Below are 96,121 nucleotides of genomic sequence, written 5' to 3'. Positions count from 1 at the left end.
GCCTGAAGAACTACATCGCCCGCAACCTCTACCGAGCCCTCAAACGAGCCGACCTCTCACAGACCCCTTGACAACCCATAGAAGCCTCTCGCGGTCCGTCCGCCTACCTGGCGGAGAAGTTGCCTACCTCGCGGTCCGTCCGCCTACCTGGCGGAGAAGTTGCCTACCTCGCGACCGGGTTGCCTACCTCGCGGAGAAGTTGCCTACCTCGCGAGCCCGGCGTCGTGGATCGCGATCGCCGCCTGGACCCGGTTGGCGGCGTCCAGCTTGTCGAGGATGCGCGACACGTGCGTCTTCACGGTCGGCACGCTCATGTACAGCTCGCCGGCGATCTCCGCGTTGGACAGTCCGCGCGCCAGCACCACCGCCACCTCGCGCTCCCGCTCGGTCAGCGACCCGACGCGCCGCTCGGCGGCTCTCCGGTCCGCGCCTCCCGCCGCACCCGGCGCACCCCGACCTCCGGTCCCCGAGACCTGCGCCACGAGCTGGGCCATCACCGACGGCGAGAACGTCGGCTCCCCGGCGGCAGCGGCCCGCACGGCAGCGACCAGCCGGTCCGGGGGCGTGTCCTTGAGCAGGAACCCGGCCGCCCCGGCACGCAGCGCCTGCAGCACCATGTCGTCGGTGTCGAACGTGGTGAGCACGAGCACGCGCGGCCCGCCGTGGTCGAGGGCGACGATCTGGCGGGTGGCCTCGATGCCGTCCACGCGGGGCATGCGGATGTCCATGAGCACGACGTCGGGACGCTCGGCGCGCACGAGGGCGACGGCGTCGTCCCCGTCCGCGGCGTCGCCGACCACGCGGACCTCCGGCGCTCCGCCCAGGATCAGTCCCAACCCGGCCCGGACCAGCGGGTCGTCGTCCACGACGACGACGGAGATCGACTCGGTCATGACGCCCACGGTAGCCAGGCTCGCAGCACGAAGCGTCCGTCGGTCCCACGCGCCGTGAGGGTCCCGCCCGCCAGCTCGGCACGCTCGACCAGGCCGAGCAGCCCGAGGCCCGACGGCGGCACGGGAGGCACGGCGGCTCCGGGATCGCCCGTCGCGGGTCGTTCGCCCGCGTCCGGCGTCGGGTTCGTCACCGTGATCCACAGGCCCTGTCCCGGCGCACCCCGCAGCACCACCGACGCCGGCAGGTCCGGGGCGTGCTTGCGCACGTTCGTCAACGCCTCCTGCACGATCCGGTACGCGGTCCGCGAGGTCGCGGTCGGCAGCCGCTCCGGCTCGGTGGTCCGGTCCATCAGCCGCGCGGCCTGTCCCGACCAGTTCGTCGAGCGCACCAGCTCGTCGAGGTCGGCGAGGGTCGGCTGCGGCTTCTCCGGCCGGCCGTCCGACCCGCCCGTCCCTGCCGACGGGTCGGCCACGGTGCCGCCGTCGTCCCCCGCGGCCTCCGGCCCGTCGAGACCCCTCAGCACGCCGAGCACCTCGCGCAGCTCACCGAGGGCCTCGTGGGCGCTGTCGCGCACCAGGGCGGCGGACTCGGCGACCTTCTCGGGCGGCAGGTCCGTGCGGTAGGCCAGCGCGCCGGCGTGCATCGCCACGAGCGACATGCGATGCGCGAGCACGTCGTGCATCTCGCGGGCGATCCGCGCCCGCTCGTTGGCACGCGCCTGCGCGACCCGGCTCGCCTGCTCCCGCTCCGCCGTCGCCAACCGCTCGTGCAGGGAGGCCAGGTGCTCGCGCCGCAGCCCGATGTAGGCGCCGATCCACACGAGCAACGAGTAGAGGACCAGGCCGCCGACCACGTCGAACAGCCACGTCATCCCGTCGTCGACCGGATACAGCACGCCGTACGCCCACCCCGACACGACGAACACGACCCCCACCGCGACGATGCGCCACCAGCGCCGGTGCGTCGCGAAGGACACCACGGCCAGCGCCAACGGTCCGGCCGCGAAGACCGACACCGTCGCCGCGGCGCTGAGCAGCAGCGCCACCGTCGTCGGCCACCGCCGACGCAGCAGCACCACACCGAAGCACCCCAGCCCCACCAGGATGTCCACGGCGATCTGCCCGTCCTCGATGGCGCGCTGCCCGGACTCCGCCTCCACCACCACGAACCCGGTCACGACCATGCTGGCCGTGAACGCCACGCCGAGACGCCACACCTCGGACCAGAGGCGGGCGAGCCGGGAGGTGCCGGCGGACGGAGTGACCACCTGGTGAGCGTAGGCACGGGGACGACGCCGGGCATCCGCCGTCGGACGCTTCCCGCACCCCCGGCATCCGCCGAAAGGATGACGACCGACCGCCGACCGGCCCAGCAGAACCCTCCGCACGGGCGATGCGCCGCCCCGTCGGCGCCCGCGAGGGTGGAGCCATGATCACCGTGGAGCACCTGACCAAGAGGTACGGGCCGGTCCAGGCCGTGAGCGACGTGACGTTCACGGCCGAACCGGGTCTCGTGACCGGATTCCTCGGCCCGAACGGCGCCGGGAAGTCGACCGCCATGCGCATGATGACGGGCCTGACCCCGCCCACGAGCGGGACAGTTCGCGTCCTCGGCAAGCCGTACGCGGCCCTCGCCAACCCCGGACGGCGCGTCGGCGTCCTGCTCGACGCCTCCGCCCAGCACGCGGGGCGCACCGGCCGCGAGACGCTCGCCCTCGGCGCCCTGCTCATGGGTGTCGAACGGCGCCGCGTCGACGAGGTCCTGGACCTCGTCGGGCTCACACCGTCGGAGGCGGGGCGCCGCGTGCGCACCTACTCCCTGGGGATGCGGCAGCGGCTCGGGCTCGCGAGCGCCCTGCTCGGCGACCCGGACGTGCTGATCCTCGACGAGCCCGCCAACGGCCTCGACCCCGCCGGCATCCGCTGGATGCGGGACCTGCTGCGCGACTTCGCGCAGCGGGGCGGCACCGTGCTGCTGTCCAGCCACCTGCTGTCCGAGATCGAGCAGGTCGCCGACCGCCTCGTGGTGATCGGTCGCGGACGGGTCGTGGCGGAGGGCACCAAGGACGAGCTGCTGCGCGCGGCCGGCATGGTGGTCCGCTCGCTGGACGACCACGCGCTGGCTGCCGAGCTGCGCCGTGCCGGCGTCGACGTCGAGGCGGGTGCGCACGGCGGGCTGTCCGTCGCGGCGGACGCCGAGACCGTCGCCCGGACCGCCGTCGGCGCCGGTGTGCTCGTGACCGAGCTGCGCCCCGCCGACTCCCGAGGGCTGGAGGAGCTGTTCCTCGAGCTCACCGCCGCCGACGCCCGCGAGGAGGTGTCCGCATGACCGCCGTCGACCAGACCCGGACCCGCAGCCGCACGAGCGCACCTCCCGCGGCCGACGTCCGCCCCGTCCCGTTCTCCCGCCTGACCCTGTTCGAGTGGCGCAAGCAGCTCGACACCCGGGCCGTGCGCTGGCTGTTCGTCGTCATCGCCCTGCTGACCGCCGGCGTCGTGACCGTCACCGCGCTCGTCGGCGACGGCGAGGTGTCGTTCGAGATGTTCGTCTCCAACACGTCCACGCCGCTGGCCATGCTGCTGCCGGTCGTCGCCATCCTGGCCACGACCGCCGAGTGGTCCCAGCGCACGGCGCTGACCACGTTCACCCTGGAACCCCGCCGGCAGCGCGTCGTCGGCGCCAAGGTGCTGACCGCCGTCGGCTCCGGCCTGGCGTTCTTCGCCGTCGCGGTGGGGATCGCCGCGGTCGCCCACCTCGCCGTGATCACCTTCCGCGACGCGTCGCCAGACTGGGCGCTCGGCGCGATGACGGCCGGCATGGCCCTGATGATCGTGCTGTGGATGGTCCAGGGCGTCGCGTTCGGTCTGGCCCTGCAGAGCACCCCGGCCGCGATCGTGGTCTACCTGGCCGTCCCGACGATCGTCGGGGCGATCACGATGCTGGTGACCGCCTGGGCCGACGTGTGGCCGTGGGTGGACCTGAACACGTCCTCCACGCCCCTGATCATGGGTGAGTCGATGGACGGGACCGCCTGGGCGCAGCTCGCGACGTCGGCCGCGATCTGGGTCGGGCTGCCGCTCGCGGTCGGCATCTGGCGCGTCCAGCGCGGGGAGATCAAGACCTCCTGACGAGGCCGTCGATCGAGCGTCTCTGTCTGCACCCCGTCGATCACCGATGAGATGCAGACAGAGACGCTCGACGCCGTTCAGTCGGCGCGCGACCGCATCTCGACGGCGATCTGGTCGGCGTCGAGCAGCTCCAGGGCCTGGTTCAGCAGGTCGGCGTCGTGGGTGCCCAGCCGGCGGGCGTCGAGCAGGGCGCTGCGCTGGGCCTCGATCGTCGCGAGGCGGAGCTCAAAGAACTGCTCGTGCTGCTCGGCCGGGGTGGCCTCCTCCTCGTCCTGGTCGTGCTGCTCGCGCACGACGACGTCGCGCACCCGGTCGACGATCCGCGGCGCGTAGGTGCCGCCGTCGGGCCGGCGCAGGCCGGGATCGGTGAGCAGGGTCCGGGCGGCGCCGTCCACGACGTCGCGCAGACCGGCCTGGTCGGCCGCACGCCGCGGCGACGTCGCCCCCGCGAGCCCGAGCCGCCGCACCACCCACGGCAGGGTGCCGCCCTGGACCAGGAGCGTGCCGGCGGCGACACCGAAGGCGACGAGCACCACGAGGGAGCGCTGCGGGAAGTCGGCGGGCAGCGTCTGGGCGGCGGCGAGCGTGACCGCGCCGCGCATCCCGGCCCACACCAGCACGACCCCCTCCTTCGGTCCGAGCGGTGCCGCCGACAGGTAGTCGATGTCGGCGACCTTGCGGGTCAGCCGGCGGCTGAACCGATTGATCCGCTCGACCACGCCGGCCCGGGCGGCCTCGTGCTCCTCGCTCGTGCCGGGGCGGGTGCGTCGGCGCATCTCGGCGTACCGGCGGGCGTGGCGTTCCAGCCGCCGGCGCTCGTGGGCACGGCGACGCTCCGGGAGCTGCTCGGGCCACGACCGTTCCAGCGCCTCGCGGGCCGCCTGCGTCGACAGCGTCTCGACGTCACCGTCCCGGTGCGCGGCGATCTTGGCGTCCAGGCGCTCCTGCAGGGTCGCGAGCATCCCGCGCATCTGCTCGCCCCGCCGACGACGTCGTGCCAGGTACTGCAGCAGCGGGAGCACGAACGCCGCCCGGACCGCGACGATGCCGACCGCACCGAGGGTGGCGACGCCCCACGCGATCCACAGCGAGCCGTGCTCGGCGCGGACGTCCTCGACCAGGCCGTACACCTGCAGGCCCATGACCAGGAAGAGCGCACCCTCCAGCAGCGTCTCGACGGTCTGCCAGTTCATCCGCTCGGCGACCCGGTCCGTGGGGCGCAGGTACTTCGGCGCGAGCGTGCTGGTGACGAGTCCCGCCGCGACCGCCGCCACGATGCCGGAGGCGTCGAGCACCTCGGTCGGCAGGTAGGCGGCGAAGGGCACGACGAACGACACGGCCGTCGACAGCGCCGCGTGCTTCAGCCGGGTCCGGACCCACAGGCCGAGGCGTCCGACGACGACGCCGAGGACGACGGCGATCGCGACCGCGAGGAGGAAGTCCCCGATCACCGACCACAGGGACACGCTGACGGCCGTGGCGGCGACCGCGGAGCGCAGCAGCACCAGCGACGTGGCGTCGTTGAGCAGGCCCTCGCCGTCGAGCACGACGACGACCCGGCGCGGCGCCCCGAGCTTCTTGATGATGGACGTGGCGACGGCGTCGGTGGGGCTGACGATCGCTCCGAGCGCGATGCCCGCGGCGACGTCGAGTCCCGGGACCACCCAGGAGAAGACGAACCCGAGCAGCACGGCCGAGAACACCACCAGGAGCACCGACATCCCGCTGATCGCGGTGAGGTCGCGCCGGAAGTCCATCGTCGGGAAGGAGGCGGCCGCGGCGTAGAGCAGCGCCGGCAGCACGCCGGCCAGGATCAGCTCGGGGTCGACGTCGATCGCCGGGACCGCGGGGACGAAGCTGACCGCGACACCGACGAGCACGAGCAGCAGCGGCGCGGCGACACCGGCCCGCGGGGCGAGCGCGGTCACCGTGACGACGACGACGGCGGAGGCGACAGCGACGAGCATGACGTCCATGCGCCTCAACCTATGCCGGGACGACGGCGGCGCACGCGCGGTCGCCTACCTCGCGAGGAGCTGGCCTACCTCGCGAGGAGCTGGCCTACCTCGCGAGGAGCTGGCCTACCTCGGCGGGGGTGGTGAGCTCGGTCCAGCCCGACGGCGGCGGCCCGCCGGCGCGCATCGGCTCGGCGGGCTCGGCGGCCGGTCCGGTGCCGACGGCGGTCCGCCGCTCGGGTGCCAGCACGTCGGCCGCGACGAGGGGCCCGAGGTCGAGCCCGGTCAGCACCTCGAGGTCGGCGACGGGGACGCCGAAGGTCCGGTAGGGCCCCAGCGGGGGGATGTTCCCGGCCGCGAGCGCCCGACCGGTGGCGGTGGACAGCTCGGCGTCGGTGAGCTGCGGCGTCTGGTCGAGCACGAACGCCGCCGCACGCAGCACGTCCGGCCGTGTGCCGCCGTCGTCGGCCCCCTGGCCGGTGCCCGCCGTGGCCCAGGCGGCGACCTTCCAGAACCGCCGCGGCAGGGCGATGCCGCGGTAGACGGGGTCGGCGGGGTCGAACACGCACCCGGTGTGCACGACGATCCGGTGGCGGTGGGCGTCGGCGAACGTCAGGACGTGGTCCTCGAGGCCGTTCCACAGCTCCTTGGACTGGTTGAAGGCGTCGATCTGGGGGGCGGCGTTGGTGTAGACGAAGGTGGCCTCGCCGGCCTGGCGGGCCTCGTCGACGCCGCCCCACATGGGGTCGAGGCGGCGCACGAGGTGTCCGCGGTCGAGCGGGTTGTGGCGGTAGAGCTCGTTGCCGGCCTGCTCGTCGGGCAGCGCCTGGTCGTCGAGCCGCCAGCTGCCGGTGCGGGGCAGCCGCTGGAGGTTCTCGCCGTCGACGGTGCAGGCGGTGGCGGCGGCGAGGCGGCGGTCGGGGTCGAGCAGGATGCTGAAGCGGGGGTGGTCGAGCCGGCGCAGCGCGCGGGGCGGGCCGTCGTCGTCGACGGGGACGGGCAGGGGGACCTCGAGCGCGTCGTCGGGTCCGAGGAAGCGCGGGTCGTAACCGGTCATCCGGGCAGCCAACCACGAGGTGGCCGTGGGCGCTCGGCACCGCATCCCGACGGGGTGTTGCTAACGATATATCGTTGATGTATCTTCGACATGTCGGGTCGAGCGACCGCTCCCCGGCACCACGAACCCTGAAGGAGACAGACCATGCGTACCCCCCACGAACACCCCTTCCCCGACCTCGACGACGCACCCCGCGGCCGACGCGGCGGCCACCCGCGCGGCGGCCGGGGCCGCCACGGCGGCTTCGACACCGGCTGGGAGACCGGTCCCCGCGGAGGCCGGGGCCGACCCGACGGCCGCGGCGGTCCGCGCGGACCCCGGGGCAGCCGACGCGGCCGCGGTCAGATGCGCGCCGCGATCCTGCTCCTGCTCGCCGAGGAGCCGCGGCACGGCTACCAGATCATCACCGAGCTCACCGACCGTTCCGAGGGCGCCTGGCACCCCAGCCCGGGCGCCGTCTACCCCGCGATCGGGCAGCTCGAGGCCGAGGGCCTCGTGCAGGTGACCGACGACGGCGGCCGCCGCCTCGCCGCGCTCACCGACGCCGGGCGCACCCACGTCGCCGAGCACCGCGACGAGCTCGGCACTCCCTGGGCGCAGTCCGGCCCCCGAGGTCACGACCGGGAGCTGCGCGAAGCCGTGCACGCCGTCGGCGGAGCGGCCCGCGAGGTCGCCCGCACCGGCACCCCCGAGCAGGCCGCCCGGGCCCGCGAGATCCTCGAGCGCACGCGCCGGGAGATCTACCTCGTGCTCGCCGAGGCGCCGGAGACCCCGCAGGACGTCGCGCAAGGCGACCAGCAGGACGCCCCGCAAGCCGGCCCCTACACGGACGACCGCGACGCCTGAGCCGGATCAGGACGTGGTGGTGAACCCCGCGAGCCCGCGGGGCCACCACCGCACGATCTGGCCCTCCACGGCCAGGTCGACGCCCCAGCCCTCGTGCGGCACCGCGGCGGACCACAGGTCCTCCCCGGTGGTCGCGTCGACCGCGAGCCAGCGCGAGACCACCCCCGTGTCGCCGTAGTCCGGCACCACCAGCGCCACGACGGACCCGTCGGTGAACACCGACTCGACCTCGCCGCCGCGTCCGGTGGCACCCTCCACGGACGACAGATCCGTCAGGTCCTCGCGCACCCACAGCACGTCGCCGGTGGCTCGGTCGAGGCCGAGGACGCGGTCGCGCTGGTCGAGCACGACCGTCACCCCGCCGGCGCGCGCCAGCTGCTCGTCGGCCTCGACGTCGGCCGTCCACCGCTCGGCGCCCTCCGCGTCCACCGCCGTCAGCCCCGCCTCGGTGGCGAGCAGCAGCTCGCCGTCGGCGGGGCCGTCGGTCGCCCACGGGTCCAGCAGCCGCCCCTCGACCCGCAGCCGCTCCTGACCGGCGGCGTCCAGCACGCCGTACGTCCACGCCTGCTGGCCCCACACCGCCGCGAACACGGCGTACCCGCCGTCGGCCAGGGGCTGCACGCGGCGCGCGACGTCGTCGCCGGCGGCCTGCGCGGAGCTCAGGTCGAGCTGCTCGCCCGACGGCGTGAAGTAGGCGAGCACCCCGCACGCGGAGACAGCGAGCAGCCGGCCGCTCGTCAGGTGGTCGACGTCGCCGTCGCGGGCCAGCTCCATGTCCCGCCCCCCGGTGGTCCACCGGACGCACTGGCGCTCGTCGCGCACCTCGTCGAACGCCACCCGGCGCTCCCAGCGCTCCTCCCCGGTCACGGCGTCGCTGAGCCGCACCAGCAGGTCGTAGCCGTCGTCGATCTCACCGATCACCGTCAGGTCCGTCATCGGGTCGCCGTGCAGCTCCACGTCCACGTCGTCGGGCTCACCCACCCAGGACGCGGTGAGCAGCGTGCCGTCCGGTCCGGGCGCGACCAGGTCCTGCTCACCCTCGAGCTGACGGCGGGCCAGCACCGTCCCGTCGGCCGTGACCACCGTCGCCGTCGCGGCACCGGCCTGCCCGTCCGCGACGCACACCACCCGCGAGGCCGGCGTGATCTCGGCGACGTCCGACCACAGGGTGACCCCCGGCCCGCAGCGCGCCCGCGAGTCGAGCAGGTCGATCACCCACCGTTCCTGGCCGGTGACCAGGTCGACGCCGCGCAGCTCGTCCTCGCGCTGCACCATGGCCACCCCGTCGGTCACGGCCGCGAGCGAGACCTCCTGCGGCGGCGCGTCCCCGGCGTCCCCCACGCGCCAGGCCTCGGCCGGCGGTGCGGACAGGTCGACGACGCCGCCCGCCGCGGTCCGCAGCTCCTCGTGCCGGCCCTGGTCGAGCATCCCGTCGACGACGAGGACCACGCCGGCCACCGCGGCCACGGTCACCAGGGCGGCCAGGCGGGTGCGACGCGAGAACCGCTGCCACGTCCGGCGCACCGGTCCCGGCTCGCGGTCGCGGTCCGACGGCGGGACATCCGCGGGAAGGTCGGCGGCGGGCCCCGCATCGACGGGCGACGCCGCAGGTCGGTCACCGGCCTGGGTCCCGTCGTCGGGAACCAGGTCGAACGTGAACGCCCCCTCGGGGCGGCGTCGGCGCCCCACCCTCCGACGCTAGCGCGGTTCGAGCACCCTCACCGTCTCGACGGCGATCCCGTCGCCCACAGGATCGCCGTACGGGTCCAGCTCGTGCAGCAGCAGGTGACCGTCCACCGCGGAGAGGAGCGGGAACACCTCGGTGCCGAGGTCTTGACGGCGCTCGTCGCCCGTGGCCAGGTCGACGGTGAGCAGATAGGCCTCCCAGGTGGTGCCCGTCGCGGCGGTCACCGCGGCGGTGATCCGTCCGCCGTCGGTGACGGCCGAGGTGACCTGGACCCAGTACGGCGCGCCGTCATCGCCGTCCGGCTCGCCCAGCTCGACCCGCCACCGCTCGGTGCCGTCGGCGTCGTCGAGACCGACGAGCGCCCCGAGCCCCGACCCGTCGTTCCCGTAGTCCGTCACGGACAGGACGCTCGTGCCGTCGGTCCGGGCCAGGACCTGGACGTCGCCCGGCAGCTCCCGCTCCCACCGGACCTCGATGCCGTCGACACCGACGAGCCCGTAGCGGCCGTCGGGCACCGCCAGCGCCTCGGGCTCGGGCTCGGGGTCGCCGACCTGCGCGCTCGGCACCAGCACCCGCCGCGTCAGGTCGGCGAGCCGTTCGGACCCGTCCTCGGCCACCACGGCCGACCCGGCACCGCCACGGGGCACCACGATCCCTCCGCCGGGGAACGGGGAGACGTCGCCGCCGGTCCCGAGGCTGTCGAACCCGACGTAGATGGCGTCTTTGAGGTCGAGCGCCGTCCCGGCGGCCGTCACGGCACCGGCCGTTCCGCAGAGCCGGTAACCCACGACGGCCGGCGTGGCCGTGGGCCGGGTCGATCCGTCGAACAGGATCCAGGCGCGCTCGGGCTCACCGGGTTCGCCGGACATCGCGACCCCGGCGCAGTCGGACCAGGTCAGGCCGCCGTCGTCCAGGTCGAGCTCGGACCGCACGTCGCCGGTGAGGGCGTCCTCGACGTGCACCGCCGCCTCGACCATGCTGTCGCGCGACCGGGCGAGCGCCTCGTCCGCGGCCTGCTGGGAGTCGAACTCCCGGCCCACCCACGCGGGCGTCTCGAGCGCGGCCACGGCCAGCGCGCCGTCGGCGGCGGGCACCACCTCGACGTCCGCGCCGTAGCGCTCGGGGTCCAGGTCCCGCTGACCGACGACGGCCCCGTCGGCGTGGAGGACGGTCGCCGTGCGCTCGCCGTCCGGACCGTGCAGGCACGTGACGACGTCGGCGGTCAGGGTCCACTCGACGCTGCTGCCGAGCCGTGGCGACGGGCCGCACTCCGGCGCCTCGCCGAGCTCGACCCGCCACAGCTCGGCCCCGTCGGCCACGGCGCGCGCGACCGCCTCGGTGCCGTCGATCCCGACGAGCCCGCCCCCGGCCAGCACCGCGGCCACGCCTCCGCCGGTGCTCCAGACCTCGGTCAGGTCACCGTCGAGCGAGACGACCCCGCCCGGGGACTCCCGCAGCCGCTCGGCGTCGACGTGCGCCTGCACCGCCCCGGCGACACTCACCCCGCCGACCGCCACGACGAGTGCGGCACCGGCCGAGCCGACGATCCTCCGTCGCCGCCGCGGGGAGGCCGCACGCCACCGGTCCCGCCAGGACGGACCCCGCTCGGGCCCGCCGGGGACGTCCCCGGCGCCGCCGGACGCGTCGAACCCGTCCTCGAGCCCGGCGCCGTAGGAGACGTCGAAGGAGACGAGGTCGGTGTCGCGTCGTCGTGCCACGCACGCATCCTGCCCCGGTTCGGTCGCACCCGGCGAATCACCCCGCCGGGGCGAGCACCCGCAGCCCCGCGATCCGTGGGGCGACGTCCCCGGTCAGCACCTCGTCCTCGGCGGGCTCCAGCACGAGCAGGTGCCCGTCCACGGCGACGACGTGGCGCGCGTCGACCTCGATCCGCGGCGCGACCTCCTGCCCGGTGGCCAGGTCGAGGACGAACAGGGACAGCTCGGCCCGCCCCACGGTCGAGGTCTCCAGGAGCACGCCGGCCATCCGGGGACCGTCGGTGACGGCGGAGAGCACGTACCGGTTCGGCCCGGCGTCCGGCTCGAGCGTCCACCGCTCGGTGCCGTCGGCCGGATCGTACCCCGTCAAGCGGTTCCACCCGCCGGCCACCACGACGTCGGCGGTCCGCACCAGCACCCGGGCGTCAGCCTGCGGCGCCTCCCACCGCTCGGCGCCGTCCTCGGTCAGCGCGAGCACCCGGTCGGACGCGACGGCCACGTGCCCGTCACCGGCCGTCCCGTCGGTCGCCGGCACCTGGAGGCGCCACCCGCGGGCCTCGAGCACCGGGGTGCCGTCGGCGGCGAGCAGCGCCGACCCGCCGCCCTCGGGGACCACGAACCGGTCGCCGGGGTACGGCTGTCGGCGCTCTGGCGGCGGCCACGGCCCGACCCCCGTCGGCTGGGTCCCGAGCGCGACCCCGCTGTACGTCGCGGCGCCGTCGGTCGCGCAGCCGTCGAACAGCACCATCGTCGGGGTGCCCTGGGGCGTGCCGAGGTCCAGGACGGCCCGGCCCGAGGTGCCCAGCCCCGAGGCGTCCACGACGGTCTCGGTCATGTCGTAGCAGTCCAGGCCGTCGGCCTCGGGGACGGTCGTGACCTCGAGGGTCGCCCGGCGCTCGCCGGTGAGCGCGTCCTCCAGCCGCACGTCGGCGGGACCGGCCTGCACCTCCAGACGGCTCAGCCGCGAGAACATCTGGTCCGGCGTCGCGAAGGTGAGCTGTGCCGGCAGGTCGGACACGTGCTCGGCGACCAGCAGACCGCCGTCGGCCGCCGGGGCCACGGCCCGGGTCGCCCCGCCGTACAGGTCCGGGTCCAGCTCCCGCTGCCCGACGACGGCGCCACCGGCGTCCAGCACCGTGACGACGCGGGCGTCGGCCGAGCCGTGCACACAGGTGACCGTGGCCACGGGGACCGCCCACTCCAGCGGGCTGCCCGGTCGCGGCGCGGGACCGCACACCGGGTCGTCCGTCAGCTCCACGCTCCACCGTTCGGTCCCGTCGGCGACCTCGCGGACCACCAGACGGCTGCCGTCCGTCGTGGCGAGCCCGCCGTCGGGCAGCACCGCGACGAGTGCGTCGACGTCCGCGCGCCACACGTCGGTCAGCGGGCCGTCCAGGGAGCGGACCGCTCCGGGGGCGGTGCGCAGCCGGTCGGCCTCGACGCGGTCGGCCTGCAACCCGGCGACCGCGGCACCACCCGCCAGGACGAGCACGGACGCGGCCGCGATCCCGGCGACCACGCGCCGTTGACCCCGGCTCGCCGCACGCCAGCGGGCACGCCACCCGCTCGGACTCCCGGCAGCGGGGGCGACGTCGTCGTCCCGGCCGGCGTCGTGCGAGACGTCGAACTCGACCGCGCCGCGACCCTGGCCCATCACACCGCCTCCCCTGCGCCTACCCGGTCAGGCCGACGAGCGCGCTGTCCGAGGTCTGCACCATTCTGTCGTCGTCCTGCTCGGCGTACGACTCGCGGAACCGATCCGCCAGGAACGGGGCGCCGTCGACGGCGAGCAGCGACGCCGAACCGGGCAGCTCCGGGGTCAGGCCCCGCCAGCGGGCCGCCAGCGGGCCTGCGACCCGCCGCGCGAACCAGCCGGGCGTCACCGGCTCGCCGTCCGATCCGGCGGCACCGGAGACATCGCCGCCCGCGCCCGTGCCGCCGTCGGACGTCTCGGCGCTGTCCGCGCTGAGGTCGATCTGCACGGGGCCGCGGGCCGAGGAACGTCGTCGCACCATCTTCGGCAATCTACCGGTCATGCGTGCGCCAAGAAAATCCCTGGTGCCGGGTCAGCTCGGCGACCGCAGCGCCTGCCGCCAGGAGATCCGCCCGCCGGTCTGCAGCAGCGAACCGCGGAACGCCCGCTCCGAGACCAGCAGCGCCACCGCCGCGAACCCGGCGAGGATCAGCAGCGAGACCACCGGCTCCCACCATGTCGCGTCCCCGGACAGCACCCGGGCCGGCATCGCCACCACGTTCGCGATCGGCACGTAGGACAGCACCGTCAGGAACGTCCCGGAGGCCGTGAAGGTCAGGAAGTACACGCCCATCACCAGGAACGTCATCGGAGTCGAGGTGTACTGCAGGTCCTCCGCCCGGCTGGCCAGCGCACCGGCCACCGCGTACAGCGCCGCGAGCGCCAGGAACCCGATCGCGAAGAACACCACGAACCAGATCAGCGACGTCGACAGGGCCGGCAGCGCGATCGAGATCGGGCTCGCCGCCACCGCGATCAGCCCGACCCCGGCGAACAGCAGGTTCTGGCCGATGGCGATCACCGAGCTGCCGAGGATCTTGCCCGCCAGGAGCTGACGCAGCGGCACGGCCGTCGCGATGATCTCCACCAGCCGGGACTGCTTCTCCTCCACCACGGAGCTCGCGATCATGTTGCCGGACGTCAGCGCCCCCGCGAAGAACAGGAACGACAGCGCGAACGTCGCGAAGAACATCGCCTGCTCCCCCATCGCGTCCGCGTCGAGCGCCTGGGTGGACAGCTCGGCACCGGCCGACAGCTCCGCCACCGACGTGCCCGCGGCCTCCGCGTTCGCGGCCACGGTCTGCTGCTCGACGGCGGTCCCCACGAACCGCGTCAACGTCCCGTCGGGCTCGCCCTGTGCGGAGAGCATCCACCCGCCGTCGGTACCCGTCTGCAACCAGGCATCGGCGTCGCCGTCCTCGACGGCTGCCTGCGCGGAAGCGTCGTCGGCGACCTCGAGGACCTCGATCTCGTCGTTGCCGCCCTCGGCCCGCGCGAGGTCCGCCGCGGACGTCACCGCCGCCACCGCCGCGGTGTCCCCGCCGCTCACGGCCACCGTCGAGGTGTCCACGCGGTTGCCCTGCCAGGTGAAGAACGCCGCCAGCGCCGCGATCACGCCCAGCGACACCAGCAGCCCAACGACGAACGCCTTGTTCATCGCCTTGGTGACGATCTCGCGCTGCATCACCAGGCGCCAGGCGCCCCGGGCCCCGTCGTCGGGGGGCTGGGGTGCGGACGTCGTGCGGGTCGGGTCCTGCGTCGGGGCGGTCATGACGTCACCTCACGGTAGATCTGGGCCAGGGAGGGCCGGACCGGGGACAGCTCGTGCACGGTGCCGCGCTCGAGCGCGGACGCGAGCAGCCGCTGGGCCGCGGCGTCGTCGACGAGCTCGACGAGCGCCGTCGTGCCGTCGACGTCCACCGCGTGCACGCCGGGCACGCCACGCACCCAGCCGGCGTCGCCGCCGAGCACCAGGCGGTGCCGGACGGTGCCGGTGGACTGCAGGTCGGCCGGGGTGCCGTCAGCGACCACCCGGCCGCCGCGCAGGATGACGAGGCGCTCGCAGAGCCGCTCGACCAGGTCGAGCTGGTGCGAGCTGAACAGCACGGGGACGCCGCGGGCGGTGTGCTCGCGCAGCAGGTCGACCATGTCGTCGACGGCCGACGGGTCCAGGCCCGAGAACGGCTCGTCGAGGATGAGCGCGCGCGGGCGGCCCATGAGCGCGGCCGTGATCTGGACGCGCTGCTGGTTGCCGAGGCTGAGCTTCTCGACGTGGTCCTTGGCGCGCTCGCCCAGCCCGAGACGCTCGAGGTGGTCCATCGCCTCGGTGCGGGCCTGCGCGGCGGGGATGCCCCGCAGTCGGGCGAGGTAGACGAGCTGGTCGAGCGCGGGCTGCTTGGGGTAGAGGCCGCGCTCCTCGGGCATGTAACCGAAGGTGCGCCGGTCCGCGCGGGTCACGGGGGCGCCGTCGAGCAGCACCTCGCCGGAGGTGATCGCGAGGACACCCATCATCATGCGCATCGTGGACGTCTTGCCGGCGCCGTTGGAGCCGACGAAGCCGGTCAGCATGCCGTCGCGGGCGGCGAAGGAGACGCCGTCGACGGCGCGCAGGTCGCCGAATGTTCTGGTCAGGTCCCTGACCTCGAGTGTGGACATGGCACCCAACCTAGGCAGCACGGGCCACGGGCGGATCCCCCGGAGGGCGGAACCGGCGGGGTCCGCCTCCCGGCGGAGGCGGCCGCCGGAGACGAGGTCCGAGCCCGCCACGGTGTGGCTCAGGCGTCGAGCGCGTCTCCCGCGGCGCCGCACAGGCTCGACCACAGGCCGGCGGCCACGTCGGCGGCGCCCTCGGCGTCGCGGGCCGCGCACCGGCGGATCAGCTCGTCGTGCCGGTCGAGCGAACCCTGCGCGTCGGGCGCCGCGAACCGCAGCCGCTCGGCACGGCGCAGGACGGGCGTGAACTGCTCGATCACCGCGGCGGCGGCACGGTTCCCGGCGACGGCGACCGCGACGTCGTGCAGGTCGTCGTCGGCGGCGACGGCGGCCTCGACGTCACCCGCCTCGACGGCGGCGGCGAAGCGGCGGGCCGCGTCCCGCATCGTGTCGAGGTGCTCCTCGGTCAGGTGCGGCACGGCGTCGTGCACGGCGAGCCGGTGCATCGCGGCGACCACGTCGCGGGCCTCGAGCAGGGAGCGGGCGTCGAGCGGGCTGACGACGGTGGACCGGCCGGGCCGGGCGACCACCAGGCCGCCGCGGGCCAGCCGCAGCAGCGCCTCGCGGACGGGGGTGCGGCTGACGCCCAGCCAGGCGGCGAGCTCGCCGTCGCGCAGCTGCTCGCCGGGTTCGAACGTGCCGTCGATGATGGCGTCGCGCAACCGGCCGTAGACGTCGTCGCGCAGAAGGGTCCGGCCGGCGACGGGGCCGTGGTCAGGTACGGGCACGTGCCCATTCTGCCTGATCAGATTCTGCATGAAATATATTGCATGTCGGTGGCGTTCCGTGCTCACCGGGACACGCCCGGCCCTCACGGAAGGAAGACCCGCCATGAGCACCACCGGCACCACCCAGCAGACCATCGTCCTCGTGCACGGCGCGTTCGCCGACTCCTCGAGCTGGAACGGCTCGATCCCCGCCCTGCAGGCCGCCGGCCACCGCGTCGTCGCCGTCGCCAACCCGCTGCGGGGCCTGGCGTACGACGCCGCGTACCTGCGCAGCGTCCTCGACGGCATCGACGGACCCGTCGTCGTCGCCGGCCACTCCTACGGCGGCACCGTCATGTCGGTCGCCGCCGACGGCGACCCCGACGTCACCGCCCTCGTGTACGTCGCGAGCTTCCTGCCCGAGATCGGCGAGAGCACCGGCGAGCTCGCCGCCAAGTTCCCCGGCGCCCGGCTCGGCGACGCCCTCGAGGCGGTCCCCGCACCCCTGCCCGAGGGCGGGACGGGCGACGACCTCTCCATCCGCCAGGAGGAGTTCCGCACCGTGTTCGCCGCCGACGTCCCCGAGCAGACCGCCGCGCTCATGGCGGCCACCCAGCGCCCGATCATCGCCCAGGCGCTGGCCGACCCGCTCACCGCCGCGGCCTGGCGGTCGATCCCGTCGTGGAGCCTCGTCGCCCGGCAGGACCTCGCGATCCCGCTGGAGTCCGAGCGGTTCATGGCCGAGCGCGCCGGCGCCCGCACCGTCGAGGTCGACGCCTCCCACGCAGTCACCGTCTCCCGGCCCGACGCGGTGACCGACATCATCCTCGACGCCGCCCGCACGACGGCCCCCGTGGCCCTCCCGGACCCGGTCCGCCGCTACTTCGAGCTGGCCCCCACGGACGACCACGCGGCCTTCCTCGCCCTGTTCGCCGACTCCGCCGTCGTGGAGGACGAGTCCAGGACGCACACCGGGATCGACGCCGTCCGCGCGTGGCGCACCGGCAGCGTCCCCGTCCGGTACGAGATCACCGACGTCGCCCGGGACGACGGCAGCCTCGTCGTGACCGCGACCATCACCGGCGACTTCCCCGGCAGCCCGTTCGCCGGGCTCCGGTACGAGTTCGACGACCTCACCGACGACCGCATCCACCGGCTGCGCATCCGGGCGTAGCCCACGTCGCCGTCGGGGCCCGGGAGACGCTCACCCGGGCCCCGGCACGCCGTGCCGGTGCACGTAGACCACGGCCTGCACCCGGTCGCGCAGGTGCAGCTTGGCCAGCACGTTCGACACGTGCGTCTTGACGGTCGCCTCGCCGAGGTACAGCTCGGCGGCGATCTCCGCGTTGGACAGCCCACGACCCACCAGCACCAGCACCTCGTGCTCGCGGGCGGTGAGCAGGTCCAGCCCGGGGGCCGACGACGGCGGCCCCGGTGCGGCCGACCCCTCGCCCGCCGCCACCATGCGCTCCACGACACGGCGCGTGACCTGCGGGGACAGCAGCGCCTGGCCGGCGGCCACCGTCCGCACCGCCTCGACCAGGTGGTCGGCGTCGGCGTTCTTGAGCAGGAACCCCGAGGCGCCGGCAGCCAGGGCGTCGAACACGTAGGCGTCGTCGTCGAACGTGGTCAGCACCAGCACCCGGGACAGGTCCTCGGCGACGATCCGGCGGGTGGCCTCGATCCCGTCCATGCCGGGCATCTGCACGTCCATGAGGACCACGTCCGGCCGCAGCCCGCGCGCGGCGCTCACCGCCTCGACGCCGTCGGCGGCCTCACCGACCACCTCGAGGTCGTCCTCCACCGTGAGGATGAGGCGGAACCCGGACCGGACGAGCTGCTGGTCGTCCACGAGCAGCACCGACGTCATCGCGACTCCTCGGGCAGCGGCAGGCGGACCCGCACACGGTACCCACCGGTCACCCGCGGGCCGATCTCCGCCACCCCGTGGTGCGCGGCGACCCGTTCGCGCAGCCCGACCAGCCCGAGACCCGAACCCTGCGAGCCCGGGACCGTCCGACCGTCGTCGAGCACCTCGACCTCCGCGAACCCTGCGGCGAACCGGCGGTCGTCGCCGGGACGCCGGTCCACCCGCACCGTGACGGACGCGGTCCGGGCGGTGGAGTGCTTGCGCACGTTGGCCAGCGCCTCCTGGACCGTGCGGTACAGGCTCAGCCCGACGGAGGCCGGGACCGCGGACTCCGCGCCGGGCGGCTCGACGACCAGCGCGGACGTGACGTCCAGCCCGCCGACGACGTCGGTCAGCGCGGCGATGTCGGCGAGGCCGGGCTCGGGCGAGCGACCCGTCCCGACGCCCGGACCGCCGTCGTCCCCGGTGTCCCGCAGGGTGCCGACCAGACCGCGCATCTGGGCCACGGCTTCCCGGGAGGCGGACTCGATCGTGGCCAGCGGCACCCGGGGGTCCTGCGCCGCGGCGTCCCCCTTGGCGAGCAGCCGCCGGGCCGCCGCGGCCTGGATCCCGATGACCGAGACGTGGTGCGCGACGACGTCGTGCAGCTCGCGGGCGATGCGCAGCCGGTCGGCGGTGACGGCACGGCGCTGCAGCTCGGCGGACTGCCGCTCGATCGTCTCGGCCTGCTCGGTGAGCTGCCGCCGGCGACGCGCGCTGTTCCAGCCGACCTGCCCGACGGCGATCGCGCCGAAGAAGTAGGCGAAGTTGGTGAGCCAGTTCTGCACCACGATCGCCGTCAACGGCGGGATCAGGCCGGGCGGGGCGTCCAGCAGCCCTTCGTCCTCGACGTACTCCGCCAGCGCCGAGCTGATCGCGAGCTGCCAGAACAGCCAGCCGAACATCGCCACGAGGCAGGCGATCACCACGATGATCATGGCGCGGCGGTCGCGGGCCCAGGCCACCGCCGTGTACAGCGTCATGAAGTACACGACCTGCAGCACCGGTGACATCGGCACCGACGGCACGGTCAGCCCCACCAGCAGGAAGTGCGTGTAGACGACGGCGAGCACCGTCAGGGGGTACCGGCGCCGGACCACCAGGGGAAGGGCTCCCGCGCCGGCGAGCAGGTAGAGCAGCCAGGTCGGCTGCGACTCGTCAGGGAAGAACCCGCTGGACCGGCTCACCTCCACGCCCACCACCGCGAGGGCGGTCAGGGCGAGCCCCAGCCAGACGTCGCGACGGTAGGAGGTCGCAGGGTCGACCGGGGTGCGTTCGAACGCGGAGTCGACGCCGAACCGGTCGGCGATCACGTCGGGGCGCAGGCGCGGCATCCGCTCAGCCTAGGAACTGGCGGACGCCGGCGCCTCCCCCGTGCGACGGATCTCAGTGGTCGTGGTCCTCGTGGTCCTCGTCCGAGTGCTCGTCCTCGGCGTGCTCCTCGTCCGAGTGCTCGTGCTCCTCGGCCTCCTCGGAGGACACCGACGGCTCGCCGTGGACACCGGAGATCTCGTTCGCCTCGACGCCGAGGTCGGCCGAGGCCCAGACCTCCTGCTCGACGAGGTCGACGGCGTGGATCTGCTGGTTCGCCGGGTCGGTGACGTAGACCGAGCCGTCGAGGGTCAGCACCGCCGGGCGCGGCTGCTGCCACTCCGTCGGCTCCTCCCACTCGTCCACGACCGGGATGGAGGCGGTGATCTCGCCGGACTCGGGGTCGATCACCTGCAGGTCGCCGTCGGTGGTGAGCACGAGGGCCTCACCGTCGTCGCCGCGGGCGATGGAGCGGAAGCTGTACGACGCCGGCAGGTCGACGAGCTGGTGGCTCGCGTCCCGGGTGTCGATCAGGCTGACGCGCGTCGGGCGCTCGAGCTCGGCGTCGGGGTCGGTCTTGTAGTCGCCGAGCACGATCGGCGATCCCTCGGTGCCGGCCTGGTTGCCGATGCGCGAGTAGTCGTCCGGGGTCTCGACGGCGGTGAACTCGCCGCCGGAGTACACCACCGCGCCGTTCTCGCAGCCGACGACGACGGCCTCGCCCTGGGCGACGGCCTCGCCGTGCACGCCCGGGCAGTCGTCGTAGGCGGCGACCTGCTCGCCGTCGGCGTCCAGGACGGCGACGCCGGTGCGCTCGTCCTCGGTGCCGACGGTGACCAGCAGGGTCCCGTCGCTGAGCGGGACGGCCACGCCGTGGTGGGCGTCCGGGAGCTCGACGGTCTCGATCTCGGCGTCGGCCGCGGCCACGTCGAGGGAGTCGACGAGCTGCACGTGCCCGGTGCCGTCGTCGAAGAACGCCGTCTCGCCGTCGTGCAGGACGACGTGGCCGGGCTTCTCGGCGTCGTAGGCGACGTCGGTGAGCGCCGGGTCGGCGGTGTAGTAGTGGAAGTGGTCCCCGTGGCCCTCGCCCCAGGTGCCCAGGTCGAGGAGCTGGAAGCCGCCGGTGGTGGAGACCGACAGGTGCTGACCGTCACCGGCGGGGTTGAGGCGGTTGAAGCCCTCGAGCTCGACGTCGCCGACCTCCTCGAGCGTCTGGGCGTCGAGCACCTTGATGCCGCCGTCGTAGGTCACGGCGACGCGGGCGGTGCGGGAGTGGACCTCGGTCGGTGCGGCCTCCTCGGTGGCGGCCTCGGTCGCCTCGGGGGTGGTCTCGGTGGCGGGCTCGGACTCCGTGCCGCAGGCGGCCAGGAGGCCGAGCGGGAGGGCGAGCGCGAGCGCGCTGGCAGCGCGGGAGCGGGTGTTCATGGGTGGCTTTCCATCTCGGGTGCACGACGGCGACAGGTCGCGAATGAGAACCATTCGCGACTCGAGAGGAGTCAAGCATGAACGAGAATCATTTTCAACACGCTCGACGACGGGTGCGCGCCCCCCGCCCGTGCGAACCTGGGCCGGTGACCAGCACGGAGCCGTTCTGGATCTGCCGCACCTGCGCCGTCGAGCACGCCGAGCGCCCCGCCGTCTGCGCGATCTGCGCCGATGAACGCCAGTGGGTGCCGCCGTCGGGCCAGGCCTGGGCCACCCTGGCCGAGCTCGCCCCCGGCCGGCACGTCGAGATCGCCGCGCTGGAACCTGACCTGTACGCCCTGACCGCCGTGCCCGGCGTCGGCATCGGGCAGCAGGCCAAGCTGCTGCGCACCGCCGCCGGCTCCCTGCTGTGGGACCCGCTCGGCTACCTCGACGACGACGCCGTCACCGCCGTGCGCGACCTCGCCGGCCCGCCCGGCGTCGTCGCCGTCGTCGCCAGCCACCCGCACATGTACGGCGTCCAGGTCGAGTGGAGCCGGCGGATCTCCGACCCCGAGCGCACCGTCCCCGTGCTGGTCAGCGCCGCCGACGCCGGCTGGGTCGCCCGCCCCGACCCCGCCGTCGAACCCTGGGACGGCGAGCGCGAGATCCTCCCCGGCGTCGTGCTGAGCCAGCCCGGGGGCCACTTCCCGGGGTCCGCCGTCGCGCACTGGGACGCCGGCGCCGACGGCCGCGGCGTGCTGCTCGCCGGGGACACCGTCATGGCCAACCCCGACCGCACGTCGGTCAGCTTCATGCGCAGCTACCCCAACCGGCTGCCGCTGTCCGGAGCCGTGGCCGAACGCGTCGCCGCGCACGTCGCACGCCGGCCCTTCGACCGGCTCTACAACAACTTCGACGGCGTGGTCCCCCGCGACGCCCGCGACGTCGTCCTGCGCTCGGCCGCGCGGCACGCCGCCTGGGTGCGCGGCGACCACGACGACCTCACGTGAGCTACGCCTCCCGCTCGCGCTGGTACCGGCCGGCCGCGAGCGACACGATCAGGGCGACGAACACCACCAGGTAGACCTGGCCGATGATCGCCTCGCTCGTCGCCAGCAGCCGGCCCAGCGGCGACACCGCCGACAGGTCCCCGTAGCCCAGCGTCGTGATCGTGGTCAGGGAGAAGTACATGAACGCCGTCGTCGGCTCCTCGCTGCCGAAGAACGGCTCGCCAGAGTAGTTCTCCACCGTGAGGAACGCGTAGTAGTACGCCAGGCCGATCAGCAGGTAGGCGGCGACCGCCCCGAGCAGCGTCGCCAGCGTCACCACCCGGTGGTGCACCAGCCGGCGCGCGACGACGACGGGAGCGAGCGCGGCGAGCACCAGCAGCAGGGGCGGCGCGGCGGTCACCGAGTCCGACGTGTCGACGATCAGCACCACGACCAGGGAGGCCGCCACCAGCACGCCCACCAGCACGTACGCCCACCGCCGCCACCGGGCCCGCAGCCCCGAGGCCCGCAGCGCCAGGGCGAGGGTCGCACCCACGGCCAACGTCGTCGACAACCCCGCGAGCTCGGCGCTCGGACCCACCGCCGACGACCGCAGATCCACCAGGGACAGCAGCGCCACCGTCACGGCGGTCAGGGCGAGCAGCACCCCGAACCGGTCGATCCAGCGCGACCCCGGGTCGATGCGCGGGTCGTCGTCCGCCATCGGCTGGCGCCGGCGGGAGAAGAACCCGTGCGGACCCGAGCCGTAGGGCGCCTCGTCGTCGGGTCGTCCGGGCGTCGCCGTCACGGCCGCTCCTGCACGGTGTCCTCCTCGGATGGTCCCGACCCCATGCTGGTCGACTCCCGCCGTGCGCGCTCGGCGGCCGGTGCCCTCGGCACGGTCATCGCCGCGATCGCCGTCGTGATCGGGATCGCCAGCACCAGACCGATCGACCCGACGAGCGTGCGCACGATCTCCTCGGCGATCTCGCCCGAGGTGAGCGTCATCAGCGGCGTCTGGTCCAGCAGCCACACCGTCAGCAGCAGCGGCAGCGCCGCACCCACGTAGGCGAACGCGATCGTGTACACCGTCGAGGCGATGTGGTCCCGGCCGATGCGCATGGCCCGGGCGAACAGCACCCGGCGCGGGGCCAGCGGGGCCAGGGCCCGCAGCTCCCAGACCGCCGACGCCTGCGTGATCGTCACGTCGTTGAGCACACCCATCCCCGCCAGGACCAGCCCGCACAGCGCGATGCCCTGCAGGTCCACCGCCGGGGCGATGGTGGGCAGGTTGGTTGCGATCTCCTCCGAGGTGCCGGTGATGTGCGCCGCGCCCGTCGCCCACGCGCCGATCCCCGCGGTCAGCGCCAGCCCGGCGAGCGTGCCCAGCAGCGCCACCGTGGTCCGTGCCGTCAGCCCGTGCGCCAGGTACAGCACGGCGAGCATCACCGCCGACGACGTCACCAGCGCCACCGCCATCGCGTCCTGCCCGGACAGCAGGGCCGGGAACGTGAACCCGATGAACACGGCGAACGCGACCGCCAGCCCCACCAGCGCCGCGAGGCCCCGCCATCGCGCCACCAGCAGCACCACCAGCACGTAGGCCGCGGCCAGCAGCGCGAAGGGCACGTCGCGCTGGTACTCCATGAACACGTACGGCGTCTCGGTCTCGGCGAAGTCGCCGATGTACAGGGCCACCACCTCGTCGCCCGGGCCGAGCTCGAACCGCGGCTCGGCCTGCATGCCCGCGGTGGTGCCGTCGTCGAGCCGGATCTCCACGTTGCCGACCGTGGCGTCCTCGATGGTCGGCCAGGAGGCGTCCCCGGCCTCCTCGCCCTCGAGCACCCGCACCACGGTCGCCTCGACGAGCTCGCTGCCCTCCACCACCACGGGGATCCGCTCGGGCACCTCGCCGCCGGAGGGCCACAGCTGCCACAGGCCGAGCCCGGTGGCGACGATCGCCGGGAGGACGAGGACGGCCAGGACCAGCCGGGTGCGCCACGGTGCCGGCGGGACCGGACCGCCGTGGGCGTGCGCGTGCCCGGCCGCCTCGGGGATCTCGGACGTGGCGGCGCGCGCGTGGCGGGCGGCCCGTCGCGGGTCGACGTCGGTCGTCACGCCACGCATCGTGCCACCGGGACGCGGCGGGCCCGGCGTCCCGCGCCGTGGCCCCGGCGAGTCCGCACCTGGTACGTCGTCCCGGAGCTCCGACGGCGGGAGGAACCGTAGACTCCGGCGGGTGACTCCCCCTCCCGCGGCGACCGGCCCCGACGCGCCCGGCGGCAGCACGGGCACGGTGCTCGGCGTCGCCGCCGCCGTCGTCGGCGGGCTCGCCGCCGCAGGGCAGTCCCGCGTCAACGGCACGCTCGCCGACCAGGTGGGGTCCGGGTTCGCTGCGGCCGTCGTCTCGTTCGGGTCGGGCCTGCTGTGGCTCGGCGTCGCGCTGCTGTGCTGGCCGGCGGCACGGGCCGCCGTCGGGCACGTCCGTACCGGGCTGCGCACCGGCGGGCTGCGCCCCTGGGAGGCGCTCGGCGGGCTGGGCGGCGGCTTCTACGTCGCGGCTCAGGGGCTGACGGTGCCCTCGCTCGGCGTCGCCCTGTTCATGGTGGCGATCGTCGCGGGGCAGTCCGTGAGCTCCCTGATGGTGGACCGGCTCGGCCTCGCACCCGGGGGCGTCCGGCTGGTCACCGTGGGCCGCGCGATCGGTCCGGCGCTGACCGTGGCGGCCGTGGCGATCGCGGTCTCCGGGTCGGTCGGCCGCGTCGACGGCGTGTGGCTCGCCGTGATCCCGCTGCTGGCGGGCGGGTTCCAGGCCTGGCAGCAGGCGATGAACGGGCGCGTCCGCGCCGTGGCCGTACCGCCGCCGCCCGCCGGGGCTCCGCCGTCGTCCACGTTCCCGGGCGTCGCCGCGGCCACGTTCGTGAACTTCCTGGTGGGGACGGTGGCGCTGGTGCTGGCCTTCGCCGTCTCGGTCGCGGTGTCCGGGTGGCCCGGCGGGACGCTCCCGGCGGACTGGCCCGTGGACCTGGTGCTGTACTCCGGCGGGCTGCTGGGCATCGTGTTCATCGGCATCCAGGCCGCCGTCGTGCACCGGATCGGCGTGCTGCTGCTCGGGCTGGGACTGATCGCCGGGCAGATCCTCGGCGCGCTCGTGCTCGACGTCGTCGCCCCGGGCGCCGCCGCGCCGGGGGCCGCGATGTACGTCGGAGCGGGCCTGACCCTCGTGGCTGTCGCGGTGCCGCTGCTCGAGGCCCGGCTGCGCCGTCGGCCCTGAGACGCGACGAGCGTCTCTGCCTGCATGCCATGGGCGGTCCATGAGGTGCAGACAGAGACGCTCGATCACGTCGGGTGAGGGTCAGCCGTGGAAGCGGACCTGCCCCTGCGGGTTCAGCTCACGGTAGGTGTTCGGCTTCTGCTTGCCGACCCCGGCCGAGTCGTCGATCGACAGCACGTCGAAGCCCTGCTGGATGTCGTTCGAGAAGACGTACCCGTTGTAGTAGTACGCCGACCACGAACCACCGAGGACGAGACGCTCCGAGGACAGCGGACCGCGGTCGAACCAGGCGAGCTCGGTCGGGTTCGACGAGTCCGTGAAGTCGAACACCGAGATCCCGCCCTGGTACCAGGCCTGGACCATGATGTCCTTGTTCTTCACCGGGATCAGCGAGCCGTTGTGGGCCACGCAGTTCTCGGTGTTGGTGTTGGTCCGCGGGATCTTGTAGTAGCTGCGGAACTCCAGCTCGCTGTCGACGATGTCGTAGATGCCGTTGGCGCCCCGCGTCTCCCCGACGTCGGGGTTGCAGGTCGCGGCGCCGCCACCGCCGAGCTCGTCGGTGAACACCACCTTGGTGCCGTCGTTGTTGAACGTCGCCGAGTGCCAGAACGCGAAGTTCTCGGTGTCGCGGACGTTCGAGATCACCTCGGGGTTCTCCCGGTCGGAGATGTCCATGAGGATGCCGTCACCCATGCAGGCACCGGCCGCGAGGTCGAGCTTCACGTACGTCGTGATGTCGTGGCAGCCGGAGGTGTTGGTGTACCCGCCCTCGGGGAAGAGCACCGGCTCCGAGACGACGGCGGCCTGCGCCGGTGCCTTGGTCGGGATCTTCACCACGGAGATCTTGTCGTGCGGCGGCTGGCACCCGGACAGCAGCGCGTGCGGCGAGTACGAGGAGACGTACACGTACAGCGTCTTGCCGTTCTTGGTCGGCGCGAGCGAGTGGGTGTGCGACCCGCAGGCGGTCTCGACGGCGGCGACGTACTCCGGCTCGGTGGGCTCGGAGATGTCGAAGATCTTCAGGCCCTCCCAGTAGTCGACCCCCACCGGGTAGATCGAGCTGCTGGAGCAGGAGTCGTCGGTGCGCCACGAGTCCGTGGACAGCACGAGCAGGTCGCCGTAGACGGAGACGTCGTTCTGCGAGCCGGGGCAGACGACCTGGGCGGCCTGGGTCGGGGCCTCCGGGTCGGAGATGTCGTAGACGGTGAAGCCGTCGTAGTTGCCCGCGAACGCGTAGTCACCCTGGAACGCCAAGTCCGAGCTGTAGGAGTTCTCCGCCGCGAACGCCCCGTTCTTGGGGATGTTGGCGAGCAGGTCCATCTTGAACGAGTCCGACGTCCCGGGCTCGGTCAGCGACGCCGGCGTCGCGGAGTCGTCCAGGGCCACGATGCCCTGGGCGGGCAGCTCGCTGCCGTCGTCGGGCGCGTCACCGCCGGGTTCGGCGAAGCCGGGAGCGGCGACGGCGAATGTGCCGAACGCCAGGACCGCGGTCAGCGCTCCGGCACCCAGCGCGCGTCGTCGCCCGGTCGTTGTCGAAGGACGCACAGGCGTCACACCTCCTTGGTAGGGTGCCTTCACTTTGACCGAATGTGACGTGGACCACCAGGTGAAGCGTCGAGAATTTACCGGAGCGTGACAGTGGACGTCCGGCGAACATCCAGCAACAACGGCCGCGACCCGGTCCGACGACGGCGCAGGTCGCGGGCGTGCACCGGTGCGGCCGTCGTCGTGCTCGCCACGACCCTGGGCGCCTGCACGCCGGACGAGCCGGAGCCCGCGGCCGTGCCGCCGTCGAGCGTCGTGGTGCAGCCCGGCCGTCCGGGTGAGGCGGCCACGACGATCGCGCCGGAGGACTACGAGGCGCCGGCGCCGGCGTCGGACTGGAACCAGGCGGACGTCGACTTCTTCGCCGACATGATCCACCACCACCTGCAGGCCCTGGAGATGTCCGAGCTGGCACCCGACCGGGCCGCGAGCGCCGACGTGGTCGCGCTCGCCGACCGCATCCACGACGTGCAGGCCTCCGAGATCCACGGGCTGGCCGCCTGGCTGCAGGAGCGCGACCTGCCGGTGCCCGTGGTCGTGGACCCGGGCGACGGGTCCGGGCCGCGCGTGGCGGGCGGCCACGACCACGACGTCGAGGACATGACGGGCATGCTCTCCGACGCGCAGATGGCCGAGCTCGCCGCGGCGTCGGGGGCGGAGTTCGACCGGCTGTACCTGACGGGCATGATCCAGCACCACGAGGGTGCGGTGCAGATGGCGGTGGACGTGCAGGTCGAGGGTGTGGACGAGCGCGCGAACGAGCTGGCGGACGACATCGGGGCGGGACAGCAGGCGGAGATCGGGCGGATGCAGGACCTGCTCGCCGACCTCTGACCGGTGCCGGTGCCGGTGCCGGTGCCGGTGCCGGTGCCGACTCACACAGGGTCCGGACCGCGACCGGGCGGCTCAGGGGGCTGTGACGAAGACGTCGAGCAGCTCGGGCCGGTGCCCGTGCACCAGCACCCCGAAGACGACGGCGTCGAACAGCAGGTGCACCGTCACCACGTACGGCAGGGACTTGTAGCGGGCGAAGATCCAGCCCTGCACGAGCGCGAACGGGATGGTCAGCGCCGGTCCCCACTCGCGGTAGCCGAGCTCCCACAGGAACGACACGAACACCACGGCCTGCAGCACGTTCGCGACCTGCAGGCCGAAGTGCCGGCGCAGCAGCGCGAACACCGTGCAGATGAAGAACAGCTCGTCCCAGATGCCCACCGCGTTGACGCCGACGAACAGCCGCGCGATCTCGCCGTCGGTCTCCAGCGTCGGCCAGTTCAGGTACGCCCCCGAACCCAGGAAGTAGGCGGGCAGCACCAGGTAACCGACCACGACCACGACGCCCAGGTAGATCCACTGCCCGCGCGTCCAGCGCCGCCCCGTGAACGCCGGGAACGTCACCGCTCCCGCGCCGTCGTCGTCGCGGAACCAGTACCTCGACAGCGCCCACGGCACCAGTACCGCCAGCGACAGCGCGACCGTGAAGCGCGCCATGCCGGCGTTCGACAGGTCCGCCTCCAGCGAGATCGTCGAGACGATCGTCATGCCCAGCGCGATGAGGCCCAGGTCCTTGCCGAGCCCCCGGTCGACCAGCATCCCGAGGACGACGCCGGCCACCAGCGGCACGTAGCCGAGCGGACGCTCGTGCACGGCGAACAGCAGGACGGCCGCACCGCAGACGAGCACGGCGGCGGCGTACCGGGCGACCACGAGAGGCATGCCCGGACCCTATCCGGGCGAGGCCCGGGCGGGCGTCCCGTTCGTCAGTCGGCCGGCCGCACGGGGCGGCGCACCACCCACACCACGACGCCGGCGACCACCAGGACGACGACGGCGAGCGCGGCCCACGGCACGACCCATCCGGCGGTCTCGGCGGAGTCGGCGACGGCACCCCCGCCGCCGATGCCCACGACCACGCCATCGACCCGGACGTCTGCGGTGGCACGGAAGAACGGGCGCACGCCGGTGACCTCGACGGTGCGTTCCACCTCGGCGCCGGGCAGCAGCTCGCCCAGGTCGGCCGACACGGTCTGCACGGCGCTGCCGCCGGGACCGGCGACGGTGACGGACTCGTCCGGCACCACCCGGGCGTCGCCGGTGTTGACGAGCGTGTACGTGACGGTCGCGTCGGCGGTGGCCAGCGGGTTGACACCCGTCGCGGCGTCGAGCCGCAGGTCACGGACCTCGATCCCCGGGCTCAGGTCGCCGGAGACGCGTGCGTGCACCCGCAGCGCGAGGCGGCGGTCCACGGACACCGCGCCGTCGCCGACGGTCTGCTGCATCGAGGTGACGAGCCCGCCCGCGTGGTCGCCGGGCGTCGCGTCGTCCGGCACCGTGAGCGTGAAGGGAACCTCCGCGGAGGCGCCGGCGTCCAGCGAGAGCGTGTCACCGGGCAGGTCGAGCGTGATCCAGGTGCCCAGGTCGGACGGCGAGCCGTCCGCGGGCAGCAGGTCCAGGTGACCGTCGCGGGTGGTGAAGGCGTCGGTGGCGTACACCGAGAGCTCCAGCGGCGTCGTGGACCGGTTCGCCACGACCAGGGTGTCGGAGACCTCGTCCCCCGGGTCGACGGCGTAGGCGTAGTTGGCGCGGTCCTCCCCGGTGGCACCGACGACGGTGCGCTCGGGATCGGGTCCCGCGCCGGGGGCGAGGGACCAGGTGAGGTCGTCGGTCGACGGGGCGGTGTCGGCCGCGGCAGGCAGGGCGGCGCCCGCCCCGACGGCCAGGAGGGCCGTCAGGGCGAGCGTCGCGATCGAACGGATGCGCACGGGTCCGTCAGCCCACCGCGGTGAGCGTCAGCACGCCGGAGTAGTCGCCCGCCGGGGTGTCCAGCGGGATGGACAGCTCCAGGTCGGCGTCCACGGCGACGGTCTCGGCGTCGGTCTCGCCGGTGCCCGAGGCCAGCGTCGCGGTCTCGGACAGGCCGGCACCGGAACCGGCGGCGACCGGAGCACCGGCCTGCGCGTCACCCGAGGTGACGGCCGGGGTCCAGCCCAGCGCCGACCCGGCGAAGGAGCTGGCACCACCGACGAAGTCCGTGGTGCTGCCGGTGATGGCCCAGGAGCCCCCGGGGCGCGTGTCCTCGACGGTCACCTGGTGCAGCGCGCCGGCCGCCGTGAAGGCGGCCTCGGTCTCGACGGCCGTGCCGAGGCTGACCGCACCGGTGCCGTTGATCGTCCAGGAGAAGGCACCCGGGTCGACGGGGTCCTCCGTCTCGGGGACCTCGACGCCGACCCCGACGTCACCCTCGCCGTCGGCGCCGGGCGCCGCGAAGGTCACCGGCACGCCCAGCTCCTGGGCGGCGTTGGCGGCGGCACCGCCCGCGGCGTAGGTGTAAATGCCGTAGCTGCCGCTGCCGTCCTCGGAGAGGCCGGCCTCGAGCTCGGCGGTGAAGGTGCCGTCGGCATCCATCAGGACGAGCTGGTCGGCGACGTTCGGGTAGTCGTTCTTGACCTGGGTGTACGACGGCTCCGGCAGCGCCCACTTCTGCGACAGGACGGTACGCGTCTCACGCTCCGCGCCGGCCGACGGCTGCCAACCCTCGGCGAACTTGCCGAAGACGACGTAGACGCCGGACGGCTGGTTCGCGGCGACCGGCGGACGGCCGGCGGAGTTGACGTTGGCGGCCGGGTCGAACCCGGAGCCGTCCACGGTGATCGTGGTGGTCGCGTCGGGGTCGAGGCTCTCGGCCTGCGAGACCTGCAGCGCCGGGGACCACTCGACCGGCGCGGTGTCGAGCTCCGCGGTCAGCGACAGGGCGTCCAGCGGGTCCCCGGCGCCGTACAGCGGCAGCGCCTCGGCGCCCGCCTCGGTCGTGGTCAGGCCGCTCAGCGAGACGGACAGGGTGTCCCCGTCCACCGTGGCGTCGACCCCGGTGGCGGTGGCGAACTCGATGTCCGTCCCGCCGTAGGTCCCCGCCTCCCACTCGCCGAACGACCCGGTCACCTCGGCGGACACGTCCGCGACCAGCGTCGCCGCACCCTCGGAGACCTCGACGTCGACGTTCGCGATCGTCACGTCGAAGTAGTGGGTCGGGAAGTGGAAGGCCGCGCCACCCTCGGACTCGACGGTGAACTCGTCGGCCGACGTGAACGATCCGCCCGTCACCGGCAGCAGCCAGGGCAGGGTCTCGTTCGGGGTGGAGGTGTTCGTCGACGAGGCCGGCGTGGCGGACTCGTCGAACTGGCCGGGAGCCACGAGCGTGATGCGCTCGCCCATCGGCTCCGGGGTACCGAGAGCCGCCGTCTGGTTGCCGACGTAGCGGCGGAAGCTCTCCTTGTAGCCCCAGGAGACGTCACCGGAGTCGGCGACGACGTCGCGGGCCTCGGCCGCCTGGGCCGGGGCGACCGTGACCAGGGCAGTGCCCAGCCCGAGGGCGAGGACGCCGAGCCCGGCGGCCGACCGGCGCAGCGCCGGTCGAGGTGTGGTGGTCATGTTCATGCCTTCCATGTCGTGGTGGTCAGGCGGGGTGGGGGTCTGTGGTGGCCGCTCAGGTGAACGGCAGGACGAGCCAGCGGCGGCGGAACCCGACGATCGCGCCGGCGGCGGCGAGCATCAGTCCGGCGCCGGCGAACGCCAGGCGTTCTCCCGGGTCGTCGACGGCATCGGTCAGGGCGGGGACGAGTCCCGTCCCGTCGTCGGCGCCGAGGGTCGAGGCGGCGACGGCGGGCAGGAACGCCGGGCTGTCGCCGGCGGCCGGGACAGGTACCCGTGCGGCGGTACCGAGGGAGCCGGCCGTACCGGCGGACGACGACGGCACGACGGCGGGTGCGAACGTCCCGGTGACGCTCCCGGACCCGCCGGTGGCCGAGCCCGACCCTCCGCCGGACCCGCCGGACCCGCTGCTGCCGGTGTCGGTCGGGCCGAGGCTGGCGTCCGCGTCGAAGCTGACGGTGACGTCGTAGGGGCGCTTGAAGCGGTCGCGGGACGACCCCGACGTGTACCAGTAGGCGCCCTGGCCGGTGTCGACCTGGAAGTCGACGAACGCGCCCGGGAAGGCGCCCCAGCACACGCCGTCGACGTCCTCGCGCAGCTGCGCCTGAGCGGTCCCCTCGACGCGCACGCCGCACCAGTCGGGCGTGAGCACGCCGCCGGCGTCGACGAGGCGGCCGCCGCTGAACGTCGCCAGCGGCACCTCTCGCTCACGCAGCGGGGACCATTTCGTGGTGTCCTCGCGGTCGGTGGCGTACCCGCCCACCGTCGCGGTCAGGGTGCCGTCGCCGTCCTCGTCGAGCTCCAGCACCGGGTCGGACGCCCACCAGTAGGTCAGGCCGCCGTAGAAGACCACGGTGAAGCTGCCGGTCCAGGAGATCTGCACGCTGCCGTCGTCTCCACGTTCGCCGACGCCGCCGTCGACGACGATCTCGGAGCCGCTGGTGTTCCCGGCGCTCATCGTCAGCTCGTCGCCGGAGGGGTCCGAGCACCGCGAGGCGTACGACTGCAGATCCCCCGATGCCCGCTCGACCCGGACGTCGCCGTCCCGGGCCGCGTACAGGTCCCGGTCAGCCGCGGACCACACCCGGCTGCCGCCGGCGTCACCGTCCGGCCCGGGGACGCCCGCCATGAGGAAGTTGCACCCGCCGAAGAAGTTCGCGCCGACGGACTCGTGGTTGACGGCCCAGCGCAGCTCGGCGTTCGTCAGGTCGGCGGGCCCACCGGACCCGTCGTCGTCCGCGCCGGGCACGGTGACGGTCACCTCGACGTCCCCGCCGGTGCGGTACGGCGGACCGAGCTCGTCGTCGTCGGCGGCGGCGGGCGCGGCGAGGCCGAGCGCCAGCACGGCGGCCAGGCCCGCGGCGACCGACCAGGGGCGGTTCGTCCTCACGCCCCCACCCCCGGGTCCCCCGTCGGCGGGGCGGACGGGACGGCCGACGCGACGGACCGCTCGGCACGACGCCGCCGGACAGCGGTGATCGCGGACACCAGGATCACGAGCAGCAGCACCAGGCCGGCGCCGAACACGGCGAGCTCGGCCCACGAGTAGCCGCTGCCCAGGGCTCCGGCGCTCGCCGTCGCCCCCGCCGCCCCGGAGGCCGACGCGACGAGCCTCTCCTCGGCGGCGGCGTCGGCCGGGTCGCGGGTGACGATGATCTCCACCTCGGGCGTCTTGCCCGACGACGCCGCGGTCACGGTGAGCACGTGCGTGCCGAGACGGATGTCGTCGGGCAGCTCCAGCAGTCCCGCGACCTCCCCGTGCGTGCCGGCGGTCAGGGGCCCGACGGCGAGCTCGCCGTCGTCCAGGGACGCGACGACCTGCTCGCCGGGTTCGAAGCCCTGACCGGTGAAGCTCAGGACGCGCCCGGCGACGGCGGTGTCCCGGTCGAACCCGACGGAGGCGGGGCCGGCCTTCGCGGACGCGGACGGGCTGGGCGACGGCGACGCGTCCGCGGACTCCTGCCCGGCCGCCCCGGCGTCGCCGGCACCGCTGCCCTCCGCCGCGGTCCCGCCGTCGGAACTGCCGCCGTCGGACGTACCGCCGGACGCCCCGACGAACTCCACGGGCGTGAACGTCTCGTTGGTGGCGTTGGCGACACCGTGCGCGCCGATGGTGATGACGCCGCACGTGACCTCGAGGCAGTTCACCTCGACGGCGTCGCCGGAACGGTCCTGCGTGGTGAACACGGGGCCGGGCACGACGAGCGACGCCGACCAGGTGCCGTCCTCGGCGAGGGTGCCGCCGTTGGCCTCGGCGGCCGTGCTGGACCCGGGGAAGGCCACGAACCGCTGGTAGCCGGCGTTGTCCGCGGACTCGGAGTCCGGGACGTAGCGCAGCGTGGTGCCCGTCTGCCCGCCCTGGCTGGGCGCCCACCCGCCGCCGGAGACCCACCCGAACAGCACGTAGACGCCGCCGAACGCGTTCGGCACCGACTGGAACCCGGAGCCGGACAGCCGCAGCGTCGTCGCGCCCTCCGCCGAGGCGCGGGCGGCGCCGTCGAGCCCCGACACGGACACGCGTGCGGCGGCCTGCGCCGGAGCGACGCCACCCGGGACGACGGCGGGTGCCGCCACGGCGAGGGTCAGGGCCAGGGACAGCAGGACGGTCAGGCGCCTCATGGCGTGGTCACCTCCGAGGGGGCACCGTGCCGCGGCAGCACGAGCAGCCCGCCGGTGATCGGGTGGCTCAGGACGTCGACCGGGTGGTCGTAGGCGGCGGACAGCAGCTCTGTGGTCAGCACCTCGGCCGGCGGGCCGTCGGCGACGAGCCGGCCGCCGTCGAGCACGGCGACCCGGTCGGCCCACGCCGCCGCGAGCGGCAGGTCGTGCAGGACGACGACGACGGCGCCACCGGCGTCGGCGTGTCGGCGCGCCTGGGCGAGCACCCGGGTCTGGTGGCGCACGTCCAGGGCGGCGGTCGGCTCATCGAGCAGCAGCAGTCGCGGCTCCTGGGCCAGCACGCGGGCCAGGGAGGCGCGGGCCTTCTCCCCGCCGGACAGGGTCGGGTAGCGGCGGGCCGCCAGGTGGGTGACGTCGGCGGCGGTCAGCGCGGAGGCGACGACCTCCTCGTCGCGGTCCTCGGCGTCGGTGCCCGTCCACGGGGCCCGGCCCATGCGCACCACGTCGACGACGCGGAACGGGAAGCTGACGCGGTTCTCCTGCAGCAGCACCCCGCGCAGCCGGGCGAGCTCCGCCGTCCGGACCGCGCCTAGCGGCGTGCCCTCCCAGGCCGCACCGCCGTCGTCGGGCGCCCGGTCACCCGCCAGCACCGACAGCAGGGTCGACTTGCCGGCGCCGTTCGGGCCGACGACGACGAGGATCTCGCCGGTGCGCACGTCCAGGTCGACGCCGGACAGCAGCGTGGCGTCGTCGATGCGGACGCCGGCGCCGCGCACGGACAGGAGGGTGTCGCGGGGGCTCCTCGGGTTCACGCCGTGCTGGTCCTGGCGCGCACCCTGCGGTGCCTCGCTCCGGTACGCCTCGTCCCTCGCCGTCCCTCCGCGGGGGCTCCTCGGGTTCACGCCCAGCCTCCCGCCTGGCGGCGCGTGCGCCGAACGAGCCACAGGAAGAACGGCCCGCCGACCAGCGCCGTCAGCATGCCGATCGGCAGGTCGGCGTACGGCACGGCGGTGCGGGCGGCGAGGTCGGCGGCGAGCAGCAGCACCGCCCCGCCGAGTGCCGAGGCGGGCACGAGCACCCGGTGCCCGGGCCCGACGGCCATGCGGATCAGGTGCGGCACGACGAGGCCGACGAACGAGATGATCCCGCAGAACGCGACGGCGGCGGCGGTCAGCAGGGCGACGACGACGACGGCGACGATGCGCAGCCGTTCGACGTCGACGCCGAGGTGGCGGGCGGACCGCTCCCCGAGGGAGAGCAGGTCGAGGCGGCGGGCGAGCGCGATCGCGCCGACCAGCCCGGCCAGCATCAGGGGCGCGACGATCGCGACGTAGACCCAGCGGGTGCCGTTGAGCGAGCCGAGCTGCCAGAAGACGATCTCCTCGCGAGCCTGGGTGTCGCCGAGGAACGTGAACAGCGCCAGCCCGGCCCCACAGACGGCGTTGATCGCGACGCCGGTGAGGACCAGGGTGACGACCTCGGTGCGTCCACCGGAGCGGGCGAGCGCGTACACGGCGAAGGTGGCGACCAGGCCGCCGACGAACGCCGCGGTCGCCGTCGTCCAGGGGCCGACGGCGGTCCACCCGAGCGCGATGGTGGCGGCGGCGGCGACGGCGGCACCGGACGAGACGCCGACGACGCCGGGGTCGGCCAGCGGGTTGCCGAACACGCCCTGCATGACGGCGCCGGCGGCCGCGAGGGCCGCTCCGACGCAGATCGCCATGACGACGCGGGGGAACCGGATGGTCCACAGGGCGGCGTAGCCGTTGGGGTGGGTGGGTTCCGGACCGAGGTCGAGGCCGACGCCGCGGGCGAGCGCCCCGAGCACCTCCGACGGCGGCACGTGGAGCTGGCCGGACCCGGCGGAGACGACCGCGAGTACGGCGAGGGCGGTACCGAGCAGCACGAACAGCACGGTGACGCGGCCGGTGCGGGCGGGTGGCAGAGTGCGCACGCCGCCGTCGGCAAGGGCGCTCATCCGAGGCTCGCGGGGGCGTAGAGGGCGCGGGCGAGGGCGTCGACGACACCGGTGGTGGACGGGCCGAAGGCGAGGACCTGGCTGTCGGGCATGGCGACGACGCGCCGGTTCTGCCCGGCGGGCGTCTCGGCGAGGGCGGGCAGACGTTCGAGGAGCCCGTCGACGCCGCCGACGGACTCGAGACCGCCCGACATCATGAGCAGCACGTCGGGCTGGGCGGAGATGATGCCCTCGTCGTTGACGGGGCGCATGCCGGTCCAGCCGATCTCGCCGGCGACGTCGACGGCGCCGAGGGACTCGATGAGGGAGTCGGCGCCGGACCCGTCGCCGAAGAGGTAGTAGACGCCGGACTGCCCGCGCACGTAGAGGAAGGCGACGCGCAGCCTGTCGGCGTCGTCGGCGGGCGCGAGCTCGGCGACCTGGGCGACGGTGGCGTCGATCTCGTCCTGGGTTCGCTCGGCGAGCCGCTCGCCGGCGTCGGGCACGCCGAGGGCGGCGGCGACGGACCGCGTGAGGTCGCCGACGTTGTCGGTGCTGCGGTGGGAGTCGACGACGACGACAGGGATGCCGGCCTCGCGCATCTGCAGCACGACGTCCCAGGGGCCGAGGGAGGTGTCGGTGAGGATGACGCTCGGCGCGAGCTCGAGGATCGCCTCGGCGGTCAGGTCGTGGCCGTTCGAGGTGACCTCGGGCAGGTCGAGGATCTCCGGGAACGTCGAGGAGGTGTCGCGGCCGACCACGCTCTCGCCGAGGCCGAGCTCGAACACGGTGCGCGCGAGGGTGCCGTAGAGGTCGAGCGCGAGGATGCGGCTGGTGTCGGTGACGGTGACCTCGGTGCCCTGGGCGTCGGTGACGGTGGCGGGCAGCTGCGGGGCGGGGTCGGTGGCGACGGGTGAGACGGGCGTCGCCGCGGCCTCGACGACGACCTCGCCGGTCCAGTCGTGCGGGTCGGCGAGGTGGTCCTCGCCCGCTGCCAGCTCGGCCAGCGGCGGGCCGGCGACGGCGGTGGTGGTGCCGTCGTCGTGGGCTGCGGTGCCGCTGCAGGCGGCGAGCAGGGCGACCGCGGCGGCGGTGAGGGCGGCGAACGCTCCGTGGCGACGTGCCGAGGACATGCTGGGTGACTCCTGACTTCGCTCGCCAGGTTAGGCGAGGCGTGCCTAAGTTAGATGAGGCTAGCCTGACTTATCAAGATCTCGGCGTGCGGCAGTCCTGTGGACCACCTCACAGGGGACGCCGGGCGCGATCCCGGCGGCGCGTCAGCGCGAGACGCCCGGGTGCCGCTCCCCCAGCTCGACGAAGACGGCACGGTTGAGCCGGAAGGCCTCCTGCGCCTCGGCCACCGCGACGTCGGTCTCCTCGGCCGAGAGCGCGAGGCCGTCGAGGCGCTCGCGGTACAGGTCCTTGAACGGCTTGACCTTGACGATCTCGGGGAAGTCGTAGAACTCCAGCCCGGCGACTCCCATGCCGTAGTGGCGCTGCATCATGCGCTGGACGATCTGCCCACCGGACAGGTCGCCGAGGTAGCGGGTGTAGGCGTGCGCGGCGTAGCGGGGCAGGTCGCCCCCGACATCGCGCAGCCGCGCGACATACGTCTCGGTGGCCGGCAGGACGCGGATCTCCTCGCGCCATCCGTCGCCGTGCAGGTACGCCAGGTCACGCTCGATGGCGGGCACCCGCGTCAGCTCGTCGAACACCAGGCCGGTGCCGCGCTGGTCGGCACGGACGACGGCGCTCGCCTCCTCCAGCGCCGTGTACACGGCGTGCTGCTGGGCGGCGAGGTCGGCGTAGGCGGCGACGTCGAGCCCGCCGGACATCAGCCGGGAGACGAAGCCCTCATTCTCGGCCTGCTCGTGCTCGGCACGGGTGCCCTCGCGCAGCAGGGCGGACAGAGGTGCGTCGAGGGCGACGGCGGCGGGCATGGTGACCTCCCGGTCGAGCATGTTCATGACGAACTGTCGTGACGGTGTGTCATGACGAGGCATACGCTAGCACCGCGAATTAGGTATGCCTACCCTCTGTCTCACCGCCCGGTTCAGGACGGCCGTCACGCCGGACCCCGGCCCGCAGCCGGGCCGCCTGCTTCACCAGGTGGTCCCGCTCCGGGACGGTCGTGGCGGCCTCCGCGGCCTGTGCGTACCGCCGCGCCGCCTCCTCGCGGTCGCCGGCCAGCTCGTGCAGGTAGGCGGCGACCGCGTCGGCCCCCGGCACGCCGTCGTCGACGTCGGCCAGCGCGCGCTGCCCCGCGAGCGCCCCGTCGGCGTGCCCGACGGCGACCGCCCGGTTCAGGCGCACCACCGGCGAGTCCGCGAGCGCCACCAGCTCGTCGTACCAGCCCAGGATCTGCACCCAGTCGGTCTCGTCGGCCGTCGCGGCGTCGTCGTGCAGGGCCTGGATCGCGGCCTGGGCCTGGTACTCGCCGAGCCGGTCGCGCGCCAGCGCCCCCTGCAGGATCCGGACCCCCTCGGCGACCTGCGCGGTGTCCCACCGGCCGCGGTCCTGATCGGCGAGCGCCACGAGCTCGCCGCCCGCCGTCCAGCGGGCGGCACGCCGGGCGTCGGTGAGCAGCATCAGCGCCAGGAGCCCGGCCACCTCGGGGTCGTCGGTGGCCGCCTCGAGCTGGCGGGTGAGCCGGATCGCCTCGCGGGCCAGGTCCACCTCGCCGGCGTGCCCCGCGGAGAACATCACGTAGAGCACCCGCAGCACGGCGCGGACGTCGCCGGGTCGGTCGAGGCGGCGGCCGGCGAGCGTGCGCTTGGCGCGGCTGATGCGTTGCGCCATCGTCGCCTCCGGGACCATGTACGCGGCGGCGACCTGCGCCGTCGTCAGCCCGCCGACCGCCCGCAGCGCGAGGGCCACGGCCGACGCCGGGCTGAGGGCCTCGTGGCAGCACCGGCTGAGCAGCAGCAGGGTGTCGTCGGCCTGCTCGACGGGACCGGGGTCCGGTTCGAGGGCCGCCCGGTCCTCCCGTCCCCGGCGTGCGGACTCGGCGCGCCGCACGTCGAGGAAACGTCGCCAGGCGACGGTGACGAGCCAGCCGCGCGGCTCGGCGGGCACGTCGGTGGGCCACCGCCGGGACGCCTCGAGCAGCGCCTCCTGCACGCAGTCCTCGGCCGCGGCGAAGTCGGCGCCGCGGCGCACGAGGATGCCGAGGACCGGCGGGCCGAGCTCGCGCAGGAGCTCGCCCAGCCGGTCCCCGGCCACGCCCTCGGCGCCCACCGCTACGCCTCAGCGGGGACGTCGGACAGGAACGGGCGCACCTCGATCCACTCCTCGAGGGGCTTGCCGCCCTGGCCGGGTGCGGACGACAGGAACGCCGCCGCCTCGTGCGCCCGCTCGACCGAGTCGACGTCGATGATCATCCAGCCGGCGATGACGTCCTTGGTCTCGGCGAACGGACCGTCGGTGACCGGCGGGCGTCCCTCGCCGTCGTACCGGACGAACGTGCCGTCCGGGGAGAGCGCCTGGGCGTCGACGAACTCGCCGCGCTCGGTGAGCGTGTCGGCGACGTGCTGCATGAACGCGATGTGGTCCGAGACCTCCTGAGGCGTCCAGCGGTCCATCGGTTCGCGGGCGTTCGGGCGCTGCTCCGGGCCGCCGCGGTAGTGCTTGAGCAGCAGGTACCTGGCCATGATGGTGCTCCTTCGTGGTCGTCGTGGTCTCGAGTGGTCCTTGCGTCGATCGTGCCGACACCCCGGGGACGGAGCCACCGGACGGATCTCGACATCCGCCACCCACCTCAGGCTGCCGGGCCGCCGTCTGAGGTACCCGACGGCGTCAGGACCGGTCGATCGGACGATGTCCGGGTGCCCGCCTCAGCGGCATCGTCGGTCCCGACGGACCCGCCGGAGGGAGCACGACGATGAACCAGCAGCTGTTCGGACCCGCGATGGAGGCCGAGCTCGCCTACCGTCGCGAGCGCGCCGCCCTGGCCTACGGTCGCCCGCTCCTCGGCGGGCGTGCCTGGCGGGCGGTGCTGCGCCGCGTGCGGCAGAGCCTGCGCGTGCGCGAGACGATATCCGCCGTCGTCGCCGAGCCGTCGGCCCCGCCGGTACGCCGTCCCCACCACCGCGCCCCGCACCGCCCCGTGTCGGGGGCCGGTGGGACCATGGCGGGGTGAGACGCTCGTCACAGATCCCCCTCGTCGCGCGCGAGCCGCAGGTCGAGGGCTTCGGCCGTGCGCTCGAACGCGCCGCGCACGGCGACCCGGGCGTGCTGGTGATCGGTGGCGACGCCGGCGTGGGCAAGACCCGCCTGGTCAAGCACCTGGCGGCGCGCGCCGAGGACGTCGGCGGACGGGCCGTCGTCGCGCACTGCGTCGACCTCGGCGACGTCGGCATCCCCTACCTGCCGTTCAGCGAGGCGCTGCGCCTCCTCGCCGACGGGCACGACGCCGTCGCCGACGTCCTGGCCACCCGTCCCGCGCTCGCCCGCCTGCTCGGACCGACCGGTGCCCCGACGACGGACGACCCCGCGGGCGCGTCCGTGGACCGGCTGCCGCTCCTGGACGGCATCGCGACCACGCTCGCCGCCGCCGGCGCGCCCGGGGCGCCGCTCGTCCTCGTCGTGGAGGACCTACACTGGGCCGACCCCTCCACCCGCGACGTGCTGCGGTTCCTGGTCACGCGGCTGCGGGCCGAGCACCTGCTGCTCGTGCTCACCTACCGCGCCGACGACGTCGACCGCCGTCACCCGCTGCGTCCCCTGCTCGCCGAGCTGCACCGCCTCGACCGCGTCGAGCACGTCGAGCTCGCCCCCTTCACGCCCGACGAGCTGCGCCGGTTCACCACCGCGCTGCAGGGCGGACCGCTGCCCGAGCACCACCTCGCGGACATCCAGCGCCGCAGCGACGGCAACGCCTTCTTCGCCGAGGAGCTGCTGGCCGCCGGCAGCATCGGCGGACCGCTGCCCTGGTCCCTCGCCGACGTCCTGCACGCCCGCCTGCAGGACCTGCCCGCACCGGTGCACCACCTCGTCCGGCTCGCGTCCGTGGGCGGACGCCGGGTCGCCGAGGACCTGCTGCTCGCCGTCGCCGCCCGCACCCCCGGGCTCGACGGCGACGGCGCCGCCGTCACCGCGGTGCACGGCGCCGTCGCGCACCAGGTGCTGACCCTGGAGGAGGACCACCTCGCGTTCCGGCACGCGCTCGTCGCCGAGGCCCTCTACACCGACCTGCTGCCCGGGGAGCGCGCGGCCGCCCACCGCACGTTCCTCGCGGCGCTCCTCGACGACCCGGACCTCGGCTCGGCCGCCGAACGCGCCCACCACGCGCTGCAGGGCCACGACCTGACCACCGCGCTGACGTCCTCGTGGGCGGCGGCGCAGCGGGCCCGCGAGCTGCTCGCGCCCGCCGAGCAGCGCCGGCACCTGGAGGAGGTGCTGTCGCTGTGGGAGTCCGTGCCCGACGCCGCCGACCTGATCGGGCACGACCGCGTGCACGTCGCGCTCGCCGCCGCGGGTGCCGCCGCCCGCCACGGCCAGACCGTCCGCGCGGTCCAGCTCGCGCGCCGGGCGATCGAGGCCCTCGACGACGACCCGGTCCGGCAGGCCGGCGCCCGCCACAAGCTGGCGCAGTTCCTCCTGGACGTCGACGACCTGACCGGCGCCGTCGAGCAGACCGACCTGGCGCTGGAGGCCCTGGGCGACGCGCCCACGCGCGAGCTGGCGGCCACGCTCGCCGTGCGCGGCCGGATCGAGCTCAACCGCGACGAGGACGCCGCGGCCCGCGACCACCTGCGCCGCGCCATGCAGGTCGCCGAGCAGGTCGACGCACCCGTCGTGGAGATCGAGGCCCTCGCCTCCGCCGCGGCGCTGGAGAGCGCCGACCCGGCGGAGGCCGTGCGGCTCGGCGAGGTGGCCGTGCGCCGCGCCCGCGAGGTCGGTGCGGTGATGACCGAGGCACGGTGCTGGCAGAACCTCGCCGTCGCGCACTACGAGGCCGGCCACCTCGACGAGGCCGAGCACGTCCTGGCCCGCGGCATCGCCCGCACGCGGGAGACCGCCACGTCCCGCAGCCCGTTCGGCGTGTGGATGCGGCTGCTCACCGAGGTGCTGCGCTACGTGCGCGGCGACCTGTCCGACGGCGGGGCGCCGTCGGACGTGCCGGCACCCGAGGCGGCGATGTTCGCCGGCGTGCGCGCGCAGGCCGCCGTGGCGCGCGGCGACACGGACGCGCTCGAGCAGGTCGACGCGCTGCGCGGCCTGTGGGACGTCGACGGGTTCGTCGCGCTGTGCGGCGGGAGCGCCGGCGTCGACGCGCTGACCTGGGCCGGCCGGTACGACGACGCGGCGCGGCTGGCCACCGACGTCACCGACCACCTCGCCCGGGTGTGGAGCCCGCACTTCCTCGGCGGGATCCGGCTCGCGGCGCTCGCGCTCGGCGCCCTGGCCGCCGGTGCCGAGGACCCGGGCGCCCGGCACGACGACGGCACCCGCGACACGCTGCGAGCGCGCGCCGACGCCCTGGTCGCCACGGCCCACGACACCGCCCGCACGGGCCGGACCCGCAGCGGCGAGCTCGGCCCCGAGGGCAGGGCCTGGCTGGCGCGCGCCGACGCCGAGCACGCCCGCGCCGTCACCGCGCTGACCGACGGCCCCGCCGACCCCGGCCGGTGGGAGGTCACCGTGGCCGCGTTCGACTACGGCCACCGCTACGAGCGGGCGCGCAGCCGGCTGCGCTGGGCCCAGGCGCTGCGCGCCGCCGGCGAACCCGACCGCGCGGCCCGCGAGGCCGCCGAGACGCTGGCCGAGGCGGAGGCGATGGGCGCCCGACCGCTGGCCGAGGCGACCCGCACCTGGGCGCGCCGGGCCCGCATCGCGCTGCCCGGGTCACGGCGCACCTCCTCCCCGCTCACCGACCGCGAGGACGAGGTGCTCGCCCTCGTGGCACGGGGACTGTCCAACCGGCAGATCGGCGAGGAGCTCTTCATCACCGCCAAGACCGTCAGCGTGCACGTGTCCAACCTGCTGGCCAAGCTGGACGTCTCCGGCCGCGCCGAGGCGGTGGCCGTCGCGGCCCGCCGCGGGCTGCTCCCCCTCGACGTCCCGGCCGTCCCGGCGGGCCCGAGGAAGGAGCGACGATGACGGACCCGACCCACGAACCACCCGCGGACCCCACCGACCCCGCTAAGGCCACGCTGCTGCGGTACCTGCGCGGCACTCGCGAGGCGCTGCTGTGGAAGACGGAGGGCCTGTCGGAGCGGGCGCTGCGCACCCCGCGGACCGGCACCGGCACCAACCTGCTCGGCCTGGTCAAGCACGCCGCCAGCGTCGAGGTCGGCTACTTCGGCGAGACGTTCGGCCGGGACTGGCCCACCCCGCAGGAGCTGTCCTGGACCGAGCGCTGGGACGAGGAGCCGAACGCCGACTTCTACGCCGAGCCTCACGAGTCCGCCGACGACCTGCGCGACCTGTACCGGCGGGTCGGCGCGTTCGCGGACGAGACCATCGAGACGCTGCCCCTCGACGCACCCGGCCGGGTGCCCTGGTGGGGCGAGCGCGGCGAGGTCACCCTCCACCAGGTGTGCGTGCACGTGCTCGCCGACCTGCAGCGGCACGCCGGCCACGCCGACATCCTGCGCGAGCAGATCGACGGCGCGGTGGGGCTGCAGGAGGGCAACACCAACATCTGGCCGGTCGACTGGCCGGCCTACCTAGCCCGGCTGCACGCCATCGCCGACCGGTTCCCCGGACCGGACGAGGAGGACCGGACATGACCACACCGACCGCCGACACCTTCCCGCGCATCCGACAGATCGTGCTCGACACCACCGACGCACGCTCCCTGGCCGAGTTCTACCGCCGCCTCTTCGGACTGCACTACCGGCCCGGCGACGAGCCCCCGGTCGACGGCGAACCCGACCCCCGCGGCGCCGACTGGCTGGTCCTGGCCGGTACCGGCGGGTTCAGCCTCGCGTTCCAGCAGGTCGACAGCATCGCATCACCCACCTGGCCGGACCCGGCCGTGCCCCAGCAGCTCCACCTCGACACCACGGTCCCCGACGCGACAGAGCTCGACCGGCAGCACGAACGGGCCCTCGCCCTCGGTGCCCGGCTGCTGTTCGACCGGTCCGACGACCCGCAGGAACCGCTGCGCGTCTACGCCGACCCGCAGGGGCACCCGTTCTGCCTGTTCGTCGCCTGACGCCGACCGCTTCGACGACTGAGGCCCGCGCCCGGGACAATGGGGGCGTGCAGTGCCCCCACTACGACGCCGGCCGGTGCCGCTCGTGCACCCTCCTCGACATCGCGCGCCCCCAACAGGTCCGCGACAAGCAGGCGCACGTGGCCGAGCTGCTCGCGGCGCACGACGACGTCACCTGGCTGCCGCCCGTCGTCGGACCGGAGAGCGGGTTCCGCAACAAGGCCAAGATGGTCGTCACCGGCACCGTCGAGGACCCGGTCCTCGGCATCGTCGGACCGCCCGGCCCGTACGCCGGGCAGAGCGTCGACCTCACCGACTGCGGCCTCTACCCCCCGGCGCTGCAGGAGGCGTTCGCACCGCTCGCCGAACTGGTCACCCGCGCCACGATCCGGCCCTACGACCTGACCCCCGAACGAGACGGACGCCGCGTCACCCCGCGCGACGCCGCCCGCCGCGGCGAGCTCAAGCACGTCCTGGTCACGCTCTCCGCCGACGGCGAGCTCATGGTGCGGCTCGTCCTGCGCTCCACCGAGGCCGTCGCCCGCATCCGCAAGCACCTGCCCTGGCTGCACGCCCGCCTCCCGGCGCTCGCGGTGCTCAGCGTCAACGTCCAGCCCGCCCATGCCGCCGTCCTGGAGGGCGACGAGGAGATCGTGCTCACCGAGCGCGCCACCCTGCCGATGCGCGTCGACGGCATCACGCTGCACCTGCGCCCGCAGAGCTTCTTCCAGACCAACACCGGCGTCGCCGCGGCGCTGTACCGGCAGGCGCGCGACTGGGTGGAGGAGATCGACCCGGCGTCGCTGTGGGACCTGTACTGCGGCGTCGGCGGGTTCGCGCTGCACTGCGCCGCGCCCGGCCGGTCCGTGACGGGCATCGAGATCTCCGCCGAGGCCGTGGCGTCGGCGACCACGACGGCGGCCGAGCTCGCCGCCCTGCCGGCCGCCGCCGTCGTCGGCGACCAAGACGCCGCGTGGTGGCGGGATGCCGTGGCGGGCGTCCGGTTCGACGCCGGCGACGCGGCCGGGTTCGCGCTCGGCACCGACGACGACCCCGAGCTCGTGATCGTCAACCCGCCGCGGCGCGGGATCGGCCCGGACCTGGCCGGGCGCCTGGAGGCCTCCCGGGTCCGCCACGTCCTCTACTCCAGCTGCCGGGCCCAGACGCTCGCCAGCGATCTCAAGCACATGCCGTCGCTGCGTCCGCGGCGGGCGGTGCTGCTCGACATGTTCCCGCAGACCGGGCACTACGAGGTGCTGACCCTGCTGGAGCGCGTCCCCGCCTGATCAGTCCAGGCCGAGGAACGACAGCCGCGCCCCGTGCCGGGCCCCCTCGGTGACCTCCAGCTCCACCGAGACCGTGCCGCGCGACGCACCCCGCGTCCACACCCACCAGCCGCCGTGCCGCTGCTCGACACGGACGTTGCCGCGCCGGGCGGAGACGGCCGCGACCTGCGCGTCCCCCGTGGGGTCGACCAGGTAGTACCCGTGCCGTGGCACGTCGAGACCGACCGTGACGGACACGAGCTCCGGCTCCGGGGGCGGCGGGGGCGGTTCGGTGCGTGTCGGTCCGGGCGTGGGCTCGCTCGACCGGTTGGGCGTCGGCGTGGGGTCGGGCGTGGGCGTCGGGTCCGGGTCCGACGACGGCGCGGGGTCGGGACCGCCGGATCCCGCCCCATCGCCCGGGGCACCGGGTTCCGCCGGTTCCGCGGGGTCGTCGTCGCCACCGGTCGCGTCGGGCGTCGGCGTCGGGTCGGGCTCCGGCGGCACGGCCGGGACGAGCGCGCCCGTGCCCTCGGCGGTCCCCGGCGACGGGGTGGCCTCCGGCGTGGGCGACGCCGACGGCGTGGCCTCCGGCGTCGCGCTCGGGCTGGGCTCCGGCGTCGCGCTCGCCGCGGGAGACGGGCTCGACGACGCCACCGCGGCCGGACCGTCGTCGGGCACGGCCGCACCGACCGCCGCCGCCGGCGGCTCGTCCGCCGCGGGCCCGCCGAGACCGCCGAGCATCGCGGCAGCCGCCACCGCCACCACCGTGGCGCCCACGGCACCCACCACTGCCACCGGCCGCCCGAAGACCTGCCGCAGGTCGCGCGCCAGCCACTCCCACGCGCCCGCGAGCGCACCACCCGCCGCAGCGGGCCACGCCAGCAGGCCCGCCGTCGTCGACGGCGCACCCAGCGCCCCGACCACCACCGGCACCGCGACGCCGCTGCCCGCCGTACCGGCCAGCAGCACGGGAGCGACGTCGCGCAGCGCCCAACCGGCCTGCCGCACGTCCACGAACGCGCGCATGCAGCCCGAGCAGCCGAACAGGTGCTCCTCGAACGACCGGCGACGCGCCGCGGGCAGGTCGTGGCGGACGTACTCGGGCAGCGAGGTGCGCGTCTCCAGGCACGGCTGCGGCACGGCGCCCCGGGCGTGCGCCGCCGAGAGGGCACCGGTGAGGCGCTGCTCCGCGACACGCAGACGCCGCAGCACCGCACGCACGTGCATCCCCATCTCCCGGGCCACCACCTCGACCCGGCGCTCGACCACGTGCAGGTCCCACAGCAGCTGCTGCTCGTCGTGGGGCAGGCTCGCCAGCGCGGTGCGCACCACGTCCGGGTCCGCCGTGCCCGGCGCGCCCGGACCGTCGTCGTGCCCTGCCGCGGCGGCGGTCTCCCGGAGCGTGCGGGCGACGTCGTCCGCAGCCACCGACCCGGCCCTGCCGGGATCCGTCGCCGTCATGCGCCACCTCTGTTCCCCACCGACCGGACCGACTCGCAGGGCATTGTTCCAACACCTGCCCGTGCGGGGAAAGTCACGCCCGTCTGCGCGAGCGCGGCCGCGGGCGTTCCGGTTCACTGATGCTCATGGTCGAACGGGTCTGGTCACGAACACGCGACTGGTTCGCCTCCCCCGCGAACCAGACCGACGCGCTGCAGATGTTCAAGGCCGCCCTCGCGGCGACCGCCGCCTGGGCGCTGGCCGAGATGGTGCTCGGGCTCGAGCAGGCGTTCCTCGCCCCCTGGGTCGCGCTGCTCACGGTCCATGCCACCGTCCACCGCACGCTCTGGCGCGGAGTGCAGACCGTGCTCGCGGTCGGCGCCGGCATCCTGCTCTCCCTCGTGGTCGTCACCGCCTTCGAGGCCACCGTGTGGTCGTTCGGGCTGGCGCTGCTGGTCGGGCTGATCCTGGGGCGCCTGCCCTGGCTGCGTGAAGAGGGCGTCACCGTCGCCACCACCGCCCTGTTCGTCATCACCACCGGCTACAACCTGTCCGAGCAGCGCGCCATCGACCTGCTGCCCGACCGCCTCCTCGACACGGCCGTCGGCGTCGGTGTGGCCGTGCTGGTCAACCTGCTCGTCTTCCCGCCGCTCAACGACCGCAGCGCCCAGCAGCAGATCGACGACGTCGACGCCAAGCTCGGCTCACTGCTCAGCGACATGGCCACCCAGATGGAGCGGCCCTGGGACTCCCAGGAGGAGGACGACTGGATCGAACGCACCCGGGAGATCTCCCGCGACGTCGACCACGCCTGGTCGCTGGTCAACACCGCCCGCGAGGCCGGACGCTGGAACCCCCGCCGTCGGCGCCACCCCGGCGAGGAGATCCAGGGTTATCCCCAGATCCTGCTGCGCCTCGAGGAGGGCGTCGTGCAGACGCAGAGCATCGCCCGGCAGGTGCGCGAGTCCAGCCGGGAGGCCGACTCGTGGGACGAGCGCTTCCGCGGCCGGTACATCGCGCTGCTCGCCGAGACCGGCCGGCGCGTCGCCGACCCCGACCAGGACGTCGCACCGCTGCGCGCCGACCTGCGCGAGCTCGCCGACGACCTGTCCGACGAGGACCTCGGTGCCCGCTACTGGCCGCTGTACGGGGCCCTCATCGCGAACCTGCAGGCCATCGTCGACGTGGTCGACGACGTCGCCACCGCCCGGCCCGTACGGACCTGAGCGGCGGCGACGTCGGGGGGCTCGGCGCGGCGACGGCGGACCGTCACCGCCGGCCGGTCACCGCTGGGCGGCCAAGGCCTCCGCCGCGACGAGCGACCACAGGTCCTTCGGGTCGGCCGGTTCGGCGATCAGGTCCACCTGCTGCAGCAGGGCGGGTGCGTCGCGGCGCACGGCCTCGTGCACGTAGCGCAGGGCCGTCCAGTCCTCGACGGCGAACCCGACCGAGTCGAAGACGGTCACCTGGTCGGGGGCGGTCCGCCCGACGGCGTCGCCGACGAGGATCTCCCACAGCTCGGTCACCGGGAAGTCGGGGTCGAGCTGCTGGATCTCGCCCTCGATGCGCGTCTGCGGCGTGTACTCGACCACCACGGCCGGGGCGGGTGCGCCCGGACGGCCCGGCGCCGTCAGGATGCTCGCCTCCAGCTCGGTCTTTCCCGGGCAGTCACCGCCGATCGCGTTGACGTGAACCCCGGGGGCGGCGTCGGCCAGCATGTCCGCCGTCAGCACGGTGGCGTCGCGCTTGTCCGCGGTGCAGGTGGTCACGACGTCGGCACCGCGGACGGCGTCGGCGGCGCTGGTGGCCTCGTGGACGTCGAACCCGAGCGCGCGGGCGTTGCGCACCAGCTTCTCGCGGGCCGCCGGGTCGACGTCCCAGGCCCGCAGGTGCGTGATCCCGAGAGCGGCGCGCATCCCGAGCGCCTGGAACTCCGCCTGGGTTCCGGTGCCGATCAGCGCGAGCGTGCGGCTGTCCGGGCGGGCCAGCAGGCGCGCGGCGAGCGCCGACGTCGCCGCCGTGCGCAGGGCCGTCAGCAGGGTCATCTCCGCGAGGAACGTCGGGTAGCCGTTGTGGACGTCGGCGAGCACGCCGAACGCGGTGACGGTCTGGAAGCCTCGCGCCGGGTTCACCGGGTGGCCGTTGACGTACTTGAACCCGTAGGTGACGCCGTCGGACGTGGGCATGAGCTCGATGACGCCCTCCGCGGAGTGCGAGGCGACGCGGGGCCGCTTGTCGAGCTCGGGCCAGCGCCGGAAGTCGGCGGCGAGGGCGTCGATCAGCTCGGTGATGATGCGCTCGGCGCCGCGGCCGGCGACCCAGCGGGCGGTGGCGGCGACGTCCAGCAGGTCGACGGTGGTCATGCGCGGGCCTCCTTCGGCTCGGTGGACGACGGCTGCGCGGCACGCAGCTCGAGGGTGCAGCACTTGACGGATCCGCCCCCCTTGAGCAGCTCGGACAGGTCGACCCCGACGGGGTCGAACCCGCGCTCGCGCAGCGCGGCGTGCATCCCGGTGGCACGGTCGGACAGGAACACGTGGCGGCCGTCGCTGACGGCGTTGAGGCCGAGGACCGCGGCGTCGTCCTCGGTGGCCTCGATCGCGTCGGGGTACCGCTCGCGCAGCACGGCGCGGGACGCCGGGGTGAACGCCTCCGGGAAGTACGCGATCTCGGGCCGCGTGCCGCCGTCGTGCGTGCCGCCGTCGCCCCGGGTGCCGGTGCTCAGCACGGCCAGCGCCGTGTCGAGGTGGTAGAAGCGCGGGTCGACGAGCTCGAGGGTGACGACGTCGACGTCGAGCCGGACGGAGGCCTCGGCGTGCGCGGCGCGGCTGGTGCGGAAGCCGGTGCCGGCGAGCAGGACTTCGCCGTCCCACAGCAGGTCGCCCTCGCCCTCGTTGAGCTCGGCGGCCTGGCCGAGGCTCTGCAGGCCGTGGTCGGCGCCGGTGGTGCGCAGCCACGCCTCGTAGGCGGCGCCCTCGGGCTGACGCTCGGGGTGGGTGAAGCGCGCGGCGAGGGCACGGCCGCCGACGACGACGCCGCCGTTGGCCGCGTAGACCATGTCCGGCAGTCCCGGCTCGGGGCGGATCACGTCGACCCGGTGGCCGCGGGACTCGTAGGCCGCCTTGAGGGCCTGCCACTGCACGACGGCGTGCCCGGCGTCGACCGGGACGCTGACGTCCATCCAGGGGTTGATCGCGTAGACGACGTCGAAGTGGACCGGCGGGCACATGAGGTAGTGGCGCGGGGTGGCGGCCCGGTCGGACGGCGTCGCCGACGTCGCCGGTAGCGTCCCGGGCCCGGGCAGGGGTGGTGTGAGCAGCGTCATACCGGGACGGTACGGGGAGCGACGTTGTGGCCGACGGCAACGATCTTGCCCATTGGGGCGCGGTTCTGCACGATTCGTTAGCCTGGACGCAACAGATCGACGCGCGAGGAGGGGAAACGGTGGACGAGATCAACCGGAAGATCGTGGGGCACCTGCTGCGCGACGGGCGGGCGTCGTTCGCCGAGATCGGCGAGTCCGTGGGCCTGTCCGCGCCCGCGGTGAAGCGGCGCGTCGACCGCATGCAGGCGCGCGGGGAGATCTCGGGGTTCACCGTGCAGGTCTCCCCCGAGCAGCTCGGGTGGCGGATCGTCGCCTACGTCGAGATCTTCTGCCGCGGCAACATCTCGCCGGCGACGCTGGAGCGCGACTTCGGCCCGATCCCCGAGGTGGTGCGCGTCGACACCGTCACCGGCGAGGCGGACGCGCTCGTGCAGATCATGGCCGACTCGATGTCCGACGTGGAACGGATCGTCGAGTCCTTCCGCGTGGGTGCGCGCGTCGACAAGACGCGCACGTCGATCGTGATGTCCCGGGTGATCGACCGGCCGACGCGCCTCGACTGACTGCCCGAGACGCTGTGGGCATGAAATCTGCAGCTCTGGAGCGTTCCAGGGGTGCAGATTTCATGCCCACAGCGGCGGGTGCGCGGGGCCGGGGCCGTCAGGCGGTCGGCACCGACCGTTCGGCCGCGGTCGGCACGTCCGGTGCGGTCCGCGCGTCCGGTGCCGTCAGGTGGCCGGTGCGGCGCAGCCACCACTCGGCGAGCAGCGTCGTCAGCGGCGGGACGGCCGCCGCGAGCGCCACGAGCGTGCGCCAGATCCCCCACCGGTACTTCACGGCGACGACCAGGGCGACGATCCCGTAGGCGACGAATGCCCCGCCGTGCAGCCGCCCGAACAGCCAGACCCCGGCCTCGGTGGTCTCGGTGACGTACTTGAGGAACATGCCGACCAGGAGGCCGGCCCAGGTGAACGCCTCGATCCAGGCGACGACGGCGAAGAGGCGGCCGAGGCCGGTCAGCGGCGGCTTCGTCGAGGTGGCGGGCATGCGGGGTTCCTCCGTGGGATCTGCGGGTGTCGTCGTGGCAACGTCCGACGTCGCGGGCCGGTTCCGTGGCGTGCGTCTCCCTGCCGGGCGGCCTGCCAGGATGAGGACATGGGTGCACAGCGGGTGGGACGACGGCGGTGGCTGCGGTGGACGGCAGCGGCTCTCGCTGCGTCGGTGCTGGTGGTGGGGGTGCTCGCGCTGCTGGTGTGGAACGGGGTGCTCTGGCCGAACCGGTTCCTGGCGAGCGGCTACGACGTACGCGGTGTCGACGTCTCGAGCTACCAGGGCGACATCGACTGGCCCGTGCTGGCCGACGAGGACATCGACTTCGCGTTCATCAAGGCGACCGAGGGGTCGAGCCACGTCGACGAGCGCTTCGCCGCCAACTGGGACGGTGCCCTGGCGACGGACCTGGTGGTGGGCGCCTACCACTTCCTGTCCTTCGAGAGCCCCGGCGAGACGCAGGCGGCGAACATGATCGAGCAGGTCCCCGCCACCCCGGGCACCCTGCCGCCGGTGGTCGACGCCGAGTACTACGCCGGGTTCGCGGCCGACCCGCCGAGCGTCGCAGAGCTGCGAGCCATCCTCGACCCGCTGCTCGCCGACCTGGAGGAGCACTACGGCGCGCCGCCGATCCTCTACACCACCCAGGAGTTCCGCGAACGGTTCCTGGGTGACGACTACGACGACCACCCGCTGTGGATCCGCGCGGTGGCACTCACCCCGGACGTGCCGCGGCACGAGTGGGAGTTCTGGCAGTACTCCGACCGCGACGTGCTGGACGGCTACTCCGGCGAGGAGACCCACATCGACATGAACGTGTTCGACGGGTCGCTCGAGGAGCTGCAGGCGCTGACGCTCGACTGACCCCCGCCGGCCGCGGTTCGCGAGGTCGTACCTTCCGTCTCCGGGTCGTACCCGCGGAGTACGACCGGGAGACGGAAGGTACGACCTCGCGAATCGCCTGCCTACCTGGCGGGGAGGTCCCCTACCTCGCCAAGGGTTCGCCTACCTCGCGAGGGGTTGGCCTACCTCGCGGGGAGGAGGAGGTCCGCCAGCTCCTCGGCGGTGGTCACCGGCCGGTCGCACACGAACCCGCGGCACACGTAGGCTGCCGGCCCGTCATCCACGAGCGGCCGCCCGGCCAGCAGCGGCACCCCCGGAGCGTCCGGAGCACCGGGCACGACGACGGCCCCCGCGGTGTGCGCGCGGCGTGCGGTCCGCAGCATCGCGCCCGCCAGCCGGGCTCCGCCGTCGTCGAGGTGATGCGCGGCCCCGCCGGTGCGGGCGGTCTCCAGCAGCACGCCGCCGTCCCCGCCGGCCGACGCCCCGACGACGGCGACCTGCCGCGGACCGTCGGCGAGCGCCTCGGCGGCCGTGAGCACGCCGCCCGCGAACCGGGGCGCCCGCCGCGCGAGCGTCCCCGAGGCACTCACGGCGGCCTCGGCGAGCTCGCGGTACCGGGCCGACCCGGTGAGCGCCGCGGCGGTCATGAGGGCCTCGGCCAGCGCCGACTGGCCGGACGGCTCGGGCCCGTCGCTGGGGTCGCGGGGCCGGACCACGAGGCGTTCGGCGTCGGAGCCGACGTCGTAGAACCCGCCGTCCTCCTCCGCGCCGAACAGGTCGACGGCGGCGTCGAGGATCTGCACGGCGGAGTCGAGCCACTGCGCCTCGCCGGTGGCCTGGTGCAGGCAGAGGAGCCCGCGGACGAGACCGCCGTGGTCGGCGGCGACGCCGAGCGCGTCCCCGACGATCCCGCCGCGGGAGGCGCGCCGCAGCCGGCCCTCGACGACGTGCTCGCTGAGCAGGAACGACGCGGCCTTGCGGGCGGCGGCCACCCAGAGGGGTTCGTCGAGCATGGCCCCGGCGTCGGCGAGCGTGGCGATCGCGATGCCGTTCCAGGCGGTGACGACCTTGTCGTCCCGGGCGGGCTGGGGGCGCTCGAGCCGTGCCACGAGGAGTCGGCTCCGCACGTCGGCCCACCACTCGGGGTCGGGGTCCTCGACGAGCTGCAGGGTCGAGGTCCCGTTCTCGAAGGTGCCCGCCTCGGTGACGCCGAGGACGCGGGCGGCGCGGGCGCCGTCGTCGTCCCCGAGCACCTCCCGCAGCTGGGCGGGGGTCCAGGCGTACGTGTAACCCTCGACGCTGCGGCCGTCGACGTCGGTGTCCGCGTCGAGCGCGGAGGCGAACCCGCCGGAGGACGTGCTCAGGTCCCGCAGCATGAACCCGGCGGTCTCGCGGACGACGCGCTCGGCCAGCGGGGACCCGGTGGCCCGCCACCAGCGCGCGTAGACGCCGAGGAGCTGGGCGTTGTCGTACAGCATCTTCTCGAAGTGCGGCACCACCCAGGCCTCGTCGACGGAGTACCGCGCGAACCCGCCGCCGAGCTGGTCGTAGATGCCCCCGCGCGCCATCGCGGTGCACGTGCGCTCCACGTGCTCCAGGGCGGCGGGGTTGCCGGTGCGGGCGTGGTGGCGCAGCAGGTGGTCGAGGGTCATCGACGGCGGGAACTTGGGCGCGCCGCCGAACCCGCCGTGCGTGGTGTCGGCGTCGGCGAGCAGGGCGTCGACGGCGGCGTCGAGCTCGGCGGCCTCGATCGGCGCGGGCGGCATCCCGGTGGCGGTCTGCGCGATCGCCGCGGTGACGGCGTCGGCCCGCTCGCCGACGGCGTCGCGGGCGTCGGTCCAGGCGTCCCGGACGGCGCCGAGCACCTCGAGGAACGGCTCGCGCGGGAAGTAGGTGCCGGTGTGGAAGGCGTCGCCGTCCGGGGTGAGGAACGCCGTCATCGGCCAGCCGCCCTGGCCGGTCATCGCCGTGGTGGCGGCCATGTAGACGGCGTCGACGTCGGGGCGCTCCTCGCGGTCGACCTTGATCGGCACGAAGCCCGCGTTGATCACCTCGGCGACCTCGGTGTCCTCGAAGGACTCGTGGGCCATGACGTGGCACCAGTGGCAGGCGGCGTACCCGACGGACAGCAGGACGGGCACGTCGCGTCGGCGGGCCTCGGCGAAGGCGGCCTCGCTCCACGGCCACCAGTCGACCGGGTTGTCGGCGTGCTGCCGCAGGTAGGGGGACGTGGCGGAGCGGAGTCGGTCGGCCATGCCCCCACGCTACGCGTCGCGGGCGATCATCTCTCCCCGCGGCCCCGCCACGGGACCGTCGGCTGCAGCACCGCCTCGGACAGGGCACGGCCCCGCAGGGTGGAGACCTCCTGGTAGCCGGGGTCGGAGACCATGCGCACGAACGCGTCCCGGGACACGTACCGGATCACCAGGACGGCGTCCCACTCCTGACCCTCCTCCGCGACGAGCGCGTCGCCGGCCTCGCCCGCGTAGACGAGCTCGCCGCCGTACTGCTGCAGGAACGGCGCGGCGCCGCGCATGTAGTCGGCGTACGTGTCCCGTCCGCCGGGGGCGAAGCGGAGCAGGTTGAGCATGACGACGGGCTCGTCGGGCGCGTGGTCGCGCAGCGCGGCGAGGGCGGACGGGGAGGCATCGACGGCCATGGCGATCTCCTGGGGTCTCGGTGCGTGACCGGCCTCCGGGCGACGGCGGCCGTGCTGTGACGCTAACGGCGGCGGCGCCCGCAAGGCAGCGAGACGGTGTCTCGGCGTGATCCGTCGGTTCGGCAGTTCAGCCCCGGATCGGCAGGTCGACCTGCCGATCCGGGGCTGAACTGCCGAACCGAGGCCCCCGGGTCAGCGCGAGAGCGTCCGCAGGTCCGCGAGCGGCGCCTGCAGCATCGCCGAGCCGCCCGCCGGCCGGAACCCCATCGCGACGTTGATCGCGAGCATGTGCGGGTTGTCCTCGTTGTTCCACGTCCAGATCCGCTCGGTCGCGGGCCGCACCCGGGTGTGCTCGCGCAGGTTGACGCACTTGACCAGCATCCCGAGGCGGCGTCCCCGGTGCTCGGGCACGACGACGGTGGTCTCCTGCTCGCTGTAGGCCTGCCGGTCGGGGAAGTACAGCAGCATGGTCGCCGCGACCAGCTCGCCGGTAGGGATGTGCTCCGCGGCGGTCAGCAGCCAGCCGCGGCCGGCCTCGCGCAGCTCGCGCATCTCGTGCCGCATCCGCTCGGCGTCCCAGTGCTCGGGTTCGACGTCGAGGCCGGGGTTCGGCTCGTCGATCGTCAGGCGCTCCTCCAGCGCGGCGTACCCGGCGAGCCACCGTTCGGGGATGTCGTCGCGCCAGACGTGCAGCCGGTAGTCCGGACCCGCGGCCGCGCGGGCCTGCTCCTCGAGCCGCGCCACGTCGTCGGACACCGGCAGCCGCAGCACCGAACGCCGGGAGATCATCGTCAGCCCGATGCCGGCGCGGCGCGCGAACCGCAGGCCGGGCAGGTCGGCGCTGATGCGGCCGTTGCCGGTGGGGGCGACGAGGGCGTCCGGGGCGTCGGCCGCGGGTTCGGCGGCGAACTCGACCTCGGACAGCGCGGTGGTCCGGCCGGGCTCGGCCCGCGCGAGCGCGACGACGGCGTCCGCGAGCGCCGCACCGATCCCGCGGCGCCGGTAGGGCGGGGCGACGGCGACGTACACGTCGGCGCGGTGCAGGTTGTCGCGCAGGTTGCAGCCGAGGAACCCGTGCCCGACCACCAGCGGCCCGCCCGCCGGGGTGCCGCCGCCCGCCGGGGTGCCGCCGTCGGCCGGGGTGCCGCCGTCGACCACCGCGACGAGCCGACGACGCCGGCGGTAGGTCTGGTCGGTCATGCTCACGGCGAGCTCGCGGGCGGTGGGTGCGCCGTCGTCGGTGCCGCGATCGGCGAGCGCGACCTGCCGCTCGACCTCCGCGATGCCGCGGTAGGCCCAGCCGTCGGGGTGGTCGAGGTCGCCGTGCGGGGCCTCGAGGATGCGCCACTGCATGGGTTCAGGGTCGCGCGCGCCACCGCGCCGCGCCAGGCATTTTGCGCACGACGGCGGACCTGGGCGGGTGCGCGGGCCCGGCGCGGGTTAGGGTGCGTCACCGTGACCGAGCCGATTCCCGCCCCGCGCGCTCCCCTGCCCGTCAGGACGAGCCGCCTCGTGCTGCGCACGTACCGGGAGGACGACCTCGAGCCCCTGATGGAGTACTACGGCGACCCGGACGTGACGCGATTCCTGCTGGAGGAGCCGTGGACGCCCGACGCCGCGGAGATGCAGCTGGCGCGGCGCATGCAGCGCACCGGCATCGACGAGCCGGGGTCCGCGCTGGCGCTGGTCGCCGAGTTCGAGGGCCGCGTGGTCGGCGACGTCGCCCTGTGGACCACCGGGGACACGACGTCGCGCGGGGAGGTCGGCTGGGCGTTCCACCCGGGCGCGACCGGCCGCGGGTTCGCGACCGAGGCGATGCGCACCGTGCTGCAGATCGCGTTCGACCACTACCGGATGCACCGCGTCGTGGCACAGCTCGACGCCCGCAACGACCGTTCGGCGAAGCTGTGCGAGCGCATCGGGCTGAAACCCGAGGGGCGGCTGCGCGAGGACTGGTGGTCCAAGGGCGAGTGGACCGACACCCTCGTCTACGGGATGCTCGAGCGGGAGTGGAAGACGCCCTGACCTGCGGCGTCGTGGGCCCGTCCGGCGTGTCACCCGGTGGCCGCGCCGGCGCGGTTCAGGCCGAGTCCCGCACCACCAGCGACGTGGGCAGCGTGACCGCGGAGGGTTCGGCGCCGTCGACGACGTCGAGCAGCAGCCGCACCATCTCGGCGCTGATCCGCTCGTAGGGCTGGCGCATGGTGGTCAGCGCGGGGTGGAGCTGGGCGGCCACGCCGTTGTCGTCGAACCCCGCCACGGCGACGTCCTCCGGCACCCGGCGACCGGCGGCCTGCGCGGCGGTCAGCGCGCCGGCGGCCATGAGGTCGCTGTGGACGAACACGGCGTCGACGTCCGGGTGCTCGGCCAGGAGCCGCGTCATGCCGAGCCGGCCCGACTCGCGCGAGTAGTCGCCCTCCACCACCAGGTCGGGGTCGAACGCGTCCCCGAGCACCTCGCGGTAGCCCTGCAGCCGCAGCACGCCGCCGGGGGTGTCCATGGGGCCGGTGATCGTGGCGATGCGACGACGGCCCGAGTCCAGCAGGTGCTGGGTCATGGCCCGGCCGCCCGAGTGGTCGTCGGCGGTGACGTAGGCGATCTTGTCCTCGTAGCCGAGCGGCACGCCGCACGCGACCGTCGGGATGCCGAGCCGCAGCAGCTCGGTGAGCATCGGGTTGCCCTCGTGGGAGCTGATGAGCAGCACGCCGTCGACGTGGCCGGCCTCGACGTAGCCCGCGACGCGGCGCCGCTCCTCCGCCGTGCCCGCCACGAGCAGGACCATCGGCATCTCGCGGGTGGCGGCCGCCTGGGTGGCGCCGCGCAGCAGCAGGGAGAAGTTCGGGTCCTCGAACAGCAGGTGCTGCGGCTCGGTGAGCAGGAACGCCACCGAGTTCGACCGGCCCGTGACCAGCGACCGGGCGTGTTCGTTGGCGCGGTAGCCGGTGCGCTTGATGGCGTCCTCGACGGCCGTGCGCGCCTCCGGCGAGACCCAGTGGCCGCCGTTGAGGAACCGCGAGACCGTGCCGCGGCTGACGCCCGCCGCCGCCGCGACGTCCCGGATCGTGGGGCGGCGGGGGGTCTTGCGGGTGCGGGCGGCGTTCGGGGTCGTTCGCGTCGTCGCGCTCGCGCCGCGGACGGCGAGGGTGGCGCCCGACGACGGCGGCACGGCGGGGCTGGTGGCGACGTCCGCGTCGCTGCTGGTCGGGCCTTCCATGGTGCGAGTCTATCCCGGGTGGCTGTGACCGCTCACAGGTGGGCCCGGGCAGGGCCGCGTGCCGCCGTCCTGCCGCGGAGCCTAGAATCGATTCGATGACCTCCTCCGGCCCCACCGTCGACACCCGCCGCGCCACCGTCGTCCTGCTGGCGCTGGCGTCGTCGACGTTCCTGTTCGTGACGGTCGAACAGCTCCCCGCCGGGCTGCTGACCCTCATGGCGCCGGACCTCGACCGCACCACCGCCGCGATCGGCCTGCTGGTCACCGTGTACGCGCTGGTGGTGCTCTTCTCCTCCGTGCCGCTGGCCCACGTGACGCGGAACCTGCAACGGCGGTGGGTGCTCGCCGGGTGCGCCGGCGTCGCCGCGCTGGCGACCCTGTGGGCCGCGCTGACGCCGTCGTACGAGCAGCTCATGGCCGCGCGCGTGGTCACCGCGCTGGCCCAGGCCCTGTTCTGGGTGGCCGTGGTGCCCGCGACGGCCGGCCTCTTCCCGCCGGGGGTGCGCGGCAAGGCGATGGCGCGGCTCGCGATCGGCAACTCGCTCGGCCCGGTGCTCGGCGTGCCCGCCGGGACGTGGCTGGGCGAGGCGACGTCGTGGCGCTGGTCGTTCGCCGCCGTCGCGCTGCTGTCCACGGTGATCATGGTGATCGTCGCCGTGCTGTTCCCCTCCGTCCCCGCGCGCTCCGGCGGCGCCAACGAGGCGCCGTTCGCCTCGATGCGACGGTTCGTGTCCCTCATGGTCGTCACCGTGCTGGCCGTGACCGGGGCGTTCGGCGTCATCACGTTCGTCACGCAGTACCTCATCGACGTCGCCGGGTTCTCCCAGTCCGACCTGCCCGGGCTCCTGCTGCTGCAGGGCGGCGCCGGCGTCGTCGGCGCCCTCGTGGTGGGACGGTTCCTGGACCGGCGGCCGATCGGCGCGTTCCTCGTCGGGGCCGCGGTGCTGGTCGTGGCGATGGTGGGGCTGTGGGCCTTCGGGTCGTCGCCCGTGGCCGCGGTGGCGTTCCTGGCGCTGTTCGGGTTCTCGTTCTCCACCGTGCCGCCCGTGCTGGCCCACCGGGTGCTGCTCGTCTCCCCGCGCGGGACCAACATGGGCCAGGCGATCTCGTCGTCGCTGTTCAACCTGGGGATCGCCGGCGGGTCGGCGCTCGGGGCGCTGCTCGTGTCCCTGGTCGGGGTGCAGGCGGTGCCGCTGGTCGGGGCCGCCATCGTGCTGCTCGCGCTGCTCGTGGCGCTGTGGGAGGAGCGGACCAACCCGCCGCTCGGGTCGCTCGTGGAGCACGGCGTCGGGGAGGCGCTGGGGGCCGACGGCGGTGGCTCGCGCTAAGCCTGGTGCGGTTAGTCTAATGACGATTAGACTCATTGCATGATCGATCGGTACGACTGGCCGCGCATCGACCAGTTCCGCAACCGCACCGCCGAGCTCCGCCGGATCGAGGCCTGGTGGGCAGCCGACAGCCCCGAACCCCTGGCCGTCTCCGGACGGCGCCGCGTCGGCAAGTCCTGGTTGCTGCACCGCGCCGCCCACGGCAAGCCCGCCATCGTGCTCGTCGCCGACCGGATCGCCCCCGGCATGCAGCTCGACCGGCTCGCCGCCCAGCTCGCCCCACATCTCGGCGTGACACCACGGCTGCAGAGCGCCGCCGACCTGCTGCGGACGCTGTTCCGGCTGGGCCGCGACCAGAAGGTCCTCGCCGTGGTGGACGAGTTCCCCTACCTCCTGGGCACGACGGCGGCCGAGCAGGACCGTCAGCTCACCGAGGTCCAGGCTGTCCTGGAGGAGGAACGCGACCGGTCGCGACTGCAGCTCGTCCTCGCCGGATCGACCCTCTCGGTCATGGAGTCGCTGCAGGCCGAGAAGAACCCGTTGCACGGGCGGACCGTGCCGCTGCGGCTGCGGCCCCTGCGGTTCACCCACGCTGCGGAGTTCATGCCCGACGACGATCCCGAGACGCGCCTGCAGCGTTACGCCGTCGCCGGGGGCATGCCGCGGTACCTGGCAGCCCTCACCGGCCGCCCCCTCCTGGAGGCCGTGACCGACCAGATCGTCGACCCCTACGGCCCGCTGTTCAACGAGCCGTTCGCGCTCCTCTCGGCGGAGCTTCGCGAGCCCACCACCTACCTGTCGATCCTCTCCGCGCTCGCTGCCCGGCCGCAGAGCGTCGGGGACGTCGCCAACGCGCTGCACGTCCCGGCACAGCGACTGACCGAGTACCTCGCGACGCTGGAGGAGCTCCACCTGGTCTCGCGCCACCGACCCGTCGGCGCCTCCTCGCGAAGCCGCAGCACGCAGTGGCGCTGCGACGACGACTTCCTGCGGTTCTGGTTCCGATTCGTGCACCCCCGCCGGGGAGACCTCGAGGCCGGGCTGGACCCCCGGGACTACGTCGAGTCGCAGGTGGCGGCATCGATGGCCGACCACGTGGCCCCGACCTTCGAGCGAGTGCTCCGCGACTGGATCCGTGCCCGGTGGGGAGCGGAAGCCCCCGAGGTCGGCGGCTGGTGGGGGCCAGCGCTCCACCCACTACGACGCGCCGGGACACGGTTCACCGAGGAGATCGACGGCGTCGCGCTCGACGGCTCGTCCGTGCGGGTCGTCGCCGAAGCGAAGTGGACGTCCGCGCCGATGGACGTCGACGTGCTGCGCGCCCTGCGCGAGTACAAGATCCCCGCGCTGGTGCAGGCCGACCTCGAGGTCGGTGAGGCGGCGATCGTGCTGGCCGCGCGGTCGGGATTCACCGTGCGGCTGGAGGCGGCGGCCGCCTCGGACCCGTCCGTGCAGCTCGTCCCGGCCGCCGAGGTGCTGGCCGCGGTGTGAGTCGGCGTTGGTCTGCCTGCTCGCGCACGACGGCGCGACCGGTCGACTCCCTCTGGCGCTGGCGGTGACCCCGTGCCCGACGGCGCCTCCGCCGTCGGGCACGGGTCGTATGGTCAGGAGCGCTCGCGCGACCCCTCGCCGTCCGGCACCTCGGGCACGGTCGTCGCGCCGGGCGCCGGGACCTCGATCTTCTTGCCCGTGCCGGTCGCGGCGTCGTAGGTGAGCACGGCCGGCTGGACGGCGCGCAGCGCGTCGTGCGGGGAGACGTCCTGCGTGTCCTGGGCCCTGAGCTGGTCGCCGTTGAGGAGCAGGTTGAGCAGGATCGCGGTGATCGCGCCCGCGCTGATGCCGGAGTCGAAGATGAGCTGGAACCAGGTCGGGAAGTCGGCGTAGATCTCGGGACGGACCGTGGGGAGCATCGCGACGCCGAGCGAGACGGCCACCACCAAGATGTTCTTGCTGGTGAAGTGCACCTTGGACAGCGACCGGATACCCGACGCCGCCACCATGCCGAACAGCGCGATGCCTGCGCCGCCGAGCACCGCGCTGGGCACGCCCTCGACGATCGCACCCACCTTGGGCACGAGGCCGAGCACCACCAGGATGACGCCCGCCATCGTCGCGACGAACCGCGAGGCGACGCCCGTGAGGCTGACCAGGCCGACGTTCTGCGCGAACGCCGTGTACGGGAAGGTGTTGAAGAACCCGCCGAGCACGGTGGACAGGCCGTCGGCGCGCAGGCCGTCCGCGAGGCGCTTCTTGGTGACCTTCTTGTCGATGATCTCGCCGACGGCGATCATGTCGCCCGTGGTCTCGACCATGATCACCAGGCCCACCACCAGCATGGACAGCACGGCGGCGACCGGGAACGTCGGCACCCCGAAGTGCAGCGGCGTGACGACGGCGAACCAGTCGGCCTCGCCGACGCCGGACCAGTCGACCTTGCCCATCGGCAGCGCGGCGAGCGTGCCCAGCGCGAGGCCGATCAGCACCGAGCAGCGCGCGATCGCCGCCGGGGCGAAGCGTTCGACGAGCACGATGAACGCGAGCGTCGCGGCGGCGAGGCCCAGGTCCGACGGCGCGGCCGACTCGTTCTGGTTGGTGATCCAGCCGGCGGCGACGTCCATGAGCGAGACGCCGATGATGAGGATGACCGTGCCGGTGACCAGCGGCGGGAAGAACCGCAGGAGCTGGGAGAAGAACGGCGCGATCAGCATCATGAACAACCCGCAGGCGATGGTGGCGCCGAAGACCGCGGTGATGTCGTAGGTGGTGCCGATGCTGATCATGGGGCCGACGGCGGCGAACGTGACGCCCTGCATCAGCGGCAGCCGGACGCCGAACCGCCAGAACCCGACCGACTGGATGATCGAGGCGATGCCCGCGACGAACAGGTCGGCACTGATGAGGAAGGCGAGGTCCTCGGCGGAGTAGCCCAGGGCGCCGCCCACGATCAGCGGGACGGCGACCGCGCCCGCATACATGGCGAGCACGTGCTGCAGGCCGAGCGGGAAGAGGCGGGCGAGACGCGGGATCTCGTCGACGGGGTGCTTGGTGGGCGGAGCGGCGGGTTGCCGCGGTTCCGTGGCTTCTGGGGCGGGTGGCGCGTCGGTCATCTCGCTGGTCCCTCCGTGGCATGGGTCGCCCGTGCGGCGGCGTTAAGCCCACGCTAAAGAGGGTTGGTTTCAGCGGGATGAAGCAGTGTGACGGGTGGGTAATTTCTGGGGCGGCTGCGGTCTCGCGCGGCAGGGTCGGACGATGACGCTATGACTTAATCATTGCGTCACGGTCGATGCCGATGACACAATGATTAAGTCATAGCGTCATCGGGGAGGGAGTGATCGGCCATGCCAGCGATCTACCGCACCCCCGAGACCGACCTGGAGGACACTGGGGTCGTCACCGAGATCCACGACCTGCGCGACTCCCTCGCCATGATGCTGCGGACCCCTCGGCGCTGGACCAGCGGGATGCGCCGAACCACGCAGGCTCGCGCGATCCAGGGCTCGAACACCATCGAGGGCTACACGGTCACGGACCAGGACGCGCTGGCGGCCGTGGACGACGAGCCCCCGATGACCGCCGACGAGCGCACCTGGTCAGAGATTCTCGGCTATCGCCGCATGATGACCTACGTCCTGCGCATGGCGCCAGAAGACGGCTTCACCGTGGACTCCCAGACCCTGCGCTCGCTGCACTTCATGCTGCTCGAGCACGATCTCGCCGTCGACCCGGGACGATTCCGGCCGGGTTCGATCTACGTCCGCGACGAGGCTGCGGATGCCACCGTCTACGAGGGACCACCGGCGGACGACGTCCCCGCGCTGGTCGACGAGCTCGTCTACTCGCTGCGCACCGATGGGGCCGACACCCTGGTCGACGCAGCCATGGCACACCTGAACCTGGTGATGATTCACCCGTTCAAGGACGGCAACGGCCGCATGGCCCGCGCGCTGCAGACCCTCGTCCTCGCTCAGGATCACGTGCTGGAGCCGACGTTCTCCAGCATCGAGGAATGGCTGGGCAACAACACCGACGACTACTACCGAGTCCTCGCGGCGACCGGTCAGGGCTCATGGAGTCCCCAGAACAGCGCCGACCTGTGGATCAAGTTCAGCCTCCGCGCTCATCACATGCAGGCGCAGACGCTGCGACGCCGCTTCGACGAGGCCGAGGGCATCTGGAGCGCGCTCGACGAGATCGTCGCCCGGTCCGGGCTGAACGAACGCACCGCCGACGCGCTGTTCGACGCCGTACGCGGCCTCCGCGTCGTGCGTCCGACCTACGTCAAACAGAGCGGTGTCGAGGAGCAGACGGCGAGCCGCGATCTCCGGGCGCTCGTCCGTGCAGGACTCCTCGAGGCGCACGGTCAGACGCGCGGGCGCTACTACACGGCAGCGGGCGAGCTGCAGGATCTCGGGCGGCAGATCCGGGCCGATCGGCCAGCGTTGGTGGACCCGTATCCGTGGCTGATCGGCGAGCTGCGGCGGCTGTCCGGGTGACAGCCGTAGCTCGTCATCGCCACGAATTCAGACGGACACTGTGGTGACGCGCGGCTCTTGCGTGCGAAGCTTGTGCGCATGGCGGGTGAGGTAGCTCCACGGGCGTGGCTGCTCATGGCAGCGGGGAAGGATCGCGGCCACGCAGGCAACACCGGGTACGACGACCAGATCGACGCGTACTACTCGTGGGACAGCAAGGTGCCCAATCACACTGCGATCCAACGCGGAGACGTGGTGGCACTCTGGGACAAGAAGTCCCTCCTCGGCGTTTCGGTCGTCGAAGTGATTCAGCAGTCCGCAGGCTTCAAGACCCAGTTCCGTTGTGTGGAGTGCAACGCGACGAGGATCCACGCTCGCAAGAACGCAAGCCCGCGATATCGGTGCTCGAAGTGCAGGGCCGAATTCGAGAGGCCCGTTGCGAGCAACGTCCCTGTCACCCAGTACACGGCCCGGCACGACGCGGCGTGGACTCCATTGGAAGGGCTGCTCGACGCCGAGGAGCTGCGCTCACTCACGGTTCATCAAGGCGACATCAACGCGATGCGCCCCTTGGACTGGGCGGCATTCCGTGCCGCATTGACCGCCAAGGGGGCTGGCCTGGCCCTCGAACGATTGGGGGCCCGGACGCCCGACCTCGTCTGGGACCGGGATACGACACTCGCTGTCGACTTCGCTCACGGATTCCTGCACACGATGGTCCGGGTCCGGCGCGGCCAGCGGCAGTTCAGGCGGCATCTCCTGTCCGATCATGGAAACTTGTGCGCGTTCACCGGCGCAGCACCTGAGCGCGTGCTCGAGGCAGGACATCTCTACAGCTACGCGAGACTCGGCTCGCACCATGCCCACGGCGGGCTCATGCTCCGGCGAGACATCCACCGGCTGTTCGACGACGGACTGCTCGCCGTCGATCCTTCCCGCCTGCGCGTCGACGTCGCAGCGGATCTCGAGACCTACCCCCAGTATGCGCGGCTGCACGACGGCGAACTCGTCGTGCCCTTGCGGGACGAGCAGGTCGACTGGTTATACAAGCACTGGGAGGAACACCGGACAGAACCTGCACCACGGGCCTGACGGCGGAGGTGCGTGCCTGTTCAGGGTCGCAAGTAGGCATGTATCGCGCCCGCGACCGCGGTGCCCAGGGGGATCGGAACAGCGTTCCCGATCCGGCGCGCGATGTCGGTCTTCGACCCGCACCAAAGGAAGTCCTCTGGGAAGCCTTGGAGCAGGGCGGCCTCGTAGTGGGTGATCGGACGGTGCTCCTTCGGATGCAGGTACCGGCCCTTCTCCGGCTTAAAGAACTCGGTCCGGATCGTCACCGATGGAGCGCCCCGTCGGAGTCGTCCCATGACGTCACCCGAACCGGCGTTGTGCCGATCCCAGGCCGGTGTCGAAAGGTACTCCAGGACGGCATTCCTGGTAACCCGCTCGTCCTTGACCTCCACCTGGAAGCTATCCATGCGGTGGCGTCCCGATGTTGACGGCACGTCGGGGTCATCCGTCGTAAGAGCAGTCACAGTCAGTTCTTGGTCTCGTGTTCCTGCTCGTACTCCTGCAGGTGCACGCCGTGCAGCACGACGACGTCGTCGGGGAGCTGGTCGCGCAGCGCCTCCCGGATGGCCCGCTCGGCGCCGCCGTCCTGCGGGAAGTCGGGCGAGGGCGGGAAGGAACGCGGCATACCCCGTTGGTACCCGACGGAACGGTTCAGGTCACGCTCAGACCAACGGCCGGTCGTGGCGTTCACCTGATTTCACCCTGGCCCGAAACACCCATCCATGAGACACTCATTTTTGAAACACTCACGCATGAACGTCTCACTGGGAAGGGAGTTCGTCTGTGCGAACCTTCGTCGGGCGCAGCGCGGAACTCGGCATGCTCGACCGACTCCTCGCGCGGACATCTGAGGACGCCGACCGTCCGGGGCGTTCCGTGCTCGTCCGCGGCCGCCGTCGAGTCGGCAAGTCTCGGCTCGTCGAAGAGTTCGTCGACCGCGCCGCCGTGCCGTCGTTCTTCTTCACGGCGGCCGGCGGCCCTCCCGCCACGGACCTCGCGGACTTCACCGCGGAGCTCAAGGCCTCCGATCTTCCCGACGCCTCGACAGCCACCCCGGCAGAACCTCCGACGACCTGGACCAGCGCCTTTCAGATGCTGGCAGCCGCGCTGCCGACAGACCGGGCCAGCGTCGTCGTCCTCGACGAGATGCCCTACCTCGTCCGGGCCGACCCCACGTTCGAGGGAGCCCTGCAGCGAGCCTTCGACCGACAGTTCTCACGTCTGCCGGTGCTCCTGATCCTCGTCGGCTCCGACCTCGCGACGATGGAGCAAATCAACACCTACGGCCGCCCCTTCTACCAACGCGCGACGGAGATGGTCGTCCCCCCGCTCAACCCCGCCGACGTCGCGTCGCTGCTCGCGCTCCAGCCCGCCGACGCGATCGACGCCTACCTCGTCACCGGTGGACTCCCCCTGCTGCTCGACACCTGGCCGTCCGACGCGGACCTGTGGGCCTACCTCACGGACTCGCTCGCCGACCCGACGTCTCCGCTGATCGTCAGTGGTGAGCGCAGCCTGGCCGCCGAGCTTCCCACCGAAGCGCAGGCACGCACGGTGCTCCGCGCCGTCGGACACGGAGAACGGACCTTCACCACCATCGGGCGCGCGTCCGGACTGCCGCAAGCCTCGCTCCAACGCGCCCTGGAACTGCTGACCGAACGGCGGATCGTCGCCGCGGACACGCCACTGTCCACACGCCCCAGCAAGGAGACCCGCTACCGCGTCGACGACCCCTACCTACGGTTCTGGCTGCACTTCGTCAGGCCGGGGTTGCCTCTGATCGAACGCGGACGCGGCGATCAGCTGCTCGCCCGCGTGCGCGACGGCTGGACCTCGTGGCGGGGGCGGGCCGTCGAACCTGTGATCCGTGAGGCCCTGTGGGGGCTCGCCGGGTCCGGACCGTTCCCGGACGCCAGCGCCGTGGGCGGATACTGGACGCGCACCAACGACCCGGAGATCGACCTCGTCGGCGCCGACCGGGAAGGCGTCGCACAGGCCCTGACCTTCGTCGGCTCCGTCAAGTGGCTGGAGCACCGCGCGTTCGACCACCGCGATCTGGCACGGCTCCACCAGCACCGGGACAGGCTGCCCGGGGCCACCGAGGAGACTCCGCTCGTCGCCGTCTCACGTAGTGGTGTCGATGTCGCCGGCGTGACTGCCGTCGGACCCGCCGACCTGCTTGAGGCGTGGACGGCGTCCGTGTGAACGCAGACCCGCACCTCGAGCCGTCGTGCCGCACCATGGACCTGTGGACGACGCGACCCGCTGCCCCTGCCTGACCGGCCTGCCCTACGGCGAGTGCTGCGGCCCGCTGCACCGCGGCGAACGCAGCGCCCCGACCGCCGAGGCGCTGATGCGCTCGCGCTACAGCGCCTTCGCCGCCGGGGAGGCGGACTACCTGCGCGCCACCTGGCACCCGAGCACGCGGCCGGGGTCGTTGGAGCTCGAGCCGGGGCGGCGGTGGCGCCGCCTCGACATCCTCGGCACGCGGGCGGGCGGGCCGTTCGACGACGCCGGCGAGGTCGAGTTCGTGGCGTTCTTCGCCGACGACGACGGCACGCGCGGGCAGTTGGCCGAGCGCAGCCGGTTCGTGCGCGACGCCGGTACGTGGTTCTACGTGGACGGTGACGTGCGGTCCTGACCCGGCTCCGGCCGCGCCGGGATGTGTCGGTGGCCGCCGCTACCGTCACGACCATGACCTTCGCCAACGTCGGCACACTCGGTGCCGCCCCCGGAAAAAGGGACGAGCTCGTCGCCCACCTCACGGCGCGCAGCGACGAGCTCGCCGACGCCGGGTGCCTGCTCTACGAGGTCGGCATCAGCGACGAGCAGCCCGACACCGTGTTCGTCGTCGAGCTGTGGACGTCGGCCGCGGCCCACCGCGCCTCGCTGGAGCTGCCCGGTGTCCAGGCGTCGATCGCCGCCGCGCGGCCGCTGCTGTCCGGGGAGTTCGGCGGCTTCCGGTTCGACGTCGTGGGCTCACCGCTGCGCGACTGAGCCCTGGCGCCGGGGCCGGGCCGTCCGCCGTCGGCGAACCTGGAAATTGAGTCGACCCGACTCAAGTTGTCTCCCGTGGAACCACCCCCGAGGAGGAACATCATGACCACCCTGACCCGCATCCCCTTCTCCGACGCCTGGCTGCGCGACGTCCTGACGCCGCGCACCGCCGTCGAACCGCAGCACGCCCGCCCCGCGGCGGACGTCTACCGCGACGGCGAGGACCTCGTCGCCCGCCTCGACCTGCCGGGCGTCGACCCGGCCGAGGACGTCACCGTCGAGGTCGAGGGCCGCCGGCTCGTCGTCCGCGGCGAGCGTCGCGACCAGCGCAGCGAGGAGTCCGAGGGCCGCCGCGTCTCGGAGGTCCGCTTCGGCGGCTTCCGCCGCGTCGTCAACCTGCCGAAGGCCGTCGAGGCCGACGCGGTGACGGCGTCCTACGACGCCGGTGTCCTGACCGTCACGGTCACCGGCGTGTTCGCCGGCACGACGCCCCAGCGCATCGAGGTCACCACCGCGGCCTGAGTCCGGCCGCTCCCCGATCGAGCGTCTCTGGATGCACGCGATCACACCCTGATCAGGTGCATCCAGGGACGCTCGATCCGTGTCACCGGCAGAGATATTGCTGCAGGAACCCGTCGACCGCCTCGGCCACGTCCTCCGCGTGCGTCAGGACCAGGTTGTGGTCGGCGCCGTCGACCACCACGTCGGAGGCGTCCGGGAACCACGCGAGCATCCGACGTCGGACCGCGGCGAACCACGGGCCGCTGTCGGTCCCGCCGACGTACAGCAACGGACTCCCGACCGCTGCGGCGTCGGCGTCGCCGAACGTCCAGCCGAGCAGCGCCGGCACGTCGCCGCCGAAGAACGTGGCCGCGTCCCGCTCCATCCGGGCCACCGACCCGGGCAGCAGCCGCTCCATCTCCGCACGCCAGCCGGTCCCGACGAGCCGCGTCAGGAACGAGTCCAGCGCCGCCGCAGCCCCCGCGGACCGGTAGCGCGTGAGCAGCGACTCGTTGGCGGCCACGAACTCCCCGGGATCCGCAAGCAGCGTCGGCGGCGGCTCGATCGCCGTCGTCGTGGCCACGAGATCCGGTCGCCGCGCGGCGAGCTCCAGGGCGACGGCCGCGCCGTACGACACGGACACGACGTGCGCCCGTCCCAGCCCGACGGCGGACATCAGGTCCGCGCAGTCCCGCGCGTCCGCGGCGATCGACCCGGGATCCCGCGCCGGGCTGCTCGAGCCATAGCCTCGGCGGTGGTAGCGGAGCACGCGGTATCCGCGCCGCCGGAGCGCGATCCCCAGCGGGAGCAGCTCGTCCGCGGTGAGCGCGGTCTGGACCAGCACCACGGGCTCGCCGGCGCCGCCGTCCTCGACGGCGAGGGTCGTCTCCCCGACCTCGACCAGGTCCATGCCCCGGCTGGCAGGACTCACCCCGTCGCCTCGCGCAGCAGCCGCACCGCCTTCGGCCCGACACCGTGGATCGCCAGCAGCTCGGCGTCCGAGCGCGCCGCGACGTCGGCCAGGGACACGATCCCCGCGCCGGCCAACCCGCGCGTCGCCGGGCGACCGATCGACGCCGGCAGGTCACCCACGGCCCCCGGCTCCACGGTGTCCGCCGCCGAGATCGCCTCGATGAGTTCGCGCGGCGCCCGGCCGAACCAGGCCCGCCGCACCCAGTGGTTGAGCTGCTGACCGTCGAGGTCCGCGAGCGGCACCTGCACCCGCGGTCTGCCGACGACACGCTCCGCCGTCGGATGCTCGGTCAGCACCCGCTCGGCGTCGGTCCCCGTGAGCGCCAGCTCGACGGCACCGCCCGGCAGCCCGACCGCGAACGTGGCGCCCTCGACGGTGAACGCGCCGTCGACCTCCTCCACCCCGGGCAGCCCGAGGGCCGCCTTGCGCAGCTGCCCGACCGTCGTCATGCCCCCACGCTGGCACGGCCGCCGCACCGCGACAAGAGCTCGGTCGAGTCTCCGTCGCCCGAGCCCGGGCGACTCCGTCGAGCCTTCCGTCGCCTGAGCCTGCGGCTCCGCTCCGGCCGAGTGCCTCGTCCCTCAGCCCTCGACCTCCGCTGCACCTTCGGCTCAGTCGAAGTACCGCGGCACGTCGATCGCCCCGCCGGCCGCCTCGAACTCCTCGCGCACCGCGGCCTGCAGCGCCGGGTCGCACAGGTAGTCGAGCGCCGTGACGGCCAGCCCGGCGGCACCGTCGACGGCGGCCGCCACCGCACGGTCCGACCCGGCGGCCGCCGCGAACGCCTCGGTGTGCAGCGCGACGGACGGGTCGGAGACCTGGATGAGCGGGTGGATGCCCGGCACCCGGAAGCTGACGTTGCCGAAGTCGGTGGAGGCCGCGATCGTCTCGGACACGACTCCCCCGGGCAGCACGTCCCGTCCGCGCCGCTGCTCGGCGGCGACCCAGCGGGCCGTGAGGGCCTCGTTGGTCCGCACGGGCAGGGACGGGTGGGCACCGTCGTCCCAGGTGATCTCCACCTCGGTGCCGGTCATGAGCGCAGCGCCGCGGGCGACGTCGTCGAGCCGCCGCGACAGGTCCCGCAGCGTGTCCGGGTACTTGGACCGGGCGTAGAGGCGCATCTGGGCGCGCTCGGTGATGATGCTCGGCCGGGTGCCGCCGTCGACCATGATGGCGTGCACCCGGTCCACGGGCGGCATCTGCTGGCGCAGCAGCGCGATCCCGGTGTAGGCGAGGTTGGCGGCGTCGAGGGCGTTGCGTCCCATGAACGGCTGGGCGCTGGCGTGCGCGCTGCGGCCGGTGAACGTCCAGCTCAGCAGGCGCCGGCCGAGCCAGACCTGGTCGGCGAGGTCCACGCCGTAGGGGTGCAGCATGATGGCGGCGTCCACGCCGTCGAACGCCCCGTGGCGGGCGAGGACCTCCTTGCCGGAGTGCCCCTCCTCGGCCGGCGTGCCGAGCAGCACCACCCGGCCGGGCGGGGCGTCGGCGGACCGCAGCACGTCGCGCAACGCCAGGAAGGCGCCGACGCCGGCGGCCGCGATGACGTTGTGCCCGCACGCGTGCCCGATGCCCGGCAGGGCGTCGTACTCCGCGCAGACGACGAGCGTCGGCCCGTCGCCGCTGCCGAGCTCGGCCCGGAACGCGGTGTCGGCGCCGTGGACGCCCAGGTCGGCCTCGATGCCGTGCTCGGCGAGCAGGTCGACCAGGAGGCGGGCGCTGTCGTGCTCCTCCCACGCCGTCTCGGGGTGGGCGTGCAGGGTGCGCACCACGTGGGCGAGCTCGGGCTCCAGGGCGGAGGCGGCGGCGTCGACGACGTCCGCGAGCGCCCGCGGCGCCCCGCCCTCGGGTGCTTCCGGGGCGGGCTGCACGACGGCGGCGGCGCGGCGGCGCTGCTCGGTCTCGTCGGCGAGGTGGTCGAGGTAGGCGGTGCTGGGCTGAGGGGGACCGTCCGCGGGCATGCGGCCATCGTACGGAGCCGCCGTCGTGAACCGTTGCCCGAACTGCCGGGAGGTCAGCCCCAGAGCCGCCGGGTGGCGATCCGCGCCCCCTCGGCGAGCGACTCGAGCTTGGCCCACGCGATCTGCGGGTGCACGCGTCCGCCGAGCCCGCAGTCGGTGGAGGCCAGCACGTTCTCCCGGCCGACCCGCCGCGCGAACCGTTCGATGCGGTCGGCGACGAGCTCGGGGTGCTCCAGCACGTTGGTGGCGTGCGAGACGACGCCGGGCAGGATCAGCTTGCCGTCGGGCAGCGTGACGTCGTCCCAGACGCGGTACTCGTGCTCGTGGCGGACGTTCGCGGCCTCGAACGAGTAGGCGCCGGCGTCGATCTGGAGCATCAGCTCGACGACGTCGCGCATCGGCAGGTCGGTGGAGTGCGGGCCGTGCCAGGAGCCCCAGCACAGGTGGTACCGCACCTTCTCGGCGGGGATGCCGCGCAGCGCGTGGTTGAGCGCCTCGACGTGGATGCGGGAGAAGTCGAGGTAGTCGGCGACGGTCGGCTCGGGGGTGATCTGGTCCCACGACTCGGCCAGGCCGGGGTCGTCGATCTGCAGGATGAGTCCGGCGTCGACGATCGCGAGGTACTCCTGGCGCAGGACGTCGGCCCACGCGTACGCGTACTCCTCGTGCGTGGCGTAGTGCTCGTTGTGGATGCGGGTCGCGGAGCCCGGCGCGATGGCGGTGACGAACGCGTCGCTCACCCCGGCGGCGTCGGCGGCGGCCTTGAGATTGGCGGCGTCCTGCGCGACGGCGGCCTGCCCGGTGTACGTCAGCGGCCCGGTGACCTTCGGGAACTGGCCCGGACCCTCACCGCCGAAGATGCCCGACGTCGGGTCGGTGTACGCCTCGCGAAACCGCGCCTGGTCGCGGCGGTTGCCGAACCCGGTCAGGCGCACGTCGCCGGGCGCGGACCGCACGTCGGCGAGCACCCACTGCGCGTCGGTGTCGAGCTCGAGCCCGGCGGTGCGCTCGAACGAGTAGGACCACCAGGCGCCGAAGTCGTTCGGCGAGGACATCGACTTGCCGTACTCGCCGTCGCCGACCACGGAGATCCCGGCGTCCTGCTGGCGGCGCACGACGTCGGACACCGCGTCGCGCAGCAGCGCGTCGAAGTCGCCGGCGGCGTCCCCGCCCTCGCGGGCCGCGTTGGCGGCGAGCAGCTCGGGGGTGCGCGGCAGGGAGCCGGCGTGGGTGGTCTCGATGCGGTCGGTGCTGCGCAGCACGGTGTCCTGCCTCTCGGTCACGGAAGGGTCTGCGCCGATGCTCGCACGTTTGCCGGTCCGGCAAAGCCGCTGTCCTCCAGCCGGACGCCGCGCGACGATGGAGGCCCCGATCCCCTGGAGGCCTGCATGACCGTGAGGATGCTCGACGACGTCCGCCCGGAGGAGTCCGACCACGACTTCCTGCCCGGCATGCGCCGCGCCTGGATGATGCCCTGGTACGACCTGGTGGCACGGACCCGCGGTCTGGGACGGCTGTACCGGCGCACGGTCGAGCTCGCCGGCGTTGCTCCCGGGCAGAACGTGCTGGACGTCGGCTGCGGCACCGGCAACCTGAGCCGCGAGGTGCTGCGCGCCGTCCCCGACGCCGTCGTCACGGGCCTGGACCCCGACGGCGACGCGCTGCGCCGCGCGGCGCGCAAGCTCCGCCGTCGTCCCCGGACCGAGGTGACCCTGGTGCGCGGGTTCGCCCACCGCCTCCCGGTGGACGACGCGAGCCAGGACCACGTGATCTCCTCCCTCGCGCTGCACCACGTGCCGCGGGCGGAGAAGGAGCGCCTCGCGGCCGAGATCGCGCGAGTGCTGCGGCCGGGCGGTCGCGCGACGATCGCGGACTTCGCGGGCGACCACGCGAGCGAGCACGGGGCGCGCGCCGGCGCCACCCACGACGCCGACAACGCCGACGGCGGCATCGAGAAGCTGCTCACCGCGGCCGGCCTGACCGACGCCCGGGCGCTCGAGCGGATGACGGTGCTGGGCGACTCCGTGGTGTTCGTCCAGGCCGAGCGTTGACGCGCCGATGTTCACCGGCGGTTGACGTGCACGTCACAGCGCCCGTCTAGCCTGCACCCATGACGATGCGACGCCGCACCCTGTCCGCCACCGCGGCCTTGGCCGTGGCCCTGTCCGCCGTGGCCGTGCCGGTCACCGCGAGCGCCCACGGCCGCAGTGACGACCGCGGTCACCACCACGGCCGAGACTCGCTGCGGGTGGCGACCTACAACCTGTCGCTGAACCGCGGCAGCGAGGGCGCGCTGGTGGCCGACCTCTCGACGCCGGGGAACGAGCAGGCCCGCACGGTCGCGGAGGTCGTCCAGCGCGCGGACCCGGACGTGGTGCTCCTCAACGAGTTCGACTTCGACGCCGCCGGCGAGGCCGTGGACCTGTTCCGGGAGAACTACCTGGAGGTCGGTCAGGGCGGCGCCGACCCGGTGGAGTACCGGTACGCGTACACCGCGCCGTCGAACACGGGCGTCCCGAGCGGGTTCGACCTCAACAACGACGGCACGGTCGGTGGCGGCGACGACGCGTTCGGGTTCGGGCTGTTCCCCGGCCAGTACGGCATGGCGGTGCTGTCGAAGTACCCGATCGAGACCGACGAGGTCCGCACCTTCCAGCACTTCCTGTGGAAGGACATGCCGGGCGCGCTGCTGCCGGACGACCCGGCCACCGACGCGCCGGCCGACTGGTTCACGCCCGAGGAGCTCGAGGTGGTGCGCCTGTCGAGCAAGTCGCACTGGGACGTGCCTGTGCGGGTGGGCCGCAGGACCGTGCACGTGCTGGCCTCGCACCCCACGCCGCCCACGTTCGACGGTCCTGAGGACCGTAACGGCCGCCGCAACCACGACGAGATCCGGTTCTGGGCGGACTACGTGACGCCCGGCAAGGCTTCGCGCTACATCTACGACGACGACGGCGGACGCGGCGGCCTGCACCCGGGCGCCCGGTTCGTGGTGCTCGGCGACCAGAACGCCGACCCGGCCGACGGCGACTCGTACGACGTCGCGATCGACCAGCTCCTGGAGCACCCGCGGATCACCGACCCGGCCCCGACGTCGGAGGGGGCCGTCGAGGCGGCGGCGCTGCAGGGCGGCGCCAACGACACCCACACCGGCGACCCTGCCCTGGACACCGCCGACTTCGCGGACGGCGCGCCCGGCAACCTGCGCGCCGACTACGTGCTGCCCTCGAAGCACGGGCTGCGGGTGCGCGACGCGGGCGTGTTCTGGCCGGTGCAGGCCGACCCGCTCTCGGCGTTGACCGGCACCTACCCGTTCCCGAGCAGTGACCACCGGCTGGTGTGGGTGGACCTGAAGGTCTGAGCGGGCCCGCCGTCGCCGGCCGAGCGGACATCGGGGTCTTGAGATCGAGGGTGTCCGCACGGCGGGAACAGCGACCGCTGCGCCGTCGTGAATCACGCTCGGCGTGATTCTCACGCCCAGCGTGATTCGGTCCCGCTGTGCGGCCGGTGCTCCCGCCGTCCGGACAGGTCGTGGCGAGACACCCGACCGGGCGGCGGTCGCAGCCGAGCTGCGCCGTCAGCGCGCGGTACCGCCGTAGTGGGCGGCCAGCCGGCGGAACCCCTCGTCGATGCTCACGGCGGGCCGCCACCGCAGGTCCGACCAGGTGGCGCGCTGGTCGAACCAGTGGGCGGTGGAGAGCTGTTCGGCGAGGAACCGCGTCATCGGCGGCTCGTCGGCCCCGGGCCGCACCCGCCACACGGCCTCGACCGCGCCGCCGGCGACCCGCGCGAGCCCGGCCGGGACCCGCCACCGCGGCGGCTCCACCCCGGCGGCCCGGCAGATGCCGCCCAGCAGGTCGGCGACGGTGCGCGGCTCGCCGTTGGTCAGCACGTAGGCGCGCCCGCGCACCGCCTCGGGCGCGTCGGCGAGCCGGTCGAGCGCGGCCACGATGCCGTCGGCGGCGTTGTCCAGGTAGGTGGTGTCGATGAGCGCGGCCCCGTGGCCGAGCAGCGGCAGCCGCCCGGACGACGCCCGGTCGACGACCCGCTCCACGAGCTGGGTGTCCCCCGGCCCCCACACGATGTGCGGCCGCACCGCCACGACCCGCAGCCCGTCCGTCGCACGACCCGGGCCCGCGTCGCGCGACAGCGCCGCCAGCTCCGAGGCGGCCTTGGTGCGGGCGTACTCGCCGCGTGCCGCTGCGGGGTCCGCGACGCCCGCCCCGACACCGAACAACGACGCCCCCGCGTGCGCCACCGACGGCGAGGACACCTGCACGAACCGCTCCACCCCGGCCCGCTCGGCCGCGTCCAGCAGCGTGCGCGTCCCGCCGACGTTGACCGCCTCGAACTCCGCCGGATCCCCGGCCAGCGACACCTTGGCGGCCAGGTGCACGACGGCGGACACCCCGTCGACGGCAGCGGCCACGGCGGCGGGGTCGGTCAACGAACCCGCGACGTCCTCGACGCCCGCCACCCCCGACGGGCTGCGCTGCAGCGTCCGCACCGGTTCGCCGCGGGCCGCCAGCAACCGCGCCACCGCCCCGCCCAGCAGCCCCGACGCCCCGGTGACCAGCACCGTCACGGCGCCCCCACCCGGCCGCCGGCGAGCACCCCCGACGCCCAGGCCGCCAGCCGCGCCCGGTCGATCTTCGAGTTGTGCCGCACGTCGGTCGGCAGCTCGGGCACCACCAGCACCGCCGCCAGCGGCACCGACGACGCCGCCCGCACCGCGGCGTCCAGCTCCTGCGGGGCGAGCCCCGGACGGCGCGGCGCACCCTCCACCCCCGCGAGCGGCTCGACCACGGCGACCGCCTGCTGCACCCCGGCCGGCCCGACACCCACCACGGCGGCGCGCCGCACCGCGGCGACGGACTCCACCGCCTGCTCCGGACCCACCGGCGCCAGCGGACCGTCCACCGTGGTCAGCACGTGCGCGAGCCGACCCTCGATCCACAACCGACCCTCGGCGTCGAGGTGGCCGACGTCGCCCGTGCGGTGCCAGTGCCCCGCCGGGGTGTCCCGCTCGGCGGCCACGTCCGTCAGCCAGCGCCGGTCGTACCGCTCCTTCAGGTGCGGGGCGCTGACCAGCACCTCGCCCAGCACGCCCACCACCTCCGGGCCCGACGCCGGTGCTCCCGTCGCCGCGCCGTCGTCGTCCAGCGGACTGATCAGCACCTGCCCGGCGCCCACCGGCCGGCCCACGCACACGCCGTCGTCGGGGGCGCTCGCGGCGTCGCGGATGCCGTCCAGCGTGATGTCGGTGACGAGCAGGCACTCGGTCATGCCGTAGGGGGTGTGCGGCTCGGCGGCGGGCATGAGGGACTGCGCGGACGCGAGCATGTCGGCGCTGATCGGGGCGCCGGTGGACAGGAACGTCTCGACCCGACCGAGCGCCTCGCGGTCGTCCTCCGTCAGCGCGCCCGCGGTGTCCACGACGTGGAGGATGGCCGCCGGGGACAGGAAAACCATGCGGGCGTCGGTGGCCCGCACGGCGTCGGCGACGGCGCGGGCGGTGAGCGTCCGCGGCGCCGAGACGTCCATGTCCGGGGTCACCGAGCGGGTGCCGAGCGCGGGGCCCAGCAGCGCGAACGGCGCGAACCCGGTGACCAGACCCGTGTCCGGGCCGACGGCGAAGTGCTCGGCCAGGGCGTCACGCAGCGCCGCCAGCCGGGCGTGCGTGTACAGCACGCCCTTGGCCGGGCCGGTCGAGCCGGAGGTGAACAGCACGGCGGCGTCGTCCTCGTGTCCCGGCTCGGGCGGGAGCGCGTGGCCCTCACCGGCGCGGGCCACGTCGATCAGCTCGTGGTCCACCCCCAGGGCGCGGCGCGTGACCGGGTCCAGCGGGTCCGCGGCGATCCGCACCCCCGGCCAGCCGGCCGCGCGGGCGGCGGCGAGCGCCCTCGTCTGCCCGACCAGGTACTGCGGCCAGGCGCCCCGCTGCGCGCGGGTCAGCCCGCGCAGACCGAGCCCGGCATCGGCCACCACCACGACCGCGCCGATGCGCAGGCAGGCGTAGACCAGCGCCGTCAGCGTCGGGCCGGGCGAGACGAGCAGCGACACGCGGTCGCCGCGCCGCACCCCGATCCCGTGCAGCCCCGCGGCGATGCGGCGGACCTGCCGGTCGAGGGCCTGCCAGCTCACGACCCGTCCGGCGCCGGTCGCGGTCAGGTCCAGCACGGCCTGCTCGGTGCGCGAGGCCGCGTCGGCGGCGCGCTCGTCGAGCCCGGCCCAGATCGGCCGGAACCCCTCCGGCGGCGCGGCCGACGGCTCGGGTGCCGCGGCACCCAGCCAGTCCAGCACGGGCCCGGCGTAGTCGACGTCCTCGGCAACCAGGTGACCGGCGTCCTCGAACCGGTGCACCCGGGCCTGAGGCAGCCGGTGCAGCAGGTCGTCGAGGTACCGGTCGGAGAAGACCGGGTCCTTCGGCCCCCACAGCAGCAGCGCCGGCACGTCGAGCCCGCGCACCCCCTCGGCGATCCGGTCCAGCTCGGGGCGGCTCGCGTGGTCGGCGTCGGCGGGGATGTCGGCGACGAACTGCTCGATGCCCGCCCGGTCGGCGGCGGTGCGGTAGGGCATCCGGTAGGCGTCGGCGACGTCGCGCGGCAGGCCGGGGCGGGCCAGCGCGAGCGTCGTGTCCAGGAAGGCGCGCGTCATGCTCGTGCCCAGGCGGTGCACGCCGCGGGCCAGCGCGAGGCGCAGCGGCGCGGGGATCGGCACGTCGTCGGGCTGGTGCACGGCGGTGTTGAGCAGCGCGACGCCGGCCAGCAGATCGGGGTGGTCGACGGCCCAGCCGAGGGAGACGACGCCGCCCCAGTCGTGCCCGAGCGTCACGACCGGACCCGCCAGTCCGAGGCCGTCGGTGAACGCCGACAGGTCCGCGACCCGGTCCGCGAGAGTCCGCCGTCGTCCCGTGCGGGCGGACAGGCCCATCTCGAGCTGGTCGACGGCGACGACCCGCCAGGCGTCACCGACGCCGTCCGGGTGCTCGCCGGCGGCGGCCGCGGCCTCGACGGCACGGTCCGTGGCGGCGGTGACCAGGTCCCGCCACAGGTAGGACCAGGTGGGGTTGCCGTGCACGGCCAGCACGGTGCCGACGGGGACGATGCCGTGCGCGGACAGCTCGGCGCCGTTGTCGAGGTAGTGCCAGTCGCCGCGCACGTGGCTGAACCGCTGCTCGACGCCGGGCAGGTCCGGCGGGAGGGTGCTCGCCGGGCGCCGGGCGCCGGCCGAACGGTCCGTCACCAGGCCAGCTCCAGCATCGCCGTGTTGATCCCGGAGCCGACTCCCATGAGCAGCACCCGGTCGCCCGCCTCCAGGGTCTCGGCCTCCTGGACCAGCGTGATCGGCACCGAGGCGGGTCCGACGTTGCCGAGCGTGGGATACGTGGTCGGCACCTTGGCGCGGTCCAGGCCGACGGCCTCGACGATCGCGTTGGTGTGCACGCGCGAGACCTGGTGGGTGACGTAGCGGTCCATCGCCTCCCAGTCCCACTCGGGGATGGCGTCCTTCCACGCCTCGACCACCAGCTCCAGGCCGCCCTCGAGCAACGCCTCGGCGTCGGTGAACATGCCGTCCGGGCTGCCCACGCACAGGCCGTGGTGCTGCGTGGCCGCGCGGGTGACGCCGCCGAGGATCCGGTGCCCCTCGGGGTGGGCGTCGGCCGGGCCGAGGACGGCGGCCGCCGACCCGGACCCGAGGGTCAGGGACGCGAACTCCGCCATGAAGTCCTCGCGGCCGACGTCCTCGCGCAGCAGCCGCTCGACGGTGTTGTCCTGGATGTCGTCGGCGTCCTCGCCGTTGACGATCACCGCGTAGCGGATCTGGCCGGACTCGATCATGCCCGCGGCGAGGGTCATGCCGTTGATGAAGCCGAGGCAGGCGTTGGCGATGTCGAAGTTCACCGCCGAGCTCGGCAGCCCGAGGCCGTGGTGCAGGCCCACCGCCACCGAGGGCTCCAGGTGCTTGCGGGTCACCGAGGTGTTGATGAGCAGACCCACCTCGTCCGGCTCCACGCCGGCCGCGGCGAGCGCCTCCGCCCCGGCCGCGACGGTCGCGGTGTCGGCGTCCTCCCCCGGCCCCCAGTTGCGCCGCGCCTCGACGCCGGCGACCCGCTCGAGCAGCGTCGTCGGCAGCCGCAGGCGCTTCAGGGCGGGGGCGAGGCGTCGTTGGATGTCGGCCGACGGCGTGACCCGTGACGGCAGGCGCCGGGTCACGGACAGCAGCGACACGTTGCTGAACCTGGTGGTGGCGTTCCCAGACACTCGAGCTCCAGACCTCCGGGCACTCGAGGTGCCGGCAGACGACAGTTCACCGGACCGTCACGCGGCGGTCGGCTCCGCGGGCGCGATGACACCCGTCCCTGAGAGTAGGACGCTCGGAGGACGCCCGCTGTTCCGCGCACGAGGGTGTGTCGTTCGCCACCGTACTCTGGCACGGTGCCCACCACACCTGCCGCGCTGCCCCCGTTCGCCTCCGACAACTACGCCGGCGCCCACCCCGAGGTGCTCGCCGCGGTCGCCGCGACCAACGACGGGTTCGCCGTCGCCTACGGGGACGACCCGTGGACGGCGCGCCTCGAGGAGCGCGTCGCCGAGGTGTTCGGCGCGGGTGCCCGGGCGTTCCCCGTGCTCAACGGCACCGGCGCGAACGTCGTGTCGCTCATGGCGCTGTCGGAACGCTGGGGCGGCGTGGTGACCTCCGACGTCGCGCACGTCGACACGGACGAGAACGGCGCCCCGGAACGGGTGGGCGGGCTCAAGATGCTGCCCTGCCCCGCCGAGCACGGGCGGATCACGCCGTTCCACGTGGAACGGTGGGCCGGGCAGCGCCACGACGTGCACCGCGCCCACCCCGGCGTGCTGTCCCTGACGCAGTCCACCGAGCTGGGCACCGTCTACTCCGCCGCGGACCTGCACGCCCTGGCCGAGACCGCCCACGGGCTCGGCATGGCCGTGCACGTCGACGGCTCCCGGCTCGCCAACGCCGCCGTCGCGCTCGGCTGCTCCCTGCGGGCGCTCACCACGGACCTGGGGGTCGACGTCGTCTCCCTGGGTGCGGCCAAGATCGGCGGCATGCTCGGCGAGGCGGTCGTGGTGCTCGGTCCGGACGACGCCCCCGAAGCACCCGGGTCCGGGTACGACGGCGGCCGGGTACGCCGGCAGGCCGCCGCCGCGGTGCCGTACCTGCGCAAGTCCACCATGCAGCTCGCCTCCAAGACGCGGTACGTCTCGGCCCAGCTCCTGGCCCTGCTCGGCGAGCCCGGGGAACCCGAGCCGCTGTGGGAGCGGACCGCCGGGCACGCCAACGCCATGGCGGCCCGCCTGGCGGCCGGCCTGGAGTCCGCCGGGGTGCTCGACACCGCACCCGACGACCCCGAGGCGAGCGACGTCGTCGTCCCGCGCGGCGTGCTCGTCACCCGACCGGTCGAGGCGAACGCCGTCTTCGCGACCCTGCCGCGCGCCGCCGCCGACCGGCTGCGTGAGCAGGCCCGGTTCTACGACTGGGCGCCCGGCGAGACCCCCGACCGGGTCGAGGTGCGCTGGATGTGCTCCTGGGACACGCCCGCCGAGGCCGTCGACGCGTTCGTCGCCGCCGTCGCCGAGTCCCTCGGCTGACCGTGCGGCGTCCCGGGCCGGGGTCGCACGGTTGGGCCACGGTGCCCCACCGGGACTACCGTCGGCACCAGGACCCCGAACCCGAGGAGGCACCGATGACCGGGCACACCGCCACCGCGTCCACCCACGTCGCCGAACCGCCCGAGCGGGTCTGGGCCGAGCTCGTGCACCCCGGCGCCCGCTGGATGCTGGGCGCCAACATCGAGACCGACTTCCGGCCGGGCAGCCCCATCACCTTCGAGGGCCACTTCTTCGGCCGCGTGTTCGCCGACAAGGGGCAGGTCATCGCCGTCGAACGGCCCCGCCTGCTGCACTTCACGCACTACTCGCCGCTCAGCGAGCTCCCCGACGTGCCCGAGAGCTACCACGAGATCCGCATCGACCTCACGCCCGACGGCGGCGGCACCCGCGTCGCCGTGCAGCAGTCCAACATCGACACCGCGGAGCACGCCGCCCGCAGCGAGCAGCACTGGTGCCAGGCACTCGCCACCCTCGCGCACCGCGACACCTCCCCCACGGCCGGGTCGTGAGGGTCCGCACGACGGCGGTGCTCGTCCTCGCGCTCGGCGCGCTCGCGGCGTGCAGCCCCGGCGGCACGACGGCGGACTCGGGCGCCGCATCCAGCCCTCCGGCGCCCACGCCGACGACCGCCACGTCGCCGAGCGTGAGCCCCACCGGCGCGCCGTCGTCGCCCGAACCGAGCCCCGAGGACAGCGCCGCCACCCCGGACGCCCAGGACCCTGCCGGCTGGAGCCTGGAGCGCAAGGTGGGCCAGCTGATCATGGTCGGCAGTCCCGTCGCCGAAGGTGGCGTGCACGACGCGACCCGGACCGCTGTCGTCGACCACCACGTCGGCAACGTGTTCCTGCACGGGCGCAGCGAGGCCGGTCTCGACGCGACCCGCGAGCTGGTCGCGCAGTACACGGCGCTCGCCGACGGCGACGACCCGCCGATGCTCGTCGCCACCGACCAGGAGGGCGGCAACGTCCAGGTGCTGCGCGGTCCCGGGTTCTCCGACATCCCGGCGGCCACCGAGCAGGCGACGTGGCCGCGGGACCGCCTCGAGCGGCGCGCCGGCCGGTGGGGCGGCGAGCTCGCCGACGCGGGCATCAACCTCAACCTGGCGCCGGTGATGGACCTGGTGCCCGCGGACAACCAGTCCGCCAACGCCCCGATCGGCTACTACTCGCGCAACTACGGCAACACGGCGGCGTCCGTGGTCGACTCCGCGACGGCGTTCTCGGCGGGCATGCAGGCGGCCGGGGTGGAGCCGGTGATCAAGCACTTCCCGGGCCTGGGACGGGTCAGCGAGAACACCGACACCTCGGCCGACGTCGTCGACGACACGGTCGGCCCGGGCTCGAAGGACGTCGAGGTGTTCGCCGCGGGGATCGACGCCGGTGCCCGGTTCGTCATGCTGTCCAACGCCGTCTACACGAGGATCGACCCGGACCGGCCCGCGACGTTCTCGCCCGCCGTCGTTGACCTGCTGCGCGACGACCTCGGGTTCGACGGCGTCATCGTGACCGACGACGTCTCGGCGGCGAGCGCGGTGCAGGACCGCACCCCGGCCGAGCGGGCCGTCGACGCGGTGGCGGCCGGCGTGGACCTGGTGCTGGCCTCCGCGGACCCGTCGGTGGTCCCGGCGATGACCGACGCGGTGGTCGAGCGAGCCCGGGACGACCCGGACTTCGCCGCCCAGGTGGATGCCGCCGTCGAGCGGGTGCTGGCCGCCAAGGCCGACCTGGACCGCTGACCGGGCCCCGCCACGCGGACGGCTAGGAGTGCCCGCCGGCGGCGAGGAACACGATGCCGGTCGCGACGGCGCCGACGACGGTGCCGAAGCACAGGACGGCCGCGACCAGCCGCCAGACGGGCGGGCGCGGGATCACCACGGGTCCGCCACGCTCCGGCGACGTGCGGTCCGCAGCCGCTGTCGCCCGCCGGGGTGCCGCCGTCGTGCCGGCGAGCAGCCGCAGCCCGAGCGCGAAGAGCGCCGGGATGCCGGCTCCCACCAGCAGCCCTGCGACGACGACCTGGCCCAGGGCGCCCCACTCGACGATCCCGTTCATCGCTGTTCCTCCGTCCGGTCGGCGGCCGGGCGCTCGGACCGGCTCGCGGCCAGTGCCGACGCGCGGCGCTCGTGGATCTCCGCCTCGGCGAGCTCGGAGCGGTGGGCGTCCGCGGCCGGCACGACGCCGGAGGCGGACACCGCGGCGCGCAGGCTGCCGCCGGACTCCTCGTCCCACTGCTCGTTGACGTTGGTGTGGTCGACGGGCTTGCGCCGCGAGGCGACCCAGATGGCGGCCGAGGTGCCGACCAGCAGCAGGAACACGAGGAACGTGCCCGCGAGGCCGCCGACGCCGTGCTGGATCCCGTAGCAGAGCGCCCCCACGATGCCCGCGGCCGGGAGCGTCAGCCCCCACGCGACGAGCATGCGGCCGGCGACGCCCCAGCGGACCTTCGCGCCGGGCATGCCGATGCCGGAACCCATGATCGAACCGGTGGCGACGTGCGTGGTGGACAGCGAGAAGCCGAAGTGGCTGGACAGCAGGATGACGGCGGCCGACGAGGTCTCGGCGGCCATGCCCTGGCGGCTGTCGATCTCGACGAGACCCTTGCCGAGCGTGCGGATGATGCGCCAGCCGCCGAGGTACGTGCCGAGCGCCATGAAGAACGCGCAGGAGAAGATCACCCAGAACGGCACGCCGGCGTCGGCCGGGACGGCGCCCGCGGTGATGAGTGCGAGCAGGATGATGCCCATCGACTTCTGGGCGTCGTTGGTGCCGTGGGCGAGGGAGACCAGGGAGGCGGAGCCGACCTGGCCCCAGCGGAACCCGCGGCTGGTGACGTCCTCGGCCATCCCGCGGGTCAGGCGCGCCACGAGGAACGTGCCGACGGCGGCGACGCCGATCGCGATGACGGGGGCGAGCAGCGCGGGCACCAGCACCTTGGCGACGACGCCGGACCACAGCACCCCGGAGGAGCCGACGGCGGCGAGCACCGAGCCGACGACCCCGCCGACGAGGGCGTGCGAGGAGCTCGACGGCAACCCGAACAGCCAGGTGACGAGGTTCCACACGATGCCGCCCACGAGGCCGGCGAACACGACCTCGAGGCTGATCGCCCCGGCGTCCACCAGTCCCTTGGCGATGGTCGCGGCGACCGCCAGGGACAGGAAGGCGCCCGCCATGTTGAGCACGGCGGACAGCAGGACGGCGGTGCGAGGCTTGAGCGCGCGGGTGGCGATGGACGTGGCCATCGCGTTGCCCGTGTCGTGGAAGCCGTTCGTGAAGTCGAAGGCCAGTGCGGTCACGACGACGAGCACGAGGAGGAGCGTCTCGGTCACACGGGACATCGTCCCGCCCGGGATGAACTGCTGATGACCGTCCGCCGGGCTGGACGCCCAGTGTTCGCCGCGAGTTCACCTGGTGTTCATCTGGAACCGGGAACTCCGGACACCCGGGACTCGACTCAGTCGCCGGCGGCCAGGCCCAGCACGTCCAGGGTCCACGCGTGCTCGAACGCGATCTCCTCCCAGCGGGCGTACCGGCCCGAGACACCGCCGTGCCCCGCGGACATCTCGATCTTCAGCAGCGCCGGAGCGCCCGCGGCCCGCAGCCGCGCCACCCACTTGGCGGGTTCGACGTACAGCACGCGCGTGTCGTGCAGGGAGGTCACCGCCAGGATCTGCGGGTAGTGCGAGGCGTCGTCGGGCACGTTCTCGTACGGGCTGTAGGAGCGCATGTACTCGTACACCGCCGGGTCGGACAGCGGGTTGCCCCACTCCTCCCACTCCACGACCGTCAGCGGCAGCGACGGGTCCAGGATCGAGGTCAGCGCGTCCACGAACGGCACCCCCGCCAGCACGCCGGCGAACATCTCCGGTGCCAGGTTCGCCACCGCGCCCATCAGCAGCCCGCCGGCGCTGCCGCCGTCGGCGACCATGCGCTGCGGCGAGGTCCACCCGGCGTCGACCAGGTGTCGCGCGCACGCCACGAAGTCGGTGAACGTGTTGCGCTTGTGCTCCAGGCGGCCGCCCTCGTACCAGGCGCGCCCCATCTCGCCGCCGCCGCGCACGTGCGCGACGGCGAACACGACGCCGCGGTCCAGCAGCGACAGGCGCGGCACGCTGAAGTACGGGTCCATGCTGATCTCGTAGGCGCCGTACCCGTACAGCACCAGCGGAGCCGGGTCGGCGCCGGTGCCGGAGGCGTCCAGGGTGACGGCGTCGCGCTTCCACACCAGGGAGATCGGAATGCGGGTGCCGTCGGCGGCGGTGGCCCACTCGCGCTGCTGGACGTAGTCGTCCGGGTCGTAGCCGCCCAGCACGGGCTGGCGGCGGCGCACGTGCCGCTCGCCCGTGGCCACCTCGACGTCGAGCACCGTGGGCGGCGTGACGTAGGACGTGCCGTGCACCCGCAGCGTCGGCGCGGCGAACTCCGGGTTGTCGGCGACGACCGCCGAGTACAGCGGCTCGTCGAACTCCAGCTCGCGCGGCGTCCACGGCTCGCCCGGCCGGGTCGCGGCGAGCGGGACGACGGCGACCCGCGGGGTGGCACCACGGCGCACGCCGAGCACCACGTGGCCGGCGAACGCGTCCACACCCTCCAGGCGCACCTGCGGGTCGTGCGGCACGACGACGGCGGCACCCGCCGGGTCCGCCGGGCCTGCGCCGGGTGCCGGCACCGGGACGGTGACCAGCTCGAAGTTCTGGGCGCCGTCGTTGTGCAGCACCAGCAGCACGTCCTCGTCGACGCCCGACGCGCCGGGCAGCCGCGCGGGCTCCACCGTGTACTCGACGCCCTCACGGCGGGTCCACACGCAGCGGAAGTCGCCCGTCGGGTCGTCGGCCTCCAGCAGCCACGACTCGCTCGTCATCTTCGAGCCGAGCTCGATCTGCAGGTACCGCTCCGAGCGGGACAGCCCCACCCCGATCCAGAACCGGTCGTCCGGCTCCTCGAGGACCAGCACGTCCGCGGCGGTCGGAGCGCCCACCTCGTGCCGCCAGATGCGGTGCGGACGCCAGGCGTCGTCCACCGTCGGGTAGAAGACGAACCGGCCGTCCGGGGTGAGGGTCGCCCCCGGGAACGTCCCGACGACCTCGTCGGGCAGGTCCGTCCCCGTGGTCAGGTCACGGACCCGCAGCGTGAAGCGCTCGTCACCGGTGGTGTCCACCGCGTAGGCGAGCCGGCCGCCGTCGGCCGACAGCGAGAACGAGCCCAGCGAGAAGAAGTCGTGCCCGGCGGCCTCGGCGTTCTGGTCCAGGACGAGCTCCTCGCCGTCCGGGACCTCCCCCGGCTCCAGGGCGGGCGGCGTCCAGTCGTCCGGGTCGGTCACCGGCACGCGTCCGTGCAGCGGGTACTGCTGTCCCTCGACCGTGCGGACGTAGTACCAGTAGCCGCCCTGCCGAGCCGGCACCGACAGGTCCGTCTCCAGGGTGCGGTCCTTGATCTCGGTGAACACCCGCTCCCGCAGCGGCTGCAGGTGGGTGAGCCGGGACCGCGTCCAGGCGTTCTCGGCCGTCAGGTGTGCCAGCACCTCCGGGTCGTCCTTGGCGCGCAGCCATTCGTAGTCGTCGACGAACGTGTGGCCGTGATGGGTGCGCCGGGTCGGACGCCGGTCCGCGACCGGGGGGTGCTCGGGCGGGGCGGGCAGGTCGGGCGTGCCCGACGCGGGGGTGGACAGCGGTGCGGTGGACCCGGTGCGGGCCGGGGTGGCGTCGTCGTGCACCCCGCCAGCGTACGGGCTGCACCCGACCCGCGTACCGCCGTCGGACCGCCTGTGGAGACTGTCGCGCACGCCGCTTCTCACCCCGCCACGAGGTCACGTCTCTGCAACGGTTTTCCGCAACGAACCGCGGCCCGGGCCCCCGATCACGGGATTCTCCGCGCGCACGTCATCGCCCGTGACGCGCCCGTGTCATCCAGGTCACACCACGGCGCTACACTTCCGGGCACGTTCGGACCACGTCGGCGTCAACTGGCCCTTAAGCAGGCCTGCATGGCACCGGGGTGGCCCGACGACGTTCCGGGGCGACCCGGACGCCTGACCATGACCCGACGGAGGACACGTCCGATGACAGCGGACCGACCCGCCATCGCGAGCCGCGCACGCCGCTTCCTTGCGGTACTCGCCCTCGCGCTGCTGCCCGCGCTGCTCGCCGCCCCACCCGCGGCCGCGAGCGCCGACACCACCTGCCAACCCGACGACGACACCGCGTGCGTCGCCGTGCTCGTCCTGACCGCGGACAACGACCGCGTCGGCGACGTCGCCGTCACCATCACCGGTGCCGACTTCGACGCCGAGCTCACCACGGTCGTCGACGGGCTGCCGTCCGTCGAGGTCCCGAGCGTCGGAACGTACACCGTGGCGCTCGACCCGGCGACCCTCCCGGCCGACCAGCAGCTCCCCGAGGGCGCCGCGGCCGAGGTCGACGTCGTCGCCCAGACCGGTGCCACCGCGCGGGCCGCGTTCCGCGTCGGCGCCGGGGCCGAGGCCCCGGAGTCGCCGTCCGCGACCGCCGAGTCGGAGGCCACCGCGGACGCCGGTGCCGGTGCCGACACCGGCGCCGGGACCGAGGCCGACAGCGAAGGCGTCGGCGCCGCCCCCGAGGGCGACGCCTCCCAGCGGGACTTCTCCTGGGCGCAGGTCTGGCAGCAGATGGGCTCCGGGCTCCGCTTCGGACTCCTCCTGGCGCTGGCCTCCATCGGACTGAACCTCGTGTTCGGCACCACCGGGCTGTCGAACTTCGCCCACGGCGAGCAGTTCGCGCTCGGCGCCGCACTCGGGTTCATCACCATCAACCAGATGGGTATGCCGATCTGGCTCGGCGCCATCGCCACCATCGCGGTCTGCGCCATGACCGGATGGGCGCAGGACGCCGGCATCTGGCAGCCGCTGCGCAAGCGCAACGTGCCGGTCATGCAGCTCATGATCGTGTCCATCGGTCTGTCGATCACCCTGCAGTACGTCATCCAGCTGCTCATCGGCGGCGGGTCCGAGCGGATCCTGTCCCAGAACCCGCGGCCCATCGAGATCGCCGGCATCACCCTCAGTGCCGCGTCGTGGCTGTCCATGGTCGTCGCGCTGGTGTGCGTCCTCGGCATCGCCTGGTTCCTGACCCGCACCCGCATCGGCCGGGCCACCCGCGCCGTGTCCGACAACCCGGCGCTCGCGTCCGCGACCGGCATCGACCCCGACAAGATCATCCGCATCGTGTGGGTCATGGCCACCGGGTTCGCCGCGCTGGCCGGCCTCATGTGGGGCATCTCGTTCGGGTCGTTCAACTGGCAGCTCGGCGTGCAGCTCCTGCTGCTGATGTTCGCCGCCGTCACCCTCGGCGGCCTCGGCACCGCGCTCGGCGCGTTCGTCGGGTCGCTGCTCATCGGGCAGGTCGTCGAGCTGTCCAACCTCGTGATCCCCAGCGACCTGCGCTACGCGTCGGCGCTGGTGATCCTCATCCTCGTGCTCCTGTTCAGGCCGCAGGGCATCCTCGGCCGCCGCGAGCGGATCGGCTGAAGGGAGTCACACCATGGAAGAGTTCCTCCGCATCCTGACCCTGTCCGTGGGAGAGATCCTCGCTCCCACCACGGCCGCGTACGCCATGGCCGCCATCGGACTGAACCTGCACTTCGGGTACACCGGCCTGCTGAACATGGGCCAGGCCGGCTTCATGCTGCTCGGCGCCTACGGGTTCGGCATCACGCTGACGCTCGGCGGCCCCATCTGGCTGGCGCTGCTCATCGCGATCGCCGCCGGCGTCGTCTTCGCCCTCATCCTCGGCATGCCGACGCTGCAGCTGCGCGGCGACTACCTCGCCATCGTCACCATCTCCGCCGCGGAGATCGTGCGCTGGTTCGGCCGCTCCACCCTCTGGCAGGAGTGGACCGGCGGCGCCTCCGGCCTGCAGGGCCGCTACTACAAGGACCCGTTCCACGCCCTGTCCCCGCTGCCCGAGGGCCGCTGGGCGCTCGGACCGCTGGAGTACATCAACACCGGTTCGGACTCCTGGTTCACGCGCATCTTCGCCTGGGGCCTGGTCGCCCTGGTCCTGCTGTTCGTCTGGCTGATCACGCGCAGCCCGTGGGGCCGCGTGCTCAAGGGCATCCGTGAGGACGAGGACGCCGTACGCGCCCTCGGCAAGAACGTCTACAGCTACAAGCTGCAGGCGCTGGTCATCGGTGGCGCCATCGGTGCCCTCGGCGGTGTCATCTACGCGATCCCCCTGGCGATCTCCCCGGACGCCATGGGCCGCACGATGACGTTCTTCGTCTGGACCGTGCTGCTGCTCGGTGGCGCCGCCACCGTGTTCGGGCCGGTGCTCGGGGCGGTCGTGTTCTTCACCGCCTACATGTTCATGCGCACCGGGATGCGCGCCGTCTCGGAGAACACCGGTGTCGGCGAGTTCATCTCCTCGACCAACGTGGAGCAGATCGGCGGCATGCTGGTCGGGATCACGTTGATGTGTCTGGTGATCTTCCGACCACAGGGCATCCTCGGGAACAAGAAGGAGCTGGCGTTCAATGTCCGCTGAGCACACCGCGACGGTCTCCACGCCGTCCGACCTCGAGACGGTCGCCGCCACGCCCGGGGCCGCCAAGCCGAACCCGATCCTCGTCGCCGACCACGTCGTGCGCCGCTTCGGCGGCATGACCGCCGTGGACGTCGACCACCTGGAGGTCCAGGAGGGCGTCATCACGGCGCTCATCGGGCCCAACGGTGCCGGCAAGACGACGTTCTTCAACCTGCTGACCGGGTTCGACACCCCGAACACCGGCCAGTGGAGCTTCCAGGGCCGGTCGCTGACCGGCAAGGGGGGCGCCGCCGTCGCCAAGGCGGGCGTGGTCCGCACCTTCCAGCTCACCAAGGCGCTCGGCCGCCTGACCGTGCTGCAGAACATGCTGCTCGCCTCCCCGACCAACCCCGGCGAGAAGCTCGGGCTGTCGTGGCTGCCGTTCGTGTGGAAGAAGCACGAGGCCGAGGCCACCGAGAAGGCCATGGAGATCCTGTCCCGCTTCAAGCTCGACGCGAAGGCGTCGGACTACGCGGGGTCGCTCTCCGGCGGGCAGCGCAAGCTGCTCGAGATGGCCCGCGCACTGATGACCGACCCGACGATGATCATGCTGGACGAGCCCATGGCGGGCGTGAACCCCGCCCTGGTGCAGTCGCTGCTCGGGCACGTCCAGGCGCTGCGCGACGAGGGCATGACCGTGCTGTTCGTCGAGCACGACATGCACGCCGTGCGGCACATCTCCGACTGGGTCGTGGTGATGGCCGAGGGCCACATCGTGGCCGAGGGGCCGCCCAGCACCGTCATGAAGGACCAGGCCGTGGTGGACGCCTACCTCGGCGCCCACCACGACACCGACCTCGGGGACGACTCCCTGCTCGACCCCGAGGTCCTCGCCCGGCTCGAGGCCGAGGAGGAGAACCGATGAGCACCACCGCGACCGCACCCGGCGAGACCATGTCGGCCGCCGGCGTGCCCCAGAAGGACCTGCTGCTGCACGCCGACAACCTCGTGGCCGGGTACCTGCCGGGGGTGAACATCCTCAACGGGTGCTCCCTGGAGGTCGCCAAGGGCGAGCTCGTCGGCATCATCGGGCCCAACGGCGCTGGCAAGTCGACCCTGCTCAAGGCGCTGTTCGGGCTGGTGAAGATCCACTCCGGCACGGTCACGCTGGAGGGCAGGGACATCACCGGCAAGAAGGCCAACAAGCTGGTCGCCCAGGGCGTCGGGTTCGTGCCGCAGAACAACAACGTGTTCCCCTCGCTGACCGTCGAGGAGAACATGCGGATGGGCACGTTCCTCAAGCCGAAGATCTTCGCCGAGCGGTGGCAGTTCATCGGGGACCTGTTCCCCGTGCTGCACGAGCGCCGCTCGCAGCGGGCGGGCGCGATGTCCGGCGGTGAGCGGCAGATGGTCGCCATGGCCCGGGCGCTCATGATGAACCCGTCCGTGCTGCTGCTCGACGAGCCGTCCGCCGGCCTGTCCCCGGTGCGTCAGGACGAGACCTTCCTGCGCACCCGCATGATCAACAAGGCCGGCGTCTCGGTGATCATGGTCGAGCAGAACGCGCGCCGCTGCCTGCAGATCTGCGACCGGGGATACGTGCTCGACCAGGGCAAGGACGCGTACACCGGCACGGGGCGCGAGCTCCAGGCCGACCCGAAGGTCATCTCGCTCTACCTCGGCACCCTGGCCGAGGACGTCGACGAGGCGGACGCCGCCGCGGAGGCGGACGCGCAGGCGGATGTGCAGCCGGACGCGCAGGCTGAGGCGCCCGACGCGCAGCCGGATGTGCAGGTCGACGCGGACGGTTCTCCCGAGGTAGGCAACGACCCCGCGAAGTAGGCAACTTTCTCGCGAGGTAGCACGACGGCGGTCCCCGGTCTTCGTCCGGGGACCGCCGTCGTGCGTCGGGGCGGCGGGCAGGGCCGCGCGACGCCGGCCTGAGCCCGCCGAGGTAGGCCGACGTCCCGCGAGGTAGGCGTGATCCTGCCGAGGTAGGCACCGTCCGAGCCGGATAGGCACCATCCGACCGCGCTCAGGCTGCCCGACGGCGGATCTCGCGGGACGAGCGCCGCAGTGCCGCCTCGTACACCTCACGCACGTCGAAGCCGAGCTGCTGGGGATCGGAGAGCTCGGCCCACCCGACCCGGAGCAGGTCGACGCCGGCCGCCACGATGTCCTCGTGGCGTTCCTGCTGCCGGCGCAGGACGTCGGCCGGCAGCCCGAACTCTCCTCCCGAGTACTTGACCTCGCCGTCGAACTCCACCCCGGCCCCGACCTCCGGCCACCCGAGGTCGACGAACCGGTCCCCCGACCGGGTGCTGACCACCATCTGGCACTCGGGTCGAGGCAGTCCGGCGTCGATCGCGGCCAACCGCGCCACCGTCTCCCCGGGTGACGCGGAACGCGGGTCGCACACCTCGAGGAGGCGCCGTGCCTGCACCATGCCGCGCTTGCCCCACGAGGCGGTCATCACGCGGCCGACCTCTGCGGGCACAGCCCCGAGGCGGAACAGCGAGTCGGCGGCGACGAGAGCGGCGGCAGGCTGCAGCGTCCGCAAGCAGTCCACCAGGGTGCGTTCCTTCGACGTGACGTGGATGCCGGCGACCGTGGAGCGGTCACGACCGGAAAGCCGCGTGTGATGTCTGCGGACGTCGGGTTCGGCACGACGCCGGACGTGCGGGTTCGCGGGATGCGTCACGTGGACGAGGCGCGGCGTGGCGTACGACCAGGCACCGTGCAGCAGCGCCGCCGTCGAGTGGCTGAAGCAGAGGGGGCCGCGGGCGGACTCGACCAGCGCGCGCACCTGCCCGAGGATCCACGCCTCGTAGGCCTCGCTGTCCGGAGGGGCGGACAGGAGCGACCTGCGCACCGCCGTGTACCGGCCTGCCGCGAGGCCTCGCGTCATGAGCTCGGGGTCGGCGAGGCGGGCGTCCACGGACGGCGGCACGAGCGGAGGATCGCGGTCCGCGGACAGCATCGAGCGCAACCGGGATCCCGGCGCGTTCATCGTCTCGAGGATCCTGGTCAGGCGGCGCACGGCAGGCGCGTGCAGCGGTTCGGTCTGGGCCATGGACCGACCGTGCCGGGACTGCGGTGCCGGTGCACCGCCGTCGTCCCACGGCTGTGGCCGCCCGCATGCTGTGGGCAGCCGTCCGGGCCCGGCACGGCGCCCGGACGGCCCTGCCTACGTCGCCGAGATGTTGCCTACCTGGCGAGAAGGTTGCCTACCTCGCGAGAGGTTCGCCTACATCGCGAGAACCGCGCCTACCTCGCAAGAGGTTCGCCTACCTGACGAGAAGGTTGCCTACCTCGCGGGACAGACGGTGGCCGAGGGACGACGGCGGCCCGGCCACCTCCGCAGAGGTGACCGGGCCGCGGTCGTACCGGACGAGCAGAGCCCGGACCGAGGATCAGGCCGTCACTCGGCCGTCGTGCCCTCGATCTGGCGCACGTACTCGTACTGGTTGTCGTCGCCGTACTCGTAGATGCCGATGAAGGCCGAGGACGGGTCGTTCATCTCGTTGAGCGGGCCGGTGCCGGACGGACCGGTGTAGTTGATCTCGTCACCCGCCTCCAGCGCCTCGACGCCCTCGGCGAAGGTCGTCACCTCGGTGCCACCCTCGGCGCCCGAGACCGCCTTGATGTTGTCGGCGATGGCCTGACCGCTGGTGTCCCCACCACGGACCGCGGCGAGCGCGGCCAGGATCGTGGCGTCGTAGGACTCGGCGGAGTAGGAGTAGCCGTCGAGCTCGCCACCCTCGTTCTCCGAGTACCAGGTGTTCAGGCGCTCACGGAGGTCGTCGTCGGCCTGGGCGCCCGGCAGGGTGCCCTGGACACCGGCGAGGGTGCCCTCGTCGAACTCGTAGCCGTTCGACAGGTTGCCGTCCGTGAAGTACGTGGTGCCGTCGAAGTCCCAGCCCTGGGCCACGAGCTCGTTGACCGCGGCGGTGGTCTCCTCGAAGGCGATGAGCACGAGGGCGTCGGGGTCGGTCGCCAGCGCGGCGGAGACCTGCGAGCCGAAGTTCGTCTCACCCGGGGGGAACTCCTGGCCCTCGCCGGAGGCGCCGTAGACGACCGTGCCGCCGCCGGCCTCGATGGCCGACTGCGTGTGGTCGCGCAGGCCGGTGCCGTACGAGTCGTTGAGCACGATCATCGCGACGTCCGTGTGCCCGCCCTCGAGGATCAGCGAACCGAGCGCCGCGCCCTGGACGGTGTCCGGCGGTGCGGTGCGCGTGTAGAACTCGCTGTAGTCGGACAGCTCGGCCGAGGTGTTGGCCGGCGAGATCATCATGATGCCCGCCTCGACGTAGGTGTCGACGACACCCAGCGTCACGGAGGACGAGGCCGCGCCGATGACGGCGTCGACACCCTGGCTGATGTGGTCGGTCGCGGTCGAGTTCGCGACGGTGGCGTCGGTGTTGTCACCCGAGTCACCCCACTCGACGGTGACCTCGTTGCCGAGGACGCCGCCCGCCTCGTTGATGTCCGAGACGGCCAGGCCGACACCCGCGATCTCGGGCGGGCCGAGGAAGGACAGGGTGCCGGTCACCGGCAGGGTCGTCCCGATGACAAGGGGGTCGGCGGAGCTCTCGCCCTCAGCCATCTCGTCCGCGGTGCTCTCGTCGGTGGGCTCCTCCGAGGACCCGCAGGCGGCGAGGCCCAGGCTCAGGGCTGCTGCGAGGGCGACGCCCTTCGCAGCGGTCATGCGTCGATTCATGTTCTCCCCTTGGGGTCGGACTGCGGCGGCACCTCAATGCCGCATGTAGTGGCGCTGAAACTAACCCCGATTTGTGACGCGGATGTGTCAGATGCGCCACATCAGCCGGATCGTGACGAACCTGTTATGCGTCTCACTCCGACCTTCACATCGTGAGACGAGGTCCACGGTCGGGCCCGGATCCGGAGGTGGGCCCGGCCCCGGTTCGGTTCCGGCGTGCTGCTCGGCGCGGGCGCCGGGGGGCGGCGGTCAGGTGCGTCCGCGCGTCGGCAACCGGGGCGGTCGCGACGGGGGCGGGGAGCACTCGGCGCCGGCGGTGAGCGTCGCCTGGTCCCGCGGCACGACGGCGGTCGTGCCGGTCCGCACCGGCCCCGGCGGGAACCCGGCCACCACGGGCGCGCGGCGCGCGGCGCACGGCGCGGGCGGACTCGACGCCGGCCGCGCGCAGACGCGGTCCATCCACAGCAGGGATCGCCCTGACCAGGCGGTTCGGCTGCCTCTGCGCGGCTCGCGGGCCACAGTGGCGCGTACGGCAGCCCGTCACGACATCCCCGTCGCCGCGACTGCTCCAGCTCGGATCGGGAACGGCGGACGAGGCCCGCGGCGGAGCGCTCGAGCCGGCGCTCGGGCGAGGGCCGCGTCCGCCGGGGCGGGATCCGCGGCTCACTCCTCGCGCGGCAGCCCGGCCCGTCCCGCACGCGGGGTCCCGTCGTCGTCGGCAGCATGCAGGGGTCGCGGGCGCTCCACCGGCCGGGCGCTACGCGTCGCCGTGCGTGCCGTCGTCGGACACCGAGAGCACGCCCGGAGCGACCTGCCCGTTCTCGACATCGTTGTTGAGGGTGAGACACCGGCAACTCGCCGACCACATTTCGGTTCTTGTACTGGTGCGACGCCGTCCGCTCGCGTACCGTTGACGCCGTTGCAGTGTGTTGCTCGTACCGGACGGACCTCCGTCTGCGTCGCACGGCCGGCGTCGTCAGGATTGACGGCGGTCGTCGGCGGACCTTGGACCCTCAAGAGTTGACGACGAACACCGTGATGCGCGCCTCCGACAGTCGGAGTCGCCACCTCTTGAAGGAGTACCCATGGCCACCGGAACCGTGAAGTGGTTCAACAGCGAGAAGGGCTACGGCTTCATCGCCCCCGAGGACGGCACCGCCGACGTGTTCGTCCACTTCTCCGCCATCCAGTCGCAGGGCTACCGCACCCTCGACGAGGAGCAGAAGGTCGAGTTCGACGTCACGCAGGGCCCCAAGGGCCCGCAGGCGGAGAACGTGCGCCCGCTCTGATCTCGGCGTGACCACCGCCCGACGGCGGTGAGCACCCTGCGCACGGCCCGCACCGGTCGCCCTTCGGGGCGGCGGGTGCGGGCCGTCGTCGTTCCGTGCCCCGCACCGGATCTCCGCCGGCGGGCCAGGTCCCGGCGCGGGAACCGTCGTCGGCGGCCAGCCGTTCCTCCGGTATGGGTTTCCTCGACAAGCTCCTCGGCCGGTCCCGCGACGACCGCTCCATCCCCGGCATGACCGGGGGCGGTGTGCCGCGGGGATACGAGTCCCCGGCCTCCGCGTACCAGTCCCGCCCGACGGCGGCACCGGCGTCGCCCGGCGGCGGCACCGCGCGCTCCCAGGACGAAGTCGCCATCGACCGCTACCGCTACCTGCTGCGCACCGCGCCGCCGGACGCCGTCGAGCAGGCGCACGCCGAGGCGTTCGCCCAGCTCACCCCGGAGCAACGACGACAGGTGCTCGCCGAGGTCGGCGCGTCGGTGCCGGAGAACGAGCGGGCCACCTCCGACGACCCGCAGTCGCTGGCACGCATGGCGACGCGTGCCGAGATGCGCAACCCGGGCACCCTGGAGAACACCTTCCGCGGGGGCGGGGCTCCCGGGTTCGGTTCGATGGTGGGGTCCAGCCTGCTCGGCACCGTGGCCGGCGTGGTGATCGGTTCCGCCGTCGCGAACGCGATGTTCGGGCCCGCCTTCGGCGATCCCGGGACGCCGGTCGCCGAGGACGCGGCCGCCGAGGCAGGCGGCGGCGAGGACGCCGGGGCCGATGGAGCAGACGCCGCGGGCGCCGACGGCGGGATGACCGAGGCTGCCGGTGACCCCGGTGCGGACGCCGGCGGCGACGAGGGCTTGTTCGGCGGCCTCTTCGGGGGCGACGGCGGCGGGTTCGGTGACTTCTTCGGCGGTGACGGCGGGGGCGGGTTCGAGATCTGAGTCGCTCGCCTACCTCGCGGGAAAGTTGCCTACCTGTGAGTCTTCGGGTGGCTGACCCGGGGTCGGCTGGCCAGGGTGGTGTTGTTCTGGTCGCGGTGGCGTGGCTCGTTGCCTACC

General features: G+C 73.8%; 85 protein-coding genes and 1 pseudogene. 35 read left to right on the top strand and 51 right to left on the bottom strand.

What is annotated here, in order from left to right:
- Positions 1–203: 203 nt before the first annotated feature.
- The gene (locus tag HDG68_RS15940) at positions 204–893 is read right to left on the bottom strand and encodes a response regulator transcription factor (protein WP_172153631.1); all 690 of its coding nucleotides are present in this window, start codon (positions 891–893) and stop codon (positions 204–206) included.
- Entirely contained in the window at positions 890–2,161 is a 1,272-nt protein-coding gene (locus tag HDG68_RS17240) for a histidine kinase (protein WP_216648540.1), read from the bottom strand. Before HDG68_RS17240 ends, HDG68_RS15940 begins: the two co-directional genes overlap by 4 nt.
- A 161-nt stretch (positions 2,162–2,322) precedes the next feature.
- On the opposite strand from HDG68_RS17240, the gene HDG68_RS15930 reads away from it, so the two are divergent.
- Both HDG68_RS15930 and HDG68_RS15925 read left to right on the top strand, forming a co-directional pair.
- A complete protein-coding gene (locus tag HDG68_RS15930; RefSeq protein WP_172153630.1) occupies positions 2,323–3,222 on the top strand; it encodes an ABC transporter ATP-binding protein in 900 nt (299 codons plus the stop codon).
- Entirely contained in the window at positions 3,219–4,022 is an 804-nt protein-coding gene (locus HDG68_RS15925) for an ABC transporter permease (protein ID WP_172153629.1), read from the top strand. The genes HDG68_RS15930 and HDG68_RS15925 overlap by 4 nt, the downstream gene beginning before the upstream one ends.
- A 77-nt stretch (positions 4,023–4,099) precedes the next feature.
- Here HDG68_RS15925 and HDG68_RS15920 read toward each other — a convergent pair whose 3' ends face one another.
- Together HDG68_RS15920 and HDG68_RS15915 are read right to left on the bottom strand one after the other, a co-directional pair.
- Positions 4,100–5,998, bottom strand: a complete 1,899-nt coding sequence (locus tag HDG68_RS15920) for a cation:proton antiporter (RefSeq protein ID WP_172153628.1) — start codon at positions 5,996–5,998, stop codon at positions 4,100–4,102.
- Positions 5,999–6,083: 85 nt separating this feature from the next.
- The gene (locus HDG68_RS15915; protein ID WP_172153627.1) at positions 6,084–7,034 is read right to left on the bottom strand and encodes a DNA/RNA non-specific endonuclease; all 951 of its coding nucleotides are present in this window, start codon (positions 7,032–7,034) and stop codon (positions 6,084–6,086) included.
- Between the two features lie 144 nt (positions 7,035–7,178).
- Between HDG68_RS15915 and HDG68_RS15910 the strand changes: the two genes are divergently transcribed.
- Positions 7,179–7,880 carry a PadR family transcriptional regulator gene (locus HDG68_RS15910; protein WP_172153626.1) on the top strand — a complete coding sequence of 234 codons (702 nt, stop codon included), beginning with the start codon at positions 7,179–7,181 and terminating at the stop codon, positions 7,878–7,880.
- 6 nt (positions 7,881–7,886) lie between these two features.
- Here HDG68_RS15910 and HDG68_RS17620 read toward each other — a convergent pair whose 3' ends face one another.
- The 7 genes from HDG68_RS17620 to HDG68_RS15875 all read right to left on the bottom strand — a co-directional run bounded on the left by HDG68_RS17620 (position 7,887) and on the right by HDG68_RS15875 (position 16,259).
- Entirely contained in the window at positions 7,887–9,569 is a 1,683-nt protein-coding gene (locus tag HDG68_RS17620; RefSeq protein ID WP_172153625.1) for an outer membrane protein assembly factor BamB family protein, read from the bottom strand.
- Positions 9,570–9,578: 9 nt separating this feature from the next.
- A complete protein-coding gene (locus tag HDG68_RS15900; RefSeq protein ID WP_172153624.1) occupies positions 9,579–11,285 on the bottom strand; it encodes a hypothetical protein in 1,707 nt (568 codons plus the stop codon).
- A 37-nt stretch (positions 11,286–11,322) separates the two neighbouring features.
- Positions 11,323–12,939 carry an outer membrane protein assembly factor BamB family protein gene (locus tag HDG68_RS15895; protein ID WP_172153623.1) on the bottom strand — a complete coding sequence of 539 codons (1,617 nt, stop codon included), beginning with the start codon at positions 12,937–12,939 and terminating at the stop codon, positions 11,323–11,325.
- Positions 12,940–12,958: 19 nt separating this feature from the next.
- Complete coding sequence (locus HDG68_RS15890) at positions 12,959–13,300, bottom strand: hypothetical protein (RefSeq protein ID WP_172153622.1); 342 nt, start codon at positions 13,298–13,300, stop codon at positions 12,959–12,961.
- 51 nt (positions 13,301–13,351) lie between these two features.
- Positions 13,352–14,590 (bottom strand): ABC transporter permease, encoded by a 1,239-nt coding sequence (locus HDG68_RS15885; protein WP_172153621.1) that lies wholly within the window; start codon positions 14,588–14,590, stop codon positions 13,352–13,354.
- A complete protein-coding gene (locus tag HDG68_RS15880) occupies positions 14,587–15,474 on the bottom strand; it encodes an ABC transporter ATP-binding protein (RefSeq protein WP_172153620.1) in 888 nt (295 codons plus the stop codon). The genes HDG68_RS15885 and HDG68_RS15880 overlap by 4 nt, the downstream gene beginning before the upstream one ends.
- Before the next feature lie 119 nt (positions 15,475–15,593).
- Positions 15,594–16,259, bottom strand: coding sequence for a GntR family transcriptional regulator (locus HDG68_RS15875; protein ID WP_343037624.1), 666 nt, complete (start codon positions 16,257–16,259; stop codon positions 15,594–15,596).
- Positions 16,260–16,362: 103 nt separating this feature from the next.
- On the opposite strand from HDG68_RS15875, the gene HDG68_RS15870 reads away from it, so the two are divergent.
- Positions 16,363–17,412: an alpha/beta fold hydrolase gene (locus HDG68_RS15870; RefSeq protein WP_172153618.1), complete on the top strand. Its 1,050-nt coding sequence runs from the start codon at positions 16,363–16,365 to the stop codon at positions 17,410–17,412.
- A gap of 30 nt (positions 17,413–17,442) precedes the next feature.
- Here HDG68_RS15870 and HDG68_RS15865 read toward each other — a convergent pair whose 3' ends face one another.
- From HDG68_RS15865 to aztD, 3 genes are read right to left on the bottom strand one after another with little or no spacing between them, the layout of a single operon-like run.
- Positions 17,443–18,108, bottom strand: coding sequence for a response regulator (locus HDG68_RS15865; RefSeq protein ID WP_172153617.1), 666 nt, complete (start codon positions 18,106–18,108; stop codon positions 17,443–17,445).
- The gene (locus HDG68_RS15860; protein WP_172153616.1) at positions 18,105–19,481 is read right to left on the bottom strand and encodes a sensor histidine kinase; all 1,377 of its coding nucleotides are present in this window, start codon (positions 19,479–19,481) and stop codon (positions 18,105–18,107) included. Before HDG68_RS15860 ends, HDG68_RS15865 begins: the two co-directional genes overlap by 4 nt.
- A gap of 52 nt (positions 19,482–19,533) precedes the next feature.
- Positions 19,534–20,883 carry a zinc metallochaperone AztD gene (aztD, locus tag HDG68_RS15855; protein WP_172153615.1) on the bottom strand — a complete coding sequence of 450 codons (1,350 nt, stop codon included), beginning with the start codon at positions 20,881–20,883 and terminating at the stop codon, positions 19,534–19,536.
- Between the two features lie 146 nt (positions 20,884–21,029).
- Here aztD and HDG68_RS15850 point away from each other — a divergent pair, with 146 nt between their 5' ends.
- Positions 21,030–21,875, top strand: a complete 846-nt coding sequence (locus HDG68_RS15850) for an MBL fold metallo-hydrolase (protein WP_172153614.1) — start codon at positions 21,030–21,032, stop codon at positions 21,873–21,875.
- A gap of 1 nt (position 21,876) precedes the next feature.
- Here the strand turns inward: HDG68_RS15850 and HDG68_RS15845 are convergent, their stop codons facing one another.
- Together HDG68_RS15845 and HDG68_RS15840 are read right to left on the bottom strand one after the other, a co-directional pair.
- Positions 21,877–22,662, bottom strand: coding sequence for an ion channel (locus HDG68_RS15845; RefSeq protein WP_172153613.1), 786 nt, complete (start codon positions 22,660–22,662; stop codon positions 21,877–21,879).
- The gene (locus HDG68_RS15840; RefSeq protein WP_343037623.1) at positions 22,659–23,972 is read right to left on the bottom strand and encodes a YibE/F family protein; all 1,314 of its coding nucleotides are present in this window, start codon (positions 23,970–23,972) and stop codon (positions 22,659–22,661) included. Before HDG68_RS15840 ends, HDG68_RS15845 begins: the two co-directional genes overlap by 4 nt.
- A gap of 121 nt (positions 23,973–24,093) precedes the next feature.
- Between HDG68_RS15840 and HDG68_RS15835 the strand changes: the two genes are divergently transcribed.
- Positions 24,094–25,128, top strand: coding sequence for a DMT family transporter (locus HDG68_RS15835; protein ID WP_343037622.1), 1,035 nt, complete (start codon positions 24,094–24,096; stop codon positions 25,126–25,128).
- Between the two features lie 81 nt (positions 25,129–25,209).
- Here the strand turns inward: HDG68_RS15835 and HDG68_RS15830 are convergent, their stop codons facing one another.
- Entirely contained in the window at positions 25,210–26,673 is a 1,464-nt protein-coding gene (locus HDG68_RS15830; protein ID WP_343037621.1) for an LVIVD repeat-containing protein, read from the bottom strand.
- An 87-nt stretch (positions 26,674–26,760) separates the two neighbouring features.
- On the opposite strand from HDG68_RS15830, the gene HDG68_RS17230 reads away from it, so the two are divergent.
- Entirely contained in the window at positions 26,761–27,507 is a 747-nt protein-coding gene (locus HDG68_RS17230) for a DUF305 domain-containing protein (RefSeq protein WP_172153611.1), read from the top strand.
- 72 nt (positions 27,508–27,579) lie between these two features.
- Here HDG68_RS17230 and HDG68_RS15820 read toward each other — a convergent pair whose 3' ends face one another.
- From HDG68_RS15820 to HDG68_RS15770, 11 genes are all read right to left on the bottom strand, one after another.
- Positions 27,580–28,389, bottom strand: a complete 810-nt coding sequence (locus tag HDG68_RS15820) for a CPBP family intramembrane glutamic endopeptidase (protein ID WP_172153610.1) — start codon at positions 28,387–28,389, stop codon at positions 27,580–27,582.
- A gap of 44 nt (positions 28,390–28,433) precedes the next feature.
- Positions 28,434–29,435, bottom strand: a complete 1,002-nt coding sequence (locus HDG68_RS15815) for a WxL protein peptidoglycan domain-containing protein (RefSeq protein ID WP_343037620.1) — start codon at positions 29,433–29,435, stop codon at positions 28,434–28,436.
- Positions 29,436–29,442: 7 nt separating this feature from the next.
- Entirely contained in the window at positions 29,443–31,101 is a 1,659-nt protein-coding gene (locus HDG68_RS15810) for an HtaA domain-containing protein (protein ID WP_172153609.1), read from the bottom strand.
- A 55-nt stretch (positions 31,102–31,156) separates the two neighbouring features.
- Positions 31,157–32,491 (bottom strand): hypothetical protein, encoded by a 1,335-nt coding sequence (locus tag HDG68_RS17460; protein ID WP_172153608.1) that lies wholly within the window; start codon positions 32,489–32,491, stop codon positions 31,157–31,159.
- Positions 32,488–33,720, bottom strand: a complete 1,233-nt coding sequence (locus tag HDG68_RS15800) for a hypothetical protein (RefSeq protein WP_172153607.1) — start codon at positions 33,718–33,720, stop codon at positions 32,488–32,490. The genes HDG68_RS17460 and HDG68_RS15800 overlap by 4 nt, the downstream gene beginning before the upstream one ends.
- A complete protein-coding gene (locus HDG68_RS15795) occupies positions 33,717–34,532 on the bottom strand; it encodes a heme ABC transporter ATP-binding protein (RefSeq protein WP_172153606.1) in 816 nt (271 codons plus the stop codon). Before HDG68_RS15795 ends, HDG68_RS15800 begins: the two co-directional genes overlap by 4 nt.
- Before the next feature lie 86 nt (positions 34,533–34,618).
- The gene (locus HDG68_RS15790; RefSeq protein ID WP_172153605.1) at positions 34,619–35,698 is read right to left on the bottom strand and encodes a FecCD family ABC transporter permease; all 1,080 of its coding nucleotides are present in this window, start codon (positions 35,696–35,698) and stop codon (positions 34,619–34,621) included.
- Positions 35,695–36,810 carry a heme/hemin ABC transporter substrate-binding protein gene (locus HDG68_RS15785; RefSeq protein ID WP_172153604.1) on the bottom strand — a complete coding sequence of 372 codons (1,116 nt, stop codon included), beginning with the start codon at positions 36,808–36,810 and terminating at the stop codon, positions 35,695–35,697. The genes HDG68_RS15790 and HDG68_RS15785 overlap by 4 nt, the downstream gene beginning before the upstream one ends.
- A 144-nt stretch (positions 36,811–36,954) precedes the next feature.
- Entirely contained in the window at positions 36,955–37,644 is a 690-nt protein-coding gene (locus tag HDG68_RS15780; protein WP_246254144.1) for a biliverdin-producing heme oxygenase, read from the bottom strand.
- Positions 37,645–37,696: 52 nt separating this feature from the next.
- Positions 37,697–38,914: an RNA polymerase sigma factor gene (locus HDG68_RS15775; protein WP_343037619.1), complete on the bottom strand. Its 1,218-nt coding sequence runs from the start codon at positions 38,912–38,914 to the stop codon at positions 37,697–37,699.
- A 2-nt stretch (positions 38,915–38,916) separates the two neighbouring features.
- Positions 38,917–39,327, bottom strand: coding sequence for a YciI family protein (locus tag HDG68_RS15770; protein WP_172153603.1), 411 nt, complete (start codon positions 39,325–39,327; stop codon positions 38,917–38,919).
- A 230-nt stretch (positions 39,328–39,557) separates the two neighbouring features.
- On the opposite strand from HDG68_RS15770, the gene HDG68_RS17220 reads away from it, so the two are divergent.
- From HDG68_RS17220 to rlmC, 5 genes are read left to right on the top strand one after another with little or no spacing between them, the layout of a single operon-like run.
- Positions 39,558–39,815 (top strand): hypothetical protein, encoded by a 258-nt coding sequence (locus HDG68_RS17220; RefSeq protein ID WP_246254142.1) that lies wholly within the window; start codon positions 39,558–39,560, stop codon positions 39,813–39,815.
- Positions 39,812–42,778, top strand: coding sequence for a helix-turn-helix transcriptional regulator (locus HDG68_RS17615; protein ID WP_343037618.1), 2,967 nt, complete (start codon positions 39,812–39,814; stop codon positions 42,776–42,778). Before HDG68_RS17220 ends, HDG68_RS17615 begins: the two co-directional genes overlap by 4 nt.
- The gene (locus tag HDG68_RS15760) at positions 42,775–43,410 is read left to right on the top strand and encodes a DinB family protein (RefSeq protein ID WP_172153601.1); all 636 of its coding nucleotides are present in this window, start codon (positions 42,775–42,777) and stop codon (positions 43,408–43,410) included. The genes HDG68_RS17615 and HDG68_RS15760 overlap by 4 nt, the downstream gene beginning before the upstream one ends.
- The gene (locus HDG68_RS15755; protein ID WP_172153600.1) at positions 43,407–43,838 is read left to right on the top strand and encodes a VOC family protein; all 432 of its coding nucleotides are present in this window, start codon (positions 43,407–43,409) and stop codon (positions 43,836–43,838) included. Before HDG68_RS15760 ends, HDG68_RS15755 begins: the two co-directional genes overlap by 4 nt.
- A gap of 47 nt (positions 43,839–43,885) precedes the next feature.
- The gene (rlmC, locus tag HDG68_RS15750) at positions 43,886–45,124 is read left to right on the top strand and encodes a 23S rRNA (uracil(747)-C(5))-methyltransferase RlmC (protein WP_172153599.1); all 1,239 of its coding nucleotides are present in this window, start codon (positions 43,886–43,888) and stop codon (positions 45,122–45,124) included.
- On the opposite strand, the gene HDG68_RS15745 is transcribed toward rlmC, so the two are convergent.
- A complete protein-coding gene (locus tag HDG68_RS15745; RefSeq protein ID WP_172153598.1) occupies positions 45,125–46,564 on the bottom strand; it encodes a zf-HC2 domain-containing protein in 1,440 nt (479 codons plus the stop codon).
- A 125-nt stretch (positions 46,565–46,689) separates the two neighbouring features.
- Here HDG68_RS15745 and HDG68_RS15740 point away from each other — a divergent pair, with 125 nt between their 5' ends.
- Positions 46,690–47,769 (top strand): FUSC family protein, encoded by a 1,080-nt coding sequence (locus HDG68_RS15740; RefSeq protein WP_172153597.1) that lies wholly within the window; start codon positions 46,690–46,692, stop codon positions 47,767–47,769.
- A gap of 57 nt (positions 47,770–47,826) precedes the next feature.
- Here HDG68_RS15740 and HDG68_RS15735 read toward each other — a convergent pair whose 3' ends face one another.
- Together HDG68_RS15735 and ddaH are read right to left on the bottom strand one after the other, a co-directional pair.
- The gene (locus HDG68_RS15735) at positions 47,827–48,906 is read right to left on the bottom strand and encodes an ornithine cyclodeaminase (RefSeq protein ID WP_172153596.1); all 1,080 of its coding nucleotides are present in this window, start codon (positions 48,904–48,906) and stop codon (positions 47,827–47,829) included.
- Entirely contained in the window at positions 48,903–49,868 is a 966-nt protein-coding gene (ddaH, locus tag HDG68_RS15730; RefSeq protein ID WP_172153595.1) for a dimethylargininase, read from the bottom strand. The genes HDG68_RS15735 and ddaH overlap by 4 nt, the downstream gene beginning before the upstream one ends.
- Positions 49,869–49,987: 119 nt before the next feature.
- Here ddaH and HDG68_RS15725 point away from each other — a divergent pair, with 119 nt between their 5' ends.
- On the top strand, positions 49,988–50,431 hold the full coding sequence (locus HDG68_RS15725; protein ID WP_172153594.1) for an AsnC family transcriptional regulator: 444 nt from the start codon (positions 49,988–49,990) through the stop codon (positions 50,429–50,431).
- A 97-nt stretch (positions 50,432–50,528) separates the two neighbouring features.
- On the opposite strand, the gene HDG68_RS15720 is transcribed toward HDG68_RS15725, so the two are convergent.
- Positions 50,529–50,915: a DUF3817 domain-containing protein gene (locus HDG68_RS15720; protein ID WP_172153593.1), complete on the bottom strand. Its 387-nt coding sequence runs from the start codon at positions 50,913–50,915 to the stop codon at positions 50,529–50,531.
- Between the two features lie 108 nt (positions 50,916–51,023).
- On the opposite strand from HDG68_RS15720, the gene HDG68_RS15715 reads away from it, so the two are divergent.
- Complete coding sequence (locus HDG68_RS15715; RefSeq protein ID WP_172153592.1) at positions 51,024–51,782, top strand: GH25 family lysozyme; 759 nt, start codon at positions 51,024–51,026, stop codon at positions 51,780–51,782.
- Positions 51,783–51,943: 161 nt separating this feature from the next.
- Here HDG68_RS15715 and HDG68_RS15710 read toward each other — a convergent pair whose 3' ends face one another.
- The 3 genes from HDG68_RS15710 to HDG68_RS15700 all read right to left on the bottom strand — a co-directional run bounded on the left by HDG68_RS15710 (position 51,944) and on the right by HDG68_RS15700 (position 55,773).
- Positions 51,944–54,016: a thioredoxin domain-containing protein gene (locus HDG68_RS15710; RefSeq protein ID WP_172153591.1), complete on the bottom strand. Its 2,073-nt coding sequence runs from the start codon at positions 54,014–54,016 to the stop codon at positions 51,944–51,946.
- A gap of 26 nt (positions 54,017–54,042) precedes the next feature.
- Entirely contained in the window at positions 54,043–54,420 is a 378-nt protein-coding gene (locus tag HDG68_RS15705; RefSeq protein ID WP_172153590.1) for a DUF1330 domain-containing protein, read from the bottom strand.
- A 192-nt stretch (positions 54,421–54,612) separates the two neighbouring features.
- Complete coding sequence (locus HDG68_RS15700) at positions 54,613–55,773, bottom strand: GNAT family N-acetyltransferase (protein ID WP_172153589.1); 1,161 nt, start codon at positions 55,771–55,773, stop codon at positions 54,613–54,615.
- 102 nt (positions 55,774–55,875) lie between these two features.
- Between HDG68_RS15700 and HDG68_RS15695 the strand changes: the two genes are divergently transcribed.
- Complete coding sequence (locus HDG68_RS15695; RefSeq protein WP_172153588.1) at positions 55,876–56,445, top strand: GNAT family N-acetyltransferase; 570 nt, start codon at positions 55,876–55,878, stop codon at positions 56,443–56,445.
- A 55-nt stretch (positions 56,446–56,500) separates the two neighbouring features.
- Here the strand turns inward: HDG68_RS15695 and HDG68_RS15690 are convergent, their stop codons facing one another.
- On the bottom strand, positions 56,501–57,634 hold the full coding sequence (locus HDG68_RS15690; protein WP_172153587.1) for a LacI family DNA-binding transcriptional regulator: 1,134 nt from the start codon (positions 57,632–57,634) through the stop codon (positions 56,501–56,503).
- 95 nt (positions 57,635–57,729) lie between these two features.
- Between HDG68_RS15690 and HDG68_RS15685 the strand changes: the two genes are divergently transcribed.
- Both HDG68_RS15685 and HDG68_RS15680 read left to right on the top strand, forming a co-directional pair.
- Positions 57,730–58,962 (top strand): MFS transporter, encoded by a 1,233-nt coding sequence (locus HDG68_RS15685; RefSeq protein WP_216648539.1) that lies wholly within the window; start codon positions 57,730–57,732, stop codon positions 58,960–58,962.
- Positions 58,963–59,001: 39 nt separating this feature from the next.
- On the top strand, positions 59,002–60,453 hold the full coding sequence (locus tag HDG68_RS15680) for an ATP-binding protein (RefSeq protein WP_172153586.1): 1,452 nt from the start codon (positions 59,002–59,004) through the stop codon (positions 60,451–60,453).
- Between the two features lie 113 nt (positions 60,454–60,566).
- On the opposite strand, the gene HDG68_RS15675 is transcribed toward HDG68_RS15680, so the two are convergent.
- Positions 60,567–62,069: a nucleobase:cation symporter-2 family protein gene (locus HDG68_RS15675; protein ID WP_172153585.1), complete on the bottom strand. Its 1,503-nt coding sequence runs from the start codon at positions 62,067–62,069 to the stop codon at positions 60,567–60,569.
- A gap of 318 nt (positions 62,070–62,387) precedes the next feature.
- Between HDG68_RS15675 and HDG68_RS15670 the strand changes: the two genes are divergently transcribed.
- A complete protein-coding gene (locus tag HDG68_RS15670; RefSeq protein ID WP_246254140.1) occupies positions 62,388–63,455 on the top strand; it encodes a Fic family protein in 1,068 nt (355 codons plus the stop codon).
- Between the two features lie 114 nt (positions 63,456–63,569).
- Positions 63,570–64,526, top strand: coding sequence for an HNH endonuclease signature motif containing protein (locus HDG68_RS15665; protein ID WP_172153583.1), 957 nt, complete (start codon positions 63,570–63,572; stop codon positions 64,524–64,526).
- Positions 64,527–64,546: 20 nt separating this feature from the next.
- Here HDG68_RS15665 and HDG68_RS15660 read toward each other — a convergent pair whose 3' ends face one another.
- Together HDG68_RS15660 and HDG68_RS15655 are read right to left on the bottom strand one after the other, a co-directional pair.
- Positions 64,547–64,912 (bottom strand): DNA cytosine methyltransferase, encoded by a 366-nt coding sequence (locus HDG68_RS15660; RefSeq protein WP_172153582.1) that lies wholly within the window; start codon positions 64,910–64,912, stop codon positions 64,547–64,549.
- Between the two features lie 59 nt (positions 64,913–64,971).
- Complete coding sequence (locus HDG68_RS15655; RefSeq protein ID WP_172153581.1) at positions 64,972–65,130, bottom strand: hypothetical protein; 159 nt, start codon at positions 65,128–65,130, stop codon at positions 64,972–64,974.
- 158 nt (positions 65,131–65,288) lie between these two features.
- Here HDG68_RS15655 and HDG68_RS17610 point away from each other — a divergent pair, with 158 nt between their 5' ends.
- From HDG68_RS17610 to HDG68_RS15635, 4 genes are all read left to right on the top strand, one after another.
- The gene (locus HDG68_RS17610) at positions 65,289–66,710 is read left to right on the top strand and encodes a DUF234 domain-containing protein (RefSeq protein WP_172153580.1); all 1,422 of its coding nucleotides are present in this window, start codon (positions 65,289–65,291) and stop codon (positions 66,708–66,710) included.
- 43 nt (positions 66,711–66,753) lie between these two features.
- Positions 66,754–67,146, top strand: a complete 393-nt coding sequence (locus tag HDG68_RS15645) for a YchJ family metal-binding protein (protein WP_172153579.1) — start codon at positions 66,754–66,756, stop codon at positions 67,144–67,146.
- 53 nt (positions 67,147–67,199) lie between these two features.
- Positions 67,200–67,502 (top strand): putative quinol monooxygenase, encoded by a 303-nt coding sequence (locus HDG68_RS15640; RefSeq protein WP_172153578.1) that lies wholly within the window; start codon positions 67,200–67,202, stop codon positions 67,500–67,502.
- Between the two features lie 102 nt (positions 67,503–67,604).
- Positions 67,605–68,024 carry an Hsp20/alpha crystallin family protein gene (locus tag HDG68_RS15635; protein WP_172153577.1) on the top strand — a complete coding sequence of 140 codons (420 nt, stop codon included), beginning with the start codon at positions 67,605–67,607 and terminating at the stop codon, positions 68,022–68,024.
- 82 nt (positions 68,025–68,106) lie between these two features.
- Here HDG68_RS15635 and HDG68_RS15630 read toward each other — a convergent pair whose 3' ends face one another.
- From HDG68_RS15630 to HDG68_RS15615, 4 genes are all read right to left on the bottom strand, one after another.
- Positions 68,107–68,934 (bottom strand): alpha/beta fold hydrolase, encoded by an 828-nt coding sequence (locus tag HDG68_RS15630; RefSeq protein WP_172153576.1) that lies wholly within the window; start codon positions 68,932–68,934, stop codon positions 68,107–68,109.
- Complete coding sequence (locus HDG68_RS15625; protein WP_172153575.1) at positions 68,931–69,425, bottom strand: helix-hairpin-helix domain-containing protein; 495 nt, start codon at positions 69,423–69,425, stop codon at positions 68,931–68,933. Before HDG68_RS15625 ends, HDG68_RS15630 begins: the two co-directional genes overlap by 4 nt.
- Positions 69,426–69,587: 162 nt before the next feature.
- The gene (locus HDG68_RS15620; RefSeq protein WP_172153574.1) at positions 69,588–70,934 is read right to left on the bottom strand and encodes a M20 family metallopeptidase; all 1,347 of its coding nucleotides are present in this window, start codon (positions 70,932–70,934) and stop codon (positions 69,588–69,590) included.
- A 53-nt stretch (positions 70,935–70,987) separates the two neighbouring features.
- Complete coding sequence (locus tag HDG68_RS15615) at positions 70,988–72,196, bottom strand: cobalamin-independent methionine synthase II family protein (RefSeq protein WP_172153634.1); 1,209 nt, start codon at positions 72,194–72,196, stop codon at positions 70,988–70,990.
- A gap of 126 nt (positions 72,197–72,322) precedes the next feature.
- On the opposite strand from HDG68_RS15615, the gene HDG68_RS15610 reads away from it, so the two are divergent.
- Both HDG68_RS15610 and HDG68_RS15605 read left to right on the top strand, forming a co-directional pair.
- Positions 72,323–72,985, top strand: coding sequence for a class I SAM-dependent methyltransferase (locus tag HDG68_RS15610; protein ID WP_172153573.1), 663 nt, complete (start codon positions 72,323–72,325; stop codon positions 72,983–72,985).
- Between the two features lie 59 nt (positions 72,986–73,044).
- A complete protein-coding gene (locus tag HDG68_RS15605; RefSeq protein ID WP_172153572.1) occupies positions 73,045–74,295 on the top strand; it encodes an endonuclease/exonuclease/phosphatase family protein in 1,251 nt (416 codons plus the stop codon).
- 216 nt (positions 74,296–74,511) lie between these two features.
- Here the strand turns inward: HDG68_RS15605 and HDG68_RS15600 are convergent, their stop codons facing one another.
- From HDG68_RS15600 to HDG68_RS15590, 3 genes are read right to left on the bottom strand one after another with little or no spacing between them, the layout of a single operon-like run.
- Positions 74,512–75,519, bottom strand: coding sequence for an NAD-dependent epimerase/dehydratase family protein (locus HDG68_RS15600; RefSeq protein WP_172153571.1), 1,008 nt, complete (start codon positions 75,517–75,519; stop codon positions 74,512–74,514).
- Entirely contained in the window at positions 75,516–78,179 is a 2,664-nt protein-coding gene (locus HDG68_RS15595; protein ID WP_172153570.1) for an alpha/beta fold hydrolase, read from the bottom strand. Before HDG68_RS15595 ends, HDG68_RS15600 begins: the two co-directional genes overlap by 4 nt.
- Positions 78,176–79,198: a 3-oxoacyl-ACP synthase III gene (locus HDG68_RS15590; RefSeq protein ID WP_172153569.1), complete on the bottom strand. Its 1,023-nt coding sequence runs from the start codon at positions 79,196–79,198 to the stop codon at positions 78,176–78,178. Before HDG68_RS15590 ends, HDG68_RS15595 begins: the two co-directional genes overlap by 4 nt.
- A 174-nt stretch (positions 79,199–79,372) precedes the next feature.
- Between HDG68_RS15590 and HDG68_RS15585 the strand changes: the two genes are divergently transcribed.
- From HDG68_RS15585 to HDG68_RS15575, 3 genes are all read left to right on the top strand, one after another.
- The gene (locus HDG68_RS15585) at positions 79,373–80,551 is read left to right on the top strand and encodes a threonine aldolase family protein (RefSeq protein WP_343037617.1); all 1,179 of its coding nucleotides are present in this window, start codon (positions 79,373–79,375) and stop codon (positions 80,549–80,551) included.
- Between the two features lie 95 nt (positions 80,552–80,646).
- Entirely contained in the window at positions 80,647–81,081 is a 435-nt protein-coding gene (locus HDG68_RS15580) for an SRPBCC family protein (RefSeq protein ID WP_172153568.1), read from the top strand.
- Entirely contained in the window at positions 81,078–82,307 is a 1,230-nt protein-coding gene (locus HDG68_RS15575) for a glycoside hydrolase family 3 protein (RefSeq protein ID WP_172153567.1), read from the top strand. The genes HDG68_RS15580 and HDG68_RS15575 overlap by 4 nt, the downstream gene beginning before the upstream one ends.
- Positions 82,308–82,329: 22 nt before the next feature.
- Here the strand turns inward: HDG68_RS15575 and HDG68_RS15570 are convergent, their stop codons facing one another.
- From HDG68_RS15570 to HDG68_RS15560, 3 genes are all read right to left on the bottom strand, one after another.
- Complete coding sequence (locus HDG68_RS15570; protein WP_172153566.1) at positions 82,330–82,623, bottom strand: hypothetical protein; 294 nt, start codon at positions 82,621–82,623, stop codon at positions 82,330–82,332.
- Complete coding sequence (locus HDG68_RS15565) at positions 82,620–83,909, bottom strand: inorganic phosphate transporter (protein ID WP_172153565.1); 1,290 nt, start codon at positions 83,907–83,909, stop codon at positions 82,620–82,622. The genes HDG68_RS15570 and HDG68_RS15565 overlap by 4 nt, the downstream gene beginning before the upstream one ends.
- Positions 83,910–84,025: 116 nt before the next feature.
- A complete protein-coding gene (locus tag HDG68_RS15560) occupies positions 84,026–86,284 on the bottom strand; it encodes a S9 family peptidase (RefSeq protein ID WP_425483772.1) in 2,259 nt (752 codons plus the stop codon).
- Positions 86,285–86,629: 345 nt separating this feature from the next.
- Here HDG68_RS15560 and HDG68_RS15555 point away from each other — a divergent pair, with 345 nt between their 5' ends.
- The 4 genes and pseudogenes from HDG68_RS15555 to HDG68_RS15540 form a co-directional block, all read left to right on the top strand.
- Positions 86,630–88,072 carry a branched-chain amino acid ABC transporter permease gene (locus tag HDG68_RS15555; RefSeq protein ID WP_172153564.1) on the top strand — a complete coding sequence of 481 codons (1,443 nt, stop codon included), beginning with the start codon at positions 86,630–86,632 and terminating at the stop codon, positions 88,070–88,072.
- A 13-nt stretch (positions 88,073–88,085) separates the two neighbouring features.
- On the top strand, positions 88,086–89,087 hold the full coding sequence (locus HDG68_RS15550) for a branched-chain amino acid ABC transporter permease (protein ID WP_172153563.1): 1,002 nt from the start codon (positions 88,086–88,088) through the stop codon (positions 89,085–89,087).
- Entirely contained in the window at positions 89,077–89,991 is a 915-nt protein-coding gene (locus tag HDG68_RS15545; protein ID WP_172153562.1) for an ABC transporter ATP-binding protein, read from the top strand. Before HDG68_RS15550 ends, HDG68_RS15545 begins: the two co-directional genes overlap by 11 nt.
- Positions 89,988–90,767: pseudogene (locus HDG68_RS15540) on the top strand (ABC transporter ATP-binding protein); the annotation flags it as partial. The gene HDG68_RS15545 and the pseudogene HDG68_RS15540, both read left to right, overlap by 4 nt.
- 334 nt (positions 90,768–91,101) lie before the next feature.
- Here HDG68_RS15540 and HDG68_RS15535 read toward each other — a convergent pair.
- On the bottom strand, positions 91,102–92,139 hold the full coding sequence (locus HDG68_RS15535) for a hypothetical protein (RefSeq protein WP_172153561.1): 1,038 nt from the start codon (positions 92,137–92,139) through the stop codon (positions 91,102–91,104).
- Between the two features lie 348 nt (positions 92,140–92,487).
- A complete protein-coding gene (locus HDG68_RS15530; RefSeq protein WP_246254138.1) occupies positions 92,488–93,774 on the bottom strand; it encodes an ABC transporter substrate-binding protein in 1,287 nt (428 codons plus the stop codon).
- Positions 93,775–94,871: 1,097 nt separating this feature from the next.
- Between HDG68_RS15530 and cspE the strand changes: the two genes are divergently transcribed.
- Positions 94,872–95,075 carry a transcription antiterminator/RNA stability regulator CspE gene (gene cspE, locus HDG68_RS15525; protein ID WP_172153559.1) on the top strand — a complete coding sequence of 68 codons (204 nt, stop codon included), beginning with the start codon at positions 94,872–94,874 and terminating at the stop codon, positions 95,073–95,075.
- Between the two features lie 173 nt (positions 95,076–95,248).
- Positions 95,249–96,004, top strand: coding sequence for a hypothetical protein (locus HDG68_RS15520; protein ID WP_172153558.1), 756 nt, complete (start codon positions 95,249–95,251; stop codon positions 96,002–96,004).
- The last annotated feature ends 117 nt before the right edge of the window (positions 96,005–96,121 follow it).

Origin of the sequence: Isoptericola chiayiensis (genome assembly GCF_013149805.1) — a bacterium.
Lineage (GTDB): Bacteria > Actinomycetota > Actinomycetes > Actinomycetales > Cellulomonadaceae > Isoptericola > Isoptericola chiayiensis.
Note: the sequence above shows the minus strand (reverse complement) of the source record. Positions and strands in the feature narration are given on the sequence as shown.

What these genes read in the sequence shown, in the direction of transcription:
- HDG68_RS15640 (WP_172153578.1), top strand. Translation starts at nt 67,200, where the DNA reads ATGACCTTCGCCAACGTCGGCACACTCGGTGCCGCCCCCGGAAAAAGG.
- HDG68_RS15625 (WP_172153575.1), bottom strand. Translation starts at nt 69,425, where the DNA reads ATGACGACGGTCGGGCAGCTGCGCAAGGCGGCCCTCGGGCTGCCCGGG.
- HDG68_RS15735 (WP_172153596.1), bottom strand. Translation starts at nt 48,906, where the DNA reads ATGACCACCGTCGACCTGCTGGACGTCGCCGCCACCGCCCGCTGGGTC.
- HDG68_RS15610 (WP_172153573.1), top strand. Translation starts at nt 72,323, where the DNA reads ATGACCGTGAGGATGCTCGACGACGTCCGCCCGGAGGAGTCCGACCAC.
- HDG68_RS15870 (WP_172153618.1), top strand. Translation starts at nt 16,363, where the DNA reads ATGAGCACCACCGGCACCACCCAGCAGACCATCGTCCTCGTGCACGGC.
- HDG68_RS15760 (WP_172153601.1), top strand. Translation starts at nt 42,775, where the DNA reads ATGACGGACCCGACCCACGAACCACCCGCGGACCCCACCGACCCCGCT.
- HDG68_RS15810 (WP_172153609.1), bottom strand. Translation starts at nt 31,101, where the DNA reads ATGACCACCACACCTCGACCGGCGCTGCGCCGGTCGGCCGCCGGGCTC.
- HDG68_RS15570 (WP_172153566.1), bottom strand. Translation starts at nt 82,623, where the DNA reads ATGAACGGGATCGTCGAGTGGGGCGCCCTGGGCCAGGTCGTCGTCGCA.
- HDG68_RS15635 (WP_172153577.1), top strand. Translation starts at nt 67,605, where the DNA reads ATGACCACCCTGACCCGCATCCCCTTCTCCGACGCCTGGCTGCGCGAC.
- HDG68_RS15680 (WP_172153586.1), top strand. Translation starts at nt 59,002, where the DNA reads ATGATCGATCGGTACGACTGGCCGCGCATCGACCAGTTCCGCAACCGC.
- HDG68_RS15930 (WP_172153630.1), top strand. Translation starts at nt 2,323, where the DNA reads ATGATCACCGTGGAGCACCTGACCAAGAGGTACGGGCCGGTCCAGGCC.
- ddaH (WP_172153595.1), bottom strand. Translation starts at nt 49,868, where the DNA reads ATGACGCTGCTCACACCACCCCTGCCCGGGCCCGGGACGCTACCGGCG.
- aztD (WP_172153615.1), bottom strand. Translation starts at nt 20,883, where the DNA reads ATGAACACCCGCTCCCGCGCTGCCAGCGCGCTCGCGCTCGCCCTCCCG.
- HDG68_RS15705 (WP_172153590.1), bottom strand. Translation starts at nt 54,420, where the DNA reads ATGGCCGTCGATGCCTCCCCGTCCGCCCTCGCCGCGCTGCGCGACCAC.
- HDG68_RS15545 (WP_172153562.1), top strand. Translation starts at nt 89,077, where the DNA reads ATGTCCGCTGAGCACACCGCGACGGTCTCCACGCCGTCCGACCTCGAG.
- HDG68_RS15620 (WP_172153574.1), bottom strand. Translation starts at nt 70,934, where the DNA reads ATGCCCGCGGACGGTCCCCCTCAGCCCAGCACCGCCTACCTCGACCAC.
- HDG68_RS15790 (WP_172153605.1), bottom strand. Translation starts at nt 35,698, where the DNA reads ATGAGCGCCCTTGCCGACGGCGGCGTGCGCACTCTGCCACCCGCCCGC.
- HDG68_RS15895 (WP_172153623.1), bottom strand. Translation starts at nt 12,939, where the DNA reads ATGGGCCAGGGTCGCGGCGCGGTCGAGTTCGACGTCTCGCACGACGCC.
- cspE (WP_172153559.1), top strand. Translation starts at nt 94,872, where the DNA reads ATGGCCACCGGAACCGTGAAGTGGTTCAACAGCGAGAAGGGCTACGGC.
- HDG68_RS15770 (WP_172153603.1), bottom strand. Translation starts at nt 39,327, where the DNA reads ATGGCCAGGTACCTGCTGCTCAAGCACTACCGCGGCGGCCCGGAGCAG.
- HDG68_RS15685 (WP_216648539.1), top strand. Translation starts at nt 57,730, where the DNA reads ATGACCTCCTCCGGCCCCACCGTCGACACCCGCCGCGCCACCGTCGTC.
- HDG68_RS15925 (WP_172153629.1), top strand. Translation starts at nt 3,219, where the DNA reads ATGACCGCCGTCGACCAGACCCGGACCCGCAGCCGCACGAGCGCACCT.
- HDG68_RS15530 (WP_246254138.1), bottom strand. Translation starts at nt 93,774, where the DNA reads ATGACCGCTGCGAAGGGCGTCGCCCTCGCAGCAGCCCTGAGCCTGGGC.
- HDG68_RS15670 (WP_246254140.1), top strand. Translation starts at nt 62,388, where the DNA reads ATGATGCTGCGGACCCCTCGGCGCTGGACCAGCGGGATGCGCCGAACC.
- HDG68_RS15690 (WP_172153587.1), bottom strand. Translation starts at nt 57,634, where the DNA reads ATGGAAGGCCCGACCAGCAGCGACGCGGACGTCGCCACCAGCCCCGCC.
- HDG68_RS15865 (WP_172153617.1), bottom strand. Translation starts at nt 18,108, where the DNA reads ATGACGTCGGTGCTGCTCGTGGACGACCAGCAGCTCGTCCGGTCCGGG.
- HDG68_RS17220 (WP_246254142.1), top strand. Translation starts at nt 39,558, where the DNA reads ATGAACCAGCAGCTGTTCGGACCCGCGATGGAGGCCGAGCTCGCCTAC.
- HDG68_RS15860 (WP_172153616.1), bottom strand. Translation starts at nt 19,481, where the DNA reads ATGCCGCGCCTGCGCCCCGACGTGATCGCCGACCGGTTCGGCGTCGAC.
- HDG68_RS15710 (WP_172153591.1), bottom strand. Translation starts at nt 54,016, where the DNA reads ATGGCCGACCGACTCCGCTCCGCCACGTCCCCCTACCTGCGGCAGCAC.
- HDG68_RS15920 (WP_172153628.1), bottom strand. Translation starts at nt 5,998, where the DNA reads ATGGACGTCATGCTCGTCGCTGTCGCCTCCGCCGTCGTCGTCGTCACG.
- HDG68_RS15800 (WP_172153607.1), bottom strand. Translation starts at nt 33,720, where the DNA reads ATGAGGCGCCTGACCGTCCTGCTGTCCCTGGCCCTGACCCTCGCCGTG.
- HDG68_RS15910 (WP_172153626.1), top strand. Translation starts at nt 7,179, where the DNA reads ATGCGTACCCCCCACGAACACCCCTTCCCCGACCTCGACGACGCACCC.
- HDG68_RS15665 (WP_172153583.1), top strand. Translation starts at nt 63,570, where the DNA reads ATGGCAGCGGGGAAGGATCGCGGCCACGCAGGCAACACCGGGTACGAC.
- HDG68_RS15880 (WP_172153620.1), bottom strand. Translation starts at nt 15,474, where the DNA reads ATGTCCACACTCGAGGTCAGGGACCTGACCAGAACATTCGGCGACCTG.
- HDG68_RS15660 (WP_172153582.1), bottom strand. Translation starts at nt 64,912, where the DNA reads ATGGATAGCTTCCAGGTGGAGGTCAAGGACGAGCGGGTTACCAGGAAT.
- HDG68_RS15655 (WP_172153581.1), bottom strand. Translation starts at nt 65,130, where the DNA reads ATGCCGCGTTCCTTCCCGCCCTCGCCCGACTTCCCGCAGGACGGCGGC.
- HDG68_RS15605 (WP_172153572.1), top strand. Translation starts at nt 73,045, where the DNA reads ATGACGATGCGACGCCGCACCCTGTCCGCCACCGCGGCCTTGGCCGTG.
- HDG68_RS15885 (WP_172153621.1), bottom strand. Translation starts at nt 14,590, where the DNA reads ATGACCGCCCCGACGCAGGACCCGACCCGCACGACGTCCGCACCCCAG.
- HDG68_RS15785 (WP_172153604.1), bottom strand. Translation starts at nt 36,810, where the DNA reads ATGTCCTCGGCACGTCGCCACGGAGCGTTCGCCGCCCTCACCGCCGCC.
- HDG68_RS15555 (WP_172153564.1), top strand. Translation starts at nt 86,630, where the DNA reads ATGACAGCGGACCGACCCGCCATCGCGAGCCGCGCACGCCGCTTCCTT.
- HDG68_RS15745 (WP_172153598.1), bottom strand. Translation starts at nt 46,564, where the DNA reads ATGACGGCGACGGATCCCGGCAGGGCCGGGTCGGTGGCTGCGGACGAC.
- HDG68_RS15940 (WP_172153631.1), bottom strand. Translation starts at nt 893, where the DNA reads ATGACCGAGTCGATCTCCGTCGTCGTCGTGGACGACGACCCGCTGGTC.
- HDG68_RS15550 (WP_172153563.1), top strand. Translation starts at nt 88,086, where the DNA reads ATGGAAGAGTTCCTCCGCATCCTGACCCTGTCCGTGGGAGAGATCCTC.
- HDG68_RS15520 (WP_172153558.1), top strand. Translation starts at nt 95,249, where the DNA reads ATGGGTTTCCTCGACAAGCTCCTCGGCCGGTCCCGCGACGACCGCTCC.
- HDG68_RS15915 (WP_172153627.1), bottom strand. Translation starts at nt 7,034, where the DNA reads ATGACCGGTTACGACCCGCGCTTCCTCGGACCCGACGACGCGCTCGAG.
- HDG68_RS15580 (WP_172153568.1), top strand. Translation starts at nt 80,647, where the DNA reads ATGACCGGGCACACCGCCACCGCGTCCACCCACGTCGCCGAACCGCCC.
- HDG68_RS15565 (WP_172153565.1), bottom strand. Translation starts at nt 83,909, where the DNA reads ATGTCCCGTGTGACCGAGACGCTCCTCCTCGTGCTCGTCGTCGTGACC.
- HDG68_RS15890 (WP_172153622.1), bottom strand. Translation starts at nt 13,300, where the DNA reads ATGGTGCGACGACGTTCCTCGGCCCGCGGCCCCGTGCAGATCGACCTC.
- HDG68_RS15715 (WP_172153592.1), top strand. Translation starts at nt 51,024, where the DNA reads ATGGGTGCACAGCGGGTGGGACGACGGCGGTGGCTGCGGTGGACGGCA.
- HDG68_RS15740 (WP_172153597.1), top strand. Translation starts at nt 46,690, where the DNA reads ATGGTCGAACGGGTCTGGTCACGAACACGCGACTGGTTCGCCTCCCCC.
- HDG68_RS15720 (WP_172153593.1), bottom strand. Translation starts at nt 50,915, where the DNA reads ATGCCCGCCACCTCGACGAAGCCGCCGCTGACCGGCCTCGGCCGCCTC.
- HDG68_RS15535 (WP_172153561.1), bottom strand. Translation starts at nt 92,139, where the DNA reads ATGGCCCAGACCGAACCGCTGCACGCGCCTGCCGTGCGCCGCCTGACC.
- HDG68_RS15700 (WP_172153589.1), bottom strand. Translation starts at nt 55,773, where the DNA reads ATGCAGTGGCGCATCCTCGAGGCCCCGCACGGCGACCTCGACCACCCC.
- HDG68_RS15675 (WP_172153585.1), bottom strand. Translation starts at nt 62,069, where the DNA reads ATGACCGACGCGCCACCCGCCCCAGAAGCCACGGAACCGCGGCAACCC.
- HDG68_RS15755 (WP_172153600.1), top strand. Translation starts at nt 43,407, where the DNA reads ATGACCACACCGACCGCCGACACCTTCCCGCGCATCCGACAGATCGTG.
- HDG68_RS15780 (WP_246254144.1), bottom strand. Translation starts at nt 37,644, where the DNA reads ATGAACATGCTCGACCGGGAGGTCACCATGCCCGCCGCCGTCGCCCTC.
- HDG68_RS15820 (WP_172153610.1), bottom strand. Translation starts at nt 28,389, where the DNA reads ATGCCTCTCGTGGTCGCCCGGTACGCCGCCGCCGTGCTCGTCTGCGGT.